Source organism: Sediminicola sp. 1XM1-17, assembly GCF_037203765.1.
Lineage (GTDB): Bacteria > Bacteroidota > Bacteroidia > Flavobacteriales > Flavobacteriaceae > Sediminicola.
Genome location: NZ_JBBCAS010000003.1, coordinates 173,015 through 288,357 on the forward strand (window position 1 = coordinate 173,015; position 115,343 = coordinate 288,357).

76 protein-coding genes (2 of these 76 running past the window's edge) are annotated in these 115,343 nt (G+C 38.9%); 33 read left to right on the plus strand and 43 right to left on the minus strand.

The annotated features are described in order from the left end of the window. Positions 1–480, plus strand: the end of a protein-coding gene (locus WAA86_RS06185; protein ID WP_337300118.1) for a carbamoyltransferase family protein. It extends 1,206 nt beyond the left edge of the window; only the last 480 of its 1,686 coding nucleotides appear in the window; the start codon falls outside the window, past its left edge; the stop codon is at positions 478–480. Positions 481–669: 189 nt separating this feature from the next. Here the strand turns inward: WAA86_RS06185 and WAA86_RS06190 are convergent, their stop codons facing one another. The 24 genes from WAA86_RS06190 to WAA86_RS06305 form a co-directional block, all read right to left on the minus strand. After that, a complete protein-coding gene (locus WAA86_RS06190; protein ID WP_337300119.1) occupies positions 670–1,842 on the minus strand; it encodes a GNAT family N-acetyltransferase in 1,173 nt (390 codons plus the stop codon). A 90-nt stretch (positions 1,843–1,932) separates the two neighbouring features. Further along, complete coding sequence (locus tag WAA86_RS06195; RefSeq protein WP_337300120.1) at positions 1,933–3,081, minus strand: GNAT family N-acetyltransferase; 1,149 nt, start codon at positions 3,079–3,081, stop codon at positions 1,933–1,935. A 161-nt stretch (positions 3,082–3,242) separates the two neighbouring features. Then, positions 3,243–4,505, minus strand: coding sequence for a GNAT family N-acetyltransferase (locus WAA86_RS06200; RefSeq protein WP_337300121.1), 1,263 nt, complete (start codon positions 4,503–4,505; stop codon positions 3,243–3,245). Between the two features lie 6 nt (positions 4,506–4,511). Next, positions 4,512–5,537 carry a peptidoglycan bridge formation glycyltransferase FemA/FemB family protein gene (locus WAA86_RS06205; RefSeq protein WP_337300122.1) on the minus strand — a complete coding sequence of 342 codons (1,026 nt, stop codon included), beginning with the start codon at positions 5,535–5,537 and terminating at the stop codon, positions 4,512–4,514. Between the two features lie 89 nt (positions 5,538–5,626). Further along, positions 5,627–6,652: a glycosyltransferase gene (locus WAA86_RS06210; RefSeq protein ID WP_337300123.1), complete on the minus strand. Its 1,026-nt coding sequence runs from the start codon at positions 6,650–6,652 to the stop codon at positions 5,627–5,629. A gap of 275 nt (positions 6,653–6,927) precedes the next feature. Continuing rightward, positions 6,928–8,205, minus strand: a complete 1,278-nt coding sequence (locus WAA86_RS06215) for an ATP-grasp domain-containing protein (RefSeq protein WP_337300124.1) — start codon at positions 8,203–8,205, stop codon at positions 6,928–6,930. Positions 8,206–8,290: 85 nt separating this feature from the next. Further along, entirely contained in the window at positions 8,291–9,523 is a 1,233-nt protein-coding gene (locus WAA86_RS06220; RefSeq protein ID WP_337300125.1) for a glycosyltransferase family 2 protein, read from the minus strand. A gap of 4 nt (positions 9,524–9,527) precedes the next feature. Then, positions 9,528–10,346 carry an SMP-30/gluconolactonase/LRE family protein gene (locus tag WAA86_RS06225; protein ID WP_337300126.1) on the minus strand — a complete coding sequence of 273 codons (819 nt, stop codon included), beginning with the start codon at positions 10,344–10,346 and terminating at the stop codon, positions 9,528–9,530. Between the two features lie 9 nt (positions 10,347–10,355). After that, on the minus strand, positions 10,356–11,102 hold the full coding sequence (locus WAA86_RS06230) for an SDR family NAD(P)-dependent oxidoreductase (RefSeq protein WP_337300127.1): 747 nt from the start codon (positions 11,100–11,102) through the stop codon (positions 10,356–10,358). A gap of 222 nt (positions 11,103–11,324) precedes the next feature. Further along, positions 11,325–11,942, minus strand: coding sequence for a sugar transferase (locus WAA86_RS06235; protein WP_337300128.1), 618 nt, complete (start codon positions 11,940–11,942; stop codon positions 11,325–11,327). A gap of 112 nt (positions 11,943–12,054) precedes the next feature. Beyond that, positions 12,055–13,215, minus strand: a complete 1,161-nt coding sequence (locus WAA86_RS06240; protein ID WP_337300129.1) for a glycosyltransferase family 4 protein — start codon at positions 13,213–13,215, stop codon at positions 12,055–12,057. A gap of 49 nt (positions 13,216–13,264) precedes the next feature. Further along, positions 13,265–14,419 carry a glycosyltransferase gene (locus WAA86_RS06245; RefSeq protein ID WP_337300130.1) on the minus strand — a complete coding sequence of 385 codons (1,155 nt, stop codon included), beginning with the start codon at positions 14,417–14,419 and terminating at the stop codon, positions 13,265–13,267. Then, entirely contained in the window at positions 14,409–15,494 is a 1,086-nt protein-coding gene (locus tag WAA86_RS06250) for a glycosyltransferase (protein ID WP_337300131.1), read from the minus strand. The genes WAA86_RS06245 and WAA86_RS06250 overlap by 11 nt, the downstream gene beginning before the upstream one ends. Before the next feature lie 100 nt (positions 15,495–15,594). Then, entirely contained in the window at positions 15,595–17,445 is a 1,851-nt protein-coding gene (asnB, locus tag WAA86_RS06255; RefSeq protein ID WP_337300132.1) for an asparagine synthase (glutamine-hydrolyzing), read from the minus strand. 103 nt (positions 17,446–17,548) lie between these two features. After that, the gene (locus tag WAA86_RS06260) at positions 17,549–18,637 is read right to left on the minus strand and encodes a glycosyltransferase family 4 protein (protein ID WP_337300133.1); all 1,089 of its coding nucleotides are present in this window, start codon (positions 18,635–18,637) and stop codon (positions 17,549–17,551) included. A 91-nt stretch (positions 18,638–18,728) separates the two neighbouring features. Further along, complete coding sequence (locus WAA86_RS06265; RefSeq protein ID WP_337300134.1) at positions 18,729–19,688, minus strand: O-antigen ligase family protein; 960 nt, start codon at positions 19,686–19,688, stop codon at positions 18,729–18,731. Positions 19,689–20,562: 874 nt separating this feature from the next. Continuing rightward, positions 20,563–22,512 carry a CBM96 family carbohydrate-binding protein gene (locus WAA86_RS06270; protein ID WP_337300135.1) on the minus strand — a complete coding sequence of 650 codons (1,950 nt, stop codon included), beginning with the start codon at positions 22,510–22,512 and terminating at the stop codon, positions 20,563–20,565. A gap of 1,110 nt (positions 22,513–23,622) precedes the next feature. Beyond that, the gene (locus WAA86_RS06275) at positions 23,623–24,732 is read right to left on the minus strand and encodes a hypothetical protein (RefSeq protein ID WP_337300136.1); all 1,110 of its coding nucleotides are present in this window, start codon (positions 24,730–24,732) and stop codon (positions 23,623–23,625) included. Positions 24,733–24,783: 51 nt separating this feature from the next. After that, on the minus strand, positions 24,784–25,674 hold the full coding sequence (locus WAA86_RS06280) for a glycosyltransferase family 2 protein (protein WP_337300137.1): 891 nt from the start codon (positions 25,672–25,674) through the stop codon (positions 24,784–24,786). Positions 25,675–25,680: 6 nt separating this feature from the next. After that, the gene (locus tag WAA86_RS06285) at positions 25,681–26,865 is read right to left on the minus strand and encodes a lipopolysaccharide biosynthesis protein (protein ID WP_337300138.1); all 1,185 of its coding nucleotides are present in this window, start codon (positions 26,863–26,865) and stop codon (positions 25,681–25,683) included. A 448-nt stretch (positions 26,866–27,313) separates the two neighbouring features. Further along, positions 27,314–28,594, minus strand: a complete 1,281-nt coding sequence (locus WAA86_RS06290; RefSeq protein WP_337300139.1) for a nucleotide sugar dehydrogenase — start codon at positions 28,592–28,594, stop codon at positions 27,314–27,316. Positions 28,595–28,612: 18 nt separating this feature from the next. Then, positions 28,613–29,611, minus strand: coding sequence for an SDR family oxidoreductase (locus WAA86_RS06295; protein WP_337300140.1), 999 nt, complete (start codon positions 29,609–29,611; stop codon positions 28,613–28,615). 113 nt (positions 29,612–29,724) lie between these two features. Next, a complete protein-coding gene (locus WAA86_RS06300) occupies positions 29,725–30,750 on the minus strand; it encodes an NAD-dependent epimerase (RefSeq protein ID WP_337300141.1) in 1,026 nt (341 codons plus the stop codon). Then, the gene (locus tag WAA86_RS06305; RefSeq protein WP_337300142.1) at positions 30,747–32,144 is read right to left on the minus strand and encodes a nucleotide sugar dehydrogenase; all 1,398 of its coding nucleotides are present in this window, start codon (positions 32,142–32,144) and stop codon (positions 30,747–30,749) included. The genes WAA86_RS06300 and WAA86_RS06305 overlap by 4 nt, the downstream gene beginning before the upstream one ends. A 267-nt stretch (positions 32,145–32,411) precedes the next feature. Between WAA86_RS06305 and WAA86_RS06310 the strand changes: the two genes are divergently transcribed. From WAA86_RS06310 to WAA86_RS06335, 6 genes are all read left to right on the plus strand, one after another. Continuing rightward, positions 32,412–33,539, plus strand: a complete 1,128-nt coding sequence (locus WAA86_RS06310; RefSeq protein WP_337300143.1) for a DegT/DnrJ/EryC1/StrS family aminotransferase — start codon at positions 32,412–32,414, stop codon at positions 33,537–33,539. Continuing rightward, positions 33,536–35,470 (plus strand): polysaccharide biosynthesis protein, encoded by a 1,935-nt coding sequence (locus WAA86_RS06315; RefSeq protein ID WP_337300144.1) that lies wholly within the window; start codon positions 33,536–33,538, stop codon positions 35,468–35,470. Before WAA86_RS06310 ends, WAA86_RS06315 begins: the two co-directional genes overlap by 4 nt. 40 nt (positions 35,471–35,510) lie before the next feature. Next, positions 35,511–36,281, plus strand: a complete 771-nt coding sequence (locus WAA86_RS06320) for a polysaccharide biosynthesis/export family protein (RefSeq protein ID WP_337300145.1) — start codon at positions 35,511–35,513, stop codon at positions 36,279–36,281. A gap of 39 nt (positions 36,282–36,320) precedes the next feature. Further along, positions 36,321–38,678 (plus strand): GumC family protein, encoded by a 2,358-nt coding sequence (locus tag WAA86_RS06325; RefSeq protein WP_337300146.1) that lies wholly within the window; start codon positions 36,321–36,323, stop codon positions 38,676–38,678. Positions 38,679–38,949: 271 nt separating this feature from the next. Then, a complete protein-coding gene (locus tag WAA86_RS06330) occupies positions 38,950–48,810 on the plus strand; it encodes a PKD domain-containing protein (RefSeq protein ID WP_337300147.1) in 9,861 nt (3,286 codons plus the stop codon). A 284-nt stretch (positions 48,811–49,094) separates the two neighbouring features. Next, positions 49,095–58,076, plus strand: a complete 8,982-nt coding sequence (locus tag WAA86_RS06335; RefSeq protein WP_337300148.1) for a PKD domain-containing protein — start codon at positions 49,095–49,097, stop codon at positions 58,074–58,076. 3 nt (positions 58,077–58,079) lie between these two features. Here WAA86_RS06335 and WAA86_RS06340 read toward each other — a convergent pair whose 3' ends face one another. Further along, positions 58,080–58,820: a tyrosine-protein phosphatase gene (locus WAA86_RS06340; protein WP_337300149.1), complete on the minus strand. Its 741-nt coding sequence runs from the start codon at positions 58,818–58,820 to the stop codon at positions 58,080–58,082. A gap of 296 nt (positions 58,821–59,116) precedes the next feature. Here WAA86_RS06340 and WAA86_RS06345 point away from each other — a divergent pair, with 296 nt between their 5' ends. After that, positions 59,117–60,436 (plus strand): phosphoribosylamine--glycine ligase, encoded by a 1,320-nt coding sequence (locus WAA86_RS06345; RefSeq protein WP_337300150.1) that lies wholly within the window; start codon positions 59,117–59,119, stop codon positions 60,434–60,436. A gap of 15 nt (positions 60,437–60,451) precedes the next feature. Beyond that, a complete protein-coding gene (locus WAA86_RS06350) occupies positions 60,452–60,916 on the plus strand; it encodes a GNAT family N-acetyltransferase (protein WP_337300151.1) in 465 nt (154 codons plus the stop codon). 57 nt (positions 60,917–60,973) lie between these two features. On the opposite strand, the gene WAA86_RS06355 is transcribed toward WAA86_RS06350, so the two are convergent. Then, the gene (locus WAA86_RS06355; RefSeq protein ID WP_337300152.1) at positions 60,974–61,552 is read right to left on the minus strand and encodes a PhnA domain-containing protein; all 579 of its coding nucleotides are present in this window, start codon (positions 61,550–61,552) and stop codon (positions 60,974–60,976) included. A gap of 153 nt (positions 61,553–61,705) precedes the next feature. Between WAA86_RS06355 and WAA86_RS06360 the strand changes: the two genes are divergently transcribed. Beyond that, positions 61,706–62,089 carry a pyruvate kinase gene (locus WAA86_RS06360; protein WP_337300153.1) on the plus strand — a complete coding sequence of 128 codons (384 nt, stop codon included), beginning with the start codon at positions 61,706–61,708 and terminating at the stop codon, positions 62,087–62,089. A 139-nt stretch (positions 62,090–62,228) separates the two neighbouring features. Further along, complete coding sequence (locus WAA86_RS06365) at positions 62,229–63,524, plus strand: M20/M25/M40 family metallo-hydrolase (protein ID WP_337300154.1); 1,296 nt, start codon at positions 62,229–62,231, stop codon at positions 63,522–63,524. A 117-nt stretch (positions 63,525–63,641) separates the two neighbouring features. Here WAA86_RS06365 and WAA86_RS06370 read toward each other — a convergent pair whose 3' ends face one another. Then, positions 63,642–69,317 (minus strand): invasin domain 3-containing protein, encoded by a 5,676-nt coding sequence (locus WAA86_RS06370; RefSeq protein ID WP_337300155.1) that lies wholly within the window; start codon positions 69,315–69,317, stop codon positions 63,642–63,644. Positions 69,318–70,052: 735 nt separating this feature from the next. Between WAA86_RS06370 and WAA86_RS06375 the strand changes: the two genes are divergently transcribed. The 14 genes from WAA86_RS06375 to WAA86_RS06440 all read left to right on the plus strand — a co-directional run bounded on the left by WAA86_RS06375 (position 70,053) and on the right by WAA86_RS06440 (position 88,387). Then, positions 70,053–70,919, plus strand: coding sequence for a 3-keto-5-aminohexanoate cleavage protein (locus tag WAA86_RS06375; RefSeq protein WP_337300156.1), 867 nt, complete (start codon positions 70,053–70,055; stop codon positions 70,917–70,919). A 129-nt stretch (positions 70,920–71,048) separates the two neighbouring features. Continuing rightward, positions 71,049–71,576 (plus strand): hypothetical protein, encoded by a 528-nt coding sequence (locus tag WAA86_RS06380; protein ID WP_337300157.1) that lies wholly within the window; start codon positions 71,049–71,051, stop codon positions 71,574–71,576. Positions 71,577–71,958: 382 nt separating this feature from the next. Further along, positions 71,959–72,765 carry an alpha/beta fold hydrolase gene (locus WAA86_RS06385; RefSeq protein ID WP_337300158.1) on the plus strand — a complete coding sequence of 269 codons (807 nt, stop codon included), beginning with the start codon at positions 71,959–71,961 and terminating at the stop codon, positions 72,763–72,765. Positions 72,766–72,776: 11 nt separating this feature from the next. Continuing rightward, positions 72,777–73,985 carry a sensor histidine kinase gene (locus tag WAA86_RS06390; RefSeq protein ID WP_337300159.1) on the plus strand — a complete coding sequence of 403 codons (1,209 nt, stop codon included), beginning with the start codon at positions 72,777–72,779 and terminating at the stop codon, positions 73,983–73,985. A 166-nt stretch (positions 73,986–74,151) separates the two neighbouring features. Beyond that, positions 74,152–74,595 (plus strand): response regulator, encoded by a 444-nt coding sequence (locus WAA86_RS06395; protein ID WP_337300160.1) that lies wholly within the window; start codon positions 74,152–74,154, stop codon positions 74,593–74,595. A 6-nt stretch (positions 74,596–74,601) separates the two neighbouring features. After that, a complete protein-coding gene (locus WAA86_RS06400; protein ID WP_337300161.1) occupies positions 74,602–77,001 on the plus strand; it encodes a PAS domain-containing sensor histidine kinase in 2,400 nt (799 codons plus the stop codon). 499 nt (positions 77,002–77,500) lie between these two features. Then, positions 77,501–79,141 carry a TldD/PmbA family protein gene (locus WAA86_RS06405; RefSeq protein WP_337300162.1) on the plus strand — a complete coding sequence of 547 codons (1,641 nt, stop codon included), beginning with the start codon at positions 77,501–77,503 and terminating at the stop codon, positions 79,139–79,141. Between the two features lie 28 nt (positions 79,142–79,169). Beyond that, positions 79,170–80,483, plus strand: a complete 1,314-nt coding sequence (locus WAA86_RS06410) for a TldD/PmbA family protein (protein ID WP_337300163.1) — start codon at positions 79,170–79,172, stop codon at positions 80,481–80,483. 115 nt (positions 80,484–80,598) lie between these two features. Further along, positions 80,599–81,219, plus strand: coding sequence for a DUF4159 domain-containing protein (locus WAA86_RS06415; RefSeq protein WP_337300164.1), 621 nt, complete (start codon positions 80,599–80,601; stop codon positions 81,217–81,219). Positions 81,220–81,231: 12 nt separating this feature from the next. Further along, on the plus strand, positions 81,232–82,245 hold the full coding sequence (locus WAA86_RS06420) for an AAA family ATPase (RefSeq protein ID WP_337300165.1): 1,014 nt from the start codon (positions 81,232–81,234) through the stop codon (positions 82,243–82,245). Further along, positions 82,246–83,142, plus strand: coding sequence for a DUF58 domain-containing protein (locus WAA86_RS06425; protein ID WP_337300166.1), 897 nt, complete (start codon positions 82,246–82,248; stop codon positions 83,140–83,142). Position 83,143: 1 nt separating this feature from the next. After that, entirely contained in the window at positions 83,144–84,427 is a 1,284-nt protein-coding gene (locus WAA86_RS06430) for a BatA domain-containing protein (protein ID WP_337300167.1), read from the plus strand. Next, positions 84,424–86,649 (plus strand): tryptophan-rich sensory protein, encoded by a 2,226-nt coding sequence (locus WAA86_RS06435; protein ID WP_337300168.1) that lies wholly within the window; start codon positions 84,424–84,426, stop codon positions 86,647–86,649. Before WAA86_RS06430 ends, WAA86_RS06435 begins: the two co-directional genes overlap by 4 nt. A gap of 148 nt (positions 86,650–86,797) precedes the next feature. Then, complete coding sequence (locus WAA86_RS06440) at positions 86,798–88,387, plus strand: hypothetical protein (protein ID WP_337300169.1); 1,590 nt, start codon at positions 86,798–86,800, stop codon at positions 88,385–88,387. 1 nt (position 88,388) lies between these two features. On the opposite strand, the gene mnmE is transcribed toward WAA86_RS06440, so the two are convergent. Continuing rightward, positions 88,389–89,786, minus strand: a complete 1,398-nt coding sequence (mnmE, locus tag WAA86_RS06445) for a tRNA uridine-5-carboxymethylaminomethyl(34) synthesis GTPase MnmE (RefSeq protein ID WP_337300170.1) — start codon at positions 89,784–89,786, stop codon at positions 88,389–88,391. 163 nt (positions 89,787–89,949) lie between these two features. Between mnmE and WAA86_RS06450 the strand changes: the two genes are divergently transcribed. Beyond that, complete coding sequence (locus WAA86_RS06450; protein ID WP_337300171.1) at positions 89,950–90,420, plus strand: hypothetical protein; 471 nt, start codon at positions 89,950–89,952, stop codon at positions 90,418–90,420. A 91-nt stretch (positions 90,421–90,511) separates the two neighbouring features. After that, the gene (locus WAA86_RS06455; protein ID WP_337300172.1) at positions 90,512–90,850 is read left to right on the plus strand and encodes a DUF4870 domain-containing protein; all 339 of its coding nucleotides are present in this window, start codon (positions 90,512–90,514) and stop codon (positions 90,848–90,850) included. Between the two features lie 65 nt (positions 90,851–90,915). On the opposite strand, the gene dnaN is transcribed toward WAA86_RS06455, so the two are convergent. The 5 genes from dnaN to WAA86_RS06480 form a co-directional block, all read right to left on the minus strand. Then, positions 90,916–92,034 carry a DNA polymerase III subunit beta gene (dnaN, locus tag WAA86_RS06460; protein ID WP_337300173.1) on the minus strand — a complete coding sequence of 373 codons (1,119 nt, stop codon included), beginning with the start codon at positions 92,032–92,034 and terminating at the stop codon, positions 90,916–90,918. A gap of 162 nt (positions 92,035–92,196) precedes the next feature. Next, entirely contained in the window at positions 92,197–93,861 is a 1,665-nt protein-coding gene (gldG, locus tag WAA86_RS06465) for a gliding motility-associated ABC transporter substrate-binding protein GldG (protein ID WP_337300174.1), read from the minus strand. Beyond that, positions 93,861–94,592 (minus strand): gliding motility-associated ABC transporter permease subunit GldF, encoded by a 732-nt coding sequence (gene gldF / locus WAA86_RS06470; protein WP_337300175.1) that lies wholly within the window; start codon positions 94,590–94,592, stop codon positions 93,861–93,863. Before gldF ends, gldG begins: the two co-directional genes overlap by 1 nt. 10 nt (positions 94,593–94,602) lie before the next feature. After that, positions 94,603–94,899 carry a putative quinol monooxygenase gene (locus tag WAA86_RS06475; protein ID WP_337300176.1) on the minus strand — a complete coding sequence of 99 codons (297 nt, stop codon included), beginning with the start codon at positions 94,897–94,899 and terminating at the stop codon, positions 94,603–94,605. Beyond that, a complete protein-coding gene (locus WAA86_RS06480; protein WP_337300177.1) occupies positions 94,900–95,730 on the minus strand; it encodes an SAM hydrolase/SAM-dependent halogenase family protein in 831 nt (276 codons plus the stop codon). 127 nt (positions 95,731–95,857) lie between these two features. On the opposite strand from WAA86_RS06480, the gene WAA86_RS06485 reads away from it, so the two are divergent. Both WAA86_RS06485 and WAA86_RS06490 read left to right on the plus strand, forming a co-directional pair. Continuing rightward, complete coding sequence (locus tag WAA86_RS06485; protein ID WP_337300178.1) at positions 95,858–96,811, plus strand: PhoH family protein; 954 nt, start codon at positions 95,858–95,860, stop codon at positions 96,809–96,811. Positions 96,812–96,817: 6 nt separating this feature from the next. Further along, positions 96,818–97,768: a phosphoribosylaminoimidazolesuccinocarboxamide synthase gene (locus WAA86_RS06490; RefSeq protein WP_337300179.1), complete on the plus strand. Its 951-nt coding sequence runs from the start codon at positions 96,818–96,820 to the stop codon at positions 97,766–97,768. Between the two features lie 56 nt (positions 97,769–97,824). Here the strand turns inward: WAA86_RS06490 and WAA86_RS06495 are convergent, their stop codons facing one another. Both WAA86_RS06495 and WAA86_RS06500 read right to left on the minus strand, forming a co-directional pair. Next, the gene (locus WAA86_RS06495; protein WP_337300180.1) at positions 97,825–98,484 is read right to left on the minus strand and encodes a 3'-5' exonuclease; all 660 of its coding nucleotides are present in this window, start codon (positions 98,482–98,484) and stop codon (positions 97,825–97,827) included. After that, the gene (locus tag WAA86_RS06500) at positions 98,481–100,403 is read right to left on the minus strand and encodes a DUF294 nucleotidyltransferase-like domain-containing protein (protein WP_337300181.1); all 1,923 of its coding nucleotides are present in this window, start codon (positions 100,401–100,403) and stop codon (positions 98,481–98,483) included. Before WAA86_RS06500 ends, WAA86_RS06495 begins: the two co-directional genes overlap by 4 nt. Before the next feature lie 249 nt (positions 100,404–100,652). Here WAA86_RS06500 and WAA86_RS06505 point away from each other — a divergent pair, with 249 nt between their 5' ends. Further along, positions 100,653–101,240 carry a fasciclin domain-containing protein gene (locus WAA86_RS06505; RefSeq protein ID WP_337300182.1) on the plus strand — a complete coding sequence of 196 codons (588 nt, stop codon included), beginning with the start codon at positions 100,653–100,655 and terminating at the stop codon, positions 101,238–101,240. 106 nt (positions 101,241–101,346) lie between these two features. Here WAA86_RS06505 and WAA86_RS06510 read toward each other — a convergent pair whose 3' ends face one another. Continuing rightward, positions 101,347–102,417, minus strand: coding sequence for an AI-2E family transporter (locus WAA86_RS06510; RefSeq protein ID WP_337300183.1), 1,071 nt, complete (start codon positions 102,415–102,417; stop codon positions 101,347–101,349). A gap of 453 nt (positions 102,418–102,870) precedes the next feature. Next, positions 102,871–103,782, minus strand: coding sequence for a DUF1338 domain-containing protein (locus tag WAA86_RS06515; protein WP_337300184.1), 912 nt, complete (start codon positions 103,780–103,782; stop codon positions 102,871–102,873). 65 nt (positions 103,783–103,847) lie between these two features. Between WAA86_RS06515 and WAA86_RS06520 the strand changes: the two genes are divergently transcribed. After that, positions 103,848–104,735, plus strand: coding sequence for a LysR family transcriptional regulator (locus WAA86_RS06520; protein WP_337300185.1), 888 nt, complete (start codon positions 103,848–103,850; stop codon positions 104,733–104,735). A 59-nt stretch (positions 104,736–104,794) separates the two neighbouring features. Then, positions 104,795–107,863, plus strand: coding sequence for an aminotransferase class III-fold pyridoxal phosphate-dependent enzyme (locus WAA86_RS06525; RefSeq protein WP_337300186.1), 3,069 nt, complete (start codon positions 104,795–104,797; stop codon positions 107,861–107,863). Between the two features lie 69 nt (positions 107,864–107,932). Here WAA86_RS06525 and WAA86_RS06530 read toward each other — a convergent pair whose 3' ends face one another. The 4 genes from WAA86_RS06530 to WAA86_RS06545 form a co-directional block, all read right to left on the minus strand. Further along, positions 107,933–109,198: a hypothetical protein gene (locus tag WAA86_RS06530; RefSeq protein ID WP_337300187.1), complete on the minus strand. Its 1,266-nt coding sequence runs from the start codon at positions 109,196–109,198 to the stop codon at positions 107,933–107,935. A 545-nt stretch (positions 109,199–109,743) separates the two neighbouring features. Further along, the gene (locus tag WAA86_RS06535) at positions 109,744–110,406 is read right to left on the minus strand and encodes a hypothetical protein (RefSeq protein WP_337300188.1); all 663 of its coding nucleotides are present in this window, start codon (positions 110,404–110,406) and stop codon (positions 109,744–109,746) included. Between the two features lie 226 nt (positions 110,407–110,632). Continuing rightward, on the minus strand, positions 110,633–111,136 hold the full coding sequence (locus WAA86_RS06540; RefSeq protein WP_337300189.1) for a hypothetical protein: 504 nt from the start codon (positions 111,134–111,136) through the stop codon (positions 110,633–110,635). Between the two features lie 165 nt (positions 111,137–111,301). Next, positions 111,302–111,466, minus strand: coding sequence for a hypothetical protein (locus WAA86_RS06545; RefSeq protein WP_337300190.1), 165 nt, complete (start codon positions 111,464–111,466; stop codon positions 111,302–111,304). 232 nt (positions 111,467–111,698) lie between these two features. Between WAA86_RS06545 and katG the strand changes: the two genes are divergently transcribed. Then, complete coding sequence (gene katG / locus WAA86_RS06550; protein WP_337300191.1) at positions 111,699–113,948, plus strand: catalase/peroxidase HPI; 2,250 nt, start codon at positions 111,699–111,701, stop codon at positions 113,946–113,948. A 141-nt stretch (positions 113,949–114,089) separates the two neighbouring features. Here the strand turns inward: katG and WAA86_RS06555 are convergent, their stop codons facing one another. Together WAA86_RS06555 and WAA86_RS06560 are read right to left on the minus strand one after the other, a co-directional pair. Then, the gene (locus WAA86_RS06555) at positions 114,090–114,272 is read right to left on the minus strand and encodes a hypothetical protein (protein ID WP_337300192.1); all 183 of its coding nucleotides are present in this window, start codon (positions 114,270–114,272) and stop codon (positions 114,090–114,092) included. Between the two features lie 522 nt (positions 114,273–114,794). Further along, positions 114,795–115,343, minus strand: partial view of an amino acid permease gene (locus WAA86_RS06560; protein ID WP_337300193.1) — the final stretch only. 1,551 nt of this gene lie beyond the right edge of the window; the window shows 549 of its 2,100 coding nt (coding positions 1,552–2,100); its start codon lies beyond the right edge, outside the window — the gene reads right to left on this strand; it ends in the stop codon at positions 114,795–114,797.

Sequence of the window (115,343 nt, forward strand, 5' to 3'; positions counted from 1 at the left end):
TGGTTCCAGGGAACCATGGAAATTGGTCCAAGGGCATTGGGAAGTCGGAGTATACTGGCCAACCCTGCATTTCCCCAGATGAAGGATAAGATAAATGCACAAATAAAATTTAGGGAGGCATACAGGCCTTTTGCCCCTTCTTCTACATTGGAGTCGTACAAGGATTATTTTGATCTTAGGGTGGAAGATCCTTTTATGTTGAAGGTATGCAATGTACTCTTGGATAAACAACAGATTTTGCCGGCAATTACTCACGTTGATGGAAGTGCCCGATTGCAAACGGTAGATCGGGATACCCATCCTTTATATCATGACGTTATAACTAAATTGGGTATTAAAACGGGGGTGCCCGTGGTTTTGAATACCAGTTTTAATATTCAGGGTGAGCCTGTGGTAGAATCGCCTTTTGATGCACTGAGATGCTTCTATTCCAACGGCCTGGATGCCCTGTGTATTGGAAATTATGTAATAGAAAAATAGAATTCGCTATTCAGGAAATAGAAATTTAAAATCTGAGTTTGGAGGCAACACCTGTTGTTTTCAAACTCATTTCTTTTTTAGACCAGTATTATATTCCTAGGGCTCACAATTGTTTCATGGTTATCCATTTCCCAAAGATTGCAGGGACTTTTGTCCTGGAAAGGGGAATACGGTTGATTTTGGGATATCTTACCTTTTAAATACGATTTTCTGAATATTTTTTGGCCCCTTGATGACATATGATAGGTTTTCCTGAACTTCATATACCTCCACTTTTGCAATGTGTTCTAAATTTGTATACAAAAAATCGTAAACCGGTTTTTTTAAAAAGGAGTAGCTGTCATGGTTCATAAAATCGATGCGTTTGTGATTTGTATAATCGGACAATTCTTTGAAAGTTTCGTCCAGATAATATTCAATTTCCCCGGTTTCTGGTTTTTTGCTGAATTTGGACCTCAAACTATGATAAAATTTGTTTACCCCTTTAGACACCAGGAAATTGACCAATCGGGTCTTTAAAGAAATAACACCCACTATGATTGGAGCGATATAGGAACCTTTTTGATAAAATAAATGGTGCTCAAGGGTATAGGTATGATTGCACCATTTTAATTTATAGTCAAACGCCCCATACCCCATGTCGAGAATTTTGTATCCGTTGTTGATGCTCCATTCCAATATTTTCTGTACCGCAATATTTCCCAAACCAAATTTTGCATAATCAATATCGTAGGAAGGGATGGCTAAGAACACAATCTTATCACAGTGGTAGTTCAAGGATATTTGAATGGGCTTCTGATCATCATAAATGACATAAAGTGATGCTTTTTTTTCATGGATGAGATCAAAAACACTGCTAACATAAGAATCCCAACGCTTTAAAGATTCATGCTGGTCATCACGTTGGTTAAATCTTCGTGTAAGCATACCGTGCAGTGACTGCATCAGAAAATCATAGTCCTCCTTATTGATTTGCCCATAGTAAAGTTTATAGCGGATATCAAAACTGGTCTCTAAACCCTTTGTTTTTCTTTTGAGAACAGTCCGCAAATTACTCTTGATATTGGCTTTGATATAACTATTGATGTCCTGGGTATCACCAATATTGATACAGAAGCCATTGATCCGAAAAATCTTTTCGACCTTAACCCCTGGAGGAACCTCTATGATTGCATCAAAATAAGAAGGGAAAAGTTCAACACATAGTACAGGCGTACCACCAGTATTTTTAAAGTTGTCGCGATATTCGGAAACGGGCAATGCATGGCCACTGTAAGTCAGTGTTTTGTAAGGCGAAGGCACTACTTGTTTTTCAAAGAAAGAAAAATAAAAATTCCTTTTGGCTATAAATTTTGAGACCATTATTCTTATTTCAGTGCAAGTGGTGAATATAATGTACCTAGAATAGTTTTAAAACGTAAAGTAAGTCAAGCGGCAGTTATGAAACAAGTATTAATTTCTATAAGTTATTTGTTGTGCATTGTTTTTTCCTCTGATCAAAAATGATTTCGGACTTTCAGAAATCATAAAAATTGAGGTATTGTCCTTATGTTCAACTGTGGAATATAAAAACTCATATATCACGATACGCAGGAACTTGTATTTTTCTGAATCGGGATCAATTTTCGCTATATATTCAGTATTATCTGGTTCGGTAATTGTCCTTTTTTCAATAGTTAGTTCTGCGGTTTCATTCCGTTTAGGACTATTTGCTGAAAATTTTTCCCTTAAGTTATTGTAGACCAGATTGACCTTTTTTTCTTTTAAAAATTCCTTGACCGATAATTTATACAGCTCAATTTTGGCCAATAATGGTATGATCAATGACTGTTCGTTATAGACTACCTGATATTTAAATTGATAGATATAGTTGCACCACCTTCGTTTATATTCCAAATCACCGTATCCCAACTCTAGCAACTCAAATTGGTCTTTTAGGCACCATTCTACCAACTTGATCATTTCTACATGGCCAACCCCAAACTTATGATAGTCGATATCATAGGATGATATGGCACTAAAAATTATTTTGTCAAAATGATAATTTAAAGAAATATCAATGGGCTTCTTGCCATCATAAATTATGAATAATGATGCTTCTTTCCGGTTAATTTGATCAAAGGTATTATCCAGTATAATGTTCCATTCTCTCAATTTTTTATGCTCGTCATTGCGTTGGGCAAACCTTCTAACGAGCATTTCTTGTAAGGCAGACATTAAAAAGGCATACTCCTCTTTGGTAATACTGCCAAAGAATACTTTATAATTGATGTTGAAACAAGATTCGAGTCGGGTTAGACTCCGCTTAACCACCTTATGATTGGATTTGAATTGGGATTTTAGGTAACTGTCTATATTGATCACATCCTTCATGCGAATGGCATACCCAAGATTGTTCTGATAATATGTTTTCTGGATATACTGATCTTCTTTTTTAAGGACAGGATTTAAATATTCAGGGATCAATGCCACCGTATACATATGGTGTTTTTCCTCTTCAAGCAGATCCTTGGCATCAACCTCATAAAGGGTTTTGCTATTATCCGCGTATGCTATTTTTTGATAAACATCAGGTATTTCTCTTTTTTCAAAGAGGTTCATAAAAAAATTAGTTTCAAATTTTCCTTTTAAATCCATCACGAAAATTAATTAGAACAATTGATTTTAAGGTTTCTCTTTTAACCATATGTTGGAGAATATCACGGGCTTGAGTATCATTTTTCCTTGGTATTCAACATATATTCTTCAAGAAAGCAAGTTTATTATGAACGTGTAATGGAATTGATTGTTGCTTTTCGGGTAATGGTTTTTCCACTGATGATATAAACTTCTTTTTGATTATTTACTTGTTGTACTTTGATGTCCTTCAATTCTTCATTGTTGAGGTACAAAAATTCAAAGACCAAAGGGGTCAAATATTTATACGCTGGGGTTTTGATATCAATATCGACCAAATCCAACTTCTCGGCTTCGAGTTCAACATCTGAAAATTCAAAGGTAATTTTTGGTGTATTTTCTTGTTTGTTCCCTTTAAGAAAAAAACTGAGTTTGTGCAGTTTTTCGTTGACCTTCTTGTCGCGAAGTATTTGTTTCAAGGAGAAATATTTCAAAATCATTTGGGCAATGACTTTGGCCCTTATCGATTTTGTATCGTAATAGAGATGGTACTCAAAGTCGTATTCTTCATTGGCCCATCGCTTTTTGTAATCAAAATAACCCTTCGAAAAATCAAATATTTTAATATTGTTCTCCAAGCTCCACTCAATTAACTTCATGATGGTAACAGAGCCCAAATGAAATTTTTCGTAATCGATGTCAAATACCGTAATGGCATCAAAAAGGATATTTTCCGAAAAATAATTTAGGGTAACCCCTATGGGTGTGGTACCTTCATAGATAACAAAAAGGCTTGCTTTTCTTTCGAGGATCAAGGGATAGGCCACCTCATAATAAAATGCCCATTCTTTAGGGTCTAGGTTATTATTCGTAATTCCCTTGTCCAGAAATCGCTTTTCCAATAGAGATTTGAAATTCCCAAAAATAAAATCGTATTGTGCTCTGGAAATATCTCCAAAGTACATCTTATAGGAGATGTCAAAGGATTCCTCAAGTCTTTTCTTGTATTTGTTTAATTTGTATCTGGAACTTTTACTAAAACTAGAGGACATATAGTCTCCTAGGTCTTTGTATTTATCCAAATGGATCAAGAATCCCGGATATTGTTTAATTCTGTGTAACTTATAGTCGCTCTGTAAAGCAGGTAGGTCCAAATCAAAAAATGTGGGTACATCATAGATCAACAACACCTTATTGTTCAGTTCCAACGGCTCCTTTTGGTTTATGGAATAGGATATTCCTTTGGTATGTGTTTTGCCGACGTTTTCGTAGAACGGGGAAAGTCCTTTTTTTACAAAGGCAATATTCATTATACCTTTTATGGTAGAAGAGGGCAAATTGTTGTTGAAATGTTTCACCCAGATACCGGAAAAGGTGTTGGACGTAAAGGGATTGGATAGTATGCGCACAGCAATCTAATTAAGGTCTAGTGAACGATATAGTGGAAAATAATTGGATTCTTGTTCTGCACTTTTTTCCAAAGTCAATTGATCATAGATTTTTTGGTTCACTATAACCTTCCATAGGTTAAAGTCCTTGAAATCCTTTGAAAACCCAGATTTGAAATGAAACAGGCTATCCTCTTTGTTGCCAACGCCACCTCCAAGATTAAAAAAGGTGCTATTTTCACTGGTAGCGATGATCCTCATCTCATCAATTAAGAGTTTAATTGGATATAGGTCTAATTTTTCTTCATCGGTTCCGGATAAATGATATTGCACAATTTCGTTAGTTGTTATGAACATTGCACCGGACACAATAGCATTGGTTTCGTTTTCAATAGCTAATAATATTCTGGTATTATAATCCTTGGAATTTAATAGGTCAAAGAAGTATTTCTCATCAAAAAAATAATATTTTTTAGCGTGTACGCGTTCCATTGTTTTGTAATAAAGGTCTATATAGGCCTTCACCTCTTCATTGGATTCTGCAATTTTAATGGAACAAAGCCGTCTTGCTTTATTTATATGGGTTCTTAGTCTTTTATGATAGGCTCTTAGCTGCTCTTCAAGTTCCAACGTAAGGTCTATATTGACCACTTTGCTCAAACTAGAAATTTCTCCCAGACCCTGAATACATAAACGTTGGTTAGCGATGAATGGATTGAGCCTAGAAAAAATAGAAATAATATTATGAGAAGTAAGAAATATTTTGAAATCCTTTATAAAGTTGCCGTTTTCGAATTGTGTATCAATGTTTTTTGAAATAGGTCCAGAATAACCATATACGGAAGTAAGATCGTAATAGGGAGTGCCATAAATTGGGCGCATTAAAAAAGGAATGGCAATAATGTAGCCCTTTTCTGTGTATTTTACCAATACGGGCTCGTCTAAATTATTTTTGATAATATGATGATAATCATAGGTGTGATAAAAATCGTAGCTATCTACCATTTTTAAAATGGCGTCCCATTTTTCTTTACTTCTAATAATATCGATCATCTAACTTGATATTTTTTAATACAAAATTTAGAAGTCCTACAACAGTATTCCATATTTTTAATAACCGGGGTAAAATTCTAATAACTGATTTAAGCAGGTAGCAATCTCAAAAGTTTTTGAACTAACAATAGAAATGTCTTATTGTTGAAAAATGGGATGAATATCGTTTTGGAGAAAATCCGTTTCTTACCACTTCCTACCCATCCTGTCCTATAATCAATAGGGTATGCTTCAAACATAGTTAACTTCATCAATATTTTTTTAAAATCTTCAGAACTCAGAAGACGGTACTTTATCGTCCTGATTATTAGCGCAATACCAAAAGCTTGCTGTCTGCTTTTTAATTGCTTAACCACTTTGTGATAATTCACATGTGAATCGTCTAATCCTTTGATCAAATTATGAAAATGTTCTACCGCAGTAACCATTCCATGGATAAATTTTAGGTTATGTGCCCGATCCTTGCTGGTCACTATAGAATTTTCAACCACCACATATCTATGAACATCCAAGTTTACTTTAGCAAGTTTATTTGCTTTTAAAAAAATACTCGCCGTAAAAATGGCATCTTCAAACAAAGTGCCTTCCATAAACCTTATTCCAGTAGCCACTAATTTTTTTTTCTTAATGATATAACGCCACGCTTCGTTTTTGAAACCATGTTCTGAGACATAAGACATACCGTCCAAGATTTTTATGGATACGTCTTGGTGATTCTGAGTTGACTTTTCAGGTATTGAACCCTCTACTACTTGTTTAGTATTGAACTCCAATATATCGAGTTCATTTTGCAAAGCTAATTCAAGAATAGTATGTAAAACATAAGTAACCAAATAATCATCAGCATCCAAAAAATACACATAATCTCCTTTTGCCGCCTCCAGGCACCTATTTCGGGCAGCACTTGGCCCCTGGTTTTCTTGTTCTATCAACCTAATGTTTTCGTATTTTTCAGTATAGTTTTTCACGATTAGTGGGCCGGAATCTTTTGAACCGTCATCAACAATTATAATTTCATAATCATTTAATGATAGATCTTGAGCCAGTAGACTTTCCAAGCAACGTTCAATATATTTTTCCTTGTTATACAAAGGAATAAGTATGCTTAGTTTCATTGCCATCTCGGTTAACTTATAAGGTTATATTTTGAATATAATTGTCGAAAAACTATGTTGCATGAATGTGCTCAAAGACTATAAAAATTTGGATATTTAAACCTTAGTCTACATTGAAATATTTAAATCCAATTAAAATTATTGAATGACCTCTATTACAGCTAATAAAATTGTTTTTATGTCAGGTTTATGCGGTAAAACACTACAGACTAATTGGAGCCAAACCAAAGTTTTTCTAATTAGATAAAATTATCATCTAAAATTATCATCTAAAATTATCGTTTATAATCATCTTCATTAAAGGGTTTTAACCATTCTAAAATCATATTTTCTCCATTGGAGTCAGCAATTTTTAATAAATTTTTAAATTTATCGATTTTAGTGTTGACAGCTTCAATCGACGGAGCTACGAGATAAATTCTAGCAAAAACTTGCTTTTCAGTTCCTAACATTTCAGGCGCTATAATATCACCAACATCAAATCGTTCTAAAACAAAGATAACAGTGTCGTCAGCTTTTATCTCATTTAATCCTTGTATCGAATCAATCTTTCCTCCTGTTAAAAGTACCCAAATGGTACAGGCAATTTTTCCTTTGAACAAGTAATCGTTCTTCTCGGCAAAATTATCGTCACCTAAGACCCCTGTAAATGCATAATTAATAAGCATTTCACGATGGTCAAACCTGTTGATATGGGCTAAATGAATATGAGGTGCCTCACCTTGCAATCTAAATCCCGGATCGTAAGCATAAACAATATTGTTCTCAACAAAGAATTGAATATTGAGTACTCCGTTCTTAATCTTAAGCCCTTTGAATAGTTTACACAATTTTGGATGAACATCCCTTACAAACAACTCTGTATGTTTGGAAGGATATATGGCACCAATACAAACCGGACTAGCATCTCCTTGCTTTTTGGTGGTGACTCTATCTGAAATGGCTGAAATATAGGGAATACCATTTCTAAAGGTATAATAGGCGGCCATATCATCGCAATCCATATATTTTTCAACCAGAACCACGCCCATTTTTGAAAACTTTAAGGCCGTTTTTATAGATTCTTGATAATCCTGGTCGTCTCTACATATTTTCATGCCAACACCACCACCGCTATCAACGGGCTTTATCATTAAAGGATAGGCTATATTTTTTGGTTTCTCGATGCTAGATGTCTTGTCAAGATAGATGCCCGGGATGTCTTGTATGTTATATTCGTGGCAATACCTTTTGAAACCATCTTTACTACAAAAAGCTTCTACAGCCTCAGGGGTAGCATAACAAGGCATGTTTAGTTTTTCACAAATCTCTCTATAGGGTTTTACCAAGATATCTGCAACTCCCACTAAGACAGCATCGACCTTATGGTCCTTGGCCAGTTGCACAATTTTATCGACTTCAAAACCATCTATATCGTGAGATTCGGACGCGTTTTTTTTGGCGGGAGCATCAGGATTTGGATCAATAACAATGGTGTAAATACCCATTTTAATTGAGGTATTCACCAAAATTGCCGTCTCTGGATTTCCACCTAGAATGATGAGTTTTTTCATAAATAAAACCGTATTTATATTTTATAGAATTGCAACTATATGTTGCCTATATTTAGAATTATATCCTATTTGTTTTAAATAAAATTTAATTCTTTTGAAATTTAAAGTCAGCATCAAACCCCAATTGAGATAATAGTTTGCTGATTTTGTTTACATCTGTGTTAATTTTCACAATCTTTTTTTCGTCAGCACCCATTAGAATCAACTCTTTTTTAATCCAATCATAATAAGTGGGGTTTATGGTTGCTATAATTAAATAGTCAAATTCAGAGTTATTAAAAGAACTGATCGGTTTGACAAAATTTTTACCAATATTCAACTTATGATAATCTAGATCTATCCATTTTATAATATCAAAAAAAGTGCTTTTGATATTTGTTGATAGTATATGTTGCCCAAAAGATCCAGAACTATAGACAACTACCTTTGATTTGGGTGCTACATTTAAAAAAGGGTTAAAAATCATATCCCCTTTTTCATCGTAAATCATACCGCCGGATCGAACCAAAATTTGTGAGTACAAATAATACGTAATCTGTTTATTTAAGTTGTGTTCATCTATTACCTGACTCAATTTTAATTTTAAAAAATTCATCAGTAATCCTAATCTGTAATATTCAGTTTTCGGATTTTCAATAGATTTTACAATGGAATCATGTCGCTGCCTATAATAATAAAGCGGAATTCTACTTATAACCAAACTTTTTGAAATGGATAGGTAGGCGTAGGTAATTGCCGCATCCTCTCCCATAACAATTTCATCAGGTACATCAAAAAGAATCTTACAAAGCAATTCTCTTTTGAAAAGTTTATTCCATACATAGGTCGATATCCCATGTGCACAAAATTCGCCATTGTAAATGGCATTGGGGAGTATCAAAGATTTTAATTCTTTCTCATTGTATATTCCTGCCATATTTGGCTTAACGGTTTCAATTTTTCCGTTAAATTCCCTAAAACGACCGGTCACCACAAGGTCAGCATCATTCGCCTCAGCAAGTTTGAATAAAATATCTAAATAAAATTCGTCTACCCAATCATCACCGTCGACAAAAGAAATATATTTTCCTTGAGCATTTTTTAAACCTTCTTTCCGTGCACTTACAAGACCTCCGTTTTTTTTATGAACAACTTTTATCCGATCGTCTAATTTAGCATAATCATCACAGATTTTTGGACAATTATCAGGACTTCCATCATCTACTAAAATTAATTCGAAGTCTAAAAAAGACTGGTTTAAAAGGCTATCAATACATTTAGGTAAATACTTTTCTATTCGAAAAATAGGAACTATTACACTAATTTTAACAGTATTCATAGATTTAAATTTTATTTAATTCAATATAAAACAACCCACCACCGTGCCAATCTTTTTTAGATTCGGACTTAGCCGTAGTAATATATAAATTCGAATGATTATCAAAACAACACGAGGTGACGTTACTGCAAGGTAATTTAAGCTCGTTTAATTTGAAACCAGTTAAAGGATTCCATTGAGATACACAACCACCTCCCCATTCCGCAATCCATAACATACCCTCGTTATCAATGCACATTCCATCAGGACTTCCTTCACCCTTAAATTCTATTACGTTAAATTCAAATTCCACATCGCCAGTGCTTAAATCATAAGAATACCTTGCTACTTTTTTTGTTGGTGTATCAATAAAGTAGAGTGATTTATAGTCTAGTGAGAAAGCTAGACCATTCGAAATAGTAGTACGATCAATAATTGTTTTAAATTGCCCCTCATGATATGAAAATACTTTTCCTATATTTTTCTTAATCTCAGGGAATCCCATGGTTCCTATAATATATCTTCCTAATGGATCTTTGATTCCATCATTATATCGAACTGAATTATCTATATCAATTTGAAAAACAAATTGCTTTTGTAATGTATTAAAGTCAACTTCAAAAAAACCATTTTTAGATGCTGCCAAGATTTTCTTTCGTTCCAATATAAAAATACAACTGACAGGGGAATCAAGTTTTAAACTTAGAATTTCTTTGGTTGTAGGATCATAAAAATAAATTAAATAGTCTAAGATGGATACAAAATAGAGGCAATTATTAACTTTATCAAATACAGGTCCTTCTAAAAGTTCGGAATTAGAATGAAATATTAAAGTTGGAATCATAAATGTTTATTATATATATTCTCCCCCTGTGATTCTTAATAGGGAACCAGTGGTCATTGCAGATTGATCTGAAATAAAATAGAGTACTGCGGGTATAGGATCAAAACAATTAAGCATCCTGCCCATTGGAATAATGCTAGAGGCTTTGCTTTTCAATTCTGTTTCACTCATTCCCTCTTTTGTTCTCAATTCAATTTCCCCTTCAGTGTTTGTCCAGCCCATTACCAAATAATTGGATCTGATACCATGCTTTGCATAATGATGAGCAATATGATTTGATAGTGTGTAAAGCGCATTCTTGGTAAGCGCATAGGAAGCTCTATCGAATTCTCCATAATCCATATGGGCCGACCCAAAGAAAATAACTGAACCGGATTTCTGGTTGATCATACTTTTTAAAACATGCTTTAATAAGAAAAATGGCGCCTTGAGGTTCACATTAAATACGCTGTCGTATGTAGCTTCATCTGTATCTAGTATTGAGGCTACAGGAGTAATACCGGCATATATAATCAAAGCATCAATCTTACTAAATCTTTTAATCGTTCCGAGGTAAAAATTCTCGATTTCTTCTATACTATTAAGGTCGAGTTCATGAAAATAGAGCTGGTCATCTGCTTTTAGTGATCTTATAATTTCATTACCCACCGCAGCTTTTCGTCCACAAAAAGCTACATTGTAACCTTTATCCAAACAAGACTTCAGTATTTCTTTACCAACCCCCGTTGTCCCTCCTAAAATTAATACTGTTTTCATTGTTACTTTTTAAATTGATAAAACATAACGTACCCCACATTATTCTTATTGTTACTTTTCCAAATTTAACCAGTGGTTATGCCCTATGTTCGCATAGCACCGTGAAGATTACCCCATATATTGTTATCCAACGAAAGTTAGTTATTTTTAATGAACACAGCTAGGGGTCTGGATCCCATTTTCGATTCCTATTTGTTTGAGATGAAAGTCAAATGAAAGAAATCAATGATTGTGCCGTTCATTTCCCATAAATGCTTCCATGGTAGCGTGATTCGCTGCTGAGATGTCTGCCCCCTTAAATACTTTTTGAAGGGTCATAAAAATTATTTTGACATCAAGGGCGAAAGACATATGATTTACATACCAAACATCGTACTCAAATTTTTGCTCCCATGAAATCGCGTTTCGGCCATTTACCTGTGCCCATCCAGTGATTCCCGGTCTTACTTTGTGTCGTAAACGTTGTTCTTTATTATATCTTGGAAGATAGGCAATAAGAAGGGGCCGAGGTCCAATCAAGGACATATCTCCTTTAAGTACATTTAATAATTGGGGTATCTCGTCCAATGAAGTTTTTCGCACCAATAATCCTACTTTGGTAAGACGTTTTTCGTCAGATAATAACTCCCCATTTTTATCCTTCTTATCGTTCATGGACTTGAACTTGATAATTTTGAATATTTTTTCATCTTTACCAGGTCTTGATTGGTAAAAAAATGGTTTGCCATTGTTGGTTATAAATAGCAATATTGTAATAATAATAAAAATAGGAGAAAATATAAGAAACGCCACCAGTGACAAGGTGAAATCTAATATTCTTTTAAAAATCCTAGTGTACATACTGCTTTTCTTGGGATAAATATAATTTATAAAAAGAATGTCCTTTTTATTTATAGATAAAGAGCAAATAAATAAGTTAAAGGCTACTATTAAAAAACAAATAAATGGACATCTATTTAATATCCTTTATTTCCATTGACTTATACTCTTTAAGCAACGCTTCCCAAACAATTTGTTGTTCAAACTTATCTACTATTATTTGGCGATAGGAATCGTTAGGAGCGGCATAATTAGTTTTGTGTTCTAAACAATATTTCATTTGCTCCATTAAAGCAAAACTGTTTTTAACCGGAATAATAGCACCATTTTCACCATTTTTAATAATTTCATTTGAACCATTAATATCAGTTACTATACAATATTTACCCATGGCTCCAGCTTGGAGAATTACATTGGGGAACCCTTCCCTATAACTTGGTAAAACTAATATGTTGGATAGGGCAAAGAATGGACGAACATCATTTTGATGTCCAACATGTAATATATTGGGGTTGCTCTGAATTTCATTTTCAATGTGCGAAGGAATTGGATCAAGATCGCTTTCAAATGTGCCCACCAATAGCAATTTAATATTGGATTTTATTGCCTCTAATTGCGTAAAGGCATTGATAAGTTCAATGATTCCCTTATCATTAACAATCCTGCCTACAAATAAAAAAACAAAATCATCAAGTGTATAATTATATTTTGTTCTTAACTCAACTACAGATTTTTGAGGAAAGAGGGATGGGTCAAAATGTCTAATGTCCACGCCATTCACATTACCATTAGCTATTATTTTTAGTGATTTTTTTGTGATGTTATAATTGATTAAATCATTTTTGACACCTTGGCCTTCAGGATATACGTTTGTTGCGCAAATACAAATTATTTTATCGAAAAATATAAGTATCTTTTTCATGAAGCCTTCTTTTGTTGGGAAAATAAGTCCGGTAAAAGTATGGGCTCTGTGGGGAACTCTTGCCAAATATGCAGCAACCATGCTTAGAAGTCCAGCTTTGGGGGTAATTGAATGAACTAAAAAAGGTTTTTCTTTCCTGAAAATAATATACAGTTTATAGAGACTTACCAGGTCCTGGAATGGGCTAATTCTTCTGCTTATATTTACAGGGATAGTCCTAATATTTTCGTTCTTCCTAAGGTCCTTATGTCGTTTTCCTTCTGAAGCAAGTCCTATCACCTCATAATATTGATTGAGGTATCTCAGTTGACCATTTAGCAACCCTGCCAAAGAGCCAGGTATGGCAGCAACTCTTAAAACTTTTTTTTTCATTTCAGTAGTTTCTCGTTCTTATATGGGGATAGAATCTTATGAACCAAATTTAGCTATCAAATATTGACTTTTCATAGCTCAAAAGAATTTTATTAAGATCAAAATCTTTAATTCTTTTCATGGAATACTTTTTACATGAATTCAAGTATTCTGGATTTTGAATAAAGTAATTTAATCCTTTTTTCATTAGTTGTACATTACCAACTGGACTTAATATACCGCTTTTGGTAAGCATGATATCATGGTCCGTTTCGTGAGCTAGTTCAAGCATTTCACTAGGTCCGGATTTACAGTTCGTGCTCAAAATTGGAAGGTTGCAGCAAATGGCCTCCAAAAGTACATTGGGAAAACCTTCGTGGTTTGATCCAAAAATAAACAAATCAGCACTTTTGAGATATTTGTATGGGTTATTGTCAAAGCCCAACAAAAATACATTATCCTGTAGTCCTTTCTCAGATATCATGCTTATCAATTCTTCTTCTAATGGTCCTTGGCCTAATATATAAAGTCTTACATTTTTAAAATCCTGCACAACCTCCAAAAGCATCTTGTGATTTTTGACGGTTTCTAACCTGCCTACAGATATGATGTTGAAATATTTGGAGTCAAAAAAATTGTTTATGGCAGAGATATCGTCAATTTTCAGTTTGTCAATCGGATTGTAAATTATCTTTATTTTTTGGGCATCTACATTGTAATTTTCAACTAGATCCTTTCCACTTTCTTTTGCATTACAAATAACTTGATCAGCTTTTGGATATAAATTTCTTACAAGTAGCCGGTTTATTTGACTTTGGAGATCTCCATAACCATATTGTTCGCTAATGTAATTTCTTTCACTGATTATTAATTTATAACTGTGATTGGTGAACCACCTAGACATTACATTAATATAATTGGGACGAGTTAAAAGACTAAACGAATGGGTAATCTCAAGTTTTTTAAGTAATCGAGCATATTTATAGGCAAGAAGAGGTAGTTTAACCAGTTTAAGTATACCATGTTCCTTGGCTTTTGAGGTCTCCAAATAGTGAATGGGAATATCTTTTGGAAGGTCATAAGCAATGGAGGTGTTCATTAAAACAAGTACAACATCAATACCTTTGTTTTTTATATAGGGCAGGAGATAGGACACCACTCTTTCGGCCCCACCCCCAGCCATAGAATAAATGAATAGGGCAATTTTGGTATTTTTAGTGTACATTGTATTGTTTATCAACTATTTTTTGAAAAAAGGTTTCATATTCATTAAGGATAATTTCCTTGGCAAATTTCTTATATACCGATTCGGAGACCTTCTGAGGATCAAAGAATTCCAAATTGTTCAAGCGATCCAAAAATTCTTCTTGATCTTTGACTATAAATCCATTGATGCCATTTTCAACAATTTCCCCTGTCCCCCCTGGAGCATTAAAGGCTATTACAGGGGTTCCGACGGCACAGCTTTCTAAAAGTGCATTAGGAAACCCTTCCGAGAAGGATCCCTGAAGAAAAAAATCACTTTGGGAAAGATATTTAGATACTTCTCTAGTGAAATTGATAAACGTGACCTTGTCTTTTAAGCCCAAGGAATCAACTTTTTCTAATATGGCATTTTTTTTGGGTCCAGCCCCTATGATGGTGTAGGTAAAAGGCAATTTTAAATTTGATAAAACTTCCAGAATCCTTTCGTGTCCTTTAATAGGAACAAGTCTTCCTACAGTAATGAATCGATGAATATTAGTAGTATCAATATTATTTGTAGTTTTCACCTTAAAATTATCGGTAATCGGATTTCGAATAATTTTAAGTTTTTTTTCTTTGATTCCAAATTCTTTCATACAATCCTGAAGCATATCAGCTGATTGGCAAATGACATAGTTTAGTTTTTTTAATCCAATATACATTAAAAAGTTATATATATAGTTTGCCTTATTTATACTGTGGTCAGATGCAATTTTACTAATTCCCGCTTGTCTACCTACAAAAACTATTTTAGGGAACAGATAAGATATCAATCCGAGGGTTGAGTTAAGATGGGTAATGGATCCAATGACAATTTGCGGCTTTTCTGCTCTAAAAATTTTTATTAAAGAAATAAAAGCTTCACGTACATGGGCGTGATTCAAATATATAGTTTCTACTCCTACAGTATTGTAAACTGTGTCTTTTTCAAAACCTAAGACTAATAGTTTAACATTAAATGTCGTTGGATTAATATTTTGTGCTAAGAAAGACATTACCTTTTCGGCACCACCTGCGGATAAATTTGGTGTAATAAAAATCAGTTTTATTCTCATAATTCTTTATTGATAATCGATGAATTTTATTGCAAATAATTTAGAAACTTTCGTATAACGGGATTAACAAAGTAAAATCCCAAAAGTTTATTCACCTTAATTAAACTATGGAATATCCCTTTCCGTTTTTATCCAACCATTGTTTTAATATCAATAACTTCCAAATTAAGGGATAATGATTCCAAGTTCCTTTCATATGGTCCTGTATCATTTGTTGCACTATGATGGGCTTTATTCCAGGAATATTATTTAAGTTTTCCAAGGAGAGCTCTGAAAGCACATAATCCTTTAAATCGTTTCTAAACCAAACCTCAAATGGCATGGTGAACCCTGATTTGGGGCGATCAAAATAAGTTTTGGGAACATAGTTGTATAAAATATCCTTTAGAATACGTTTTTGATTGCCCTGTTGGTATTTGAAAGCCGTGGGCAGGCTTTGCGCCATTTCCACCACCCGATAATCCAAAAAAGGAGAACGGGCCTCCAAAGAATAGGCCATGGTGGCGCGGTCTACTTTGGTATTGATGTCCCAACTCAAATAAGTTTTGAGATCAAAATCTCCAGCTCTTTCATAAATGTTTTTGCCCTTATGCTTAATATATTTAAGGGCCTCGAAATCATCTGTCTGATTACCTGTTGCCATCCAAGGAGCCTTTATTGTGGACATCATTTCCAAATACGCATCCCCATCGGTCTTGGCAGATAGAATGCCCTTTATGGCATGATAGCGTTTGCTCTTGCTGTACGCAAAAAGAGATGTGCCTAATTTTCTAATAAAATAAGGGACCTTCATGACCTTTTCAATTTTCTCCAACTTCTCATAGCGGCCGTACCCTAAAAAGGATTCATCAGCACCATCCCCCGTAAGAGCTACCGTTACCTGTGGTTTTGTATGTTTGGCCAGAAGCATGGATGGAATCGCCGAGGCATCCGCAAACGGCTCGTCATAATAATGGCTAAAATTCAAAATCAGGTCCAAACCTTCTTTATAATCGCACTCAATGACGTGGTGGTCTGTTAGCAAATGATCAGCTACTTTTTGGGCATAGAGGCTTTCATCAAAGCCCTTTTCATTAAATTTTATGGAAAAGGTCTTTATCTTCTTCTCCGAACTTTTAACCGCAAGCGCGGCAATAAGGGAGGAATCCACACCACCTGATAAAAAGACTCCTAAAGGTACATCGGCGATCATGCGATGCTCCACGGCGTCGGTCAATATCGTTTCAAGGTCGGTCTTGGCCTCTTCATAGGTGCCTCCAAAAGCCGGGGCAGTAGGGTGAGCGATGTCCCAATAGGCCCAATGATTAAAATCATGGGTCTGGAGGTCATAAGTGAAGGCATGGCCGTCCTCCAGTTTCTTTACCTCGTTAAAAATAGAAGATGGGTGGGGTATGGTGTTCCAAGATAAATACTGTTCAATGGCATTTTTGTTAATGGATAAATTTGTATTGCCCAATTGTATGGATGAAATTTGACTGGCAAATTCAATCCCCTTATTACTTAACTGATAGTAAAATGGTTTTTGACCCAATCGATCCTTTGCCCCAAACAATAGCTGTTTTTTTATATCATAAATCACAAATGCGAACATGCCGTTAAAATGTTCCACACAGTTTTGTCCATATTCCAAATAGGCCGCACATATCACCTCTGTATCACTGCTGGTGGTAAATCCATATCCTTTTTCCTTAAGTTTATCCCTTAGTTCACGAAAATTATAAATCTCGCCATTAAAAACAAGATGTACTTTATTTTGGTAGGCAAAAGGTTGATTAGATCTTGCGTCTAAATCAATTATAGATAAACGGTTGTGTCCAAAAGTCACTAATCCTTTGGAAGTGTCATAACTGGCCACACCCATTTGATCTGGTCCTCTAAATTGGGTACGTTCAAGTTTTTGCTGTACCAGTTCCTGGTTATAAGGTAAGGTCGTTCCGTAAATTCCGCACATAAATTTTTATATAGAGACTTTGTTAATTACTTATTTACTCGTTATTGCACTTTAACGTAACAAATACATTTGGAATGCCTAAGCATTTAATATATTTATTTCATTAGTTTGTGACTGATTTAAGGACATCCATCCATTGTTCGGCAATTTGCTCTATTTCGTAAGTTGTACTTTTTGCAACTGCCATTTTACTAAAGCTATGCCCTAATTTTTTGTCCTTCATTAAGTGTGTCATCCTTTCCTGTAATGCTTCTTGATTTCCTACAGGCACTAAAAATCCATTGAGCCCATCCTCAATTAGATCGGCCGGGCCATGTGGGCAATTTGTGGATATGCAGGGTAGCCCAAAATATAGCGCCTCCAATAGGGCATTTGGGAAGCCTTCATGTTCCGAGGTAAATACAAACAAGCTCGCTTTATTATAATAGGTTGCCATATCTTTTTGCGTGCCTAAAAAATCAATTTGTTCCCCAACGGCTAATTCATTGGCCAAGACCTTGAACTTTTCCAGGTTTGGACCCTGCCCAACAAAGACCAACCGCCATTTCGGATTGTTAATTTGCGCAAATGCCCTGATCAAAAGATCCTGTGCCTTGCCATTTTTAAAACTACCTACATTTAAAATTATCTTTTCTTCTAATTTTTGCGGCAGCTGTCGTTGCGGTTGTAAACTTTCTGATATCGCATTTGGAATGATCGAGATTTTATTAGCGGGCATAAAGTCTTCGTAATACTTTTGATTGCCTTGGGTCTGCACTACTAATTTGCTAAGATATTGATAGCTAAATTTTCGCAAGTGTTCTTGTATTCTTGGCAATCGAAAAACGGCATGGTTAGACCTTTCGCAACCAATGCTGGGAATTCCAACCCATTTTGCGGCCCAAATCGTATAAATATTTGATGTGTACATGAAACTGACAACTACCTCTGCTTCTTCTGACTTTAATAATTTCACCAATTTGCGGATTCTCACCATTCCATGTATAATCGATTGTATTGGGTTCGTTCGTACTTTTGGCTGCTCTAAGCAGTAATGTAGCCGTACCTTGGGATCCAATTCAAAAAAAGGTGTGGTCTTGACCAATGTAATAATTGAGACTTGATGTTGGTTTACAAAATAATTCGCCAAACCAGTGACGGAACGTTCTGCCCCACCGGAACCCAAGCCATAGATAACAAATGCAATTTTCATAATTGTACCACGTGTAATTTGAGATGATGAAAGTTCGTATTCGTTTTGTAGTTCATAGATTCAAAAAGAATAATTCAGTCAAATATTTTCTTTATTCTATTATAGTACCCTTTTCTAGAACTGTTTCCTCTGTCTTGGTTAAAATTTGATATTGCAACCACATAGAAAAGAACAAAATATAACCATTGGTCCAATAACTGTGATTAGTGGCCATAAACAAACAAAGTGCGAATAGCATTAAAAATAGGTGTGGATGCTGCTTAAAATTGGTCCAAGCCGTTTTTAACAGGAAACCATAGAGTGCTAGCATAATCAGCAAGGTTAGTATACCACCTTCTCCCATTGTTTTTATATAGGCGTTGTGCGGTCCCATTACGGACACCATGGCACCACCCTCAAATGCACCCCAGCCATGGCCAAAAATAGGTTTGTCCATTAACGCTGGATAGTAAATGGCCCATGTGTGGGTGCGACTATCTTCTTCAAGCTTATTGGTGTTTTGTGATTTGCCTTCCAGGATGTTGCTCATAGCTTCCAAACGCGGATTTTTTTTAGGTAAAAATGCGTTATAGGTCAATAAACCAACAAAAAGGCCTACACCCGCTGCCAAGACACGTATATTTTTTATTGATACCCGAATTGATAGTATATTGATGAAAAGCCATACCACAATAAAGGTTCGGGAAAAGGTCAAAAAACCAATGATGGTAAAGGCAATTTGACCTATGGTTCGATATTTTTTTTCTACCCCAAAGCTAAGGGCATAACCCATCATACAAATGAAACCAAGGGCATTGGGATTTAAATAAAAACCGCTATACCGGCCACCGTCTTTCAAAGGATTGTAATAGACAAACATTTGAAGAAAAACGGTCAAAGCTCCTATTAGCAAGAACAAAATTAATTCCTTTTTCGAAGTCGCCTTCACCACTTCATAGCCTCCAATGACAATAATGAAATATTTTATAATAACGAAGAGATAATCAATAATATCCTCAGGAATATAGGCTTGTCCGGACAAACTTCCAATCAAAAAATACAAAGTGCCCATCAATAGCATCCATCGATTTAAAGATCTTTTTTTTGTCAAAAAAAAATACATCAGCATCAAGCCAAAGGATAAATAACTTAACATGCTGGAATAGATAGGGTTTATATTCGCAAATACAAACCCCGGAATGTTCAGCATGATTAAAAAAAGCGTAGCATATTTGATTAATGTTAACAACAAGTCTTCATTTATTATTATTTAAGGGCCAAAATTAAGTATAAGTCAGGCAATTTGTGGCACAAAAAAGATATAATGCAAAATAAACCTTTTAAAGGAATTTTTTCAATAACAAAATATATTAAACAGTGGTTGGAGTTTTTAAAGTTTGACCCTATTCCAATATCATTACAGGCATAAACTTCCAGGGACATTTAGGTGGCCTCTTGCTTTGGGGCGTTGCATTATATGCTTCATATGGCTTTGCCCAGCACCTCCTTTTTTTACTCATGGCGTAGACCAGCGGATATGGACCGTTTTGTTTATAACCTTGGAGTTTTCACGTATCATTGAGCTATAGGTAGCCTCCCTGTCCATAGGGACCGTATTCTTGTATTCCCAAAAAAGTTCCTTCCTTTCTTCTTGGAGTGTCCCGTTGAGAATATTGCCGACATAGGACTACTATTGATTTTCGTAATCGAGTGTTAGTCAAGTTTACCTTCGAGCATTTTTTCGATGTAGAACTTTTGGATTTCCTTGAGAAAACTGGTAGGCTCATCACTGATCTTGAACTGTTTAATGACATCATCGACAGATTAAACCACTTTTACCTAAAGTGCAAATAATAATATTAAACAAAAAAAATGCGGAGGTCATACCCCCGCAATTGTCCTATGTACGCACTTCATGAGGTAGTCTCATAAGGCTCTATGTCAATTTACTGCAGAAGAGAATGTAAAAATACTTCCAAGTTGGTATAATCGGTATTCAAATCTTTTCCTGCTGCTGTTTTAGATAGCTCTCCGAAAGTTGCAATTTCCCAGCTGTCTGCCATACCATCATTATCTTTATCATAATCGTCCGATCTACTGGTTGATTTTTTAATAGGCCATCCACCTGGATAGGTAGACGGATTATTGCCATTTCTAAAACTTCCCGTATTATTCTTGTAATCATTTAAGAGCCTAGTATCTACAGCGTCCCTATACAAACTATTACCAACATTAATGCCAAAAACAAAATCTTCATTTTCCGTTTTGTTCTTAGGCCAATATGAAATTGTTGAATTTGAGAGTATTCTTGAAGATTTGTTGTATTTCGTTATTCTAGGATCTAAAAAACTATATTGAATAGAATTAGAAGTTGTATTGTTGGCTGCATATATGCCTCCATTGGTTTCTTTGGCATCAGGATTGTTCGTACTGTTTGCACCATATCCAACAACATTGCTAACATTAAGAATATTTGAGAACGGTCTGTAATGATTTCCTAAAAAATCTACATGATTCCCCCAGGCAATATTTGCCCCATATTTAAAACCATAAATTAGATTTCCGATAACTTCAACGGTTTCATTTGCTATACCATAACCAATTAAAGGGCTTCTATCTTTTGCATGGCTAAAATAGTTTCTGTAAATACTTAAATTATATACATAGTTGCCAACTAACATATTATATGACGAACTTTCAGCAGGTTCATTTATCATGCAATTTTGTATAGTAATATTTTGAGTTTTTTTCGTATCTGAATCCCCATCAAAGCTTACATTTTCATCTGTTGCCCAACTGAAAGAACAATGGTCTACGATTACATTTTCAATATTATAGCCTGAAGGTGAGTTTCGGTGAGCTATTCTAAATGCATCCCATTCATAACCTTGCTCTTTTAAGGAAACATCGCCTAACCTAATTGTGAGGTATCTCAATATTACATTGCTCCCATTTACTTCAAGGGGGTAATCCCGTATTGAAATACCTGGACTTGGAGCAGTTTGTCCTGCTATTGTCACATCACCTTGATTATATGCTATCCTTATAGTTGAATTTAAGACGATTTCACCACCAACATCAAAAACAATAGTTCTCTTTCCTGTTTGTTCAACGGCATCCCTAAGACTCCCAGGACCATTGTCATTAAGATTTGTTACGTGAATGACTTTACCACCGCGTCCGCCTGTAGCATTCTTTCCAAAACCTTCGGCAGTGGGAAATGCTTTTAATTCATAAGCAAAGGGCTCAGTAGACGAGGTTTGGGAATCATTAGGATTTGCTTCTTCTTCCTGAGGTTCACCCTTTGTTGTTCTGTAGGTTACCGCTAATTTGGGTCCCATTTTATTGGAATTTTCCTTGGAGGTTATGGAAAAGTCGTTTCCATTTTGTTGTTCCAATACAAAGCTAATTAATTCCTTTGAAATTAAGTCTTTATTAATAGCAATGGTTTCAGTTACACCTGTATTGAATGCTTTTGATACTGTGGTAATTTCAATTTCTTTAGAAGGTGCGGTGGTTGAAGATAATTTATTTTCAGACCACTCATTGTGAGCACCTTTGAAGATTTTAAGGGTGCCATCCCCATCGTCACTATCAACCGTGAGTTTTAATTCAATATTTTCCAACTCCCCGTCGATGGAACTAAGATCGAACATCAAATAACTGGTGCGTATATTGGTTTGAATACGTATTATTTGATCATCATATCCTTTTCCTTCTTGTACGTAGGCATCATTTATTGGAGATAATTCAATAGTTTTGGAAACCAAACTGTCCTTTCCAGACGCATCCTCAATCTCAGCTGGATTTTCGGGAAGCAAAATTGCTTCTGTAAGTAGGTCAGTGTCCTTTTCACAAGATATTTGAAAGAAAACGACAAAAAGAAGTAGGATCAATAACTTGATTTTGGTGGGGTGGAACATCATCATAAACTAGGTTAAGGGATTAAGAGTAAAACTATTTGGGTGAAACAATATTACTTTATATTTTGAAATTATCGTTAAAAGGCAAGTTATATTCGACGAAATACAGAACTTTTTAACAGAATTTAAATTTTTGTAATTGCTTATCACTCTTTAGGTTATAGTTTTACCTTTTTCATTTAAGGTATTTTTTTAATCGATAGAGCAACTTTTGCCCAACAGAGTGTTTTACGTTTATAAAGATCCAATTGGATCTTGGAGAGTTGGTTTTTAACACTTCATTAACTAAAAAATCGATGAACTGCACAAATATTTGTTGTACTTCGGGTTTTTGACCAATCCAAGGGTTTAGATCAAACGTATATACTAAGGTGTAATCCTAAAGTGGGAGAGGGAATATAATTGATCCTTCCTAATATGGTAAATGCTAAAGTTTACCTTCCACAGGGTAGTAGTGAGCGCTCTTAACATCATAAATTATTCCGGTTCCTGACAAATGGTAAGTCAAATCCAAGGTTATAAATTCTATGTGGGCAACAGTTAGCACGATTGCTTCAATGCGACTTTCCGGTTTTTTTTGATATAAATATCTATGTTCTTTAAGCACATCTTCTAATGTGACGGCAATGGCACCTATTTTCTTACAATATTATTTTTTAATGTATTGGTAAATGCGCAAAAGAATTGTTGAATTAATTGGTACGGAAGAATATTTTAGACTTAAATGTGTAAAAAAAAAGGTGTTACAAGAAGGTGTCGCCCAAGCATTTAGGAATTAGATTAAGGGAATAAATTTTTAATATTGAGCAACTAATAATAATATGAAGAAGTAATAAAAGTATTAAAAGAACCAAGGGCAAACATAATATACCGAGTTGCACCGAAAATGTGCTCAAATTATTTTAGTGCTACTTTGGCTCTGCATTGTGATAGTTCATTAATTAATTTCTTTATTTTAAAGGAGTTTGGGATCTAGTATTGATTAAATTGCCTTTTTCAATGATTAATGTTATTACTTTAGTTAATTACAGTAGCAAGCAAAAACAGTAAAAAGAAGATATTTTCGCTGTTTTTATTTGTCACTTATTTTAATTCAATCCATATTTGATTTAAACTCCATTCTGAAATTTTATGCTCCGTATGTGTAGTATCAGAAAGTACTTGAAATCTCCCATTTTTGAATTTTTTAACCAAATTGGATATAAAGGTATCGTATTGTAGATAACCGTCGCCGCCATAACAACAAGGGTCGTATTTATTCAAAATTTGGGTTTGTGAACGATTTTCCCCTGTAGCTCCAAGAATATATAAATCCAAATAGTTTATTTTGGTGTATACCTCGGGAAATGTTTGTTCGAAATCTCCATAGTTCCTAGATTGTTCTTGGTAACGGAGAAACATAGGTGATGTTCCAGCTACAGGAAAGCTAGCTCTAATCCTCGTATCCATGGCCGCAACCAAAGTGGTCGTCCAGCCTCCGCCGCTTACACCTACCATAGTTATATCCTTAAATTTTTTACCATCAGCATAATTGAGCATAGTGATTACTGGAGCAATAAAGTATTGCAGTGGGTGGTCTAAATACTTAAACTCCTCATGATTGGATAATTGTATTTTCCCGATTTTTGGTATCTCTACTACTGGCCTATTGTTTCTACCTTTTAAGGGCATAGAAAATGCATACACCGTGAAGCCTTTGTCTACTAAATAAGCAATGGTCTTTTTTCCGATTAGAAAATCCCCGTCATGACCTTGATGATATAACACTAATCGGTTGTTTCCTACCTTTGGATGAAGGATATAACCAATGGATTGTATATTATATTTTTGAGTGATTTGAAACTTTTCTATTTGATTTAGATTGGCGAGGTCCTTAAAAGAATCATCCTTTACAGTTAAAATGGTATCATATTTCAGTTCCATTAGGTTCTGTTCACCGAATAACAATACCCTTAATACTGTCCGCAGGGAATCACTGGTAGCCTCTGTTACAGAAACTAGCGCTTCGAGGTCTTTTTTGTCATAAGCAACATTCTCTAGGGCATTTTCAAGTTGTATTTCTGTATTGTCTTGCAGGCTTTTGAGTAAACTGTACGGGAATACTTGGTATTTGCCTATAAGTACACCATACAATAAGGCCGCAAGCAATAATATACTAATTATGCCTAAACGAATTATTCCTTTTTTACCCATTATCATATCTTATTTGAAAAGTTGGACATACGTATTTAGAAAAAGGAATTATTAGGTCTTCTTAATTAATTTTAACGGCAAGCTAAATAGAAAAATTAAAAATATTACAAATAACTTTGACCCTGATAACTTAGTTCCATTGTCTTGATAAGTTAATCTCGACCTGAAATAACTAAATGCCATATTTCTATAATAATTGGCACTCAAAATCTGCAATATATTTAAAGGTTCCAATTCATAATATGCACTATAATATATTCGTTTCATAACCTTTAATTTTGATTTTTTTTGCTGTGTAAGTCCATGGGGATTAGAAAAATAAGTACGGTGAATGATGTTTACACACAAAAAATCATAGTCTTTATTAATTCTATTCCAACTGACGCTAGGACTTACTCTGGAATTCGGATTAGTGTATTTTTTATATTTTTTCAATACAGAGGTACGCCAACTATGCCACTTTTCCCCGGCTACATTTTTTTTTCTTTTTAAAACACGTTCTTTAAAACCGACCTGCCAGAAATTTTTTGGCCAAGGCTCTCCGATCAATTTGCCTTCTTCATCTTGCACTATTGTCCATACAGCACCAATTTTATCTGAATTTTCACTTCTTTCAATAGTCTCCCAAATTAATTTCAAATCTTGTAAGGTGTTTGGGGCAAAGGTGTCATCGGCATCGGCATTGATGGTAATAGGTCTTGTGCACAGGTCTATACCAGCATTTAAGGCATAGGCTTTACCTTGGTTTTTGGACATTTTATGGTAGATGATATCAAACTTGCAATTTAATTTCCATGCATCAACAATTTCTTGGGTTTCGTCCGAACTACCATCGTCAGAAATGATCCATTCGAAATTTTGATAAGTTTGCGCTATTAAGGAATCATATACCCTATGTATAAGATGCGCAGAGTTGTATGTTGTGGTTAATATGCTAAACATATGTTATTATTTTATAATGGATGATTTTAATCGTTTTACAAGATCCCTGCAATAAGAGTTACTAGCATAAAGTAAAAAGCCATAAATAACCGCGCTAATTAAACTTATCAAAAGAACGTTCAAAATCCATTGATAGTAATTAATGGGTTTTGTAATTATATAAGACAAAATAAAATACGTTATTATCAGACTAAATACATATGTTAGGTGTAGTTTTAAAACTCCAAATACATAGGTCATGTGGCTGCTCTTAAAACCCCATTTATATACATAATAAGGTCGCCATAATCCTTCTATGCTCAATACACTGCAGAAAGTACCGATCAATAGGCCAACTATACCTATTTGTTGAACTAGTATAATAGAGAGCGTTAGATTAATTATACTTTTTATAATAGGTGCCCAGACGTCATCGTAAAGACCATAAGCCTGCTTAAAAACTTCGGTAGGCTGCACCACTTGTCGAAGGTAAAAGATGGCTGCAAAAACAATCACCGTATTTTCTGATAAAATATATTTTTGGCCCAACCACAGGCCAATAAACGGGTTGATCAGATAATAAATATTAATTGCGCCGAATCCTCCAATAAAATAGCGTAGGACCATCATTTCCCAAAACACTTGTTTAATGTTGTCAGGCTTATTTTCTGCTACCAAATTGCCAACACTAGCTTTAGAACCGGCAAACGCCTTTGTAACCAAGGTTCCCAAATTTACCAATACCATTTGGTAGTTGGCAAAATAGGCTACCAATTCTGCGCTCAAGAAAAAGAAAATAAGTATATTATCGAGGCCATTGGCAAAAAATTCCCCTATTTTGTGAATACTTATTTGCTTGATCTTTTTCACCATCATTGTATAACTCTGAAACTTGCGCTCATCTTTGCTAACCTTTTTTGAAAGTAAAAGCCAGGGGTATTCCGTGAATATTTTTTTCCGAATAAGTATGGTGTACAAAAGCCCGGATAGTACCTCCAAGGAAATCCATAAAACAAAGCTTTGCAAATAGAATACAGAGAATGCCTGCAAAACAATCTTGGAAATATTAAAAGTTTGATAATACTTTGCTACTATATAATCCTTCTGATCGGCTTGTAGGAGAATAATATGGTAATTAAAAAAATATCCAAGTAAAGAGCCAGATAGTAATCCGAAGAAGGTCAAGTAAACCAACCATAAATTTATTTCCACGTCCTGGAAGATCAATGGAAAAAAGAGAGAAAGTATGAAGCTGCCGACCAATATGAACAAGCCTATTTTCTTATAGATATGTCCAAAAAAATTAATAATGTGGTTAATCTCCCTATGATTCCCTTGGTGCAATGGTTTGTATAAGGTATAACCAATGGCAGTGCCAATACCCAATTCTGCAAGATTTATAAAGGTTAGAAAACTACCTAAGGTAGAAACGATACCCATAAATTCATCACCTAGGCCATCCAGAAAAATTTTTCGGGAGACGAATTGTGAAGTAATAAATAGGACGTGGAAAAATAAACCAACCTTTGCGTTCCTAATGGTATTGGCCAATCTAGACATATGATTGTCTTATAAATAATTGTTGTTCGATAGGGTGTGCGTTATCATCGTTTGGTAAATTATATGCAGGTAATTTGTGTATTATCATTTTAGGGAGACCTTACAAACGCGCATCCACCCGCTCTTTTACAATCCCTTTTACGTCATATAACACTCCGTTCTCCGAGAGCATGGCCCTAAGTTCCATTTTAAGGAATTCCTTATGTGCAACAGTTAAAACAACTGCATCATATTTTTTTGTAGGCGTTTCTTTGGTAGTATCCAAATTATATTCATGTTTAACTTCCTTCGGCGAAGCCCAAGGGTCATATACCGTCACCTCTGCACCATAACTCATTAAGTTGTTTATTACATCAACTGCCTTGGTGTTCCGAACGTCAGGACAGTTTTCCTTAAATGTGATGCCCAACACCAGTATTTTAGATCCTTTCACTTTAATGTCCCTTTGAACCATTAGTTTTACAACTTCTGAAGCAACATATTTGCCCATCCCATCATTCATGCGTCTCCCGGTCAGTATAATCTCTGGATGATATCCGAATTCTTGAGCTTTTTGTGCCAGATAATATGGATCTACTCCAATGCAATGTCCGCCTACAAGGCCTGGTTTAAAAGGTAGGAAATTCCATTTGGTGCCTGCAGCTTCCAATACTTCATGGGTGTCAATGTCCATAAGGTTAAATATCTTGGCCAATTCGTTTACAAAGGCAATGTTGATATCACGTTGTGAATTTTCAATGACCTTTGCCGCTTCTGCCACTTTAATACTGGGGGCTAAATGGGTGCCTGCCGAAATGATGGAGGCGTATAAATCGTTTACTTTCTTCCCAATTTCTGGAGTGGAGCCGGAGGTAACTTTCAGAATCTTCTCTACGGTATGCTCCTTATCGCCCGGGTTGATCCGTTCCGGGGAGTAACCAGCAAAAAAATCCTGATTAAATTTAAGCCCACTTATCCGTTCCAGCACAGGTACGCATTCATCTTCGGTAGCTCCAGGGTATACTGTAGATTCATAGACTACGATGTCCCCTTTCTTCAAGACCTTGCCTACGGTCTCACTGGCCTTGTACAGCGGTGTTAGAACAGGCCTATTGGTAGAATCCACAGGGGTGGGGACGGTTACTATATAATAGTTACAATCCGCTATATCATCTAAGTTATCAGTACAAAACAGACCGGTTTTCATCTGTGGCGTTTCACATAAAACAGCTTGTAACACTTCGTCTTCCACTTCCAGGGTACTATCTGTCCCTGTCTTAAGTTCTTTAATCCTATTTTGGTTAATATCAAAGCCTATGGTTGCGTATTTGGTTGCGAACAGACGGGCCAAGGGAAGGCCTACATAGCCCAACCCTATTACTGCAATCTTATTTTTAGTCATTTTCTTAATTTATATGTATTACTTTAAATTTTTCCAATACCACTTAACTGCTTCTTTAAGACCCGTTTCAATATTAAATTGGGGATCGTACCCTAATAAGGTTTTGGCTTTATCTATGGAGGCAAGGGAGTGTGGGACATCTCCTTGGCGGTTTGGACCATAATGCACCTCTACTTGTGCGATTTTAGGGTCAAATTCGCTTAGGTATTCTTTTAAAAGGCCTACCAACTGTTTTAAATCTGTACGTTCCCCATAGGCCACATTGTAAACTGTATTGATTGCGTCTTTGTTAGGGGTATGGATTGCCCTAAGGTTCATTTGTACTACGTTGTCTATGTATGTGAAATCTCTGGAATAACTTCCATCGCCATTGATAATCGGTGACTCATGGTTCATAAGTTGCATTACAAATTTTGGTATTACGGCGGCGTAGGCCCCATTGGGATCTTGTTTCCGTCCAAAAACATTAAAATAACGCAACCCAATAGTCTCCAAACCATAGGTCTTACTGAAAATTTCGGCGTATAATTCGTTTACATATTTAGTAATAGCGTAGGGGGAGAGGGGTTTGCCAATTACGTCTTCCACCTTGGGAAGGCCTTTGCTATCCCCATATGTAGAGGAGCTTGCGGCATATACAAAGCGTTTAACCTTGGCATCCCGCGCAGCTACCAGCATGTTTAAAAATCCGGAAACATTTACCGCATTGGAGGTAATAGGGTCGTTGATCGACCTGGGTACGGATCCCAAAGCCGCCTGGTGCAATATAAAATCCACTCCTTCACAGGCTTTTTGGCAATCCTCCAGGATTCTTATATCGCCTTCTATTAATTTAAACTTCGAATTAGGCAGTAAATGGGCAATATTCTCTCGTTTCCCGGTAGCAAAATTATCCAAACAAGTTACAACATTGCCATTTTTTAAAAGTGCTTCACAAAGGTTGGAGCCAATAAAACCTGCACCACCTGTAATAAGTATAGATTTATTCGGGTCTAAATTTATATCCATTATCGACATTTATAATTTTTTAGGATTTGATAAATAATTTTGGGGTGTAAAATTATTTTTTTTTTAACTTAAGTTAGATAACTAAACGATTTTAAATCTTTTCGGTCATGATCAAATGGTTGTCAAATATTGTAATAGCCTTTATACCAATCAATAAATTCTGAAACGCCTTCTTTTATAGAGGTATCGGGACTATAGTTATAATCTTGGATCAGATCATCCACATTGGCCCACGTTCTTGATACATCCCCAGGTTGCATTGGGAGCATATTTTTTTGGGCCTCAACACCAATTTTTTCTTCTATGGATTCTATAAAATCGGTCAGTTTTACGGTATTATTGTTCCCTATGTTATAGATTTTATAGAGGGGCCTTTCTTTCCTTTTGTCGATGGATTCAATTAATATTCGTTCAATTCCCTCAACAATATCGTCGATATAGGTAAAATCCCGCTCCATGTTCCCATGGTTGAAAACATCTATAGGCTTGTTTTTGATGATAGCATCGGTAAAAAGAAACAAAGCCATGTCCGGTCTTCCCCATGGCCCATATACCGTAAAGAACCGCAGTCCTGTGGTTGGTATTCCAAACAAATGACTGTATGTATGTGCCATCAGTTCATTACTCTTTTTACTGGCGGCATATAAGCTAATAGGGTGGTCTACATTGTCTGTTGTGGAAAAAGGAACTTTTTTATTCAATCCATAAACACTACTGCTGCTGGCATAGACCAAATGTTCAATTTGATGGTGCCTGCAGCATTCCAATAGGTTTACAAAGCCTACAATATTGCTATCAACATAGGCAGACGGGTTCTCAAGACTGTAACGAACCCCGGCCTGTGCAGCAAGATTACAAACGACATTGAATTTTTCTTTTTCGAAGAGTTTTGATAGATTCTCCTTATCTTCCAAGCTTAAACGAACAAAAGTAAATTTTTCGCCATGCTTTTTGCCTTGGCAACTATTTAAATCGATCTCAGCCCCTTCCTTGTCAATGCCCAACTCTTTTAACCGCCCATATTTAAGGCCTTGATCGTAATAGTCATTAATGTTGTCAATACCAATAACTGTAAATCCCTTGTTTAAAAGGGATTCGCAAAGATGGTAGCCTATGAATCCGGCTGCTCCGGTTACTAATATTTTCAAGATTGTCCAATTTTATAAAATTCAAATCCTTTGGCCTTCATGGTTTCTGAATCCAAAATTCTTCGTCCGTCAAAAACGAAGGCGGGTTTCAACATATTGTTGTGTATTTTGTCCCAGTCATAGGTTTTAAATTCATCCCATTCCGTTAATATGGCAATGGCATGTGCATCTTCTGTTGCCTTAATCGGTTCTTTGACCACTTTCAAGAGCCTTCTGTTTTCTTCTGGAGATCTGGTGTTCAAATAATCCAGATCGGCATAAATTGTTTTTTCGGAAACTTTTGGATCGTAGACAACAATTTCAGCTCTTTCCTCCAATAAGGCATCCGCAACATAGATTGCAGCCGATTCCCTTGTGTCATTGGTGTCCTTTTTAAAGGCCCAGCCATAGAATACAATTTTTTTGCCGGAAACGGTATTGTAAAGCGTGGAAATAATATTTTCGGCAAAACGTCTTTTTTGGTAATCATTCATGATGATGACCTGTTCCCAATAATCGGCAACTTCCTGAAGACCAAAACTCCTGGCAATATACACCAGGTTTAGAATATCTTTCTGGAAACAAGACCCTCCAAATCCTACGGATGAGTTTAAAAATTTGGATCCAATCCTACTGTCATATCCTATGGCTCTAGAAACCTCGGCCACATTGGCGTCTGTACGCTCGCACAAGGCAGAGATAGAGTTGATTGAAGAGACTCTTTGCGCCAAAAAGGCATTCGCTACCAATTTGGAAAGTTCTGAAGACCACACATTGGTCTGTAAGATACGTTCTTTGGGCAACCAATGTTCGTAAATGGCACTTAGGGTATCCTTTGCCCTTTGGCCAGACGGAGTATCGTCACCTCCAATCAATACGCGATCTGCATTCATCAAATCGTCAACAGCAGTTCCTTCCGCCAAAAATTCCGGATTGGAAAGGATTTCGAAATTTACGCCATTACCGGTATTTTCCAGTATACTTTTTATTGCACCGGCGGTTCTAACGGGAAGTGTCGATTTTTCAACAACAATCTTATCTGTTTTGGCAACTTTGGCTATGTTACGGGCACAAAGCTCAATATACTTAAGATCGGCAGCCTGTCCTTTTCCCTTTCCATAGGTCTTGGTAGGCGTATTTACCGATATGAAAATAATATCTGCCTCTTCTATGGCTTTGTCAACTTCCGTTGAAAAGAAAAGGTTCTTGTTTCTGGTAGTGGCAATGATTTCTTTTAAACCTGGTTCATAGACTGGTAAATTGTCCAGATCCTCATCGTTCCATTGGTTTATCCTGTTTTCATTTATATCCACTACAGTGACCTGAATTTCTGGGCACTGATTGGCAATCACGGACATGGTTGGACCGCCAACATATCCGGCTCCAATGCAACATATTTTTGTAGTATTTTTCATTTTACTTACGTGCTTTTCTAAGAAGGGATCAAAGATGACAAATATAATTCTTTAGAGGTGAATATTGTCGTTAAAAGGCATATTTATAGGATTTGGGAATTAGTCCGGAAACAACGTTTGTCATTCTTTTTGCGATATTTTACTGTATCTGTCCGTTGACCGATTATTTTAATGCTTGAACGAATTAAACTGCCATTTTTGACCTTAACTGTGGGCATTGGTTATTTTTGGAGTACCAAATATTACTAAAATTAGAAAAGGACTTTGATGACCCAGACAAAAATATGGCTTTCTTCCCCTCACATGGGTGTGAACGAACAACGTTATGTGCAAGAAGCGTTCGATACCAATTGGGTAGCTCCTTTAGGCCCTAACGTGGATCTGTTCGAAGCAGCAATTCAGGATTACGTGGATAACAATATCCATGTTGCGGCGTTGAGCTCTGGAACCGCTGCCATTCACTTGGCATTGGAGATCTTGGGTGTTACAAAAGGGGATGAGGTGATTTGCCAGAGCTTTACTTTTTCAGCATCGGCAAATCCAATAAAATATTTAGGGGCCAATCCTGTTTTTGTGGATAGCGAAAGGGATACATGGAATATGTCTCCCATTTTATTGGAAAAGGCTATTCTGGATCGATTGGATAATGGTATTAAACCCAAAGCAATTGTTGCGGTACACTTATACGGTATGCCCTACAAGGTAACGGAAATTAGAAAAGTAGCGGATTCCTATGGCATCCCTATAGTGGAAGATAGCGCGGAGGCGTTGGGAAGTAGGTATAAAGGTGAAAATTGTAGCTCTTTTGGTGATATTGGGATACTTTCTTTTAATGGCAACAAAATCATTACGACCTCAGGTGGTGGTGCCTTGACGGCGAAAAACCTTGATACCAAGAAACGGGCTGTGTTTTTGGCAACCCAGGCTCGGGATAATGCTCCGCATTACCAACATTCGAATATTGGTTACAATTATAGAATGAGCAATGTGCTTGCCGGAATAGGGCGGGGGCAAATGGAAGTGTTGTCCGACAGGGTTGAGGCACGCAGAGCAAACTATGAGTTTTACAAATCCAGATTGGGACATGTAAAAGAAATTGAATTTTTGGAAGAACCTGAAGGATTTTACTCGAACCGTTGGCTGACATGTATTTTGACGCCTTCATTTGAAATCAGGGAAATGATCCGTATGGCTTTATTGGAGGAGGATATAGAATCCAGACCTTTATGGAAGCCTATGCACTTGCAACCTGTATTTGAGAAAGCCCTGCACTTTAGTGATGGTACCTCAGAGGATTTATTTGAAAGAGGATTGTGTTTGCCAAGTGGATCCAATTTGGAAAAAAGCGATTTGGAACGTATAGTTTCTTTGATAATACAAAAACTAGCGAAATGATAAAAAATTACTTGGTTAGCAACGCACATAGATACGCATCCAAATGGTTGGTATTGGCTATTGATGTTTTTTTGATATCGGTAGCATTTGTTATGTCCTATTTTATTCGATTTAATTTGACATTCGAATTTGATATCGAGAAACTGATCATGCAATTCCCAGTGGTCACCATTATTTCCACTATCGCCTTTTTGGTTATAGGTTCCTATAAAGGGGTGGTAAGACATACTGGTGTGCGGGACGTGTACAATATCTTTAACGCTATCTGTCTCTCCAGTATCATAACTATATTTTTGGTGATTCTGAACAGGCAATATGATTTATTGGAAGGATTTACTATCCCATTATCCATTATCATCATTCATAGTCTTATTGGTTTTATCTTATTGGTAGCTTCTCGTTATGTATTTAAAACAAGCTATGACAATTTGGTAAAGAAGTTTAAAGTCACCAAAAACGTATTGATATTCGGGGCTGGTGAATCTGGAATACTTACGTATAATGCCCTTTCTGCCTCTACCAGTAGTAGGGCAAGAGTAGTGGGTTATGTAGACGAAGATGCTAAAAAAATTGGGAAAAGTATCAATGGAATTGCGGTTTATGGTCCTGAAGATTTAACCGAATTCTTTGTGGATAAAAAGGATATCTCTGAAATTATCTTTTCCATACACAATATTTCGAACAACAAACTAAGAGAGCTTGTTCAAAGCTTGGTGGACCTTCCTGTGCAGGTGAAGATTGTACCACCTGTGGAAGACTGGATCAATGGGGAATTGAATGTCTCCCAAATAAAACAGGTTCAAATTGAAGATTTATTGAATAGAGTGCCTATAGATATTAAAAAGTCCAAAGTATCGGATGAACTGAAAGATCAGGTGATTTTGGTAACTGGAGGTGCTGGCTCTATTGGTAGTGAAATTGCCAGGCAAATTGCCCATTATGAGTATAAATCTTTAATCATTATAGATCAGGCGGAATCTGCCCTGTACGATCTGCAACAAGAATTGAAACAAAACGGTTTTCATAATTTTGTCCCTATCGTTGGTGATATAAGGGATAAAAATAGGATGAATGAATATTTCCAGGAATTTAAGCCTACCATGGTGTTTCATGCTGCGGCCTACAAGCACGTTCCGTTAATGGAGTATAATTCCTATGAGGCCATAAAAATTAATGTTGCGGGAACCAAGAATATTGTGGACCTATCCATGAACCACAATGTAGATAAGTTTGTCTTTGTTTCTACAGATAAAGCCGTGAACCCAACCAATGTAATGGGGGCTACCAAACGTATTGCTGAAATGTACATCAGTTGTATGCAGCAGGAAAATAAAACCAAATTCATTACTACCAGATTTGGCAATGTTCTTGGCTCAAACGGATCAGTTATTCCATTGTTCAAAAAGCAAATTGAAAAAGGAGGTCCGTTAACTGTAACGCACAAGGAAGTTACTAGGTTTTTTATGACCATCCCAGAAGCATCACAGTTGGTATTGGAAGCGGCAGCCATGGGTACTGGTGGAGAGATATTTATATTTGATATGGGAGAGTCCGTAAAAATATTCGATCTCGCCAAGAATATGATCAAATTGTCAGGACTTAAATACCCAGATGATATAGACATCAAAATAACAGGTTTACGCCCAGGTGAAAAGTTGTACGAGGAATTATTGGCCAATGGTGAAAATACGCTTCCAACATATCACAAAAAGATAATGATTGGAAAAGTGAGGGAATTGGATTACACTAAAATCAGATCCAAAATTGAGGAGCTGTGTGTTACCAATATGTTCTTCAATGCCAATACGGTACCATTAATGAAGGAAATAGTTCCTGAATTTGTATCTAACAACTCAGAGCTTTGTAAACTTGATTCTAAAAAAGACCATAAAAAAGGAGGTGAAGGATCAAGGAAAATTTTGCAGTCCTAATTTTTCACTTTACTTTTATTTCTTAATCACCACTATATCCATGAAAAACCATTCTAGATTTACAATTATTTCATTAGTGCTTCTTGTTTTTATAATCTCATCTTGTGCCTCTAAAAAGGAAGTGGTGTATTTTCAAAATGCAAGCAGTTTTGAAACCCTGGTCAACAAGAACGATTTTAGTCCAAAGTTTAAAGTAGATGATTTGGTCAGTATTCATATTTCAACCTTGGATAATGAGGCCAGTGTGCCTTTCAATCTTTTTAGAGGAGCATCTGAAGGGGGAATCAGGCCTGAGCAAGTAGATTATCTAATAGATCAAAATGGAGAAATTGATTTTCCTGTCATTGGGAAACTAAAAATTGCTGGATTATCTCCAGAGGAGGTGAGGGTATATTTAAGAAGCAAACTGTCTGATTATCTTAAAGATCCCATTATTAATATTCGTTTGCGAAATTTCACGGTTACCATTTTAGGGGAGGTTTCAAGACCAGGCACCTATCCAGTAAATGGAGAACGAATCACTATCTTGGAAGCATTGGGGCTTGCATCAGATCTTACGATTAAGGGAATGCGGGACAATGTTTTGGTAATTAGAGATTTTGATGGCACCAAAGTATATACAAGAATAGATTTAACAAAGAAAGAGGCTTTGAGTTCTCCAGTTTATTATTTGACTCAAAATGATGTTGTTTATGTAGAGCCTAATCAATCTGCCGTAACAGCGTCTAGTTTGGATAATAGAGCGACAATAGCTATTTCATTGGCTTCTTTGATCATTACCTCTACTATATTATTTATTACAAGAAATTAATTTATATCCCTAACAACCTTTACGTCCCGACATTATAGTATGGAAAAATATGATTTGAATGAAATTTTACAGACCTATACCAAACATTGGAAATGGTTTGTTCTATCTATAATATTTGCCATTGCATTTGCTTATGTTTATTTAAGGTATCAAGTTCCGCAGTATGAGGCTGTAGCTAAAATCCAAATTCTTGAGGATAAGAATTCAGGCTCTGGAATTGATTTGTTCCAGGAATTGGATATATTCTCAGGAGGTAAGAATAATGTAAAGGATGAAATTGAACTTTTAAATTCTAGGTCCAATTTTATTGAAGTGGTGAAGGAATTGGGTTTAAACACAAAAGTGGAGCTTTTGGGTAATATTAGAAACTCAGAGTTATATAATAATCCACCTATAAAATTGAATTTTATTATTCCAGATTCAACGTTTTATAATTCAAATTTTAGCTTCTATATTACAATAACATCTCCAACTACTTTTGGTTATAGTTTGGAAGAAGATGAACCGGAAAGAGTATTTGGTTTTGGGAAGAACATACCTTCACCTGTCGGCGATATGGTCATAACCCCAAATGGTGAAAAGTTTGAAGGGTTTACGAATAAAAGAATGAGGGTTACAGTTAACCCCATTTTTTTAGTGGCAAATAGTTTTCGAAAAAAAACTAATGTAATGGTTGCGGATGAATTTTCCAATATTTTAAATATTTCCCTGGAGGATCCTATCCAAGAAAAGGCTCGGGATATTATTGATGCTTTAATTAGAATATATAATAAGAATGATATAGAGGATAAAAAGATTATTGCCGATAGAACCTCAGAATTTATTAATGATAGAATCGCAGATATTTCCACAAATTTATCCAGTGTAGACCAGTCGGCCCAAGATTTTAAAACAGATAGGGGAGTTACCGATATAGCTGCAGAATCCAATATCAATTTAAATGTTGGAGTGGTAAACCAACAAGAGTTGGCCAATGCAAGGACCCAGTTAAATATAGCGGCTTCCATGATGGATATTGTCGAGAAACAAGATAGTTACGAGGTTCTACCAACAAATGTAGGATTATCGGATGCTACAGTAAATAGTACAACGGCCAAGTATAATGAGCTTGTCTTGGAAAGAAACAGGCTATTGAAAAGCTCCAATGAAAAGAACCCGGTCATTGTAAACTTGGACCAACAGATCAAAGGTTTGAAAAGCAGCATGAAGTCCAGCTTAAGTAGCACGGTCAATAATCTGGGCATGCAGGTGAATACCCTAAGTGGTCAACAAGCTATTTTTAATTCAAAAATTTACTCCGCCCCTAAGAATGAAAGGGCCTTAAGGGATATTACCCGTAAACAACAGACCACGGAATCCTTATATTTGTATCTATTGCAAAAGAGGGAAGAATCACAAATTGCGGTTGCCTCATCTGCTCCTAAATCCAAAGTTGTCGATTTTGCATATAACTCGAGTGAGTATCCTGTTTCACCTAAAAAAAACATTGTCTACTTAGCATCATTTTTTCTAGGTTTTTTGATTCCCTTCTCTATCATCTATGCGAGGGATCTATTGGATAATAAAGTGCATAATATGCATAGTTTGGAAAAAAAGGCCAAGGAAATTCCTGTTCTTGGGGAGCTTCCTAAATTATCCAAGAAAGATCAAAAACTTGTTATTAAGGAGGATCGATCAATTTTAGCAGAGTCTTTGCGTATAATTAGAACCAATTTGGATTATCTGATTAAGACAAAAAGAGCCCAATCTGGAAATAACAATATCATTTATGTAACTTCCAGCGTACCTGGTGAGGGAAAGACATTCCTTTCCTCCAACCTAACTATGATATTGGCCAGTACCAATAAAAAAGTATTGTTGGTAGGCGCGGATATACGTAATCCTAAATTGTATTCCTTTTTCACATCAAACGATTCGGATAATTTAAACCCAAAGAATCCTAAAAGTAGGGATTTGGGTCTGACCGAATTTTTATTCGATGAATCGGTAACGGTATCAGATATCATCAATCCAATGAAAGTGTACCAAAATACGATTGATGTCATTTATTCGGGTAAGATACCGCCGAACCCTTCGGAGCTATTGATGAGTAAGCGTCTAAAAGATCTTTTTTCAAAAATTTCTGATGACTATGATTACGTAATCGTGGATACTGCTCCATTGATGGTTGTCTCTGATACCATGTTGATCAGTGAATATGCCAATCACTTGATTTACGTTACCAGAGCAGGTGTTACCGAGGAAAAGGCTATAGAATTTCCTATAAAACTTCAAGAGGAAGGTAAAATTAAAGGACTTTGCTTTGTTGTAAATGATGTTAAGGCTTCCAACTTGGGCTATGGCGGTAAATATGGCTATGGCTACGGCAAGAGTCTTAAAAAGTGGTGGAGGTTTTAAGAGGTGAGCATAATTTTTAGTGTTGGAAGTATTAAAATTCCCCATTCCAACGAATCCTTTTGACCCTATCAAAAATAAAATTAACCCTTTCGACATGTAGATTTTAAGCTATATTTCGAAAGGGTTTCTCATTAAGTATTTTATCGAGAATCCTTACTAGTTAAACGAGTATTGCTCATGGTAATGGCTTCTTTCATGGTATTCAAATATCTTTGCATTTAGTGAGATTTTTTTCATTTGCAAAAATGGAATCGCTATAGATCAAATAATTATGATGAAAAACTACGCTATTGCTAAAAGAAGGTTATTATTATGTTTGTTTTTGACTTTTTCTTTTTACGGAATTAGTCAAAGCTTTAATGCCTCCGGTCTTATTGGGGAAAACTTAGCCAACCCAACCTCTTTGGATTTTGGACCCAATGGTAAACTTTATGTTACCCAGCAAGATGGAACTTTATTGGAATATACTGTAGCAAGGGATAACGCCCCTGCGGGAAGTGGTGCCTATAGTGTAAGCAGTTCTGCAACAATAAATATTATCAAGACAGGAGTTCCCAATCATAATGATGACGGTACTGTAAATACAGCAAATACAAGACAGGTTACTGGAATAATGACAGCAGGTACTGCTTCCCAACCCGTACTTTATGTGAGTTCTTCCGATTCTCGTATAGGGGGCGGCCCTTCTACGGGAGATACAAATTTGGATACCAATTCTGGTGTTCTTTCTCGATTGACATGGAACGGTAGTACTTGGGATAAGGTAGATCTGGTACGTGGTTTGCCGCGTTGTGAGGAAAATCATTCTACGAACGGAATGGATATGTTCCAATTAAATGGTAATACCTTTTTGTTGCTGCAACAGGGAGGTAACACAAATAGAGGGGCGCCTAGTAATAATTTTGCAGGTACCTCGGAAACCTATTTATCGGGAGCACTATTAATTATCAATCTGACCCAATTGGAACAAATGGAAGCTGCCAATGGTGGTCCATATGTTGATACCAGACAGGGTTCTACCAAGTATATTTATGATCTTCCAACCTTGAATGATCCTACTAGGGCAGATATTACAAATGCCAGCCCAAACTTCCCTTATTCGGCAGGTCATCCATTATATAACGCAACAATTGACATTGGAGATCCTTTTGGAGGAAATGATGGGCTTAATCAGGCTTTTGTTGAGCAAGGTGGACCAGTACAGATATTTTCCCCTGGGTATCGTAATGCTTATGATGTTGTAATTACTGCAGATGGTAGGATTTATTCTGGAGACAATGGTCCAAACACAACTTGGGGTGGACTACCTGTAATATATACCAGTGCCGGCAATAAGAAAGGGAACCAGTCCACTACAACCTATGATCCGGCAAATGGAGATTATGTCACCAATGAATTTAATGAATCTGGAAGTACAGGACATGGGGATGCTTTGCATTTTGTTGGAACAATCAATGATGCCAACGGTACCTATTATGGAGGACATACCGCACCTATTAGGGCGTTTCCTTCCAGGGCTGGTGTTGTAACCCATGAATATAATGGCTCAGCTTGGGTTGTAGATAATTCATTTAATTTCGAGAACCTTCTTGGAGGAGTAACAGGATACTTTAATACAAGTTTTTCCATCACCGACTTTCCCGATGATCCAAGACAAGGTGAAAACTTGGCTGCTGCTATTGCCAGCCCGAAGGTTAATATACTGGACATTGTAAATTCTTCCACCAATGGGATGTGTGAATATACAGCGAGTAATTTTGGAGGTGCTATGTTTGGAGATCTATTAACGGCATCTTTTAATGGAAAAATTAATAGGTATGAGCTAAATGCAGCTGGAGATGCGCTTTTGGCAAAAAATAATTCATTCTTAGACGGCTTTGGTTCCACACCATTGGATATTATAGCCCAAGGTGATGAGGATCCTTTTCCCGGTACCATATGGGCGGCAACTTATGGTGCAGATAATATAACCATTTTTGAACCAACAGATTTTGGGGCCTGTCCCCAACCTGGAGATGCAGGCTACGATCCTTTGGCAGATAACGATTCTGACGGCTATACGAACCAAGATGAAATAGACAATGGAACCAATATCTGTTCGGGAGGGAGCAAACCAACCGATAACGATGGTGACTTCGTTTCTGACCTTAACGACCCCGATGATGACAATGACGGAATTTTGGATGTATCTGATGCCTTTGCAATTGATGCAACTAATGGTACGTCTTTAAATTTACCGGTGCAGTATCCCTTCTGGAACAATGACCCTGGAACAGGATTTTTTGGGCTTGGATTTACCGGATTAATGTTAGATCCTACTGGTGCTACCGATTATCTCAATCAATATGATCCTGAAAATCTTTCCTTTGGTGGAGCTGGTGGGAAGGCCACTATTGATGCCGTAGATGAGGGGAATGCCCTTGAAGGGGCCAATACACAGAACAATGCATTCCAGTTTGGGGTCAATGTGGATACAAATTCGGCACCCTTTACTGTCCATGCAAAAATAGAAACTCCTTTTTCTGGTAACCCACCAACGGATTTTCAATCTTATGGGATATATATCGGGAACGGGGATCAAGACAACTATTTAAAAGTTGCCCTAATGGATGGAACCACCAATGGTGATGGTATTGATGGTTTTGAAGTAATACTTGAAAATGGGGGTGTAGTAACCTCACAAAATACTTTTGACGTCCCCGGTCTTATACAGGCGTCGTCTGCCGATATTTATATAAGTATTGATCCATCCTTGAATACGGCACAACCATATTACTCTATTGATGGAGGGGAAACAATTATGGTGTTGGGCAGTCCTATTAATTTGCCTGCTAGCTTCTTGGATCCCAACGATTCGTTTGGAATGGCAGTCGGAATCATTGGTACTTCGGCCGGACCTGGAGATGAATTTACAGCAACTTGGGATTTTATAAATATAACCGAAAATGGCCCTCCCAATTTAACTTTTGAACCAAATCCTTTAGATTTTGGCACCTTGGCCACAAACTCAGGAGAGGCACAATTGATAGCTGAAGTGAGAAATGGGGGTGGACCGGCAACGGGCAGTATCCAGGTTACAGACATATCATTCACAGGTTCAGATGCAGCTTTGTTCTCCAATAACTCAACCCTGCCAATTATAGTTGGTGCCGGGGGAACAAAAACATTGCCAATCAGTTTTTTTCCAGATTCCAATGCTGGAAGCAAATCAGCCAATATTGTTATTACCCACACTGGGGTGAATTCCCCACTGACCGTGCCTCTAACGGCTATTTTGACCGACATTGTTGTTGTCGCAAGGGTTAATGCCGGAGGGAATGGCGTTACGGCAAATGATGGAAATTTGGATTGGGAGTTCAATGGGGCTACAGGTGCCTATACAGGTACTACTTACAATGTAAATACCGGCTCCATTACCACGGGGAATTTGGTATATGCCAATAGGGACGCTTCAATTCCTCCTTATATTTCCGAAACTACCTTTGATGCCTTATTTCTCAATGAAAGATTTGATGAAGCTGCTGATCCGGAAATGTTGTTCAATTTTCCAATAGGAAATGGGCTTTATCAGGTAAATCTCTTTATGGGAAATAGTTTTTCAGGTACCAGTGCTGTAGGACAACGCGTTTTTGATGTCCATTTGGAGGGTGTAGCCGTACAGGAAGATATTGACTTAATCAGTGAATTTGGACACCAAGTAGGGGGTGTGCTTTCCTTTATTGTGCCTGTTTCTGATGGGACATTGAATATTGAATTTTTACACCAGTTGAATAAAAACAATCCTTTAATCAATGCCATTGAAATTTTGGATGTGTCCAATAAAGACATCGCATTTGGGATTTTCCCCGTAGAGGATCAATTAACTGTTGCCGGAAAATCAGTTGCTGTAGAGGTCAATGCTTACGGAGGTGATTCAAATGAGCCAGTGGTTTATAGTATATCTGGTCAACCCTCAGGCTTGTCAATAGATAGCGCTACTGGAATAATATCTGGAATAGCAGATGCAAGCGGAATTACTGGCGGGCCTAATGGTGATGGGATTCATACGGTAACAGTTACTGCAAGTAAAAATGGATCCTCTGATGTGCAGACCCAATTTACGTGGACTGTTACTCCTTTCTCAAGTTATAGAATAAATTCGGGAGGTAATCTGGTGATTGCCACCGATGGAGAAACCAATTGGGAGTCCAATAATGTTTCTGGGGCTTCTTCCTCCGAAAACTACTCTGTGAATACAGGAATAATTACCAATTCGGGGCTTCAATATACAAATAGACACGCCTCTATACCTACATATATTTCTCAATCTGTATTTAATGCCCTTTTTTCACAAGAACGATATGATGTAGCTAGTGGTCCAGAAATGGAGTATCAGATTCCGTTGTCCAACGGAAATTATACTGTAAACCTTTATTTAGGAAATAGTTTTTCTGGAACAAGTCAAATTGGCCAACGAGTTTTTGATGTGCTAATAGAAAATACCGTAGTTAAGGATAATTTGGATCTTATTGCCGAATTTGGACATTTGGCAGGAGGGATGCTCAGTTTCGAAGTCACCCTGACAGATGGTGTTTTAAATATAGGATTTGGACACGTAGTAGAAAATCCTCTGATCAATGCGATAGAGATTTTAAGTTCTACGGGAGAGGTAGTTGACTTTGAAATTATACCGATAGCAGATCAATCCAATGTTGTGGGCCAAACAGTTTCGGTTTCTACAAGTACTACCGGAGGAGATCCCAATGAAAGTGTGTCGTATGCTATAACAGGTCAACCACAAGGAATAAGTATAAATACGGCTACCGGATTAATTACAGGGACGTTACCAGCAACAGCTGCTTTAGAAGGACCTAATGGTGATGGAATATACAATGTTACAGTAAGTGCGAGTAAAACAGGTTCTCAAGATGTACAGACACAGTTTATTTGGACTGTATCCAGCTTTACTACTTATAGGATAAATGCTGCAGGTGCCTTGGTAGTAGCATCAGATGGCGATACCGACTGGGAAGCCAATGACACATCAGGAGCTTTTACCAGCCAAAATTACAGTGTAAATACAGGTGTTATTTTAAATGCGAACTTGCAATATGCTAATAGGGATGCTAGTATTCCTGCTTATATAGACCAATCTACATTTAACGCCTTATTCGCCCAAGAACGCTACGACACTCCAAGCGGGGAGGAGATGGAATTTGTGATACCATTGCTCAATGGAAATTATGAAGTGAATATTTATTTAGGCAATAGTTTTGCTGGAACAAATACAGTGGGAGATCGAATTTTTGATATTGAAATAGAAGGTACTATGGTACGTGATAATTTGGATTTGATTTCAGAGTTTGGACATCAGGCAGGAGGAATGCTCTCTTTTCCAGTTTCTGTGCAAGATGGAAATCTCAATATTCGATTTTTACATGAAGTGGAAAACCCTTTGGTGAATGCCATTGAAATACGAGTTGATAATTCACAGTATCCTCCTATTTTTATAGATCCTATAGCCGATCAGGATAATCAAGTCGGAGAATCCAGCACAATTTCCGTAGGTGCTAGTGGAGGTGATCCCAATGCTAATTTTACCTATAGCATTAGTGGACAACCAGTTGGAATAAATATTGAACCTACCAATGGTCAAATATTTGGAACAATTAATGCCGATGCCTCTGAAGGTGGGCCCAATGGAGATGGAATTCATCTGGTTACTGTTGTGGTGACCAAACCTGGTTCTCAGGCAGTAAGTGTAAGCTTTAATTGGACAGTAGGGTATCAATGGATAAACAAAGATGAGGATGAGAATTATACCGCTAGACATGAGAATTCTTTTGTTCAGGCTGGGAATAAATTCTACTTAATGGGAGGTCGTGAAAATGCCAAAACCATTGATATCTATGATTATACTACCAATACTTGGACCTCTCTACAGGATTCTGCGCCTTTTGAATTTAATCACTTCCAGGCAACAGAGTATCAAGGATTGATTTGGGTTATTGGAGCATTTAAAAGTAATAACTACCCGAATGAAGTACCTGCAGATTTCATATGGGCTTTTGACCCTTCTACGAATGAATGGATTCAGGGACCCGAAATACCTGCAGGAAGAAAACGCGGTTCAACTGGTTTGGTGGTACACAATAATAAATTCTACATCATTGCTGGAAACACTAATGGACACAACCCGGGATATATTCCTTGGTTTGATGAATACGATCCTGCAACGGGAGTTTGGACGCCTTTAGGTGATGCGCCAAGAGCAAGAGATCATTTCCATGCTTCTGTAATTGACAATAAGCTTTATATCGCCGGAGGACGCTTATCGGCATTTCCAAATAATGTGTTTAACCAAACCATTGCGGAGGTTGATGTATATGATTTTGCTAGTGGAACATGGAGCACCCTACCTTCAGGCCAAAACTTGCCAACACCTCGTGGTGGTGCTGCTGTAGCCAATATCAATGATAAATTGCTTGTCATTGGAGGGGAAGTTCAGAATCAGGATGTATATGGAGTCCAAACAACGGATGCATTAAAGATTACCGAACAGTACAATCCGGTAAATGGTACTTGGACCCGTTTGGCTGATCTTAATAACGAAAGGCACGGGACCCAAGCCATCGTTTCTGGTAATGGAGTCTATATATTAGGTGGTTCACCTAACCTTGCTGGCGGCAATCAGAAAAATATGGAGTATCTGGGAGCAGATAATGCTACGGGAGTTGCCAGTATTGCCAGTGAATTGGTTGCCCCATCCCTAATCGATATTTCTGAAGGGTCACAAAGGGATATCATATTAAATGCTGAAGATGGTAATATTGGTGTTTTTATACGTTCCATGGAACTTTCTGGACCGGATGCTGCCGATTTCAGTATTGATGCGGGGAATTTGACAAACTTTTTAATCGCTGCACAAGGTCAACATACGATCACTGTTGGACTGACCGGAACAGGAACTGGTAGAAGTGCAACCCTTACCATAAATTATGGAACTACCTCAACCTTAGAAATTCAATTGACAACCGATAATACGGCACCTGTGGTTACCAATCCTGGTACTCAATATAATAATGAAGGGGATTCCGTTGCTTTACAGATCGTTGCCAATGATGCTAGTAGCAACCTGAGCTATAGTGCCACAGGCCTGCCACCGACCCTTACTATCGATCCAATAACAGGGCTTATTTCAGGAACGGTTTCAGAAGGAGGTACAGGGAATGGAGCTTTTCAGGAAGAGAATGGTTTGGTTGTGATAGAAGCGGAATCTGCAACATTAGACCCTACCTGGAGTATAACAACTTTAGGTGGAGCAACGGGAATCATCGCAGGTTCTAATCATTTTAGTAATCAAAATGGAGGGACTCTGACCTATGATATAAATATTACTACGCCAGGGGTTTACCGATTTAATTGGAGAAGTTTCTACAGTGGTGGAAGCCCAACAGATGAAAACGACAATTGGCTTCGTTTTCCAAACAATGATGATGTATGGTTCTTTGGATTTAAGGGCACACCTGGCAGTGAAGCAAGTGTAATATCAAACTTGCAAGGAAGTCAAACGAATATCGTATTCCCTGGAGGTAGCTCTAGAGTTACACCTGCAACTACGCCCGAAGGAAGCTCAAGTAATGGATATTTAAAAATATATAGAAGTGGTGGCGCCTCACAAGTTTATAGTTGGCAAGCGTATACAAGTGATAATGATGCGCATAACATTTACGTATATTTTGTCAACCCAGGAACTTATCAAATGGAAGTATCCGAGCGTTCTGCTGGACACGCTATAGATAAAATGGCATTGTACAAGCTCGATGGAACAGCCTATTCTAATGCTCAATTAACAGCAGCACCAGAATCACCGATATCTCAAGGCACTAATGGAGCCGCTGACAATAGCCCATACAATGTGCAAGTAGTTGTGGAGGACGATGCGAATCCAGCAGGATCTTCAACGATCGACTTTCAATGGATAATAGGGGAGGCAGGAAATCCTTTGGCTGTAGCCAGTGCCATTCCATTAAGTGGAGATGTACCCTTGGAAGTTAGTTTTACAGGAAGCGATTCTACAGATGATGTGGGGATTGTAAGTTATGCTTGGGATTTCAAGGATGGTAATACATCGACTGAAGCAGATCCATTGCACATATTTACTTCTGCAGGGACATATGATGTGACTTTGACGGTTACAGATGGTGATGGTAATACTGGATCTACAACAATAACGATTCAAGTCAACGACCCGGCTAATGAGGCACCTGTGGCCGTAGCAACTTCGGATGTGTCCAATGGTGATGCGCCATTGACCGTGGCATTTACAGGAAGCAACTCCACGGACGATGTGGGTGTTACGAGCTATCTATGGGATTTTGGCGACGCCGCTGGAAGTACTTCCACAGAGGCAGATCCAAGCTTTGTCTTTACCGAGGCAAACACCTATACCATTACCTTGACTGTAACAGATGGCGAAGGGCTTACAAATAGTACCACTTTGGAAATCACCGTCAATGTTCCCAATGAAGCACCAGTGGCAGTGGCTACTTCGGATGTGTCCAATGGTGATGCTCCATTGACCGTGGCCTTTACGGGAAGCAACTCTACTGATGATGTAGGGGTTGTAAGTTATCTATGGGATTTTGGCGATGCTGCTGGAAGTACATCGATGGATGCAGACCCGAGTTTCGTATTTACCGAAGCTGGAGTATTTACAGTTACATTGACCGTTACCGATGAAGAGGGCTTGACCAGTTCTACCACCTTGGAGATCACGGTGAACGCACCTAATGAGGCACCCGTGGCCATAGCCACTTCGGATGTAACGAGTGGTGATGCGCCCTTGATCGTGGCCTTTACGGGGAGCAACTCAACGGATGATGTTGATATAACGAGTTATCTATGGGATTTCGGCGATGCCGCAGGAAGTACGTCCAGCGAGGCAGACCCTAGCTTTACATTTACTGAGGCAGGCACTTATACCGTTTCTTTGACCGTCACAGATGAAGAAGGGCTTACAGGTACTGCCACCTTGGAAATCATCGTCAATGCTCCCAATGGTGCACCTGTGGCTGTTGCTACTTCGGATGTGTCCAATGGTGATGCGCCATTGACCGTGGCATTTACGGGAAGCAACTCTACCGACGATGTTGGCATAGAAAGTTATTTATGGCAATTTGGAGATGCGGCTGGTAGTACATCTACAGAAGCTAATCCTAGTTTTGTATTCACGGAAGCGGGAGTATATACAGTTACGTTGACGGTTACAGATAATGATGGGCTTACCGACATGGCCACATTGGAGATTACAGTGAATGATCCTGTTGATCCCAACAATGAAGCTCCGGTAGCTGCAATTACAGCCAATCCTATCAATGGTATTGCACCTTTACCAGTACTCTTTAGTGCGGAAGATGCGACAGATGATAAAGGTATTGTCCGCTATGAATGGGACTTTAATGACGGAACAACTTCAACAGTTAGGACCAATAGTGCTGCATTTAGCCACACATTTGCCCAAGCAGGAATTTATATTGTTGTTTTGACAGTAACCGACGAGGAAGGATTAACTGGGACGGCAACAATAACAATAACTGTATCAGATACCAATGCGGCACCTAATGCGATTGCAACAGCGACACCGATGCAAGGAAGTGCTCCATTGGAAGTAACCTTTAATGGATCCTCATCTACTGATGATATTGGTATTCTATCTTATAACTGGGATTTTGGGGACGGGTCAACGTCTGCCGAAGCCGACCCTATCCATATCTACGATGCGGCGGGAGAGTATAATGTAGTGCTTACAGTTTCAGATGGAGAATTTACCGATACAGATACGTTGACCATTGTCGTGACAGAAAATATACCCAGTGAGGTTGGTAATTTTGAGGTCATTGTAGCACCTAATCCAGTGGTGGATGGTACTGCGAACATCATTATGGTAACTGAGCCAATAGACGATTTCATCACCTTGGTTTATTTGCACGATGCCAGCGGAAGGTATATCAGTGGTCATGTGGCCCAAACAATTTATGATGCAGGAAACTATAAGATACCTACCTACGGATTAAGAACGGGGATTTATTATGTGACCTTATTGACAGAAAAAGGCGATTCCCTTGGATTAAAGATCATGGTGAAAAATTAATTTTGATAATTTTAAATTTGTAAGGGCAAACCGATCTGGTTTGCCCTTTTTTTTGTGCCTAATTTTTATTTAAAAATATGGGCATGAGACCTTGTATTTCATCGATGAACTACCGCTTTTAATCGGAATACTTCTGGAATGTTTTTATACACCTTTTATTCTCAATAATTTAAGGTCTACAAAATCACTCCCCCCTTTTTTGTTCTGGATATCAGAAATATTAAAGTCTGATTATCAGTAGTTTATATCAATATTGTTTTTAATACGTCTTAGATTCTAATCCAATGAAAAAAAAATACTTTTCTCATAGTTGGTCATTGATTATCATGGCAATGCTCTCCCTGAATGCTGTTCTTTATGGTCAGATTAATTTTAATGTTACCGGTTTAAACGGAGAGAACCTCAATAACCCCACTTCCCTCGCATTTGGCCCAGATGGGAAATTATATGTATCCCAGCAAGATGGTAAAATTCTTCAATATACCGTAAGTCGAGACAATGCATCCCCCGGAAATGGAAGTTATACCGTCACATCCACGAGCACCATCAACTCAATAAAAAATAATGTTCCCAATCACAATGATGATGGCTCAAATAATACTATACAACAAAGGCAAGTAACAGGAATTTATGTGGCAGGTACTGCTACCAATCCCATATTGTATGTCTCTTCCTCTGATTGGCGGATTTCTGTTGGAGTTGATTCTGGTCTCGATACCAATTCCGGTGTTCTTTCCAAATTGACATGGAACGGCAGTTCTTGGATAAAAGTTGATCTGGTAAGGGGCCTGCCCCGTTGTGAGGAAAACCATTCGACCAATGGGATGGATATTTTTACAAAAAACGGCAATACGTATCTTTTGTTGCAGCAAGGAGGTAACACCAACAAAGGGGCTCCGTCCAACAATTTCTCTGGTACTTCGGAAACATTTTTATCGAGTTCCATTTTGATCATTAATCTTACGCAGCTTGAGGGCATGCCCGAATATACAGACCCTCGTTCAGGGACAAAATATGTATATGATTTACCAACTCTTGATGATCCCTCAAGAACCAATATTACAAATACTAATTCTAATTTTCCGTATCAGCTAGGGCATCCAATGTACAACGCGACTATAGATTCTGGTGATCCTTTCGGAGGAAATAATAGCTTGAACCAGGCCTTTACAGAAGAGGGAGGGCCTGTCCAGATATTCTCGCCGGGGTATAGAAATGCCTACGATGTGGTGGTGACACAGAATAATAAAATATACACCAGTGATAACGGGCCAAATACCAATTGGGGAGGGGTACCGGTAATTTTTAATAGTAATGGAACTGTCAAAACAACCAACGGTATACTAAACCCATCCTCTACAGATTATATTACCAATGATTTCAACGAGAATGGGAGTGGTGTTATAGGTGATGCCTTGCATTTGGTAGGAACTATCAATGATGCCAATAATAATTATTATGGAGGTCATCCAGTACCCATACGTGCATTCCCTTCCCGGGCAAAGGTCCGCAAATACGAAAAAAATGGGAGCACTTGGTCATCGGTACCATCTGCGGGATATAATCTTGCAGACCTTTTGACTGGGGTTCGCGGTTATTTTAAACAATCGTTTTCAATTAATGATTTTCCTGATGATAACCGTCAAGGGGAGTATCTGTCAGGAAATGAAAACTCCAGTAAAGTTAAAATATTGGATGTGATCAATTCATCTACCAATGGAATATGCGAGTATACTGCTTCAAATTTTGGTGGGGCTATGCTCGGAAATATTTTAACGGCTTCATTTAACGGAACTATTAATAGATATAATTTAAATGCAGCAGGGGACGGTTTTACCAACCAAAATACTTCCTTATTCAGTGGTTTTGGTTCAGAACCGTTGGATGTAATTGCGCAAGGAGATAACGATCCATTTCCGGGAACCGTATGGGCAGCAACCTACGGGGCCAATAACATTACTATTTTCGAACCTGCCGATTTTAACAACGATTGTATATCGGATCCCAATGATCCAAATTTTGTGGGATCAGCAGACTCTGATAATGATGGTTATACAAACCAAGATGAAGTAGAGAATGGTACAAACCCTTGTAATGGGGGAGACAAGCCAAAAGACAATGATGGGGACTTCATTTCAGACTTGAATGACGATGATGATGATAATGATGGTATAGCAGATCTGTTGGATGCATTTCAATGGGATGCCAATAATGGCACCACAACGAACATGCCTATAGGTTATCCTTTTTGGAACAATGATCCTGGCACGGGTTATGCTGGCCTTGGTTTTACGGGTTGGATGACCAATGGGCAAACTGACTATTTGGAAACCTATGATCCGCAGGACCTAGCATTTGGTGGTGCTGGGGGAGCCGCAACTTTGGAAAGAGTAACTTCAGGGGACGCATATCAAGGAGTTAACAATCAAGAAAATGCTTTTCAGTTTGGTATTAACGTAGACAACACCTCACCATCATTCACAGTACATTCAAAATTACTAGGGCCATTTTTTGGAAACCCAAGCGTCAACCCCTTGGATTTTGCATCACAGGGAATTTATATTGGTACAGGGGATCAGGATAATTATTTGAAAGTTGTAGTTAGTAAGGGGTTGGCCTCTGGGGGTACTATTTCAGGTATAGAAGTGGCATTGGAGACCAATGGGAATATCAATAGTACGTCCTATGATTTTTTTGACCTTACGGCAATCGGGTCATCAATAGATTTGTTCATAGCAGTAAATCCGTCTTTAGGAACTGCACAACCTTATTATTCAATGGATGGTGGAACCACGTTGAATATTATCGGTGGACCTATCAATTTACCATCTAGTTTCTTAGATCCGAATGATAACAAGGGGATGGCAGTTGGCATTATTTCAACTTCAACAGGAGTTGCTCCGGAATTTGCGGCCACCTGGGATTTTATCAATGTCCTTCCTGATAGTTCAGTAAGCGAACTGCGTTTCAATGCAGGAGGCCCGGCCATTACTCATAGTGGGTTGGATTTTTCAGCGGATGGAAATTTCGTAGGAGGCCAATCGTATAGTAATGCAAATGCGCAGGTACCTGAAATGTACAAAACAGAACGAAGTTCTCCAACCAAAACCTTTCAATACAATATACCTCTTGCAAATGGTAATTACACGGTAATCCTTCATTTTGCTGAAATTTATTGGGGGGCCACAGGGGGCGGAACAGGTGGAATAGGGAAACGTGTATTCGATGTGAATATAGAGGGGAATCTAGTAATGGATAATTACGATATCTATGCGGATGTGGGTGCAGAAACAGTGGTCACCAAATCATTTGATGTGGATCTTCAGGATGGCTCACTAAATATAAACTTTTCTGCCTTGGCAGGTGTTGGGGGAATCGACCAGCCTAAATTGTCTGCTTTGGAAATCATTGAAAATAATACACAATATCCACCAATTGTTGTAAGTCCCATTGGCGACCAGATAAATGAAGAGGGGGATATTTCAAATCTTAGTGTTTCCGCTACCGGTGGAAACCCACAAGCTAATTTTTCTTATAGTATTTCGGGTCAGCCTACGGGAATTAACATTGAACCTACCAATGGTCAGATATATGGAACCTTAGCTACGGGTAGTAATGGAGTATATTCGGTATCGGTTACCGTGGCCAAACCTGGATCAACGACAGTGACCATAGGATTTAACTGGACAATTGGGATCAGTTGGGCAAACAAAACCAATAATGGCAACTATACCGCAAGGCACGAATGTTCCTTTGTACAGGCAGGGGATAAGTTTTATCTGATGGGGGGACGGGAAAACCCCAAAACCTTGGATATCTATGATTATAAGAGCAATAGTTGGACTTCCCTATCTAATTCAGCACCTCAAGATTTCAACCATTTTCAGGCGACAGAATATCAAGGCCTTATTTGGGTTATTGGTGCCTTTAAAACCAACGCCTATCCAAATGAGTTATCCGCTGATCATATTTGGGCATTTGACCCAGCAACACAAACTTGGATTCAAGGTGCTGAAATACCTGCAGGCAGAAAACGTGGTTCTTCCGGGTTAGTGGTTTATAACGATAAATTTTATGTAGTTGGTGGCAACTCCATCGGTCATGATGGGGGATTTGTTCCATGGTTTGATGAATATGATCCGGCAACCAATACATGGACTACATTAACCAATGCCCCACGGGCAAGGGATCATTTTCATGCCGTAGTGATAGGGGACAAACTTTATGCGGCAGGTGGGCGACTCACAGATTACCCTGACAATGTATTTAATCAGACAATTTCAGAGGTGGATGTTTATGATTTTACCAACAATTCATGGAGTACGCTACCATCAAACCAAAATATACCAACACAAAGGGCGGGAGCAGCTGCGGTAAATTTGAACAACAAATTGATCGTGATTGGAGGAGAAAATGGAAATAATACCAATGCGCTTAAGACAACAGAGCAGTTCGATCCCAGTACTGGAACATGGTCGCAATTGCCCGATCTTAATAATCAACGTCATGGAACCCAAGCTATTGTTTCTGGTACTGGGATTTTTATAACCGCCGGTTCTCCAACCCGTGGTGGTGGCAACCAAAAGAATATGGAAGTCTTGGGAGCTGATAATCCAAGTGGAGTTGCCAGTGTTGCAAGCATATTATCTGTTCCCAGCAACGTACAAATTGAAGTGGGTAACATTAGCATCGTTTCTTTGGATATAACCGGTGGCAATAATGGTGTGATCATTAAATCTATGTCCTTGTCCGGACCCAATGCAGCTGAATTTAATATTAGTTCCGGGAAGCTTACGAACAGCTTACTAAAACCGAACAGTACGCATCCCTTAGAACTGGAATTTACCGGATCTACCGAAGGGCAATCCGCAATTCTTACCATAAATTATGGAGCCAACCTCGTAAAACAGATTAATTTACAAAGTGGCGCAGCACCACCCCAAAGTGGTGTTATAGGTTTTACCTTGGTCAATGCCGACACGGACTTAGATCTGCTGAACCTTTCGGAGGGAATACAGATAGACCAAAATAATACCCAGGGTATAGGCTTAAATATACGCGCCAATACAAGTCCAGTTACCGTAGGCAGTGTTTTCTTATCCATTTCAGGGCCCGTAAATAACACAAGAGTTGAAAATGTAGCGGTCTATGCGCTTTTTGGGAATATTGGACCCGATTATACGGCTGTACCGTTACCGTTAGGTGATTACACCATAAGCGCTACAGCATATAGTGGGTCTGGACAGACAGGAAATAATTTAGGATCCCTTACGTATCAATTTTCCATAGTAAACCAAGCTAATTCGTGTTGGGGTGATTTGGCCAATGCTGGGGAAAGTCGTTTGGAAGCACCAAGTGCCAAAGTCAACGATAAGCTTTATGTCTTTGGAGGCTTTATTGAAAATCTGCTTGTGACTGGTGCAACGGAAATTTATGATTCAACTAATGATACGTGGAGCACAGGTGCCCCCATGCCCTTACCGGCGACACATATGGGCGTAGTTGCCGTAACGAATGACATTTGGGTAATTGGTGGTTTTTTAGGGGATCATCCCGGTACAGCAACCGATAAAGTCCAAATATATAATACCATTACCAATAGTTGGTCCTATGGACCTGATTTACCGGCCCTAAGAGGATCAGGTACCGCTGCCTTGAACGGAAGGAAGATTCATTTTTTTGGTGGGCTTTTACCAGATAGGAATACAGATGTGGGAGAACATTATGTTTTGGATTTGGACAACTTAAATAACGGATGGACCCCAGCTGCACCACTACCAAACCCTAGAAATCATTTAGGTTCTGCAACCATCAACGGAATAATTTATGCCATTGGTGGGCAGTTTGGTCACGATAATGGTGTTGCGGACCAAAAATATGTACATGCTTATAATCCTATCACCGATATATGGACGCAAATGGCAGATTTACCGGTAGCCAGATCTCATTTTGAACCAGGAATAGCAACTCATAACGGAAATATTATCATTGTTGGCGGTAGACAGGGTGAATTTATTTTTGATGATGTTACAAAATATGATCCACAGTTAAACCAATGGACAGAGCTTTGTAAATTGCCAGAACCATTGTTGGCTCCGGCAGCCAAGATTTTTGATGATCGGCTTGTTGTTGCAAATGGTGGAGTAAACGGTATTTGTTGTCCGTCCAATACAACGAGATGGCTACAGTTGGAACCGGCAACAAATCAACCTCCTTTGGCGGTAATTGGCGCTTCTACTATATCAGGCGATGCCCCTTTAACAGTTAATTTTACGGGGAGTAACTCAACCGATGATAATTTTGATGGGACAGGCACATTGAATTACTCATGGACTTTTGGTGATGGCAATACCTCAACAGAAAGTAATCCTACACATACATTCAATGGTATTGGAATCTTCAATGTAGATTTGGTTGTAACAGATGGTGGCGGACTTACCAATCTATCTTCCTTGAGTATCACAGTTAATGATCCCTTGGTTAATCAATCACCTACGGCAGTGGCCACTGGGACACCAAATGGAACAACGCCATTTCAAATTGATTTTTCCAGTACGGGATCGGATGATCCTGATGGAAATGTGGTGGGATATGCGTGGGATTTTGGTGATGGCGTCGGAACTTCATCGGAAGAAAATCCAACCTATACCTATGCTGCTGCGGGGTTCTTCACTGTTACCCTAGTGGTTACCGATAATGATGGAGATACTGGATCAACCAGTATACAAGTGGAGGCCAGTGACCCTAATCAGAATGGGGTTGTAAGCATGACATTGGTAAATGCCGATGCTGATACGGATTTATTTGGTCTGACCCCGAATATGCAGATAAATCAGGCTACTGTTCAAGGCCTAGGATTGAATATCAGGGCCAATACCAATCCTGCCGTTGTGGGCAGTGTTTTTCTTTCCATTACGGGACCTGTTACCAATACACGTGTAGAGAATGTTGCCGTATATGCTCTTTTTGGCAATAATGGATCGAACTATTTTGCAGTTCCTTTTCCTTTAGGGAACTATACCGTAAGTGCAACGGCATACAGTGGTTCAAACCAAAGTGGAACAAATCTTGGGACCCTAACCCGATCATTTTCGGTAGTCAGCCAGGGTGGTGGTAACTTACCGCCCGTAGCAGTTGCCAATGGAATCCCCAATAATACGACACCACTCCAGATTGATTTTTCTAGCGCAGGTTCAGGTGATTCGGATGGCAATATTGTAAGTTATGCGTGGGATTTTGGTGATGGAATCGGTACATCAACCGAAGAGAATCCATCCTACACCTATGCTTCATCGGGCACATATAATGTAACGCTAACAGTTACAGATGACGATCTTGAAACAGGGACAACAAGCATTCAAATAAACTTCGGTAATCCACCAAATATTACCAATCCCTTAACTCAGAATAATATAGAAGGGGATGTTATTGCTTTACAAATAGAGGCTACGGATGAAAGTACAAACCTGACCTATAGTGCAACTGGTTTACCACCAACCCTTTCAATAGATCAAAATACAGGTTTGATAAGTGGAACTATTTCATCCGGAAGTGGGGGAGGAGGATTTTTGGAAAGCAATGGACTGGTGGTTATCGAAAGTGAATCGGCTACATTGGTTCCAACATGGAGTTTAACAGCGCAAAGTGGAGCAACAGGAATAATCGCCGGATCTAATCATTTTAATTCACAGAATGGAGGAACCTTGTCCTATGTTGTCAATATTTCAACTCCAGGGGTATACCGTTTTAACTGGAGAAGTTTTTTTAGTGGAAGCATTTCATCTGATGAAAATGACAATTGGCTAAGATTCCCCAATAACAATGATGTTTGGTTCTTTGGATTTAAAGGCGCTCCAAGCAGTGAAGCAAGTTTAATTTCAAACTTACAAGGCAGTCAAACAAATATTGTGTTTCCAGTTGGTAGTTCCAGAGTATCTGCAACAACTACACCCGAAGGTTCTTCAAGTAATGGTTACTTTAAAATATGGCGAAGCAGCGGTAGTTCAGGAGTTTATGACTGGCAAGCGAGGACCAGTGATAATGATGCTCACAATATTTATGTATGGTTTGTAAATCCCGGTACCTATACCATGGAGATTTCTGAGCGTTCTGCGGGCCATGCGATTGACAAAATAGCACTGTACAAGGTAGATGGGCCTTCATATACCAATGCCCAACTCACGGCTTTTGCAGAATCACCCAATGGGACTGTTGGTGCATCAGAAAATAGTCCCTATAATGTGGAAATTACTGTTATGGACGATGATATTACTTCAAATTCGTCTTCAGTTCAATTCGATTGGATTGTTTGGGCCAATATTAATCAGCCTCCCAACGCCATTGCCACTGCCAATCCTATGAATGGAGTGGCGCCTTTAACGGTTAATTTTACCGGAAGCAATTCTACGGATAATTCGGGTATAGTTGGTTATCAATGGAATTTTGGAGATGGTACACCTACTTCTTCCCAAAGAAATCCTTCCCATGTGTATGTCAATTCTGGGACTTATAATGCGGTACTCACTGTAACGGATGATGACGGTTTTCAGGACACTGCCACAATAACTATAAATGTTAATAGTACAACGCAAAACGGGGTAATAAGCTTTTCATTGGTAGATGCTGACCAAGATGTAGATTTATTGAATCTTGTAAACAACCAACAGATCAATGAGTCCATTACCTCTGGAAAAACAATTAACATCAGGGCCAATACAAATCCCGCCGCTGTTGGAAGTGTAAGGCTTACCTTAACAGGGCCTGTGAGCAATGCCCGAACCGAGAATGTGGCCCCTTATGCCTTATTCGGAGACAGTAGTGGCAATTATTCGGGAGTGTTATTTCCATTGGGCAATTATACGATAACCGCAACAGCCTATAGCGGGTCCAATCTTGGTGGAAACAACCTTGGAACACTGTCCCAATCTTTTTCGATAGTTAGTTCGGCCAAGGGAAATACTAAAGACGGTATCACGGGGCTGGGTGATGAAAGTCAGGGAAGGGAAAATCACACCCTTAGACATTATCCCAACCCTTCTTCAGTAAATACGGAGATTGCAATTTCCGATCCGCAGATAATCGTAAAGGACATTTATATCCGAGATATCAGTGGTCGATTGATTGCCCGGTACGATGCCGCGAAAATTAAAAAAGGAGAAGGAATCTATGAATTTAATGTGTCAGGTCTAGAAAATGGGATTTACCTGGTTAGCCTAGTTAATGGTTCAGCCACCGTAATGAGCTATAAGTTGGTAGTCCGTAAATAATATTTAGTAGAATGTATGGATAGTTCTATCTATCAGTGGAAGGACCAGTTCCAATAGTGCATTGGTCAGTTTAATTTCTTTTAAACTTTGTATTTGATTCTGGTTATGTACGTCAGAGGCCACAAAATCTATGAGTCCTTCATCCAATAGGTGAAGGGCTTTTTTTTGTACTTCCTTCCCATAAAACTCACTTAACGATAAAAGGTTCATCTGGAAAAGGATGCCCTTTTTTTTATATTTTTTGAATTTCGAAGACTTCAGGTGCAGGAAATTGTATCTTTCTGGATGGGCCAAAATGGGGAAAAATCGTTTGGATGCGATTTTTTGGATCGCTTCGTCAAAATTAATGGATGGCTGTAAATATGACATTTCTACCAAAAGATAATTTTTCCGTAGCGGCATCATCTCCGCGCTATCCAATAAGGTCTCAAAATTGGCGTCTATCATGTGCTCCGCAGAAACATCGAACAACACATGCTTAAGGTCATGGTCATACAATCCCTTTTTTAGCTCATCTAAAGCAGCATGTATCGATTGGGAAGTATTAGGATAATAATTGTCCATGATATGGGGAGTTGCAATGAAATTTTTCACCCCAAATTCGGAAAATGACCTGATTAGTGCAATAGATTCTTCCACTGTTTTGGCACCATCATCAATACCTGGAAGAATGTGGTTGTGCATGTCCACAAAATTCTCCAAATAATCTACCAGAAATTTTTTCTTACTAAAAAATTCAAACATCCAATGAAATTTTCGTTGCAAAAATAGTGTTTCTATTTCGATAAGTTAAACTGATATAATAAAGATTGAACCCATGTAATTGAATCTTTTTTTATGGTACATTTGTTCACTGTTGACCAATGATTGGGGCTAAAACAAGACAAATTTTGGAGGCCTTTAGTTTGGAATACTTTCAAGGTAAAACGATTTATCATATAATTTGATACTCGGATCAGTCCATTATAATAATCTTGAAAAGATCCCACTTTTTGGTTCCTTTGCTCACTTAATTACTAAGATAATTATCTCATATCACGTTGAAATCACAAAAAAAAGAGGAAAAAATTAAAGAAGACAAGATAAAAAGGAAGTTCCTTGTTGTATCCCGTTGGGGCGAATCATTGGATATTGCCTATGCCATCTCCATGGAAGGCCACACGGTCAAAATGTTTATCGAGGACAAGTCCTCCCGTGAAATTGGTTATGGTTTTGTTCAAAAAGTCAAGGATTGGCAAAAGCATATAGATTGGGCGGATGTCATCATCTTCGATTATACCGGTTACGGGAAAGTATGTTCGGAACTAAGAGCGGCAGGTAAGTTGGTTATTGGTGGAACGGAATATACGGATAAACTGGAGCTCGACCGTAATTTTGGACAGGACGAATTGAAGCGGCATAAAATCAAAGTGTTGCCTTTTAAGGAATTTTTCAGTTTCCAAGATGCAGTGGACTATGTGAAATTGCACCCCAATGCCTATGTCATCAAGCCCATGGGCGAAACATCGGAGTACAAGCAATTGCTGTTTGTAGGTAGCGATGATGAAGGTCTGGATGTGATCAGGGTTTTAAAGGCTTATGAAAAATCATGGGGCAACGATTTTGGTAATTTTCAATTGCAGAAGAAGGTAAAAGGTGTAGAAGTATCTGCCTCTGCCTTTTTCAATGGGAAGGAATTCTTGGAACCCATAAATATTACCTTTGAGCACAAAAAATTATTTCCCAAGGAGCTTGGAGTTTCCACAGGGGAAATGGGCTCCAGTATGTTTTGGACCAAAGATTCACCAATATTTGAGGCTACCCTTCGGAAATTTGAGGCCACTTTGGCCAAACAAAAGTTTGTAGGACATATAGACATCAACTGTATCGTGAATGGAAATGGAATTTACCCCTTGGAGTTCACTTCCCGATTTGGTTATCCACAGATATTCATTCAAAGGGCCGGTATTACAGAACCTTTGGGACATATGTTCTATAAAATAGCGTCTGGTCATAAATTTAAGATCCAAGTAAAAAAAGGTTTTCAAGTAGGTGCCTTTATGGTAGTACCTCCATTTCCTTACGAGGACAAAAAGACCTTTGAGCTTTTTTCCAAAGATTCTGTCATCGTCTTTAAAAAAGATATCAAAGAAGGCATACATCCTATGCATTTGAAAAATATAAACGAAGAATGGCTTATCACCGGTAATACGGGTATCGCACTGCTGGTAACGGGTACGGCCCTGACCATGAGGGACGCACAACGTATGATGCAGAACAGAATCAGCAATATCATCATCAACAATGTGTATTACAGAACAGATATTGGAGATAGGTGGTTGGAGGATTCCGATAAATTATGGTCCTGGGGCTTACTGTAAAAATAGGGGGTAGCGATGATGAGATTTGAGGTAATAAATCACAGGCAAAAAGATTTTTTCAGAATGCTTCCTTCAGATTGGGAGGAGATTATTGCGCCAGCTTGGAATGCTGTAAAGGATACATCAACACTATATGGCATTGTAGAAGAGGGTACAATTATAGCAGGTGGCATTGTATTTAGGGAAAGACTACCTGAAATGACCGAATTTGAGCTGAAGATTGGCCAAGCGTATTTTGATCGCGGTTTTGGTTACATTGGATTTTTATGGGTTGCCGAAAATCGCAGAAACGAACAACTGGGCTCCAAATGGCTTACACTATTGAAAAATCAGGATCAAAAACAGGGATTCTGGCTGACCATAGAGGATGAAGGCCTGAAAAAGTTTTATCAGAAGAACGGATTTGAAACCATTGCAGCGAGTGAGGACAAAGAAAATATGGAATGGTTATGTGTTTATGAACCTGAAATCAAGCAATAGTAGCACATATATTTAAAAAGGGGCTACGGTCAGTATCCCCTTTTTTTTGATTCCTTACTATAACTTCTTCACGTATTTGGTGAGGATCACTATTTGTTGCCCGTCTACTTTTCCTTCGATGTACTCGGCATTTTCATGGTCCAAGGATACCCTTCTGACCGCGGTTCCCCTTTTGGCGACCATACTGGAACCTTTCACGGGTAAATCCTTTATAAGAACCACACTATCTCCCGCTTCAATTACGACACCATTACTGTCCCTATGTATAATTTGGTCCTCTGCGGGAGCACCTTCGCCAGTTGCCTTGGCCCATTCCAGAACTTCTTCCTCCAGATATAGCATATCCAAAAGATCCTGTGGCCACCCCAAACCTCTTAACCTGGAAAGCATGCGCCAAGCAACGACTTGTACTGGGATTTGTTCGCTCCACATGCTATCGTTTAGACAACGCCAATGATTGGCATCCATGGCATCCGGGTTTTCAATTTGTTCAAGGCACGTGCCACAAACCAAAACCCTCTCTTCCAATCCTCCATTTTTCTGTGGTGCGACTTCATAAACGGTAAGGTTTTCTGTATTGGAACATAGTTCACACTTGGAACCACTTCGTTTATGCAAATCTCTTTCTAAGCTCATTGTAGTTGTTTTAGAAAGTAAAAGTACTTCAAATGATTGGAAGGCACTCAAGAGGTCATAGTAATATTAAATTATGTTCAATTGTGGATAAGTTCTGGGCATTCAGCTTTTCTAATTTGGACAAGGATGATATTTTTATCCACTTTTAATTACATGAAGAAGCTAGAAGTAGGGGATAAAGTTTATAATATACATAGGGATGGCTTTAACGATTTCCAACGTTATACCTTTTCGGAAGTCGTACGATTGACCAAAACACTGGCCGTATTGGAAAATGGAGTTCGCCTAACAAACCAACCCAAAACCTCATGGATCAGCGAAGATATTTGTTATTCGGTATATAGGGATTATTGGACGTATTGGCATTTGACTTCAGAAAAGGCGATTCAAGATGCCAAAGAGGAAGAAGAAAAAATAGCGGCATACGATTGGTTTGAAGCCAAGGCCTTTAGTCTTAAAGAGAAGCAATTGTTGTATAAGCTTTTTCAAAAAATAGAGCAGGAAGCGAAATCGGAAATATGTCAAGAAAAGAGCTGATCCTAAAATGATAGGCTATCTTAGATATGCATACTTTCTACGTTGATCCGGTCCCTTCGATGTGATTCGCCCAATACTATGACCTTTGTAATGTGAAACAAGATATTTATGTATCTTTTGACTTTAATTTATACGACTTATGAAAAAACAGTTACTGCCATTATTGATATTCTTGCTCTCAGTAAACTTGCTAATAGGACAAGAGGAAAGCGCTACTAAGGTTCAACCTCCTTACCAAAATGCAATTGATAAATTGATCAAAAAGAAAAATATACAGCAAGCCTTTTCGATCATTGATGAATTGGAACCGGTTACCCATAAAAACTTAGTGGAATTGACGGAAATACCGGCGCCTCCATTTATGGAACATAAGCGAGCGGAAAGGTTTAGTGAAATGTTACGAGAAGCCGGTGCAGATACGGTATGGATCGATGAGGTGGGTAACGTCTTGGCGTTGAGAAAAGGTAAGGACAGTAATAAAACCGTTGCCTTGGATGCCCATCTGGATACCGTTTTTCCTGAAGAAACAGATGTTGTTGTAAAAATGGTCGGCGACACCCTTTATGCCCCAGGAGTAGGTGATGATACCCGCGGGTTGGCAATGGTTCTAACCGTATTAAAGGCCATGAACAGCGCCAAAATTAAAACCACTTCAGACGTATTGTTGGTAGGAACAGTGGGAGAAGAAGGATTGGGTGATTTAAGAGGGGTAAAGCATCTTTTCAAAAAAAATGAACCTAAAATAGATTCTTGGATTGCCATAGATGGCGGCGAACTGGGGAGGATCAATAATCAGGCATTGGGTTCCTATCGCTATAAGATAACCTTCAAGGGGCCAGGAGGCCATTCATGGGGAGCCTTTGGTTTGGCCAATCCCCATCATGCAGCGGGTAGGGCAGTGGCGTATTTTGATGATGCGGCAAGGACATATACCGCTTCCGGACCTAAGACCAGTTATAATATTGGCAGAATCGGAGGTGGTACTTCCATCAATTCCATTCCCTTTGAGTCGTGGATGGAGGTGGATATGAGGTCGGTCAGTCCAACACGATTAAACGAAATTGAAGAAATATTGATTTCCCAAACCAATAAGGCCCTGGAGGATTATAACAACATGGTGGATAAGGGACCAAAATTAACAGTAGCAATAGAAAAGATAGGAGACAGACCATCAGGGGAACTATCACCTGAATTGCCCCTTATTCAGCGGGCCATGGCAGTCACAAAGGCATTTAAGACGGAACCCTTTCTTACCAGGGGATCAACAGATTCCAATATCCCGATTTCTTTGGGCATTCCTGCGGTCACCATTGGAAGAGGCGGAAAGGCAGGGGGTGCGCATTCCTTGGGAGAATGGTGGCTCAATGATGAAACCGGACCAGAATCGATTAAATTGGCATTGTTGATCCTGGTTGCAGAGGCAGGGATAGAATAGGGTTCATAGGTTTCCACTATTTCCAAAACACCCTATACCAATTTCATTGATATAGGGTGTTCTGTGTATTGATCACTTAGCCTGATAAAAAAGGGGAAGGAGATTGTTTAAAACTCTTTACCGTTTTATAATCTTAAAGTTCTGCCTTATGGTACTTCCCTGTACATTTAGAATGTATGTGCCCTGTGCCAAAACACTTAAATCTATGGGGATATACCGTGATGATCCAATAGTGTGTTTTTGCTTAAATAGGGTGCTTCCATCGGGACTTAATACAAAAACGGTCACCTCTTGGTCCATTCCTGGGATATAAAGGTTGGTAGGACCTTGGGTAGGGTTTGGATAGCCCGATACCCTTTCAGGAACAAAGATTTGTTTTCTAAATGCTCCTTGGCAATCCCATTCTGTGGTTACAGATACTTTGTTTAGCCCAACGGGAAGAATGGTTTTGTACTCGTTACCAAATACTTCTACAGTTTCATCATTGATCATTACATAATACTTTTCAGCACCTTCCATTTTAATGGTCAATTCTCTAGAATCCTTATCAATATTGGTTACTGCAGAAATTTCTTTTCGTTCTTCCACAATCACCTCAAAACATTGCTGATAATCCGAAATATTGGCAACGGTAAAGCAAACTTCATAAGTCCCGGAGATTAACCCTGTAATGATGGTGGAATTGGATGCATTGGCTCCTAATTTTATTGGTGTTCTTCCAGTTATGGAAACATAATAGTTGTAATTGGAATCATTAACACCTATAGCAATGGATCCTTCCCCTATCAAGGTACACGTGGGGCTTTGTAGGGACACATTAAAATTGTTGAGGGGCAGATCAAATTTTTTACAACCAAGTGCGTCTACCAAGGTCCCTAATGGAGAATTTGGACATTGATCTTTATCATTCATGATACCATCCCCATCCTTATCATCGTCACATACATCTCCAATACCATCCCCATCAAAATCCAATTGGTCTGGATTAAAGGCTGTAGGACAATTATCGACCTCATCTGGAACACCATCCTGATCACTATCAAAAGCTATCAATCTTATGGAAATGGTAGCATTCCCAGCTATCCCATTAATGCTAAATCCTACGGTTGCAGTGCCTGTGACGGTACTTGCAGTGAAAATGGCACCATAGCTACCATCGCCATTATCCGTTACATTACCAACAGTCCCCAAGTCAGTATTTATTTCAACAAGATCTCCACCATAGTGCAATAGATTTCCATGGGCGTCCATAAGTTGTACAATAATCATAGCGGCACTGCTGTTGTCAGCTAGCAGTTCATAGACATCAGCGCTGATCATGGAGTTGGTGCTATCGGCTTTTCCAGAAAGAAAATCAAAGGCTAAGGTCTTTGTTCCAGCTATCCCATTGATGCTAAATCCAACCGTTGCGGTTCCTGTGACGGTACCAGAAGTAAGGATGCCACTGTAGGTGCCGTTTCCGTGATCTGTGACGCTGGACAAAGTTCCCAAGGTAGTTGTGATTACTATATTATCTCCTCCTTGATCCAAAGAATTACCATTTGCATCCTTAAGTTGTATGGTAATAATGGCACTGCTAGTCCCATCAGCCAAAAGTTCATTGTTATCGGAGCTGATGGTGGAGTTGGTAATATCTACATTTCCAGGAATGAATTCAATGGCCACGGTCTTTGTTCCCGATATCCCATTGATGCTAAAGCCAACGGTTGCGGTTCCTGTGACGGTCCCAGAAGTAAGGGTGGCACTATAGGTACCGTCCCCTTGGTCGGTCACAGTGGACAGTGTTCCCAAAGAAGTGACGACCTCTACATTTTCGCCTCCTTGGTCCAAAGGATTGCCGTTGCTGTCCACAAGTACTATGGTAATAACGCCATAGCTAGTACCATCTGCCAAAAGTTCATCGACATCGGAGCTGATGGTAGAGGTGGTGTTATCTACATTTCCAGGAAGAAAATCAATGGCCACAGTCTTTGTCCCCACTTTCCCATTGATGCTAAATCCAACGGACGCGGTACCTGTGATAGTACCAGAAGTAAGTATGGCACTGTAGGTACCGTTTCCAAGATCTGTGACGTTGGACAAAGTTCCCAAGGTAGTCGTGATTACTATATTATCTCCTCCCTGATCCAAAGAATTACCGTTGGCATCCATAAGTTGTATGGTAATGTTGGCCACATTATTGCCGTCCGCTATAAGTTCGGAAACATCCGAAATAATGGTGGAACTGATGGTATCGGCATTCCCGGGCATCAGATCAACATGTACAGCGTTTGTTCCTGTTTCTCCATTGATACTAAACGCAACCGTAGCAGTACCTGATATAGTGCCGGTAGTTAAAATGGCACTGTAGGATCCGTCCCCATGATCTGTAACGCCGGACAAAGTTCCCAAAGTAGTTGTGAATGCTATATTTTCACCTCCTTGATTCAATGGATTGTTGTTACTATCCAAAAGTTGAACGGTAATTGTGGCACTGTTTGTTCCATTCGCTAAAAGTTCGGCAAAATCCGAAGTAATCGTGGAAAAGCTGGAATCGGCATTTCCAGGCATGAAACCAACATTTGCGGTCTGTGTTCCTGTTTCCCCGTTGATACTGAAAGCGACGGTAGCAGTACCTGTTGTCGTACCTGTGGTTAAAATGGAACTGTAGGTCCCGTTGCCATGATTTGTTACGCTGGACAAAGTTCCCAATGTAGTGGTGAATGAAATGGTGTCTCCTCCTGTACGTATTTCATTGCCATATAAATCCTTCAACTGCACAGTAACAATCGTAGTACTGTTTGCATCGGCAACTAGCTCGGTCAGATCTGAGGAAATTGAAGAAGTAGTTACATCTGCTACACCAGAAAGAAAACCAATTTCTATGGTTTGAATAGCAGTCTCCCCGTTGATGCTAAACCCAATAGTTGCCGTTCCGGTGATGGTTCCCGAAGTTAAGATGGCACTATAGGTCCCATCCCCATTATCCGTAACATTACCTATACTACCCAATGAGGTGTTCATAACTATCGTTTCTCCACCATGTTGTAAAGGGTTTCCATGAATATCCCTTAACTGTACGGAAATATGTGCCATGCTGTTGCCATCTGCAATAATATCGGTAAGATCCGAAACGATTGAAGACGTAGTCACTTGGCTGTTGCCAGCATTAATTTGAACTGATGTGGTGGCTATTGCCGGATTCCCATTTATACTAAAACCAACAATAGCGTTTCCTGCTAATGTTCCACTCGTAAGCACAGCGCTATAAGTACCATTTCCATTATCCAGTATGTTGCCTATAGTCCCTAGGGTGGATGTTATCTCTATATTGTGACCACCACTGGTTAAAGGGTTTCCATGGATATCGAATAATTCTACGGTGATATTAGAAGAGCTGTTTGCGTCCGCCACAAGGGCCGTTTCCGACGAGAAAATTATGGAATTAAGACTGAACAGGCTCTGAATGGCTCCAATTAGGGGAGAATTTCCTCTTGGAGCTCCAAAGAAATCTGTTTCAAGGTTGGCAAGTGAAGGTCCAATTTGTCCATTGGATGGAAAGAAATCGGCTGGTTCACTACTTGTTGGATCATGGAACACAGGATCGGTAAATATGCTGTTGCTATCTTGAAGGGTCGCATTTTGCCAATCGCTTAAAGTTGCTTTATCTGAAGCGTTGAAGCTACCCAAAACACCATCGGGCCCGGAAGTAAAGTACTGGTTGTTTTGTATTGTCAACGCAGAGTTATTACGAAGCCTAATGGTATAATGTTTCCCCGTTCCACCGTTGTTGGATCTGTAATTTGCGAGAATATTATTCTGAATTTTGGAATTGTAATTGTTGGATTCCCTATAAAAAGCAGCAGAATTTTGTACTCCGGAATTACCGGTTCCTGTGACAACAAATGTATTGTGAATGTAGTCACTGCTGGCGCCGTAGGTCTGGTCATAAGCACTATAAATCCTTACATTCGCTATATCCTGATTATTTTTATCCTTACCTAGACTTACTATATTGTTTTTTATTGTGTTTAAGGGAGATGAAAAAGAACTCATGTAGATTCCAGCTACCAAACCAGTTTCAAGGGAAGTGCTCAAGCCATAGATTAAATTATTCTCCACAATAGAATTTTTTTCTCCCAACGCCAATCCATGGCAATTTTTGGCAGAGGTTAAATTATATATTGTATTACCAGAATATAGGCTGCCAGATGGGGTGTAAACGGATTTAATTCCTGTTAAATCTGCCTGTGCTTCCAAATTGCGCACTGTATTATTTGTGATGGTATAAACATTGGAAGGGTTGTATTTAGAGAGTTCTATGCCATAGGAAGCATGGACTGTGGAAGCAGAACCAATATGTTGGATGATGTTTTTGTCTAGCACTATTTTTTCATACCCCCCGTAGGCCACATAAATCCCATCATACGAAAATTGATTTGCGGTAGGTAAGTCCCCAATGCGGATGGGAGCGTTTGGAAAGCCAATGGTATTTTCAACAAATTTAACATTTGCACCACTAAGGGCCTGTGTTACCATTCCATTAAAATAAACCAGAGAACTTGAGGTTGTGGGTATTTGGATACCCCCAATGGAATTATTATTTGCCGTAAGGTCATATAAATAATTCAGGGAACTGCTTGGATTTCCTACGTTTATGGCTCTAAATCGAATCTGCCCCGTTGTAGTTAATTGCAGGGAATTAGGATCCGATTCTGATCCTATAAGGTTGTTGCTAATAAAAGCCTTTCTTAAAATTGAGGATGAAGAACCATAGGTTCCTTCATAAAAAATAGGATAAAACCCAAGATATCTGGAACCGCCATCAATATTAAAGCTGGATATTGAATTGTTTTCTATTACTGAAGTTGCAGTACCATCAGAGGTTAGAAATATGGGATATAGATCAATATTTGAACTTGTAGTTCCCAAAATGATGTTGGTAAGACCCGTACCATTGGCTGATGAGTACCCTATTCTGTTGTTTTTCACCAAATGGCCAGACCCATTCCTTATATAAATACCATAATACCTGTTAAAACTGGAATTATTGAAGGTGATGGTACCAGTTTGATAGATCCGATTGTTTTCAATGGTCCAATGCGTTACATTGTCCGCTGAAATGGCGGCAGCTGCTGTTGAATTGGTATGCCCATAATCAAACAGATTATTATCTGAGATCGTATTATAGTTACTGTCTCCTTTCCAATAATAACCTGCGTAAATAAGGTTCGAGGGACGGTTGCCGTTGTAAGGGCCCACGGTATTGGATACTATCGAATTATTATTGGCCCATTGCAAATGAATAACTCCTCCATAAGCATTAAGATTGGAACCCAGAATGGTGCAATTTTTTACATCGTTGTTATCGGTCGTACCAGTGTTGCCAGATAGTTTTAAAGTAGGAGCATTATTATTTTCATTTTGAAAGGTAAGGGCATTCCCTAAAGTATTGAGGCCATCTATTGTAACATGGTCAGCTCCGTTCAAATAGACAAGTCCATTTGATCCGATATTGCCACTAACAACTCGTTCCATGCCTCCAGAAGGGGAGATGGTGATGGTCGTATAATTTGCACTACCAGATCCACTTTCGTTCAATACAGCCGTCGTGGTTTCGATAATGTTTCCGGTTATTGAAATGACAACATCTCCTTGATGCGTGCCATCGTTGATCTTATCAAATGTAGCTTTTAAGGTGCTGTAACTTCCAGCTGGATTTCCAGCAGATGCCGTCACCGTTACTTGGGTATATCCGGCAATAGCAAAAAAGAAAAGCAGTACAAATAAGAATTGGGACTTATGTATGTGCATGGTAGGTTATTGTTTTAAATGGCATTACCCATTGGTTTTTAACTTTCATCGATAAAGACATACTTGGGTAGCACAAAATTGTTGTAGGCAATTCTTTTGTGTTGCTTATCATAGCTAAATCATCGACAAAAAGGTATATTTCTCCGTTTAAGTGTAAGTTTATATCGAATTATTAACGATGGATACTTCTTTTTATTTTAATTTTTCGATATACGGTCACCTATCATTTTTTTACAATAGGTAGGATGGTGTAATTTTTCTTGGGTGATATTCTTTTTTCGGTTTCATAAATAGCAGTGGATATTTGAAAATGAGGATGAAACATTTACATACTTTAGAGGAGTTGGGTAAAAAGGAAACTTGTTGGTTCCAAGATATTTGGAGCATCTATTTACCGTGGTCATCGGAATGTGTTGGGTACTTGGTACTTTAAGGCTCTATCCAATTTTAACTCTTGGATAAACGTAAGGAACTTATGGGTCTATTTAATGCAATGCTTCTATCATTGTTAGGGGGCCAATCTGCAGATAGGATCATCCATAAACCATGGGCTTTTGAATTTTGATTTTTATTGAACATTTTGTCTTAAACCCAATAGTCAATTTGCTCATTTGATCCCCGGTTGATGAGTCACAGATTATCGGGATTAATTAGCTGACTGACGAATAAGAAATGAATAATTAGTCACATTACCACCCCTTATTTATATTTAGGAAATCATAGAATACTCCTAACATGCTCGATAAAGTAGTAATAAACTTCACGCCTACGGGCATGATTCCTACCAAAAAAATGACCCCTCATGTACCGGTAAGTGTATCTGAGATTATTGAAGATGTACATCAGGCCACAGAGTTGGGCATCACCTTGGTGCACTTGCATGCCAGGGACGCCCAAACTGGGGAGCCAACACATAAAAAGGAGGTATATGGGGAAATTATTGAGGGAATTCGTAAATATGCGCCTCAACTGGTCATATGCGTTTCATTGAGTGGTAGAAATGTCAGTGAATTGGAGTTGAGGGCAGATCCATTGAATTTAGAGGGTAATCTTAAACCAGACATGGGAAGCTTGACACTGAGTTCTTTGAATTTTAACAATTCTGCAAGTCAAAATTCCCCTAAAATGGTTCAGGACCTTGCGGCACTCATGAAAGAGAAAGGTATTGTACCAGAACTGGAAGCGTTCGACAACGGCATGGTCAACTATTCAAAGTATTTGATCAAGAAAAATTTGATTGCCCCACCGTATTATTTCAACCTATTGTTGGGAAATATAGCAGGCTCCCAAGCCAACTTGTTGCATACCGGAATGATGATCAATGACCTACCGGAAAATTCCGTTTGGAGTCTGGCCGGATTAGGAGGTGACCAATTAAAAATGAACTCGCTTTCCATCGCTATTGGAGGAGGGGTAAGGGTAGGATTGGAGGACAATATTTGGTACGACACGGAGAAAACCCAATTGGCCTCCAATATGGAACTGCTCAAGCGAATACATCAACTTGCACAAGCAAATGATCGGGAAATAATGTCTCCACAGGAATTTAGGGAACTGATGAATCTAGAGCCTGGGAACGGAAAATACGGGCGGGACCTTTAAGAAGATATAACTATGGATATTGTTAAGAGCAGTACTATTTCAACCCCAAGAAGATTCTGGAATGTAATAAGAAATGGGTTGTTCTTTCATGGGTTAAGAAATCGATTGGCTCGAATAGGAATAAATATCATGCCATATTATTGGGTAAAAGAGGAGGTTCATAAATGTGAAGAGCCCTCAATAAAAGGAGATGTTTCGGAATATAAACTTAGACACCTGAGCCTTGAAGAACTCATACTTATCTGCAAGGATATTGACAATTTTATTCTTGACGACCTGATCAAGGATTTTGAAAACTGTGATATATGCCTAGGTTTGGAAAAAAATAGGGAAATTGCGGCATACACCTGTATAGGACTCAACAGTTTTGTATTTAATCACAAAAAAATCGAAATAAAAGAAAATGAGGCCTATCTGTTTAATATGTGGACTTTTCATAATTTTAGGGGAAGAAACTTGGCCCCTTTTCTGAGATACAAAAGTTATGAGATGTTGAATGGGATGGGCAGGGATACGAAATATAGTATTACTGAATATTTCAATAAATCCTCCATTAAGTTTAAAAAGAAACTAAACTCCGAACATCAGAGACTTTATATCTATTTTGAATTATTCGGTAGGATCAAAAAACATTACCTGATCAGAACCTACAATTAGGAAATTGAACGGTAGATATTTTGCCCCGTTTCTGCCTGCCTATAGTCACTAATTGAGGATATTGATTTTAATTTTTTTTAGGGTTGCAAAGTAATGTATGGCCCTAGGTAGGATTTTAGCCATATGCCTTGTAATAATTACCTGATTTTTATTAAAGTAATTAAACAAAAAGCTTACTTTGTTTAAATATTATACTATTCTATTGTAGCTCAACGTATATTATAATTTGATGTAATACCATTATTTGCTGATGTTCAAGAGGTTTTGACCATGGATTTCATTGATTCGATAGTTAAAAATTTTATATAAAATGTTTAAGTATTTATGATATGGACAACCAGAGATTGATTCATTTTTTTATCTTTAATATATAGTATAAAGGATGGGCGTTTTAAAGAGAAACAATGTCAATATTATCGGCCAAGGGACACAGGTACTAATGTTTGCCCATGGTTTTGGTTGTGACCAAAGTATGTGGCGTTTTGTCACACCAGCTTTTGAGAAGCAATACAAGATTGTTCTTTTTGATTATGTGGGTTGTGGAAAATCGGATATCAGCCAATATCGGGAAGACCGGTATGACTCTTTATATGGTTATGCCCTGGACGTTCTTGAAATTTGCCATGAATTGGAATTGAAGGATGTAATCCTAATTGGACATTCTGTTAGTTCCATGATCGGCATGTTGGCTTCCATTCAAGACCCTGATCTGTTCCGTGCCTTGATCCTGGTTTGTCCGTCTGCGTGCTATGTCAACAAGAATGGGTACTATGGTGGTTTCGAAGAAAAGGACCTTCATGGTTTAATGGAAGTAATGGAGAACAATTATGTGGGGTGGGCCAATTTCCTTGCCCCCGTAGTGATGAAAAACCAAGAAAGACCGGAATTAATCCAAGAACTGGAAGAAAGTTTCTGTTCCATGGATAAAGAGATTACAAGAAATTTTGCAAAAGTGACTTTTTTCTCTGATAACCGTGAAGATCTTTCGAAAGTGAAGGTCCCAAGCCTTATTCTTCAGTGTCAGGAAGATGATATTGCCTCGGAGCAAGTAGGCGAGTTTGTACACCATGCTTTAGAGCGTAGTGAAATATATTATATGAAAGCTACGGGCCACTGTCCACATATGAGCCATCCGCAGGAAACGATAGACAGTATGCAGCGGTATCTGTCAACAATTGATAAACCTTAATAATCTTATCCTTGAATAGCATTACATTGCATAAAGATCCCCCTTGTTACGTATTTGCTTTTTCAGTGGATGGGCCTATTTCCCACATCAATAATAGATTTCTTCAACAACTTGGGTATACCCATGCTGATGTCCTAGGTGAAATGCGCATGGAGGATCTCCTGACTGCGGGCAGTAAAATTTTTTATAAGACACATTTTCTCCCGATGTTGATGATGCAGGAACGTGTAGAGGAAATGTTCCTTACCTTCAAATCCAAATCGGGAGATGAGTTTCCTGTCCTGATGAACCTTGAACTAAACAATGAAGGAGAGGACCAGCAAATACAGGCGGTTGGATTGCATATTGCAAAACGCAATAAGTTTGAGAAGGGTATTATCGAAGCCAAGGAGGCTGCGGAGAAGGCTTTAATGGAAAATGAATTGTTATTAGAGATGCGCGCTCGATTGGAACGCAACCAGGAAAATTTGGAAAGACAGTTGCGAAATCTGAAACGTATCAATTTTGAACATTTGGAATTTAGCAAAGTTCTTTCCCATGATATGCAGGAGCCCTTGAGGAAAATAGTCCTTTTTGCAGGCCTTTTGGAAGCCAAATATCAAAATAATGAGCTCGATTCCCAATTAAATTCTTACCTCTGTAAATTATCTGACATTTCGGAAAAAGCCCGTAGTCTATTGATCAAGCTTCAGAATTTCCATTCCCTGGAGGACCGTATGAACAAAAATACCAAGGGTGATCTTGAAGTGATGATTGAAAACGCACTAGAGCGGATAAATAACAAAAAAATCAAACCCGATCTCAGTCGGTTGAAAGCAAAAGAAGTATACGGGGATATCCCCAGGCTCACCAGGGTCTTTAGGGAATTATTGGAAAACTCATATAAGTTCCGATGCTTGAACAGATTGTCATCCATCACAATATCTTCGGATCTGGTCAAGGAAAATTATTACTGGGCCGTTGAGAATGCTTATCGGTATACCGATTTTATTCAGATCCGTTTCCAAGACAATGGAATAGGATTCCCCCCTAATTCTGAAGATAAGATTTTTAGATTGTTGCAAAAATTTCATGCAAATAGCGGAACAGGCTTGGGACTGGCCTATTGCAAGAAGATTGTGGAACTGCACCATGGTAGGATAGTGATGAAACCTTGCCAAGGAGGTGGTACCTTATTCACCATCCTTTTGCCAACTTATGAAGAATGGTCCACGGAATAAATCTTTAAGAAAAGAAAGGCTGAAATTATGGTAAAGCCTGATTCGAAATATTAGGTATGATATTTTTATTTGAACTTTTTTAAAGGCTATATGTTCCCAGTGTTTTATCTTTATATACTAAATTAGACTATATCTTAAGAGTCTATTTAACTATAATAATTTATCAATGGCTGAATTTAGGATCTTACTGGCTGATGATGATGAGGACGATCGGTTGTTTTTTGAAGATGCTCTTGAAGATATAGGATATCCTACCTTACTGACACTTGCCAAAAATGGTGTTGAACTTATGGGGATATTAACCGGTGATGAAGAGTCCATGCCGGAAATTCTCTTCCTAGACTTAAATATGCCACTAAAAAATGGAGTGGAATGTTTGAGTGAGATCAGGGCTGACCGGTTTTTTGATAAACTGATCATAATAATTTATTCTACTTCCTTGAACAAGGATACGGTGGAGCTACTTTATAGGAATGGGGCCGATTATTACATTCAGAAACCATCGGACTACGAAGGTCTTAAAAAAGTAGTCAAAAAAGTGTTGGACCTAATCAAATTGGAATCCAAAAAACCAGACTCGATTAATAGTTTTATCATAACCCCCAAATAAAGTTCTATGTCCCAAACAACCAATACCCCTTATTTTTTAACTGGTGATGGTGAGATGGTTGGATTGACCAGATCTTTTGACTGGGAAAGTACGAAGCTTGGCCCCCCCGATCAATGGCCCAATGAGCTTAAGGTAACCTTGGACATTCTGTTCCATTCCAAATTCCCAATGTTCCTTTTCTGGGGTTCCGATTATGTTTGTTTCTATAATGATGCCTATCGTCCAAGCTTGGGTATCAGCGGAAAACACCCTTCAATCCTCGGTATGAAAGGGATAGTGGCTTGGGAAGAGATTTGGTCAGAGATAGAACCTTTGTTGAGTCAGGTTAGTAGCGGAAAGGGTACTGTCTATCGTGAAAATCAATTGATACCCTTTTATAGAAATGGGTTGATCGAAGATATTTATTGGACATTCAGTTATAGTCCTGTTCGTAATGAGCATGGTGATATAACAGGGGTCCTGACCGTCTGTAATGAGACAACAAAGTTGGTGCAGCGACAACAGAATCTTCGTAACAGTGAGCTGCGTTTCCGGAGTATGGCCGAAGATACGGACCTGTATATCGTTACAGGGGATGAAACCGGTAATGCTACTTATTTTAACCCGGCATGGACACGGCTTACCGGTGCTGAAATGGATCAACTTACCGGATTCGGATGGACAGGTTTTGTTCATCCGGAGGATTTGGACCATTTTTCAAAACTATACTTTGGCTCCTTGGAGAAAAGGGCCCCGTTTACGGGAGAGGTACGGGCAAGGGCCAAAGAAGGGAATTTTCGATGGCTATTGGCCAATGCCACCCCGCGATTTTATCCTGATGGCAGGTTTGCCGGTTATATTGGTATTTTTACAGATATCACCGAAAGAAAAAAAGTGGAACAAAGTGCAGAGCTGTTTAGGATCACTGCAGAAAATGCAATTGACCCTTTCATATTAATGCGCAGGGATAGTTCGTTTGAGTATCTCAATCCTGCAGCCTTGGAGAAATGGGGATATACAAAAGAAGAGGCCCAAACCTTAAAAGTACCAGATGTAGATACCATATTTGACCTCAAGAGGTTTGGCGAACTATTTGAGAAAGCCCAGCAATCTACCATTCCTCTAATTGAAACACAGCATAAGAACAAAAAAGGGGAAGTATACCCAGTGGAGGTAACTGTCAGTGGTATTACCCTTGGCGGAAAGGAATATATGCTTGCCATTGCCCGGGATATATCGGAACGTAAAAAGGCTGAAAACCTCATTAAGGAAAGTGAACTACGGTTCCGATTGCTCGCCGAACAATCACCTATTTGGGTCTGGCTGGCAGACCAAGATCTCAATGTGCAATACGTTAACCACCAAATGCTCCATTTCCTTGGTTTAAAGGATAAGAGTGAGTTTGTTGGCAAGGTTTGGGAAGAGGTCATGCATCCGGAAGATATCCCAAAGGTCTATCAGACTTTTGCGGAAGCACGTAAGTACCGGGAATCATTCTATTATGAACATAGGATAAAAGAAGCTGCAACCGGACAATACTATTGGTTCAAGGTTTGGGCTATGCCAAAATATGAAGAAGATAATTTGGTAGGCTTTATAGGAACTGCGGTAAACATTGATGAACAAAAGGCATTTACGCAGGAATTGGAGAAAAAGGTGGCAGCTCGTACCAAGGATCTTGCAAACTCCAATAAGGAGCTCGAAGAAATGAACAAGGAACTGGAGTCATTTGCCTATGTCTCTAGCCATGATCTTCAGGAGCCCCTTCGAAAAATACAGATCTTTAGTTCGCAGATACTGTCAAATGATTTCGATAATCTTAGCGAGAGAAGCAAGGACAAATTTAAGCGGATGCAGTTGGCCGCCCAGCGGATGCAATCTTTGATTAGAGACCTTTTGGCCTATTCGCGGACTAATTCAGGAGATCGGTCTTTTGAATTTACGAACCTGAACGAATTGGCCGGGAATGTAGTTGCAAGCTTACAGGAAGAACTGGAAGTTCGGGAAGCAGTAGTAAAGATCGGAGAGTTGCCATCTGCATCTGTAGTGCCCTTCCAGTTTGAACAATTGTTGTTTAACCTGATTTCCAATTCTCTAAAATTTGTAGAAAACAATACATTGCCAAAGATCCAAATACATGGTCAGATGTTGCCTGGAAGTGACATTAAGAACATTAAAATTGATAAGAAGAGGGACTATTGTTGTTTGGATGTTTCGGACAACGGGATAGGATTCGATCAAAAGTATGCAGACCGCATCTTCGAGGTTTTCCAACGTTTGCATCCAAAAGAAACGTACATGGGCACTGGAATAGGTTTGTCCATCGTTAAAAAAATTGTTGAAAATCACAATGGGGTAATTACGGTAACCAGTGCACAGGGAAAGGGAACCAATTTCCGAATTTGTATCCCAGTAGTACAGGAATAAACAGAACCGGTAAAAGCCTTATGGAAAATAGGAGCAATTGGTCCCTACTCGTTTGTGTTTTTTAGTTTCCGATAGAATAACTTCCAAAATTAGCTCTTAAAACACATTGCGAAGAGAATTTAGCTTTACAATACTACTACTACTACTACTACTACCTTTTGGTTTTATTTATATGCACATAACTGCTTCCAATGGAATTCTTATGGTGTATTTAAGTATGTTGAAACTGAGTGAAGTAGTTTGATATTTTTGTGTATTTCAAGATTAAACTGCAAAACTTATCTGTTCTTTTTGATCCTACAAATAATGCATTCTAACATGAAACCAACTGTTAAAGTTTATGTAATTTTTCCCTTGAATTAATTCACACTTCTTAAAAATTAATTCATTTACTTATCTTGTACCATAGGAGTCTGTGCATAAAACTAATTATTCATTAATCTCTAAAATCTGTTTATACCTGTTACATGCATGACCAAAATAACCAAAAAAACACGACATGAAAAGAAGAAATTTTGTGCAGCTGTCCGGACTGGGGGCAGGAGCACTTTTGGTTCCTAATTTAATGATGGGGAACAATATTCTTGCCGAGGCACTTTTAGAGCCAGGTATGGATACGATCGTAAAAAAGAGAATGGCTGATGTAGCCTTGAATACGGCGAGGTCTTTAGGTGCTACCTATGCCGATGCCAGAATTGGAAGATACCTTAACCAATATGTCTTTACACGCGAGGATAAGGTTCAAAATGTGGTGAATACAGAGTCTTTCGGAATTGGTATTAGGGTGATAACCAATGGTACCTGGGGGTTCGCATCAACCAACAACGTTACGGAAGACGGCATTAAAAAAGCTACGCAGCAAGCCGTTGCTATTGCAAAGGCCAATTCTAAATTCCAAAAAGAACCTGTAATACTTGCACCAGAAGCCGGGTATGGAGATGTTTCTTGGAAAACTCCCATAAAAAAAGATTTTAAAGAGGTTCCCATTTCCGAAAAAGTAGATCTTTTGCTTTCGGCAAATGCCGCCGCCCTGAACAATGGAGCCAACTTTGTAAATTCAGCACTATTTATGGTCAATGAACAGAAATATTTTGCTTCTACAGAAGGTTCATACATTGATCAGGATGTGCACAGAATATGGCCAACTTTTGGAGTTACGGCAGTGGATCAGGCCGCTGGAAAATTTAAGACAAGAGATGCACTAAGCAGTCCTATGGGTATGGGCTACGAATATATGGACGGTCTGGCATCAGAAAAACTGGTAGGGGGAGCAGGGTTAACGCTTTACCGCAATAGCTATGACATGATAGAAGATGCCACAGCTGCTGCAAAACAGGCGAAAGAAATGCTGACTGCAAAGTCTGTAGATCCAGGCAAATATGATTTGGTTTTGGAACCGAACCATTTGGGTCTTACCATTCATGAATCTGTTGGGCACCCCACAGAACTGGATCGTGTATTGGGTTATGAAGCTAATTATGCAGGTACGAGTTTCGCTACTATAGATAAATGGAAATCGGGCAATTTCAAGTACGGTAGCGATATTGTAAATATAGTAGCGGATAAAACCCAAGTGGGATCCCTAGGTGCCGTGGGATATGACGATGAAGGAGTTAAATGTAAAGAATGGGATATTATAAGAAACGGAGTATTGGTGAATTATCAGGCTACCCGGGATCAAGTAAAAATGATTGATCAGAATGAATCCCATGGTTGCTGCTATGCCCAAAGTTGGAACGACGTACAGTTTCAAAGAATGCCAAATATTTCACTCGAAGCTGGTAAAGAACCGTATTCGGTCAGTGAGATGATCAAAGATGTGGAGAAGGGAATTTATATTGCGGGCAGGGGTTCTTACTCCATTGATCAACAAAGGTATAATTTTCAATTTGGAGGTACGGTCTTCTATGAAATAAAGGAAGGTAAAATTGTAGGAATGTTGAACGATGTGGCCTATCAATCCAATACCCAGGAATTTTGGAATTCTTGTGCTAAGATTTGTGATAAGGATGATTACCGAATGTTCGGTTCATTCTTTGACGGAAAAGGTCAGCCCTCCCAAGTGAGTGCTGTCTCCCATGGCAGTTCAACCTCAAGGTTCAATAATATCAATGTCATTAATACAGGTAGAACCGTTTAATCTTAGTTTCACTATAATATTCAAGACAATGGCAATATATAAAGAAGAAGAAGCAAGAAAGATTATGGAAAAAGCGTTGAGCTTTTCCACGGCAGATGCTTGCACAATTAATTTACAGGGCAGTGAAAGCGGAAACATTAGGTATGCAAGAAATTCCGTTTCCACCTCAGGACATCGCTCCAATCAAACCTTGGTCGTTCAGTCTAATTTCGGCAAAAGGTCAGGTACGGCTAGCATCGATGAATTTGATGACGCCTCTTTACAAAGGGTTGTGGCCAGAGCCGAGGAGTTGGCAAAACTATCTCCAGAAAACCCGGAATTTATGGATCCTTTAGGGCCTCAAGTTTATGATAAGGCAATTAACTATGTTGAGGCAACCGCTAACATAACACCAGAATATAGAGCAAATGTGGCCAATAGCAGTATTGAGCCCGCTGTGGCAAGTGATGTTACTGCTGCTGGTTTTTTGGATGATTCTGCAGGGTTTTCGGCCATCCTAAATTCCAAAGGACTTTTCGCCTATAACAAGTCCACGAATATAGAGTTTACGGTTACCATGAGAACAAATGATGGTACCGGATCTGGGTGGGTGACCAGAGATTTTAATGATGTGGCCAAATTTGATGCTGCAGAGGCTTCTCGCGTGGCGATATCAAAATCGGTAATGTCCCGTGAAGCAAAGGCTATTGAACCTGGAAAATATACCGTCATATTAGAACCTTCGGCAGGCCTAGGATTGTTAAGTGGTTTAGGAAGATCGATTGACGCAAGGCAAGCCGATGAAGGGCGTAGTTTTATGTCCAAAGACGGTGGCACAAAAATGGGGGTTAAAATAGTAGACGAACGGGTAAACCTATGGTCAGACCCATTAAATCCAGAAGTTCCGGTAGCAACTTGGAATGGGGAAGGACAGCCTTTGAAGAAAACAGAGTGGATCAAAAATGGCGTAGTGAAGAATCTCGCTTACAGTCGTTTTTGGGCAGAAAAAAAGGGTGTTGAGCCAGTTCCCTATCCCAGTAACATAATTATGGGTGGTGGAGATGCTTCTTTGGAAGATCTCATCAAGAGTACCAAAAAAGGGATTTTAGTAACTCGCTTATGGTATATTCGATCCGTTGACCCTCAAACACTTCTCTATACAGGATTAACGCGTGATGGAACATTTTATATTGAGAATGGAGCCATTAAATATCCTGTAAAGAATTTCAGATTTAATGAAAGTCCAATCATCATGCTCAACAATCTAGAAACGCTTGGTAAGCAAGTTCGCGTTGAGGGTAATTTGATTCCCTATATGAAAATTAGAGATTTCACTTTTACCAGCTTATCTGATGCTGTTTAGGAGTATAGAATAGTTGTATAATAGGTTGTTTTGAGCATTTCAAAACAACCTTTTCTTATACTACACCGCCCTACATGGTAAAAATGTAGGTATAATGCATGTTTAAATATAGATAGTGGGAAACGCATTTTTTTTTACGAGATTACAGTATGAATCCGGGGATTGGGATGTAGATCAAAGAATGCCCTCCAATTTACTAAATTCACTGGTAGAGTATACTACCCTTGCTGTTGACACCAAAGAAAATATAATTTCTCTCGCAAGTGATGATATTTTCAAATGTCCCTTTTGCTATCTTTCTGGGCATAAATTGGTTCAGTTTACCAAAAAAGAAAAAGAGAATTTTAAAAAGTATATCAATAATGGTGGCTTTGTATTCGTAGATGATTGTAACCACGATATAGACGGACTTTTCGCAAAATCTTTTGAACGCCAGATGGATGAAATTTTTGGTATTGACACACTTAAAAAAATTCCTAATACCCACGAAATCTATAACATATTTTTTGAATTCGAGGATGGACCTCCAACCACTTCTCAGGAATTAAACGGGTGGGGAGATGATTTGGTTCACGAATATTTAAAGGCCATTGAAATAAATGGCAGAATTGGGGTACTCTACAGTAATAAAGATTATGGTTGTGAATGGGATTATGATTTTAGAAACAAACGCTGGTATAAAATAGATAATACTCGTTTTGGGGTAAATATAGTGATGTATGCACTTACGTCGTAAACAAGAAATTTGATGGAGAAGCATTTAGTAGAAATAAAAAATGAGTTGGAAGGATTGACCGCAAAACTTACAGAAGTAAAAAGGGAAATCGGTAAAATAATCATTGGTCAGGAAGAAACTGTTGAGCAATTATTGATCACTTTTTTAGCGGGAGGCCATGCGCTATTGGAAGGGGTCCCGGGTCTAGCCAAAACTTTGATGATCAAAACCTTATCACAGGCGATTGATTTAAAATTTAAACGTATTCAGTTCACTCCAGATCTCATGCCCTCGGATATCATCGGCACGGAAATTCTGGAAGAAGACCATACTACAGGAAGAAAAATATTTCAATTCAACAAAGGGCCAATCTTCGCCAATATTATTTTGGCGGACGAAATTAATAGAACTCCACCAAAAACACAGGCCGCATTATTGGAAGCCATGCAGGAATTTGAAGTTACCTACTCCGGAAAGACCTATGCCTTGGAAAGACCTTTTTTTATGCTTGCCACACAAAATCCGATTGAGCAGTCGGGCACCTTTCCTTTACCTGAAGCACAGCAAGACCGTTTTTTGCTTTACATTAAGATAGGATATCCCACAGCCTTGGAAGAAAAAGGTATTTTAAAAAGTACCACAGGAGTAAAAAAAGAGCATGTCAAGAAGGTAATTTCAGGGGCCGAAATTCAACGATTACAAGAGTTGGTACGCGAAGTTTATATCAGTGATGAGCTTATTGAATTTGTAAGTAGTATAGTGCGCGCTACCAGACCCGAAATAACAACCAATGCCTATGTAAAGGAATGGGTAAGTTGGGGTGCCGGGCCGCGTGCCGGGCAGGCTATGATCCTTACGGCAAAAGCAAGAGCATTGCAGTATGGACGTATGTCGGTAACTTTGGATGATTTAAAACAGGTGGCACTTCCCGTGTTAAGACATCGAATAATTATTAATTTCAGAGCAGAAGCGGAAGGAATAACCTCAGACCTGGTCACAGGTCATTTACTCACACATACTGAATTTCCTTCAAAAGTAGAGCGCTAAGTGGATCGAGACTACAGACAATTATTCCAGCCCCATATTATCAATAGTATCTCTGGACTTTCTCTGATTGCTAGGGTCATTGTTGATGGCTATCTAGCAGGTCTCAATAAGAGTCGTAGAGTAGGGGTGGGATTGGAATTCAGTCAATATAGAGGTTATGAACCTGGTGACGATTTACGCCTATTGGATTGGAAAATGTTAGCGCGTTCGGGCAGACATTATATCAAACAATCTGAAATAGATACCCATATATCTGTAAAATTTATTGTAGATACCAGTAAATCAATGGTGTATTCAGAGGGTGGAATATCAAAAATAGATTTTGTCAAAGTTATGGTAGCGTCTTTGGCACACTTGGCCCAAGAGCAAGGAGATGCCATCGGACTCTATGCCCTAAATAATAAGAATATTACAAGTCTTCAACCCATAGTTCAAAAACAGCAGTATAAACGATTTTTACACGAACTCATCCAAATAAAAGGTGAAGGGGAATGGCCATCAAATACTTATAATTTTGATAAACTTCATGATAAAAGCAGAAAAGAGTTGGTGTTTTTTATTACCGATATGTATGAATATGATGCAGAACTGACTACTGTAATCAAAAGCTTAAAAACCAAAAGAAACGAAGTTGTTGTTTTACAAATTCTGGGTAAAAATGAATTTCAGTTCAACTATAAAGGTCATGTGGTTTTTGAAGATTTGGAAACAGGAGCTAAGGTAAAAGTAGATGCCAAAGAGGCAAAAAGTAAATATTTGAGCGCACTTAATACGATGATGACTACCACTAAAGATATGTTATTGTCCAATAATATAGGATATCAACTATTTATGCTGGATGAGCCTTTGGGAGAGGCTTTACAGCTATTTTTAAAGCAACGAAGCCATTTAATGTAAAATGAGTTTTCTTAATCCTACATATCTATGGTCTTTGTTGGGGATTCTTATCCCTATAGCAATTCATTTGTGGAACAGAAAAAAGGTCTTGACCATTAAGGTGGGAAGTATTAAAATGCTAACTGCATCAGAGCCTAAACGTACAAGCAGTATCCGCCCAAATGAGTGGTGGTTACTTGTGCTGAGAATATTGATGATTACCCTGTTCGGTTTCATCCTTGCAGGGCCTATTATCAATAAAACAAAACAAAAAGAAAACCTTGTTTATGTTGTAGACCCTGAATTGCTCCATTTAAAAAGTATGGAGCAGCTAATTGATAGTCTCCCTTCTCAGGCCCTCCGTATCATGGTAAGCGGTTTTCCATTAGCGGAAGACTATGATGTTGAAACTAACAAGTTTGATGTGCCAAATTACTGGCAAATGGCCCAAGAGATGCAACATCTGGAAACTGATAGTATTATTGTATTTGCAAAAGGCCTAGTTTCTGGAATACATGGAATGAGACCCGCAACCTCTGTAGGTATCAACTGGATTGTATTGGATACTGATGAAAAAACAACTGCTTTATTGGAAGCTATGGTGGATAAAGACAGTATTGAATTGCTTTCTATGGCAAGTGATCGTAAAAGCTTATCATTTACCAAATCTAATATTGCCAAAAATAGTGAGAAAATAAGATTTAATGATACGGAAGATAGTATTCAAATTAATGGCAATCGAATAGGGGTAAAACCCAATCCACCATTAAAGATATTAATTGTGGCTGATGATGGCCTCGTCAATGAATTGAAATATCTAAGGGCTGCCTATCGGGCGGTTGGAAAATTCTTGGATCAACCTATCGAAATGAAAAGGGTTACTAAAATTGACACATTGGATCTGGAAGCCTATGCCACTTTGGTATGGTTAAGTGAAAATAAGTCGAAAAATCACCCCATTACATCATTACTATATCGACCAGATTCTTTGGCAAACGAATTAATTGTTCCCGGTGACACAAGAAACACCTTCTTCTTGACACACCCTCTAAATAGCGAGAACACCATTAAGGAGCATCTCCCTGAAAAACTGTTGGAATTACTTTCCCTTCATGATGGGTTACAAGAAAAAGTTTATTCATATGATCAACGAACTGTAGATGCCCAGGAATTGCAAACCGTAAAATTAAGCCAAAAGGGCAACCGGAAATATGCTGAACATCATGATCTTTCTTTATGGACATGGGTATTGTTAAGTATCCTATTGGTTGTTGAACGAATTTTATCAAAATACAGAGGACAATGATAGATTCGGGAAAACTTTTCTTACTAAACTTTAAAAAACGGTGGCAGTTACTGGAAGTTCTTGCCATTGTGCTGTACGCACTGGGCCCTGCAATTTTAAGCTACATTTTGAAATCGGACTTTGCGCTTGGATTGTTTCTTTTTCTGGCAATTGCTACTGCCATTGCCCTATATAAAAAACCATGGCGCTTGACTTTAGGAAAAGTAAGTAGCCATATAGATCAGAAATATGATGGCGTAGAGTTCAGTACAGGGTTGTTGCTAAAGCCTATGGATGAACTTGCAAATATGGCAATGCTCCAGCGGTATAAAATAGGTGAAGTATTAAAAGAAAATAGGAACACCATCAAACCTGAGGTACCTATAAAAAAGCCGTTGGTTATCTTATTATTATTTGTTTTGCTATCCTTTATATCCTATCAGTTTTCATTCCAGGAATACTTTAAAAAAGCAACGGGTAAAATGGAAAACCAACAAATGGTTAAATTCCAGCCTTTGGATAGTACACTTCGTAAAGATACACCGCCTTCACTAAAGTCCCAAAAACTGACCATTTATCACCCATCCTATACAAAACTAGGTCAAACTGTGACTTCGAATATGAATATTAAGGCCTTGGAAGGTTCAAAACTTGTTTGGGAGGTTCAATTTGATACGGTAATACAAGGGGCTTCTATAGAAATCTTGGAGAACGCCTACCCAATGGACAAGGTAGGTGATGGATATTTAAAACAAATAATCCATACCGATAATGGCTTTTATAATTTTAAATTTAAGGATACCGATGGGGCAATCTATGTGTCTGATTTATATGCAATGGAAGTGTTAAAAGATGAAAGTCCAGTTATAGAAATTCAGGGATTGCAACAGTTTACTTCCTTTGATCTTTCACAACATAAAGTACTTCATTTTGAGGTAGAACTTACAGATGATTTTGGGGTTGAAGATGCTTATGTAATTGCCACGGTAAGCAAGGGCGAAGGAGAATCAGTGAAATTTAGGGAAGAACGCCTGACTTTTGACGATAAATTATCAGCAGGCACAAAAAAACAAGTGCTTTCAAAAAAGATAGATTTGGACCTATTGAACATGGAGCCTGGCGATGAGCTATACTTTTATATGGTCGCAATGGACACTAAAAGACCAAAAGCAAATATATCGAGAAGTGAAACTTTCTTTGCGGTAATAAAAGACACCGTTACAAACCCATTTGCCGTGGAAGGGACGATGGGAGCAGATTTGATGCCCGATTATTTTAGAAGTCAGCGTCAGTTGATCATAGATACAGAAAAGTTGCTTGCGGATCAAAATAAGATTACAAAAGAGAAGTTCAATTTTACCAGTAACGAGCTCGGTTATGATCAAAAAGCCCTGAGAATAAAATATGGAGAATTTATGGGTGATGAGGTTGTTGGCGAGAATCCGGCAACAGAAGAAGCCAAAGGTGATAGGAAAGCGACAAATTCCGATCTCTTAAAAGAGTACACACATGACCATGATGGAGGCAATGAACATAATCTTGTTGATCACGATCACCATGAAGGGGAAGAGGAAAAAGAGGAAAACCCTTTGGAAAGTTATCTTCATAACCATGATGATCCTGAAGAATCCACATTATTTACGGCATCAATAAAAAGTAAGCTTCGTCTGGCCATGGACGAAATGTGGAATGCAGAACTTTATTTGCGATTGTATACCCCTGAAAAATCATTGCCTTATCAATATCGGGCATTGAAGCTAATTCAGGATATCAAGAATAGCGCAAGAATTTATGTTCATCGAATTGGTTTTGACCCTCCACCAATAAAGGAAGACAAACGTTTGTCTGGAACTATTGATGAGGTAATCAATTATAGCAAAATGGAGGATATTGCCCAACCTGAAGAGTTGCCCTTCATAAAAAAAGCGGTAGAGCGCTTGGAAAGGTTAATTATAAGTGGTGCTAAACTAAAAGTTGGCGATAGGGGTTTGTTTGAAAAAGCAGGAAATGAACTCTCCATATTGGCTATTCAAGAACCGGGAAAATATCTTGGGACACTACAACAGTTAAAATGGATTTCAGAGCGCAGTGAAACCTCAAAATTACAGTTAGAAAAATTACAACGAGCATTATTGGCAGTGATCCCTAAGTCGAAACCAGCCCCAAGAAAATCAAACAAATACCCTAGCGAAATAAACGAATTGCTGCTACAAGAACTGGAATTGAATGATGGATCAAATTAATTTTTTAAATCAGGATTATTTTTGGCCGATAGTATTTGGCGGTTTGTTGCTATGGCTGGTATTCGTCTGGAAAGAATGGTCATATCCTTTCAAATCCCGATTTTACATTAATTCTTTGGTTGGGTTACTTGTAGTAGTCGCTCTAATTATGATTGCTTTAAAACCAAGTATTCAAAAAAGTGTTGCATCAAACATAGGAGTAGTACTGACCCCAGGTTCAGATCAAGAGCAATTGGATAGTCTCCAGAGCGTCCATGAGGATTTAAAAATTATACCTTATAAAATAAACCAGCCTATGGGGAAAGCCATAGATTCGGTCGGTTCAGTCTATATATTGGGTGGGGGATTGGCATCTTTTGATTTTTGGCAACTGGAAAAAGTGCCTGCAAAAATTATTAAGGGCTTTAAACCGCGAGGCATCACAAAATTAAAATACGCGATAAATGGAACTGTTGGTGAGGAGGTCGTTGTAAAAGGAAGCTATTCAGAAGGGAAAAAAGGAAATCGGTTGGTACTTTCAAATCCAAGAGGAGTAGGTATGGATTCCATAATATTGAGTGGCCTGGTACAGGAAAATTTTAAACTGACTATGGATCCCATCGTAGTTGGAAAATTCAAGTATACTTTGGTAGAGAAAGATTCACTAGCAACTATAATTTCAAGTGAGCCGTTGCCATTGGATGTAAGAGAGCGGAAGTCATTGAAAATATTGATGATCAATAATTTTCCCACCTTTGAGACCAAATACCTTAAAAACTATTTAGCGGAAAAGGGACATCAAGTTACGATCCGAACCCAATTGACCACAAACAGGTATAAATATGAATATTTTAATACCGAACAACAGCCATTTTATAATTTCACCACAAAACAATTAGAAGGGTACGACTTGCTTTTTATGGATTTTGAATCTTATGTGAATCTATCTAAAACTGATCTTTCAGCCCTTCATCATAATTTGAAAATTAACGGCCTAGGTTTGTTTATTCAACCATCAGCAACATATTTTGCGTTAGCTTCTGGTAGATCTGGATTTTCATTTGCGACAGATAAAACAGTAAAGACGAGTTTACCTTTTTTTCCTAAATTAAGTGTAGACAAATTCTCCTATAACTTTGAAAGCGCGTTTGGGTTAGAAATAATACACGAGTTTGATAACCAGATTTTAACAGCCTACCAAAGAATGGTAAATGGCCGCTTTGGTACCACCGTAGTGCAAAATACCTATCAGTTGCTTCTCAATGGTCATGAAGAGGCTTATGAGCAATTTTGGTCTGATGTGGTTACTGTTTTGGCAAAACGAAATTTTGAGCCAACGGAATGGTCCACTAGTTCGGGATTTGTGTTCATGGATGAACCCTTTGAATTTAATATAAGAACTGCCATAGAAAATCCTGAGGTTTCAAATAAGGAAAAGTTACAAATTCCACTACGGCAAGATGTTGAAATGGTCAATAAGTGGTACGGCACCACTTTTCCGAGTACCCTTGGATGGCAGCAGTTGTCTTTAAAAAACGATTCGCTGTCGACCTATGATTATTTTGTCATGGATACTACGAAATGGAAATCAATAACCGCACGCAAAACTTTGGAGGAGAATCAGCGCCATTTTGATGGAACAATTGAAAGTCGGGCAGGATCAAAGATCTGGGTGCCCATAAATCAATTTTGGTTCTTTTTTATTTTTATAACAGGAATGGGGTACCTGTGGTTAGAATCTAAATGGTCTGCAAAATAGATTACTTTCCGATACAGAAATTGGCAAATATATTCCCCAATAGATCGTCAGAGGTAATTTCACCGGTAATCTCGCCAAAATGATGTAGGGCCTCACGGATATCTATGGCCATAAGATCTCCGGAAATCCCCAGATCCAATCCTTCCTGGACCCGTTCAATATCTTCTAAGGCTTTTAACAGGGAGTTGTAGTGCCTGGTATTGGTAACAATGGTCTCATTGTTTTTTAAGGCTCCTGTATTGACAAAATTTAGAAGCTCGGAAGTCAATTTTTCTATTCCTTCTCCGGTTTTGGCAGATAGAAATAGGGCCGTGGGCAGCTCTGAGGCAATGCTGGATTGCTGTTGTTCTGTAATCTGATCCGCTTTGTTTATAATGAACAATAATGGTTTTTGAGGGTGCTTATTTCGGATTTTTTCAAGCTCGGTTTTAATGAGCGTCAACCTTTTGTCATCACTGATCAGTTGAAGTCCATCTACCAAATAGATGACTACTTGAGCCTGTTCAATCTTTTCAAAGGTCTTTTTGATGCCGATGCTTTCCACCACATCTATGGTTTCCCGTATTCCTGCGGTATCAATAAAGCGGAATCCGATGCCGCCAATGGAAATTTCGTCTTCGATAGTATCCCTGGTGGTTCCCGCAATTTCACTGACAATGGCCCGCTCCTCGTTCAAAAGGGCATTTAGCAAGGTAGACTTCCCCACATTCGGTTCCCCGACAATGGCAACGGGAATTCCATTTTTGATCACGTTCCCCACCGCAAAACTATCAATAAGTCTTTTGAGTACGTTGCGGATACGATCTACCAAGCTTCTGAATTGATCCCTATCTGCAAATTCCACATCTTCTTCCGCAAAATCGAGCTCCAATTCTATCAGAGAGGCAAAGTTAAGGAGTTCATCCCTCAGTCTTTTGATTTCGTTGCTAAAACCACCACGCATTTGTTGCATGGCAATTTGATGGCTGGCCTCATTGTCAGAGGCAATAAGGTCAGCTACTGCTTCAGCCTGACTCAAATCCAATTTCCCATTGAGAAATGCACGGAGCGTAAATTCCCCGGCATTGGCCGTTCTACAGCCTTTTCTAAGAAACAATTGGATGATTTGTTGTTGTATATAGGGAGAGCCATGACAGGAAATTTCAATAACATCTTCTCCCGTATAGGAATTGGGACCTTTAAAGAGGGTCAACAATACTTCATCTATGGTGCGTTCCCCATCCATAATATGACCCAAATGTACCGTATGACTTTTTTGTTTTGCCAATTCCTTGCCCCTTATGGAACGGAACAATGGAGCGGAAATTCTTATAGCATCTTTCCCGGATATCCGGATGACCGCTATGGCTCCCGCACCTGAGGCTGTTGCCAATGCTATTATGTTGTCATTTGGAATCATAAACCCATATTTTACTGCAAAAATACGGAAAATAGGGACTATATAGGGTTTCTTGATGAGATTGTAACTGATTCATCAAACCCAAATAAATTCCATGATATTCAAACGGAAATGGTTAATATTTTGTAACTTAAATATACACTAACTCTAAAAAGTAAAACCCATGAAACCAATTATTTATATGTTATTGATCACTTTAATAGCATTCAGTTCCCATGGCTATGGGCAGGAAACCAAAATGCCCATGGATAGCGTTGCTAAAATGGAACAGCAGGCCAAGGAAATGGAAGCTGTGAGAAAGAAAGTGGAGCAAGCAGAGAAAGAAGCCGCCAAGGCAGAAAAGGAAAGGAAAAAAGCAGAAAAGGAGAAAAAAAAGGCTGAAAAAGAGAAAAAGAAGGCCGAGAAGGAGAAAAAGAAACTTGAAAATTTGCAAAAAAGTATATCCTCTACCGAAAAGTCCATTACAAACGATGAAACCAAGATCGCGAAGCTGGAAGAAAAATTATACAAGGGGGAACGAAAGGGCAACTTGTCTCCGAATGATATAAAGAAGATAAAGGATAAAATTCAAAAGTTGAAGTTGGATATTGATAAGGACAAGGAGAAGCTCCAAAAATTACGGAAGAAACTTTAAGGAGCAAGAGATCGACAACGTTTTGCGGATTCTTTGTAACATTTGATATTAAGATGCGTCATATAAATACATGAATCAAAAAAATCAAATCATGCAAGCAGAAAACAAACAACTTTTGGTAATAACCCATTTGAGCCAACTATTGGATTTGGTCACCGGCTTTGGGGGCTTTATAGTTCCTTTAATTTTATGGCTAACCCAAAAGGATAAAATTATGGATATGGATGAGCATGGAAAGGCGATTATTAATTTTCAAATAAGTCTATTTATCTACGTTCTCATCAGTATTCCTCTCATATTGTTATTTGGGCTTGGTCTTTTGGGCTTTATTGTGGTCGGGATTATTGGATTTGTTTTTCCAATTGTCAATGCGGTCAGGGCCAACAATGGAGAGGCCCCTTCCTATCCTTTAAGCTTTAAATTTGTCTAGGACCATATTAGAATAAAAAAGCCGCATTGAAAAATGCGGCTTTTTAAATTATATAACTTCAGGATCTAACTGTTCAACATAACAGGCATCACCAACATGGTAACATGTTCTCCTTCATCCAGACCATCCACAGGGGTCAAAATTCCCGCTCTGTTTGGTAGGCTCATTTCGAGGGAAACATCATCAGATGTCAAATTATTGAGCATTTCTACCAAGAAACGTGAGTTGAATCCAATCTGCATATCGTCCCCTGCATAAGAACAGGTCAAGCGTTCTTCCGCCTTATTGCTATAATCTATATCCTCTGCAGATATATTTAATTCCGCTCCAGCGATCTTCAAACGTATCTGATGAGTAGTTTTATTGGAGAAAATGGAAACCCTTCTTACAGAGCTCAAAAATTGATTTCTGGAGATGCTCAGTTTGTTTGGGTTTTCCTTTGGGATCACTGCATCATAATTAGGATACTTCCCGTCAATTAGCCTACAGATCAGCTCAGTTTGGTCAAAGGAAAATTTGGCATTGCTATCATTGTATTCAATAGTAACATCGGTTTCCGAGCCCGCCAAAATTCCTTTTAAGAGGTTCAAGGGTTTTTTTGGCATAATGAATTCCGCTACTTGGGAAGCGGTAACATCTGCACGCTGATACTTTACCAATTTATGGGCATCCGTAGCAACGAAGGTTAGGTTTTCTGGGGAAAATTGAAAAAATACCCCGCTCATCACGGGTCGTAAATCATCATTTCCTGCAGCAAAAATAGTCTTGTTGATGGCAGTGGCCAAAATATCACCAATAATGGTGGTAGAACTTGGATTGGAAAGTTCTACCGCCTTTGGAAATTCAGCACCATCAGCATAGGCCAATGCATATTTACCGTGATTGGAGCTGATCTCAACGGTGTTGTTGTCCTCAACCACAAAAGTCAATGGCTGTTCTGGAAAGGTTTTTAAGGTTTCCAACAATAGCTTCGCAGGGACCGCTATGGTTCCAACGCTATCAGAGTCCACGCTCAAAACAGAACTCATTGTTGTTTCCAGATCGGAGGCAGAAACAGTAAGTTTATTTTGATCAAGATCGAACAAGAAATTATCCAATATGGGAAGTGTATTGCTGTTATTGATAACCCCTCCCAAAACCTGTAATTGTTTTAGTAAATAAGTACTGGATACTATAAATTTCATTAGTTATATTATTTTAATGTCGAAACTCCATCTTGATTAGATGCCCCCGAAAATATACATTTTTGGGCAAAATACAGCTACCAATCCAGAATTTTGGGTTCAAAAATACTTTAAACAAAGGTATTTTAAATGCGCCTTTAAAGAAAACAAACTTATTAACACTTAAGCGCCGTATTTTTTCTTTCTGTAGGCATTGAAAAGCCATCCAAAAAGTAGTATTAAAGCCACGGGAAGCCCAATGTTTATATACTGCCACTTACTTTTCTGGTCTACAATTTTTTTCTCGTCCAAAAAGGGAATGGCAACCTTTTTGTTTCTAATGTTTATAAGTCCATTGTCATCCAATAGATAATTGATACTGTTCACCAAGAATTCTTTATTTCCAAAGAAGTTATTGGTCCATTTGTCATAGCCCAATTCCAATGGTCTCCCATTTCTAACTTGGTTCTTGATCAAATCCCCATCGGCAATGACCAGCATTTTGTTGGCCTCACCTTTTTCCCTTGTTCCCTTTAGAGGAATAGGCTTTACTCTATTCAAGAAGGCAGAATTAAATTCTCCTTCTATCAAAACAGCCAATGGCTGGTTCCCATTGTTGTAACTTTCCTTGACCGGTGGGGTGTTTATGGTACTTAGGGTTATTTCCCTTGGGGTGCCCTCTACCTTTGATAGGGGGGAACTCCAATATAAAATGGTCTTTTTATAGGAGTTTGGCAATGTATCTATACTGTTGGCGAACTGGAATCTAACCGCCTCCAAATTGTTGTTAATGGGGTGGTTGTCCCTTGAAAAAACCATAGGGTTGTAATACCAGGGCACGGGGTTGTACTCTGAGTCGTTGCCTTCTCCAGTGGCCAATACGATCTGGGTAAAATACAGGTCGTTGACCAACACAGGATTGACACGCACTCCGTATTTGAAGAAAAAATCGTTGAGGTTCAAATCGCGCTGTAGTGCGAAAGCGCTGCCATTTTCATTGAAAAGACTGTCCAACTCCATGGCCACTTCATCAATTAACCATATGGTTTTGCCGCCATTGACGACAAACTGATCCATAACGTATTTTTCAGCATCGGTAAACGCCTGGGTAGGTTTGGCAATAATCGCCAAATCGAACCCCTTTAATTGATCCAGTACCTTTTGTGGGTTTGTGGCAACAGAATCCAGGGTGATGGCCCCAAGGTTATAATAATCACGGATGGTGGTAAGGTAATCCGCAATATAGATATCCTCCAATTCACCGTTGCCTTTGATCACAGCAACCCTTTTCTTATCCTTGAGGTTGATTTTTACAAAGGCATTTGCAAAAGCATACTCCAAATGTTGGACGGAATTGTTGACACGTTCCTCCGTATTGGCGCCTAACTTATTTTTTAAAAGGGGGATTTTAACGGTAGTATTGTTATAGTTCACCAATGCCCATGGGAATACTATTTCCTGTGAAACCTTTCCGTTCTCCTCTATAGTAACATTGGCAGGGGTCAACCCCAATTGCCTCAATTCCGCGATAATATTTTCCGATCCCTCTTCCTCTTCCAGGGGATTGACAAAATTAAATTTTATATTCTTGTTTTCTGCGGCAAACTCTTCCAGAAGTTGTTGGGTCTCCCCTTTGAGTTTTATGAATTCTGGAGGTAGATTACCATCCAACAACACATCTATGATTACGGGTTTCTGAAATTCCTGAACGGAGTTAAGAGCTGGTTGGGACAGGGTATACCTTTTGTCCTCGGTCAAATCAAAACGGGTATAAACGTAATGACCTGCCACATTGACGATTACCAAAACCAAAATTGCCTTGCCTATAGATAAAAGAGACTGCTTCATTATCTATTTCGGTTTTTTAGTTGTACTACGGTTAGATAAAGGAAAAATAGGCATATGCTTAGGAAGTATATAAAATCCCTGGTATCCAAAACACCTTTGGAGATATTCGCAAAATGGGCTTTCATACCTAAATTTTCCAGAAACAGGGCGATCTCACCATTGGGTATTATACCGCCTATGCCCTCAAAACCGTAGAAGAGAAAGAAGCAGAGCACAATTCCCAATATAAAAGCCACAATTTGATTCTCGGTTAGGGTAGAGGTAAAGAGACCCACAGAAATATAGCTGCATATCAAAAATAAAAGTCCAGCATAAGAACCAAAAACAATGCCCATGTCCAAATTTCCAACAGTGGTTCCCAATTGTGAAACGGCATACACATAGAGGAAAGTAGGTATAATCGCAATAGTGGCCAAGGTAAGGGTTCCCAAGAATTTACCTATGACAGTATGTGAAATTGGGATGGGTTTTATAAAAAGCAGTTCCAAAGTGCCCAACTTTATTTCCTCCGAAAAGCTCCTCATGGTTATTGCCGGGACCAAAAAAAGAAAAACCCATGGCGCGAGAAGGAAGAATTTGTCCAAATCGGCAAACCCATATTCAAAAATATTGTACTGGCCTTTAAAGACCCAAAGGAAAAGGCCCGTCAATACCAAAAAAAGTCCAATGACCAGATAGCCAATAGGCGAGGTAAAGAATGCTTGTATTTCCCTTTTGTAAATGGCTAACATGTTGCAATGATCAATTTAAAGTTACTTTTTTGTCAACACTCCACGCTTCGGCCTTCTCGGCGAACAATATTTTGGTTTTGCCCCAAATATTTTTGAACAGGTCGGAATTTCTATAGTTTTCCAAATCTTGCTCGGTTTGCCAAAAGCTGTAGGTAAAAAAAATGTTCGGATTATCCTTGTCCTGTAAAAGTTCTAAAAAGGAACATCCTTCTACTTTTCTTATCACGTGTTTCGATGTTTCAAAAATTTGTTCAAAACTAGCGATATTTTCTTTTTTAAAAGTCAATTTTACGATTCGTACGAACATTTAAAGAAAGTTTATGGTAATGGTATCCCTATAATCTAAGCCAAGCAGGGTAGAGGCTCCTCCAACGGTGTTGAGGTCACTTTTATAAATGGCCAATTCTATATAATCGGAAGAATTGAAAAGTGCCAATAAATCCCCGGGGCCTTTTCTCTGGTTTTTGTCCAGGTCAAAATTAATGATGTCACTAAATTTTTTATGTATTTCCGTCAGTCTTTTGTTCCTGGCTTTCAGCTCAAATTTCCGCCCATTCCTATAGGCTTCAAAAAGGCTTTTCTGAATATTGGAAACGACATTGCCATAATTGTCAATATAAATGACATGACCGGTGATGGTCTTGAAATTATCAGAGACAATAGGTGCAAATTCCTTAAGGTCCCGGAGTTGGTCAAAAGATTTACCAACAACCTCCAGTCTACCGCCTCGGGCAATATGACAGGCCACCTTTACAAAGACATCCATGACCGGAAATGGTGTCTGGCCGGTGTCCGGTAGATTGATTTCCACAATATTGTCGGGTTGCACTTCTGTAAGTATCAGACCGAGCACCCCATTGTTGGCCACAATAAAGTAATGCCCGTCCACAAGCACGGCCAGGTGCTGGTTTTCTGGGGTTTTCTCGGAATCTATACCAACTATATGGATGGTTCCTTTGGGAAAGGTCTTGTAGGAATTTTTAAGAATATAGGCACATTCCTGAATGTTGAACGGACTTATGGCATGTGAAATATCAACTATTCTGGCATCATCCAACTCACTGTATATGGTGCCCTTGATAGCCCCAATAAAATGATCTTTGTATCCAAAATCAGTTGTTAATGTAATGATTGCCATGTAGGACTGTTGATATGTTTTTAGGAATGCAAACTGATTTTTTACTTAAGTTTGTTAAACAAAATTACACAAAAAAATAGCCAACGGAAATTTTCTTTACTGACATGAACTTTTAAATCCATATTCTTTGAACGAACTTATAATTGAACTTACGGAAATTAGTCCAAGAGAATTTTTTGGACAACAAAATGAGAACATTGATTTACTAAAAAAATACTTTCCCAAATTAAAGATTGTAGCTAGGGGCAGCAAAGTAAAGGTATATGGGGACGAGGATCTTTTAGAAGAGTTCGATAGGCGTTTTGAGAAGATGACCGCACATTTTGCGAAGTACAACAAATTGGACGAAAATGTCATTGAGCGGATTCTTGCCAGTAATGGCCAAGAGGACATGGAAACTTCCCAAATCAGTACGGATGTACTTTTACACGGTGTTAGTGGAAGGTTGATCAAGGCCCAGACCTTGAACCAACAAAAATTGGTGGATTCCTCCAAAAAAAATGATATGGTCTTCGCTGTGGGACCGGCCGGAACAGGTAAGACCTACACCGGTGTGGCATTGGCGGTAAAAGCCCTAAAGGAAAAGCAGGTCAAAAGAATCATCTTGACAAGACCGGCAGTAGAAGCTGGTGAAAACCTAGGATTCCTTCCTGGGGATTTAAAAGAAAAGTTGGATCCTTATATGCAACCGCTGTACGATGCGTTAAGAGATATGATTCCTCCCGAAAAACTAGCGCATTTTATAGAAAACGGCACCATACAAATAGCACCTTTGGCCTTTATGAGAGGGAGAACATTGGACAATGCATTCGTAATCTTGGATGAGGCACAAAATACCACCCATGCCCAAATGAAAATGTTCCTGACCAGGATGGGAAAAAATGCCAAGTTCATCATTACAGGAGATCCAGGACAAATAGACTTGCCCAGGAGAATTATCTCTGGTTTAAAAGAAGCCCTTTTGGTGCTGAAGAACATAGAAGGAATTGGAATAATATATCTGGACGATAAAGACGTGATCCGTCACCGTTTGGTTAAAAAAGTAATTGATGCATACAAAGATATAGAGCATCAAAATTAAGCATAGATGAGCAATACCATTACAAGCACAAATTTTGAATTCCCAGGGCAAAAAAGCGTTTACAAAGGGAAAGTTAGGGAAGTATACCATTTGGACCATGATATCTTGGTGATGGTTGCCACAGATCGGCTTTCTGCCTTTGATGTGGTCATGCCCAAAGGTATTCCATATAAAGGGCAAATATTGAACCAGATCGCTACCAAAATGATGGCCGATACGGCAGATATAGTTCCCAACTGGCTAATGGCAACACCAGATCCAAATGTGGCCGTAGGGTATGCCTGTGAGCCGTTCAAGGTAGAAATGGTTATTCGGGGATATATGTCGGGCCACGCCGCCAGAGAATACAAATTGGGAAAGAGGTCCTTATGTGGGGTTTCTATGCCTGAAGGTATGAAGGAAAACGACCAGTTTCCCCAGCCGCTTATTACTCCAGCCACGAAAGCCGAAATGGGAGATCATGATGAGGACATTTCTAGGGAAGATATTTTAAAAAGAGGCATCGTATCGGAGGAGGATTATCTTATTTTGGAAAAGTATACACGTGATCTTTTTCAAAGAGGTACTGAAATTGCCGCACAAAGAGGGTTGATCCTGGTGGATACGAAATATGAATTTGGGAAGACCAAGGACGGCAAAATAGTGTTGATCGACGAAATTCATACTCCAGATTCCTCCCGTTATTTTTACGCGGAAGGATATGCGGAAAGACAAGAAAAAGGAGAGCCGCAAAAACAGCTTTCCAAAGAGTTTGTAAGACAATGGTTGATCAGTGAAGGGTTCCAAGGTCTGAAAGGACAAAAAGTTCCCGTTATGACCGATGAATACATTGACAGTGTATCCGAGCGGTATATTGAACTTTATGAGAATATTACAGGGGAGGCCTTTGTCAAGGCAGATATTTCAGATATTCAGTCCCGTATTGAAAAAAATGTGCTGGAATACCTAAAGGCGTAAGCTTCATGCCATTTTTGATGAAGCTCCAAGATGAATTATTTCTGTCTTGGAGCTTTTTATTTGAACAAGTCCTTTAGAGTGGGTTCTTTTCTGTATTTCATTCTGTTCAAAATCTTTTGAAACGCAATGGCCGTTATATAGGCGTCTCCAACAGCCGTATGTCTGTCCTCTTTTGAAATATTAAATTTATCGGCAAGATCATCCAAGGTATAGTGATCTTTCTTGTCCAAAAGGGGCGTCCACAATAAGGATTTTCGGTAAAGGACGTCAGTATCCAAAGTCTTGTTTTTGAGTTTGGGAAGTCCATGTCTTTCTAGTGCCCTGTTGATCATGGTGATGTCAAATTTGGTGTGATGTGCAATAATTACAGAATTACCCAAGTAGGTCAGTAACTGTTGCAAAGCCTCTAATTCCGAAACGCGATCTATCTTACCCTTTTTAAGTATACAATGTATTTCTGCACTTTCAATGTTATAGTGCTCTTGTTGAACAAAGATTTCCAAACTGTCCTTAATGGTAATGGTGTTGTTTTGAAGGCCAATGGCCCCAATGCACAGGATGCGATCATTGGTATAGTCGAATCCAGTGGTCTCGGTATCCAGGACCACAAAGCGGACCGATTTTAATTCATTGGGGATTTTCTTATCGAATGTCTTTTCGTAAGAGTTCCAAAATTCGGGCAGATCCTTATGGCGCTTTTTGAAAAAGTTTATCATCCTACTATACTGGCTACTTTAAATCGTAAGGCAATGAGATCCTGAAGTTCCGAAATGGTTTTGAAGGTTCTTTTAAGCTTTATTTTTTCCTCTTTGGAAAGTGATTCCAAGGCAATATACCTTCCTGAATCGTTGTGGCGCAAACCTTGTTTGGTCCTGAATTTCAATAAGGCTTTGGAAGCATAGGAACAGGCCAAATACAGTTCTTCGTTATTAGGTTCCAACTGTGCCAACTTTTCAAATCTTTCTGATGTGTTGTTGATTGATTTTACAGAATGCGAAAGTATAAGTACCCTGGCGGCATCTGTCAGTGGCATTAAAGCCCGTCTTTTGATATCGAAGAAATCTTTGTGGGCACCGTCCTGCTCTACCAGGAATTGTCTGAAAAAACCGGTCGGAGATGGATTTTGAAGTGCACCACTGGCCAAATGCACATAAAAGATTGGATAGCTGCTTACGCTTTTAAAAATATGGTCCGAAAGTTCATTGACCATTTGACTGTCCCCGTAGGCCAAGCTATAGTCAAAGAAGATAGAGGACAACAGTACTTCGTCATTGCCAGGATTGGTGATCCAATGTGAGACCGTTTGTTTCCATTCTCCGAGACTTTGGCACCATTTAGGGTTAGAGGCCATCATTTCAGCCGGACAATAATCATATCCTATCACGTTGAGACCTTTGTTGACGGTCGATGCCAAATGTAAGAAATAGGATTTGGTCTCCTCAAGCAGACCTTCTTCCACATCTTCAAAGACCAGGGCATTGTCCTGATCCGTATGCAATAATTGTTCGCTTCTCCCTTGACTGCCCATGGCCAACCAAGCAAACTTCACCGGCGGTTGATCTTTCATCTTGGTCAGGGCAATTTTAACAACTTGTTTAATACAGGCGTCATTTAATTCGGCAATTATTTTTGAGGTCAAGGTCATCGGGATGTTTTGGGAGAGATACCCTTGCAGCAATTGCATAATACTGGCTCTTATGGGTTTGATTTCTTTGAACCTGCTGGTTCTTTTGATTTCTTTGATCAGTACCGCGGGATTATTTCCTAGGGCAACCATTAAATCGTGCTTGGAAAGTATGCCACAGGCCTTGGTATTGGTAGTCCCGTCCTTGGTCAGGCACAGGTAGCTTATATTGCTCTTCATCATGGCCATTTGGGCCTGGGTAATGGTAAGATTTCTGCGATATGTGATAACGGGGGAGGTCATTATCTTGGATGCTGTGGTTGTGATAGGAAATGCACCCGTCACAATTTTGTTCCTCAAATCTTTATCCGTAATGATACCAATGGGCAGTTGGTCCTTGACAACCAACATGGCTCCAATATTTTTTTTGGTCATGGTCTCAGCCACCTTCTTTATTGTAGTCCTCGGGGAACAAGAAACAATTTTTTTTGAATATTTAACGGACTGAAGATCGTGTAGCTTTTGGATGGTAAGGGTATCCTCCAGAAATTCGGTTTCACCATATAGGTTACCTCTGTGGCTAATGGAATATGGATTTCTGGTGTTTGACGCAAAACTTTCGATGAGGAAGTTGCCAACTGCTTTGTTTTCTAGTGCATGGGGTTTGAAGATAGAAATAGGTATGGCATAAAGAATGCTCTCTTCATGGGTTTTGGCCTCCATCTTATAGTTTTCAAGGGCAATCAGAGGCCTTAATCCAAAAATATCACCCTCATCACAAAGATCAACAATATCATTATTGGGGCTTTTACGCAAAGCTACCGCTCCCTTGTGCACCACGTAAAAATGCGGATGGGGTTCCTCATTTTCCATAAAAATAAGGGAATCTTTTTCCTTATAAATTATAGATATGTGCTCCGATAGCGTTTCAATTTCCTTTTGGGGCAACAGACTAAAGGGAGGATAGTTCTTTAAAAAATCGGCTACCCTATGTGATATGGTATTCTTCATGGCACTAAATTCTAGCTAAAGTTACTCCAAAGACAAAGGAATTGACCTAAAAGTAGTCAATAATTGAATCTTGTAGAAAAGTGCTCTTGCGGAAATGTACCTGTTGGATTTACAATTTGATCAACAATGAGGGTAATTTCAATATAATTTCTTAAATGTTTAACAATAAAGTAAAAACTTTAAACAAAAATTAAGAATAAATACCTTGTTCATCGTTTACCTTTACCAAAAACTAAAAACATTAAGACTATGAACCTATTGAAAATTATCAGTGCCTTTGCAATTATCGGAGTAATATCTACTTCTTGTGGGCAAACTAAAAAAGAAGCAGCGGATACTATGGATGAGGCATCTACGGAAGCTATGGAAGTTGTACAGGAAACTGTTGAGACCCCAAACATTGTAGGTGTTGCCGCTGGAAATGACAATTTCACGACCCTAGTGGCCGCAGTTAAGGCCGCAGACTTGGTTGAAACATTGAGTAGTGAAGGACCATTCACTGTTTTCGCACCAACCAATGATGCTTTTGCGAAATTACCGGAAGGTACGGTAGATGGACTACTGAAGCCTGAAAGCAAAGGAACATTGACTGCGGTACTCACCTACCATGTGGTAGCGGGCAAATTTGAAGCTGCAGCTGTGATCGATGCAATCAACAAGAACAATGGAAAATTTACGGTGACTACCGTTCAGGGAGCTACGATAGATTTAAGCCTGAAAGATGGTAAGGTACTATTGACCGATGCAAAAGGAGGAACAGCAACAGTGGTTATGGCAGATGTTGCCGCTTCCAATGGCGTAATCCATGCCATAGATACCGTGGTAATGCCACAATAAAATAAGCTGAATATTGAACTCAAACCGCTGTGCCGCAAGTCATGGCGGTTTTTTTTGATCTTGCCATCAATGAATGGTGGTTTCGTATTGTGTTTCGGTATAAGGATTAAGGATGAACCTCCTCCTTTTTGGATTCAGAATCTTCTTCCCGACTAAGTAATATGTTGAGTGGTTTCCATGCTTCAATATGCCCACTTACGATTTTGAGAATTGCCACAAAGGGGATAAACAATACCATTCCTGATACACCCCACATAATTCCACCTCCTATAAGGGCCACCAGAATGGCCCAGGTACTAACATTCATCTGTTCCCCTACAACTTTTGGAAATATAATACTGCTCTCCAAATATTGGACAATGGAAAAAACGACTACTACCCCCAAGGGATAAAGCCATGAGCCTGTAGTTAAATAAACCACCGAAATGGGCAATAGTGCGCTAATTATTATACCAACATAAGGCACAATGGTCATTATGGCACTTAGCATACCAAACAGAATGGCATGTTCCACACCTAAAATGAGCAGGCCAATACTGTTGAGTATACCAACAATGGCATATACCTTGATAAGGCCCACAATATATTTATAGTAGGAATGGGAGACCTCATTGAGGATGTAGTACAGGCGGGAGTGGTATTGTTCAGATATCATGGACAGTAATACCTTTACAAATTGTCCACGATGATAAAGGAACAATACGGCAAAAACAGGGATCATGAACAGGGCAAATATAAAATTTCCAATATCTTTAAATAGGGACTGTAAAAAAGTCCCGACTCCATTTCCGGAATTGGCGGTTAAATTTTCTATCCAATAGGTTTCCAAATTAAAATCTATATCAAATTGTTCATGCAACCACCCTTGTAAACTTTCTTCCAATTTTTCAATTAGTAGCGGAATATCATTTTTTAAATAATTCAATTGCCATATCAAGATCCAAAAAATACCGAGGAACAAAAGGAAAACAAGTGCCATAGAAACCGTGATCGCCAAACTTTTGGGCCATTTTTTCTTTTCAAGGGTTTTACAAAATGGATAAAGAATAAGTGCTATTAAAAGCGCGAAGGACAAGGGGATAAACAGAGCTTGGCCAAAATAAAGGATTATAATAGAGAATAACAGTATCTGTAGGTATTTGAGGTAGGACCCGGATAAGCTGTTATTTATCTTCATGGTAAAGGTTTATTTAAGAAATATAAAACCATTCTATCTCCTTGATTGAATACACCTTTTAGGGACAATCCACGCTTTAATGCGAATTACAGCCATTTTTTTGAACTTCCAAGTATTAAATCAATATTTCAAATGGTTGGTTTTGATCTCTTTTCGTACTCTAATGTAATGATTTCATTTAATTTAGAATATCTAATTCTGGAATAGAATTACAGAATTGTCCTAATTTTTTGACAAAGGAAGCAGATGATATAACTCGGGCTATCCCTCTGTTTTGTCACTTGTACTTAATTTATAGGTCTTACCGCGGTTTTCGAAAGTACCTTAGAACTGCGTCCAGCAAAAATAAAAGAGCCCATGTACAAATAGTTTATGGACTCTTCGATTTTTTTGTATTATCCAAGATGGATAAAGCCAGCGTATAGGAATAAGAGGAAGGGAGGGGCCTTGGATTTATTTACCTCCTTTAGTCTGCTCGGAATACGTGCTTTCAAATATCTTGTCCGCATTGGCAGATTCAAAACCATCCCGTCTATGTTTGCGTTCTATGGAAGATGGTTCCAAATGCCTAAATTCTGGCAGGACCAATCTTTCGGCAAATTCCACATAACTCCCTGCTATTTCCATTTTTTGACCGCCAAAAAACGCTGCTTCCACCATTTTTGCTATGGTGCTGCTTTGTTTAAGCAGGCCATCGGGACTGGTCTTGATTTTCCCTCCCGAGGTATTCAAGGAAATCCCTTCAGATTCCAAGAATATATTGAACTTTTCAACGGTGTTGAATTCCTCGGAAAATTCATGGACACTTATCGTATAGTGGTTCAGGTAATATCTGTTATGGATAACCCATGCCGCGTATTCACTTTCTTCTGCCAAACTATTGTAATCGGATATGGTAGGGAGTTGCCACAAGGGCCTATAAAAAAAATCACCAACAGCCTGGACATCATTTAGATCCAGGGCATCCACTGGGTCCGATGTAATGTGCTTTGTATATTCATGAATGATATTTCGAGATTTTTGGGAAAGATCCTGTACCCGCAATTCACTCAGAAAGATACGCGGATACGCATCTGAAGGAGGCGCATACCAATACGCATTTAGTTTTTTGCCTTCAAAAAAATAGTAATCCTTTTTCTCGTATCCGTAATGGAGAAAAATTTTCTCGAAAGAGGCAATCCCCAAATTTGGGACCCCCAAAGTCCGGAATGCAATATGGTCATTTACAATTTCATTTTCATTATTGATGATGCCACGTGCAATCATGGCAGCAGTTACCTTTTCCACGTCAGGTACTCTGGTCTTATAAGGAGTGAACAGGGTATCCAATACACGGGCCAAGGGGGAAAAATCATTTGTTATCATAATAGCGTAATTTTTGACAAAATTAGTCGTACTTTTAATTAGAAACAATTGTTATTTAGTGTTAAATGATAAGAAATACTAATCAATTAGAATTAAGATCCCTACGCTATTTCTTGGTTTTGGCCGACACATTGCATTATACGCATGCTGCAGAACTATTATTTATATCTCAATCTGCCTTGAGCCAGCATATAAAACAACTTGAACTTACCTTGGGTTCTCCATTGTTCAATAGGACGAATCGTAAGGTGGCCCTCAACAAAGCCGGCGAATTATTGGTGAAGGAAGCCAATCTAATCTTAAAGCAGGTAGACCAATCCATGGGCCGATGGCAGTTGTCCTTGACGGGCGTAATGGGCGAGTTGAAAATAGGTTTTGTAGGCTCTGCCATGCAGGGATATCTTCCTCCTATTATAAAAGAATTTAGCAAAGTCCACCCCCACATCAATTTCTATCTGGAGGAATTCACCAATGCAGAACAATTGAAAGGGCTGGAACAGGAGCACTTGGATATTGGCTTTATGCGATCCAATAAAGTACCTTCGGATATACAGTTGAAGTCTGTTTACCGTGAGAATTTTTCCTTGGTATTACCTTTGGAACATCCCTTGGATTCTTCCACTTTTACCAATATGGGACAACTTTCTGAAGAGTCTTTTATTCTGTTTCCAAATGAAAACAGCCCCATGTATTATCAGCAAATACAGAATCTTTGCGCCGATCATGGGTTTAGCCCCCGTATTTCCCATAAATCCATTCATGGGCCTACCATCTTTAAGTTGGTAGAAAATGCGATGGGAATCGCCATTGTTCCCAATTCGCTCCGCGATGAGCACAATTATAAAATCAAATTTTTGGAATTGGACCAAGTTCCTTACAAAACGGAATTGTTTGCGGCTTGGAAAAAGGGAAATGAAAATCCAGCACTTCAGTATTTTTTGGAATTGATTTAAAATTGTTGAATATATTGTATCCTCAAAGGATCATTTGAAGCTTTTAACCATTGCCCTTCATGGAAAAAATTGAAATGGATTACAACAAAATCAAGATAACTGCGGAGCAGGCCGAAAGGTTGTGCCAAGAACTTTATAATATAACGGGAAGTGCGGTAATGCTCCCGGGGGAAATCGATTTTAATTTTAAAATTGTTGATGGCCATGGGGAAGGGTACATTTTAAAAATATCACGTCCCGATGAGAACGTGGATTATTTGGATTTTCAACAAAAGCTATTGCAACATGTTTGGGATCACGGACAAGGATTGATATGCCCTAAGGTGATCAATGATGTCAATGGGATGTCAATCTCTGAATTTAATGACGAAAATGGGCAACTGAGGAAAGTCCGACTCCTATCTTGGATCTCGGGGAGGGTATGGAGTTCTGTAAAGCCTCAGTTGGATGACCTTCGCTATAGCCTGGGTGAACAAGCGGGGAAATTGACCAAGGCCTTGCAAGGGTTTGACCATGAAGTAGCGCATAGGCCATTGGATTGGGATTTGGGGCAAGCTGCTTGGACAGAAGCCCATATTGATTTGTTTAAGGGTGAAGAAAGGGAAATTATATTGGCATTTCAGGAAGAATTCAAAAAGGCCCAACCTACCTATTCCAAACTTAGAAGAGCGGTGGTCCATAATGATGCCAACGACAACAACATTATTGTTTCCGAAAATCTCTTGGATCCTAGTGTGATTTCGGCCATAGATTTTGGGGATGCAGTTTATACCCAGGTCATCAATGATCTGGCAATTGCCTGTGCCTATGCCATCATGCGGCACAACGATCCACTGGCAGCGGCTTTGCCCATTGTAAAAGGGTACCATAGTGCTTTTCCCTTGACCGCAGACGAATTGGAGCAATTGTATCTTGCCATCGCCATGCGGCTGGTCATTTCAGTAACAAAATCGGCCATCAATAAAGTTAAGGAACCAGATAACCATTATCTGCTGGTAAGTGAAAAACCTGCATGGGAACTACTTCAAAAATGGAAATTCGTCGACGCTGAATTTGCCCATTATAGTTTTAGGGCTGTTTGCGGATTTAGTGCTCACCCAAATGAGGAGGAATTTTCAAAATGGGCAAACCAACAATCATTCTACTTGGAAAATTTGTTTCCATCCATCAAATCCAACGAAGTGCATCATCTCGACCTGAGTGTGTCCAGTACTTGGATAGGGCACGAAAAGGATTTTAACGATCTGGACTACTTTCAGTTCAAGATCAATAGATTGCAAGGTCAACAACCAACAAAAACACTTGCAGGAGGGTATTTGGAACCAAGACCTATTTATACTTCGGACGCCTATGATAAAATCGGGAATAAAGGACGGGAAAGTAGGACCATACATTTAGGGATCGATTTTTGGTTGCCGGCAATGACACCGGTCCACGCGCTTTTTAAAGGAGAGGTAGTGGCCGCAGTTAACGATGCAGGGGACAAGGAATATGGAGGTCTGGTAATTTTGAAACATAAAGAGGATGATTTGGAATTTTATACCCTTTATGGTCATTTAACGGTTGACAGTGCCTTAAAAAATAGCATTGGTGATAAGATTAATGTGGGAGATATTATCGGTGAGCTAGGAAGTTATCCTGAAAACGGGAATTGGGCGGCCCATCTCCATTTTCAAGTAATGCTGTCCATGCTTAACTACAAAGTAGATTATCCTGGAGTGGCTTACTACAATCAAATTGAAGTATGGAAAAGCATTTGCCCAGATCCCAATTTATTGTTCAAATCAGAGGCCCTGCGTGCCAATAGTGCTACTTCCAATGATGATATCATTGCCTTTAGAAAGCAACATTTGGGCAAGAGTCTCAGCTTACAATACAAAACCCCCATTAAAATGGTTCGGGGAGCCGGACAATATCTTTTGGATCAGTATGGCAGAAAATATTTGGATACCGTAAACAATGTGGCGCATGCAGGGCATGAACATCCAGAGGTGGTCAGGGCCGGGCAGGAGCAGATGGCTCTGATCAACACCAATACCCGCTATTTGCACGAAAACATTAATAACTTGGCAAAAGAGTTGTTGGAGACCCTTCCGCCAGAATTGAGTGTACTTCATTTTGTGAACTCCGGGAGTGAGGCGAATGAATTGGCCATAAGAATGGTAAGGACCGTTACGGGAGAGCAGGATATCTTGGCCTCAGAGGTTGGTTACCATGGCAATACCAATACCTGTATCGACATCAGCTCCTATAAGTTTGATGGTAAGGGAGGACAAGGAGCACCGGAGCATACCCATATTTTTCCTCTGCCCGATGCGTTTAGAGGTAAATATAGGGGAGACCATACAGGGAACTCCTATGCAGATGAGGTTCAAAGGCAAATCTTAAATATTCACGGCAAAGGGCGCAATGTAGGCGGATTTATCATAGAACCTATAATCAGTTGTGGGGGCCAAATAGTCCTGCCTAAGGGGTTTTTGGAAAGGGCATATGAATATGTCAGGGCTGCAGGCGGACTTTGTATTTCAGATGAGGTACAGGTAGGTTGTGGAAGAATGGGTAAAACCTTCTGGGGCTTCCAATTATATGATGTGATTCCGGACATAATTACAATTGGAAAACCTTTGGGAAACGGTCACCCTTTGGCCGCGGTAGCCTGTACACAAGAGGTAGCTGAAAAGTTCGCCAATGGGATGGAGTTTTTCAACACCTTTGGGGGTAATCCGGTTTCTTGTGCCATAGGAACGGAAGTAATCAGGATAGTAAAACGGGAGAAATTGCAAGCCCGCGCCTTGGAAGTGGGGACCTATTTGAAATTGGAACTTAATAAATTGGCTGTAGAATTTCCTATTATCGGCGACGTAAGGGGTGAGGGCCTGTTTTTGGGCATTGAATTGGTAGATTCATCCTTGAAGCCCTTGGCAGAGCAGACAGATTATTTGGCCAATAGGATGAAAGACCACGGTATTCTTATGAGTACGGATGGTCCAGATCATAATGTCTTGAAAATTAAACCACCCATGGTCTTTACGAGGGAAAATGCCGAAGAACTGATCTTTTATCTAAGAAAGATCCTAGCGGAAGATTATATGGAAATGGAAAAGGTATTTGATGATGAAATTTCATAGCCTAACAACCTAAAGTCGGTACAGCACTATAGTTTTTATAAAAAATGGTTGAATGACGCATAGCGGGCTTCACTCAGTTTTGATTTCTTGGGGAGTGCCCGCATCTATCAATTCCAAGGCTCCTTCTATATAGATTTCCCCCGTCATTTCTCCGAGGTTGACCTCGCTGATGTAATTATAGCGAGCAAAACTCATAAAATCCACTTTGGTCATCATATATCCGAAGGCATCATTGGTCAGGCCAAAAAGAAAGGCATGTTCTGTCTTCATTTTTCGCTTTAGGTAAAATCCTATATTGGGGAGTGCTTCCCCTGGAACGGTCAAGATTTTGGCTGAACCAATTTCCAACAGGTTGATTCTAGACGAAATATGGCCATTATCAATGAACTTCCTACTATAGGGAGCGTTACTTAATAAAGAGGCTTTTGAAGGTGAGTCTATAGGGAATTGAAGGGTTTTATGGGTACAAAGGAGTACTGGATCTCGTTGGATCTCTCCTTCATTCACAATTCTTAGGGCCTCATCGGCAAGAAGGTGCCCAATACGTTCACATTCTTTCCAATCGGTAGATTTTTTGCCGTCCGCCCTTCGATTGTCTGCCGTAATCATACCTCCTAGGGCCCCATTGAAAAAAAAGGCCATACCTCCTGTCCGTTCCTCAATCCTTGTATACAATGGGCCACAAAGGTCTGGACTGAGTATGCCTTGTTCATTTCCGATTATTTCGGGATGGATAGCAAAGTTCACTAGTGTTGCTATTACCTCATTGTTGGTGTTCAGCGCCTGAATTACGCCACAGCGTGGATCGTAGAGCTTAGGTGCATAATAGTTATAGGCTATACCATCGGCCGCTTTGCCCACAGCAATCCTCAAGTTGGCGGTGACCAGGTTTTTCTTGGCCTCATTTACAGCATCCGCTATCTGTGTGGCGGCCCATTTCAAATAGATGGTATCTGCCCGAATATGTCCTTTTTCGTCGGGATAGGCGTAAGCGTCAGGGGCACTGTGGGTATGGGTGGATGAAAGGAGTATGTTCTCCGGCGGGATGCCTTTGATACTGGACCGTGAAATATCTCCCAATCCCGCTGGCCAACCTAGGTTATCAATACTGACCATGGCAATTCTCACTTTTCCTTTTTCCATGACCATGGCACGAACCGTCAATTCCCCAAGCTTTTGGGTGGTGGGCAGCGGAGCATCTAAACCACCGGAAACTGAAATCAGGGGATCTGGGGTAATGTTCCTCATCGCTACCCCTACTTTAAATGTTTGTCCATAGCAACCGGCCTGTAGCAAGAAAAAGCAAAGGAAAATATGGATCGGATTGATTTTCATATGCGGTTTGTATCTTGATTAGACCTGAGCTCACTTTATAGAGATGCCTAATTTATATAATCTAATCTAAAAATGTCAAGTTTTTACCAAGATCTCCTTTTTTGAGAATTAGCACGAGCATGGCAGGAAGCCTCATAAAGGGTATATGTAGTGTCGTTGTTAGAATTTTAGTCAATTATTTTTACGTTTGAGATCTTGTGGAGTACCACTACAAAGAAGGTTTCAAGTTTACGAATTTCACATATTTAGGATAATATCCAACTATGGGAACCCTCCGATTTGGACCTTAAATGTTCTAAAGAGCCTTCTTTCAGTTATCCTTTAGGGGTATTTACAAAGGAAAATGCCGAAGAACTGATCTTTTACCTACGGAGAATATGTAGCGAGGATTTTATGAAATCGTTTTAACAACAGGGGATCATAAGGATTGGTCCAAAACCAAATGATAGTCAGGGCCATCCATATTTTATTTAATGGTAGCTTCTTTCTCTTTGGTCGGGAAGGATTGTTTAGGGCGTACCGATGAAAAAGAATCAGGGCTCATCTTAATGGTTGATTTCGTCCTGTCTTAAAACCCCAGAAAATTCGTCCTTTTCAAAATCTTCATTGTTCATCCAGTAATCGGAGGATATGATTTGATATTGATGCTCCCCATTGGGTATCAATTCCCATATGATGTTATGGGCATCACTGAGTTCTTGGTCAGAATCGAGTTTTTCGTCAAATAATCTTTTCAATAAACTTCTATCGGAAAGCAGGTCACTGATGCATCGTAGTACCACTTCCTTGTTAATGACAACCTTATCCTTGAAAAAAAGTTCGATATCGATTTGGGAAGCTATGGTCCTAGGAAATTTACCATTATAGGCATCATGTAATAATTGGTTGATATTGAATAAGGGATAATGTAATGAGATGTCAGGATACTCTTCAGCTACCTTATCCTGAAGTATTTCGTGGGCCAAATTTTTTATCTGCCCGGGCTTTAGGATATCCGATAGTTTGTAGTCCAAGACAATTGCCGCAGCTTCGGCAGGATCGTAATCGGAGATGGCCAAAGATAGCATTTCGATTAGTTCATTTTCAGCAATACTTTTAGCATCGGGAAATTCAAAAAGTTCCAGTAATTTGATATAATCTTCTTTGGACCAGTACCCTTCTATTTTTGATATGGATTTTATTTTTCTAAGTTTTATTTGAAAATTCATGGATTTTTGTGGAATTAAGTGAATCTATTGTAATCTCAAACATTGATAATATGAATACACACCTTTATAGGTTCTATTATTTTTTTCTATGTTAAAGCTACAACAAAATATCAGTTGTTCTTCTACAACTTTTTGAGCGACAAAGTTGTTTGTTTTCCTTAATTTGGTTTTTGGACTTAGGTATGGTAAGGGAATGGTCTTATTGGATAAAAAGGGTTTTTCCAGTCTAAAAGTTTTTCTTCATCATTTTTAAAATGGACCTTTTTACCCCAGGGGATAAAGAATCCAGGTACATGTTTTGGGTGAGAAGTACTACCTCTTTATTTAGGTCTGGATATTTGTGGGCTATTTTAGAGATATATTTAAAGGCAGTAAACCTAACGGAGGGTTTCTTGTTTGTCTGTTCCCATAAAGACACGCATAGATCGTATAAAATGCCCTCCTGCACGTCATTAAGTTGCATTTTCATTAGAATTTTTATCAGTTCCCGCTGATGCCCATCCGATTTATTGGGAATATTATCCAGTATTCTTTGAATATGTTTTTGAACATGGCGGTCATTTTTATCAATACAGCTCCACAACAACCAAGCTGCCCTCCAAGAATAGGGCTGCTTGTCCGCAATAGCCAAATTGATGGCCTCATCATAATATTCAGGATGTGCTTGCAAGAAGGAAATCATTTCTGCTTTATGCGTATGGGTCAAAACGTATTCCAATTTGGTCTCCATAATACTTCAACTAATATTTTGTTCAGGGAAACCCCAATGCGAAGGCCATAATATAAGAAGATCTGCCTGGTGGGTTGTTGATCCGAAAATTTTGGAATCAAGTCCCAGATTTTTCATGAAATGGTATTTGGAGAAGAAGACTGCTACTTACCCAAAACGGAATTCTCACTTTAGAGCATCCATAATAACACCAGCGACAACCCCAATAATCAACCCAAACAAAAGACCAAATGATACACCGTGACTCATATTCCCCGTTACGCTACCATAGATAATTCCAAGTAGTAATCCAATAATAAAGCCGTAGGCGATAAATTTAACATTGATCATTAGAAGTATTTTAAAGGTTATGGCTCGTTTTGGTCAAAAAAGGTACAAAAACTAAAAATACCATCAAAATATGGGTTGCTTGGTAGAGCACTATCAGCTTAATCCCGGAGATAATCGTTTCATAGATGAAGAGAATTGGCCATAGTTATAATCTATGGAATTCAGCATTTGGATAGAATTTATTTTGGTAAATTTAGACTTTGAAGTTGAAAATTATAAAAACCTAATTGAAATGGAAAACAATAATAAGAACTCCAATGGCAATGTATATGATGTTAATACATCGGATGCATCTCAATGCCCATTTTTGAATGGTGAAATGAAGCAAGCCGCTGGGGGAGGAACTGGTATAAGAGATTGGTGGCCCAATCAACTGAAATTGAATATTTTAAGACAAAACTCCTCTTTGGTAGATCCCATGGACAAGGATTTTAATTATGCGGAGGAATTCAAATCTTTGGACTTAAAGGCGGTAAAGCAAGACTTGACCAATTTAATGACCGACAGTCAAGATTGGTGGCCAGCAGATTATGGACACTATGGACCATTTTTTATCCGAATGGCTTGGCACAGTGCCGGTACATATCGTATCGGAGATGGCCGTGGCGGTGCAGGCTCAGGTTCCCAGCGTTTTGCACCCCTGAACAGCTGGCCGGATAATGCAAATTTAGATAAGGCCCGACTTTTGTTATGGCCAATCAAACAGAAATATGGAAAGAAGATTTCCTGGGCAGATTTAATGATATTGGCCGGTAATGTAGCCCATGAATCCATGGGATTGCCCATGTTCGGTTTTGCAGGTGGTCGTGAAGATATCTGGCAGCCGGAAGAAGATATCTACTGGGGGTCGGAGACAGAATGGCTAGGCAATAAAGAAAGATATAATGAAGATGGTGAGTTGGAGAGTCCATTGGGTGCGGCACATATGGGATTGATCTATGTAAATCCAGAAGGACATAATGCCAATCCGGATCCCGTGGAAGCAGCGCATTACATCAGGGATACTTTTGGCCGTATGGCAATGAACGATTATGAAACGGTAGCATTGATTGCAGGAGGACATACCTTTGGAAAGACTCACGGCGCAGCCAAAGATAGCGATTGGTTGGAGCCAGAACCAGCCGGGGCTTCCATTGAAATGCAGAGCATGGGATGGAAAAACAATTTTGGGACCGGAAAGGGTGCAGATACCATTACCAGTGGTCTGGAAGGTGCTTGGACCAATACGCCTACAAAATGGAGCCATACCTATTTTGAGAATTTATTTGGCTACGAGTGGGAACTGACGAAAAGTCCTGGCGGAGCTTGGCAATACAAGCCAGTAGGGGATGCAGGTGCCGGAACTGTTCCGGATGCTCATGACCCAACCAAAAAACACGCCCCTTTCATGTTGGTTACCGACCTTTCCTTGAGAATGGATCCTGCCTACGAGAAAATTTCAAGACACTTTTTAGAAAATCCGGAGGAATTTGCCGATGCCTACTCCCGTGCTTGGTTTAAATTGACGCACCGCGATATGGGTCCAATAGAACGCTACTTGGGGCCAGAAGTACCACAAGAAGAGTTGTTATGGCAAGATCCTGTTCCAGCAGTAGACCATGAATTGATCAATGACGGTGATGCAACTAATTTAAAGGCCACTATTTTAGGGTCGGGCTTATCCGTTTCCGAATTGGTTTCAGCTGCTTGGGCTTCGGCTTCAACGTTCCGAGGATCAGACAAACGTGGAGGGGCCAATGGCGCACGCGTTCGTTTGGCACCTCAAAAAGATTGGACAGTAAACAATCCAAAACAACTGGAAAAATTGTTGAAAACTCTTGAAGGTATTCAAACGGATTTCAACAATGCCCAAAAAGGAAACAAAAAAGTTTCCCTTGCAGACGTAATAGTTTTGGCAGGTTCTGCAGCTGTGGAAAAGGCAGCCAAAAACGGCGGGCACAATATAAGTGTACCATTTGCCCCGGGGCGCACTGATGCAACGGCAGCTCAAACGGATGTGGATGCTTTTGAGGCATTGGAACCTCGTGCAGACGCTTTCCGTAACTATGCTAGAAAAAATTTCCCGTTGAAAGCAGAGGAAGTTATGGTGGACAAAGCACAATTGATGACCTTGACCGCTTCTGAAATGACCGTATTGGTAGGTGGCATGCGGGTATTGGATACGAATTTTGATCATTCCAAGCACGGAGTGTTCACCCAAAATCCAGGGGTCCTCACCAATGATTTCTTCGTGAATCTATTGGACATGGGAACTACTTGGAAAGCCATTTCTGAGGACGACAACGTTTTTGAGGGTAGCGATAGAAAGACCGGAAAAGTAAAATGGACAGGGACCCGAGTGGATCTAATTTTTGGATCGAACTCTGAGTTACGAGCCCTAGCAGAAGTATATGCCTGTTCAGATGCCAAGGAGAAATTCATCAAGGATTTTGTAGCGGCATGGACCAAAGTGATGAACCTTGATCGTTATGATCTAGCTTAATTTCAATAATAATTGCCGAAAGGCGAGGATTCTGAGTGAATCTGTTTGTAAAAAAGGCGGTCTGAAACATGACCGCCTTTTTTTTATACTATTTTTAAATAGTAGACTAATGAGAACCTTAGGATTTTATAATTACAATCCTTAGTTCTTTTTATTTTTTGTCTGGCCAGGTGCATAGGCCTTGGCGGATTTACTTCCCGTTACCTTCTTCACTTGCCCTGGGGCAGTATTTTTTCCATTTAAGGCTACGGTGGATCTACAACCAGTTGTTAATCCAACCAACAGGACCAGGAACAAACCAACTTTTAATATTCTAGCAAACATAACTTCAAATTTAAGTTGGCGAAATTATATTATTTTAAGATTGCTTATCGATTTAATAATAATATTTATCTGAAATGAAGAAGGCCGATATTCAAAAAGGTTTGTATAGGGTGCTACATGGTTAATTGACTGCTATAAGACTGGTCTTAGTGCTTTTTTTACGAAATTCCCTTACATTCATGTACAGGAATATAACCCCAAAAACAATGCATACAAAAACGGATTGGTGCTAACCAATCAGTTTTTGAATTAAAGGTTTAAACCTTGTAGCGTGAAGGGCGTCACATTCCCTTGACCTCCGGGTTATGAACCAGGCTTCATGATTTTCAATTGCTTATATACCGGGCCTACAAGAGCTATTTTATAAAATCGTGTACAAAAACGTGATCACTTTCATGTTCACTTTGATCAATAAATAATTATATCAGCAGGTCTGATTTTTTGTATTGTTAATTTCAGAATGGGTCATTATGGCGTACAAATTGTGGTGGTTTGGCTGTATTATGGTTTCAACATTTTGTCCTACTTTGGTAGGATGAATTGATCGTAAAGTTTATTGATTGACCTGGGTTCACCAATAATTGTTAGCACATCGTTTTCAAGAAACACGGTCTTTCCTTTTGGAGTAAAAGAACTGCCATCCCTGTCTACTAATACAACCAATACATCCTGGGGCAGTATTGCTTCCATAAGTTTTTTATTAATGAAAATATTGGACGGTTCATTTTTGCTTAATGGGAAAGTTATATATCGCTTGTCATGCAAAAGATACTCTATAATTTCCTTTGCTGATTTTAAAGAGAAAACATCTTTAATAAAGTAGTCGCGTTCTGCAATATCAATTATACTTGATAACATGCGAAGCTGCTGTTTTGGGTTATTCTCATCGTTTACCAGGAAAAAAAATATTTTTATTTTTTCCTTGATCAAAATCCCATGTTTTTCAACTGGTTTTTCAATGCTTTCTTCACACAATACAATATGGAGTACCGGATGGATTATATCCGGTTTTTTTGCATAAAGGAGAGAAACTTCGGGAATTACCAAAGCAGGATCTATAGGAGTTGTTTT

Bases quoted from the DNA above. Each gene is read 5' to 3' on its own strand.
- WAA86_RS06190 (WP_337300119.1), bottom strand. From the start codon at position 1,842: ATGGTCTCAAAATTTATAGCCAAAAGGAATTTTTATTTTTCTTTCTTT.
- WAA86_RS06195 (WP_337300120.1), bottom strand. From the start codon at position 3,081: ATGAACCTCTTTGAAAAAAGAGAAATACCTGATGTTTATCAAAAAATA.
- WAA86_RS06205 (WP_337300122.1), bottom strand. From the start codon at position 5,537: ATGATCGATATTATTAGAAGTAAAGAAAAATGGGACGCCATTTTAAAA.
- WAA86_RS06210 (WP_337300123.1), bottom strand. From the start codon at position 6,652: ATGAAACTAAGCATACTTATTCCTTTGTATAACAAGGAAAAATATATT.
- WAA86_RS06215 (WP_337300124.1), bottom strand. From the start codon at position 8,205: ATGAAAAAACTCATCATTCTAGGTGGAAATCCAGAGACGGCAATTTTG.
- WAA86_RS06220 (WP_337300125.1), bottom strand. From the start codon at position 9,523: ATGAATACTGTTAAAATTAGTGTAATAGTTCCTATTTTTCGAATAGAA.
- WAA86_RS06225 (WP_337300126.1), bottom strand. From the start codon at position 10,346: ATGATTCCAACTTTAATATTTCATTCTAATTCCGAACTTTTAGAAGGA.
- WAA86_RS06230 (WP_337300127.1), bottom strand. From the start codon at position 11,102: ATGAAAACAGTATTAATTTTAGGAGGGACAACGGGGGTTGGTAAAGAA.
- WAA86_RS06235 (WP_337300128.1), bottom strand. From the start codon at position 11,942: ATGTACACTAGGATTTTTAAAAGAATATTAGATTTCACCTTGTCACTG.
- WAA86_RS06240 (WP_337300129.1), bottom strand. From the start codon at position 13,215: ATGAAAAAAAAAGTTTTAAGAGTTGCTGCCATACCTGGCTCTTTGGCA.
- WAA86_RS06245 (WP_337300130.1), bottom strand. From the start codon at position 14,419: ATGTACACTAAAAATACCAAAATTGCCCTATTCATTTATTCTATGGCT.
- WAA86_RS06250 (WP_337300131.1), bottom strand. From the start codon at position 15,494: ATGAGAATAAAACTGATTTTTATTACACCAAATTTATCCGCAGGTGGT.
- asnB (WP_337300132.1), bottom strand. From the start codon at position 17,445: ATGTGCGGAATTTACGGAACGACCTTACCTTATAACCAGGAACTGGTA.
- WAA86_RS06260 (WP_337300133.1), bottom strand. From the start codon at position 18,637: ATGAAAATTGCATTTGTTATCTATGGCTTGGGTTCCGGTGGGGCAGAA.
- WAA86_RS06265 (WP_337300134.1), bottom strand. From the start codon at position 19,688: ATGGGCACTTTGTATTTTTTGATTGGAAGTTTGTCCGGACAAGCCTAT.
- WAA86_RS06275 (WP_337300136.1), bottom strand. From the start codon at position 24,732: ATGGGTAAAAAAGGAATAATTCGTTTAGGCATAATTAGTATATTATTG.
- WAA86_RS06280 (WP_337300137.1), bottom strand. From the start codon at position 25,674: ATGTTTAGCATATTAACCACAACATACAACTCTGCGCATCTTATACAT.
- WAA86_RS06290 (WP_337300139.1), bottom strand. From the start codon at position 28,594: ATGACTAAAAATAAGATTGCAGTAATAGGGTTGGGCTATGTAGGCCTT.
- WAA86_RS06295 (WP_337300140.1), bottom strand. From the start codon at position 29,611: ATGTCGATAATGGATATAAATTTAGACCCGAATAAATCTATACTTATT.
- WAA86_RS06305 (WP_337300142.1), bottom strand. From the start codon at position 32,144: ATGAAAAATACTACAAAAATATGTTGCATTGGAGCCGGATATGTTGGC.
- WAA86_RS06310 (WP_337300143.1), top strand. From the start codon at position 32,412: ATGACCCAGACAAAAATATGGCTTTCTTCCCCTCACATGGGTGTGAAC.
- WAA86_RS06315 (WP_337300144.1), top strand. From the start codon at position 33,536: ATGATAAAAAATTACTTGGTTAGCAACGCACATAGATACGCATCCAAA.
- WAA86_RS06320 (WP_337300145.1), top strand. From the start codon at position 35,511: ATGAAAAACCATTCTAGATTTACAATTATTTCATTAGTGCTTCTTGTT.
- WAA86_RS06325 (WP_337300146.1), top strand. From the start codon at position 36,321: ATGGAAAAATATGATTTGAATGAAATTTTACAGACCTATACCAAACAT.
- WAA86_RS06330 (WP_337300147.1), top strand. From the start codon at position 38,950: ATGATGAAAAACTACGCTATTGCTAAAAGAAGGTTATTATTATGTTTG.
- WAA86_RS06335 (WP_337300148.1), top strand. From the start codon at position 49,095: ATGAAAAAAAAATACTTTTCTCATAGTTGGTCATTGATTATCATGGCA.
- WAA86_RS06340 (WP_337300149.1), bottom strand. From the start codon at position 58,820: ATGTTTGAATTTTTTAGTAAGAAAAAATTTCTGGTAGATTATTTGGAG.
- WAA86_RS06350 (WP_337300151.1), top strand. From the start codon at position 60,452: ATGATGAGATTTGAGGTAATAAATCACAGGCAAAAAGATTTTTTCAGA.
- WAA86_RS06355 (WP_337300152.1), bottom strand. From the start codon at position 61,552: ATGAGCTTAGAAAGAGATTTGCATAAACGAAGTGGTTCCAAGTGTGAA.
- WAA86_RS06360 (WP_337300153.1), top strand. From the start codon at position 61,706: ATGAAGAAGCTAGAAGTAGGGGATAAAGTTTATAATATACATAGGGAT.
- WAA86_RS06365 (WP_337300154.1), top strand. From the start codon at position 62,229: ATGAAAAAACAGTTACTGCCATTATTGATATTCTTGCTCTCAGTAAAC.
- WAA86_RS06370 (WP_337300155.1), bottom strand. From the start codon at position 69,317: ATGCACATACATAAGTCCCAATTCTTATTTGTACTGCTTTTCTTTTTT.
- WAA86_RS06375 (WP_337300156.1), top strand. From the start codon at position 70,053: ATGCTCGATAAAGTAGTAATAAACTTCACGCCTACGGGCATGATTCCT.
- WAA86_RS06380 (WP_337300157.1), top strand. From the start codon at position 71,049: ATGCCATATTATTGGGTAAAAGAGGAGGTTCATAAATGTGAAGAGCCC.
- WAA86_RS06385 (WP_337300158.1), top strand. From the start codon at position 71,959: ATGGGCGTTTTAAAGAGAAACAATGTCAATATTATCGGCCAAGGGACA.
- WAA86_RS06395 (WP_337300160.1), top strand. From the start codon at position 74,152: ATGGCTGAATTTAGGATCTTACTGGCTGATGATGATGAGGACGATCGG.
- WAA86_RS06400 (WP_337300161.1), top strand. From the start codon at position 74,602: ATGTCCCAAACAACCAATACCCCTTATTTTTTAACTGGTGATGGTGAG.
- WAA86_RS06405 (WP_337300162.1), top strand. From the start codon at position 77,501: ATGAAAAGAAGAAATTTTGTGCAGCTGTCCGGACTGGGGGCAGGAGCA.
- WAA86_RS06410 (WP_337300163.1), top strand. From the start codon at position 79,170: ATGGCAATATATAAAGAAGAAGAAGCAAGAAAGATTATGGAAAAAGCG.
- WAA86_RS06420 (WP_337300165.1), top strand. From the start codon at position 81,232: ATGGAGAAGCATTTAGTAGAAATAAAAAATGAGTTGGAAGGATTGACC.
- WAA86_RS06430 (WP_337300167.1), top strand. From the start codon at position 83,144: ATGAGTTTTCTTAATCCTACATATCTATGGTCTTTGTTGGGGATTCTT.
- WAA86_RS06435 (WP_337300168.1), top strand. From the start codon at position 84,424: ATGATAGATTCGGGAAAACTTTTCTTACTAAACTTTAAAAAACGGTGG.
- WAA86_RS06440 (WP_337300169.1), top strand. From the start codon at position 86,798: ATGATTGCTTTAAAACCAAGTATTCAAAAAAGTGTTGCATCAAACATA.
- mnmE (WP_337300170.1), bottom strand. From the start codon at position 89,786: ATGATTCCAAATGACAACATAATAGCATTGGCAACAGCCTCAGGTGCG.
- WAA86_RS06450 (WP_337300171.1), top strand. From the start codon at position 89,950: ATGAAACCAATTATTTATATGTTATTGATCACTTTAATAGCATTCAGT.
- WAA86_RS06455 (WP_337300172.1), top strand. From the start codon at position 90,512: ATGCAAGCAGAAAACAAACAACTTTTGGTAATAACCCATTTGAGCCAA.
- dnaN (WP_337300173.1), bottom strand. From the start codon at position 92,034: ATGAAATTTATAGTATCCAGTACTTATTTACTAAAACAATTACAGGTT.
- gldG (WP_337300174.1), bottom strand. From the start codon at position 93,861: ATGAAGCAGTCTCTTTTATCTATAGGCAAGGCAATTTTGGTTTTGGTA.
- gldF (WP_337300175.1), bottom strand. From the start codon at position 94,592: ATGTTAGCCATTTACAAAAGGGAAATACAAGCATTCTTTACCTCGCCT.
- WAA86_RS06475 (WP_337300176.1), bottom strand. From the start codon at position 94,899: ATGTTCGTACGAATCGTAAAATTGACTTTTAAAAAAGAAAATATCGCT.
- WAA86_RS06480 (WP_337300177.1), bottom strand. From the start codon at position 95,730: ATGGCAATCATTACATTAACAACTGATTTTGGATACAAAGATCATTTT.
- WAA86_RS06490 (WP_337300179.1), top strand. From the start codon at position 96,818: ATGAGCAATACCATTACAAGCACAAATTTTGAATTCCCAGGGCAAAAA.
- WAA86_RS06495 (WP_337300180.1), bottom strand. From the start codon at position 98,484: ATGATAAACTTTTTCAAAAAGCGCCATAAGGATCTGCCCGAATTTTGG.
- WAA86_RS06500 (WP_337300181.1), bottom strand. From the start codon at position 100,403: ATGAAGAATACCATATCACATAGGGTAGCCGATTTTTTAAAGAACTAT.
- WAA86_RS06505 (WP_337300182.1), top strand. From the start codon at position 100,653: ATGAACCTATTGAAAATTATCAGTGCCTTTGCAATTATCGGAGTAATA.
- WAA86_RS06510 (WP_337300183.1), bottom strand. From the start codon at position 102,417: ATGAAGATAAATAACAGCTTATCCGGGTCCTACCTCAAATACCTACAG.
- WAA86_RS06515 (WP_337300184.1), bottom strand. From the start codon at position 103,782: ATGATAACAAATGATTTTTCCCCCTTGGCCCGTGTATTGGATACCCTG.
- WAA86_RS06520 (WP_337300185.1), top strand. From the start codon at position 103,848: ATGATAAGAAATACTAATCAATTAGAATTAAGATCCCTACGCTATTTC.
- WAA86_RS06525 (WP_337300186.1), top strand. From the start codon at position 104,795: ATGGAAAAAATTGAAATGGATTACAACAAAATCAAGATAACTGCGGAG.
- WAA86_RS06530 (WP_337300187.1), bottom strand. From the start codon at position 109,198: ATGAAAATCAATCCGATCCATATTTTCCTTTGCTTTTTCTTGCTACAG.
- WAA86_RS06535 (WP_337300188.1), bottom strand. From the start codon at position 110,406: ATGAATTTTCAAATAAAACTTAGAAAAATAAAATCCATATCAAAAATA.
- WAA86_RS06540 (WP_337300189.1), bottom strand. From the start codon at position 111,136: ATGGAGACCAAATTGGAATACGTTTTGACCCATACGCATAAAGCAGAA.
- WAA86_RS06545 (WP_337300190.1), bottom strand. From the start codon at position 111,466: ATGATCAATGTTAAATTTATCGCCTACGGCTTTATTATTGGATTACTA.
- katG (WP_337300191.1), top strand. From the start codon at position 111,699: ATGGAAAACAATAATAAGAACTCCAATGGCAATGTATATGATGTTAAT.
- WAA86_RS06555 (WP_337300192.1), bottom strand. From the start codon at position 114,272: ATGTTTGCTAGAATATTAAAAGTTGGTTTGTTCCTGGTCCTGTTGGTT.